We start from the raw sequence: 112,943 nt of genomic DNA, 5'->3' as shown, positions 1-112,943 counted from the left end.
CGTCACGGCATGACGTTACTGCATCCGGTGGGGCCCGCAGGCGGGTGTGACGGCCGCTTCGATCCGGGTCCGACGGCCGCACCGATGGTCGTCTCCGTCCGGCGGACGGGCGGCCATCGGCTCGATCGACTTCCGACGGCCGCCCGGTACCGGGCCGGGTGCACCACACCCGGCGAGATCACCCGAGGGGACGCGGCGCTACTGGGCGCTCGTCGCCGGGTACGTCGGGTACTCGACCCCGGAGACGTGCTGCACGACGCGGACGACCTGGCAGGAGTAGCCGAACTCGTTGTCGTACCAGAGGTAGAGGATGGCGTTGTCGCCGTCGACCTTGGTGGCGCCGGCGTCGACGATCGAGGCGTGCCGCGAGCCGATGAAGTCCATGGAGACCGCGTCGGGGGCCGTGGTGAAGTCGATCTGGCGGCGCAGCGGCGAGGTCAGCGAGACGTCACGGAGGTGGTCCAGGACCTCGTCGCGGGTGGTCTCGCGGCTGAGGCGCAGGCTGAGGATGGCGATCGAGACGTCCGGCACGGGCACCCGGATCGAGCTGCCGGTGATCGGCGCCTTGAGCTCGGGCAGCGCCTTGGCGACGGCGGACGCCGCACCGGTCTCGGTGATCACCATGTTCAGCGGCGCCGAGCGGCCGCGCCGGTCGGCCTTGTGGTAGTTGTCCAGCAGGTTCTGGTCGTTGGTGAACGAGTGGACGGTCTCCACGTGGCCGCGCTCCACCCCGAACTCGTCGTTCATCGCCTTCAGCGGCGGGACGATCGCGTTGGTGGTGCAGGACGCGCAGGACAGGATCTGCTCGTCCGGCTTGATCGTGTCGTGGTTGACGCCGTGCACGATGTTCGGGACGTCGCCCTTGCCGGGCGCGGTCAGCACGACCTTGTCGATGCCCGGGCGCAGGTGCTGCGAGAGGCCTTCGCGGTCGCGCCACTTGCCGGTGTTGTCGATCAGGATGGCGTTGTCGATGCCGTACGCCGTGTAGTCGATCTCGGCCGGGCTGTCGGCGTAGATCACCTTGATCGCGTTGCCGTTGGCGACGATCGTGCCGTTCGCCTCGTCGACCGTGATCGTGCCCTGGAACTGGCCGTGCACGGAGTCGCGGCGCAGCAGCGAGGCACGCTTGACGAGGTCCTGGTCGCCGCCGCCGCGCACCACGATGGCGCGGAGCCGCAGGCCGTTGCCGGAGCCGGTCTTCTCGATGAGCAGCCGGGCGACGAGCCGCCCGATGCGGCCGAAGCCGTACAGGACGACGTCGCGGGGCTCGCGGCGGTCGATCTTGTGGGCGCCCGTGGCGCCCGCGACGGCCTCGGCGGTGAAGTCCAGGACCGACAGACCGCGGTCGTCGGCGCGGTGGCTCTCGGCGAGGATACCGATGTCGATCTGGGACGGGCCGAGGTCGAGGGTGGTGAGTGCCTCGAGGAACGGCAGGGTCTCGGTGACCGAGAGCTCCTCGCCCGCGATCTGGCGGGCGAACCGGTGGGTCTTGAGGATGCTGACCACCGACTTGTTCACCAGGGAGCGGCTGTGCAGCAGGATCGTCACGTCCCGCTCGCGGTGCAGCTTCCCGATCATCGGGATCATCGACTCCGCGATCTCCTCGCGGTTCTTCCAGTGGGTGAACGAATCGTCGTTGAGCGTCACGGGCCTATCTTTCGAGCTAGGTGGCGCTCAGATGCTAACCCGACGTTCATCTGATCATTCAAGCGGGGGTCTGCTCAGGTGTGCAGGACCGTGCGGCGGCGGGGGATCCCCAGGGCGCACAGCGCTCCGGTGAACACCACGGCGACCCCCACCCACACCGCGGGATGCAGGCCGTCGACGAACTGCCGGGGGCCCTCTGTGCTGCCGTGGGCCACGAACACCGTGCTCAGTACGGCGATGCCGAGCGCGCCGCCGACCTCGCGCACGGTGGTGTTGGCGCCGGAGGCCTTGCCCGCGTGCTCTTCGGCGACCGAGCCGAGCACGACCGCCGCCGTCGGCGCGAACACGAAGCCCATGCCGACACCGGCCACGACCATCGGGCCGACCAGCGAGGAGTAGTCCGTGTCGACGTCGGCGACCAGGTTGATCCAGCCCAGTCCGACGCCCTGGAGGAAGAGCCCGAGAGCCATCAGCCGGCCGCCGCCGACCTTGTCGGTGAGCAGTCCGGCGACGGGGGCGACGAACATCGGCATCAGTGTCCAGGCGAGGGTGCGCACACCGGCCTCCAGCGGGGTGCGCGCCGGCACGATCTGGAGGTACTGCGCGAGCAGGAACAGCGAGCCGAAGACCCCGAAGTACATGGTCGCCGAGACGATGTTGGTGAGGGTGAAGGCCCGCACCCGGTAGAACGACAGCGGCAGCATCGGCTCCTCGGTCCTGGCCTCCCGGGCGACGAACGCGGCCAGCAGCACCGCGCCGCCGGCGAACGCGCCGAGCACCTGTGCGGAGGTCCAGCCGTCGGGCTCGCCGCGCACGATCGCCCACACCACGGCGCACAGTCCCCCCGCTGCCAGCACCATGCCGGCCAGGTCGAGCCGGATGCCGGGCAGCGCACTCTCCTCGAGCGCGAACAGCACCAGCGGGACGGCGATCACGCACACCGGCACGTTGATCCAGAAGATCCACCGCCAGTCCAGGCCGTCCACGACCGCACCGCCGACCACCGGGCCCATCGCCACGGCGAGCCCGCTCACCCCGGACCACACGCCGAGCGCCATCCGAGAGCTGGACTGGGACGTGCACGCCTCGGCACCCGCCCGGGACACCCTCGCCGAGACCCTCGCCTCCCTGCGCGCCCTGGGCGTCCCGCTCGACTGGCGGACCCTGCTGCCGTACGCCCGGCTCGCCGAACGCACCGCGGCCCTCGACCTCGACCAGCTCGAAGGGCTCGACGACCCGCTGGAGACCGCCGAGCGCGCCCTGCTGCTGACCGTCCTCCTGGAACCCGCCCTGCTCGCCCTCAGGCGCATGGCCCAGCAGAACGAGTCGGCCCGCCGGTACGGGTCCTGACGGTCGAGTCCCGTCGGTATGGATCCTGACGGCCGAGCCCCGCCGGTACACGTCCCGACCGTCGAGCCCCCCGCAGGCGCGGGTCCTGAGGGCCGAGCCCCCGCCGGTATACGTCCCGACCGTTGACCCCCGCCGGCACACGCCCGACCGCCGAGCCCCGCCGGCCTCGGGGCCACAGTGTCCGCGTCCGCGTCCGCCGGGATTCCCGGGCGGCTCCGCCATGGCCTGCGGCGTCCTCGGCGTCCGCGGCGTCCTTCGGCGTCGGCGCGCTCGCGCGCGGGTCACGGACCGGTCCGGTGGGGCATGATCCCCGGCCGATCGGGTACGCGAGGCCGGACCGCGTCCGGAGGGAAGCCTTCCGGAGCGGGCCGTACGACCGCCGCGACAAGGGGAACTGTCATGGAGACGCCCGCCCACGACCGCAACGCCGACCCCGCCCGCTGGGCCCTGGACGCGCTGGCCCGGGACACCGAGGACACGGTGGCCCTGGAGACGCTCGCGCACTGCGACGTCCTGGTGCCGGTGCCCGACGACGCCACCGACGAGGACGTCAGCGACCCCGCCCGGCTGGCCCTGCCGGTCCTGGACAACCCCGGCGCCACACCCGTGGTCCCGGTGTTCACCTCCGAACCCGAGATGGCCGGACTGCTGCCCGGGATCGACCGCTACCGGCTGGTGCCCCTCGGCGCGCTCGCCGCGCAGTGGCCCGCCGGAGATCTCTCGCTCGCCATAGACGCCGCCGGCGACCACCCGCTGACGCTCACCTCGGAAGGAGTGCGCACCCTGCTCGCCCGCTGACCCGCCACCCGGGGCGGCCCGCGCCCGCCGGCTCGCCGTAATCCAGAATGGCCCCATGATCTGGCTCTCCGGTGCGGCCGGCGGACTCGTCCTCGCTCTGGTGCTCGGAAGCGTCCTGCGCACCCTCGTCGTCCCGCGCGGCCTGTACTCCGTGGTCGTGTACCGGCTCTGGTGGACCCTGCGCCGGCTGCTGCACCTCGCCGCCCTGCGCCGCGGGTACGAGGCCGTCGACCGGTGGCAGACCTGGCTCGCCCCGCTGATGCTGGTCGGCATGCTGGGGATCTGGCTGCTCGGCGCCCTGGCCGGATACGGGCTGCTGCTGTACGCGCTGTCCCCGCTCGGCTGGACCACCGCCTTCCGGGAGGCCGGCTCCAGTCTGTTCACCCTGGGCTTCGCCAGCGGCGCCCGGGTACGGCTGTCCGTCCTCGACTTCGCGGCCGCGATCACCGGCCCGGTCGTCATCGCCCTCCAGATCGCCTACCTTCCCACCCTGTACGCCGCCTACAACCGCCGGGAGCTGGAGGTCACCCTGCTCCAGTCGCGGGCCGGCGAGCCCGCCTGGGGTCCCGAGATCCTCGCCCGGCAGTGGCTGGTCGACACCGAGACCGCGCTGCCGGAGCTGTACCGCGCCTGGGAGCGGCTGGCCTCGGACATGGGGGAGAGCCATGCGACGTACCCGGTGCTGCTGGCGTTCCGCTCGCCGCGCCCGCAGCGCAGCTGGCTGGTCGGGCTGATCGCGGTGATGGACGCGGCGGCCCTGCAACTGGCGCTGTCCCCGCGCACCGCGCCGCCGGAGGCCCGGCTGGTGCTGCGCGCGGGGTTCACCGCACTGCGGGACATCGCCCGCTCGATCCGCTTCGGCTTCGACCCCGACCCGGCCCCGGACGACCCCGTCGGTCTGACCTATGCCGAGTTCGAGGCGGCGGTGTCGATGCTGGAGTCGACGGGCTTCCGGGCGGAACGCGGGCCCGAGGAGGCCTGGCCACACTTCCGGGGCTGGCGGGTCAACTACGAGGCGGTCGGCTACGAGCTGTGCCGCCGCTGCGACGCGGTCCCCGCCCTGTGGACGGGCCCACGCGACTTCCCCTCCACCCCGATCCCACCCCACCGCCCGGCGGACCGCCGGCCGGGGGACCGTCGCGCCGGGGAGGAACAAGGCTGAGACCAGTGCCCCGAAGGGGCGACGTGCTCAGGAACCGCCGAGCATCCGCTCCAGCACGCCCCGCTGCAACGGCAGCACCTCCGTGTGCAGATCACGTCCCTTGCGGGTGAGCGTGACATACACCCCGCGCCGGTCCTCCAGACAGACGGCCCGGGCCACCAGGCCCTCCTTCTCCAGCCGCCCGATCAGCCGGGACAGGGCGCTCTGACTGAGGTGGACCCGGCCCACGAGATCCTGCACCCGGCACTGCTCGCCCTGTCCGGGAGCCTCCGCGGCGAGGATGTCGAGCACCTCGAAGTCGCTCGCGCCGAGGCCGTGCGGGTGCAGCGCGCGGTCGATCTCGCACATCGTGCGTGCGTGCACCGACAGGATGTCCCGCCACCGCTCCTCGAGGCCCGCCCCGGCCGTCTTCGCTGCCATACCCGCACGGTAACACCCCTGTCCGCTCTTGTTGAGTGTGCAACTAGTGCGGGTGGAGGCGGTTCTACGAGGGGTTCTTCGGGGGGTCCTGGAGCAGCCCCACCAGGTTGCCGTCCGAGTCCTTGACCGACGCGATCAGCCGGCCGTTGCCGACGTCCTGCACATCCTGGAGCACCTCGGCCCCCGCCTCCACCAGGGCCGCCAGCCGCCCGCGGATGTCGGTGACGTGCCAGAACGGAACCGCCCCGGTCAGCCCTTGGGCGTGCCCGTTCGGGTTGAGGCCGACGTCCTGGCCGGCCGCCTTGTAGCCGACGTAGTAGGGCTCGTCGGCGTACGGCTCGACCTGGAGCAGCGCCCCGAACACGGCCTTGGCCCGCTCCAGGTCCTTCACGGGGTAGATGATCGTCTGCACACCGGTGGTGGTCGTCATGGCCGGTCACTCCTCGGTCTTCGCGTGGTTCCGGCGGGATGGGCCGGTGGTCTCACGCTAGGCCCGGGTGAGGGGAGCGCGCTTCTCCGATCCTGACCGACCGACGCCGGCGCTCAGGTCGAGTCCCGCTTCACCAGCTCCGTCGGCAGGATCACCGCCGCCGGGTCCTCGCCCCCTATCTGGGCGAGGAGGACGCGCACCATCTCGGCGCTGACCCGGTCGTAGGGCTGACGGATCGTGGTGAGCGCGGGCACCGCCTCCGTCGCCGCGACGGAGTCGTCGAAGCCGCCCACGGACACGTCCTCGGGAACCCGGCGCCCGGCCCGGCGCAGCGCCGTCAGCGCACCCCGGGCCATCAGGTCGGAGGCGACGAACAGGGCGTCCAGATCCGGGGCCTGCGCCAGCAGCCGTTCGGCGGCCGCCTCCCCGCTGGCCCGGCTGTAGTCGCCGGAGACCACGAGCCGCTCGTCGATCCCGATGCCCGCCTCCGTGAGCACCTCCTTGTAGCCGGCGAGCCGGTCCACACCGCCCGGGGTGTCCAGCGGACCGCTCACCATGCCGATCCGGCGCCGGCCGAGCGAGAGCAGGTGGCGCACCATGTCCCGGGCGCCGTCCCGGTCGTCCGCCGCCACATAGCTCACCTTGGAACGCAGCCCCATCGGCTTGCCGCACTGGACCAGCGGCACCCCCGCCTCGCGCAGTTCCTCCGCGACCGGGTCGCCGGAGTGGCTGGAGACCAGCAGCACCCCGTCGACGTGCCCGGCGGTGATGTAGCGGGTGATGCGCCGCCGCTCGTCCTTGGTGCCCGCCAGCATCAGCAGCAGCGGGATGTCGTGCGCCGCGAGCGCCTGGGTGCAGCCGCTGAGCAGCACATTGAAGTTCGGGTCCTCGAAGAACCGCTCCTGGGGCTCGGTCAGCAGGAATCCCACCGAGTCCGAACGGCCGGTGATCAACGAGCGGGCGTGCCGGTTCACGACGTAACCGGTCTTGCGGATGGCGGCGTTGACCGCCTCCGCCGCCGCGGGGCTGACGTAGTGCCCGCCGTTGAGCACCCGGGAGACGGTGCCGCGGGAGACCCCTGCCTCCCGCGCCACGTCGTGGATCGTCGGCGGTCTGCGCCGGGCCCCCGCATTGCTCATGGTCATGACTTTACGGCCCCGGAGAGCAGATCCAGGCTCCAGAACCGCTGAATGACCAGGAAGAGCGCGACCAGCGGGATCACCGCGAGGAACGCCCCGGTGATCACCAGGGTGTAGAGCGCGGGCTGGTTCGAGCCCTGTTCGAGGAGGGTGAACAGACCGAGCGTGATCGGGAACTTCTCGTCGTCGCTGAGCATGATGTACGGCAGGAGGAAGTTGTTCCACACCGCCACGAACTGGAACAGGAACACCGTGACCAGTCCGGGCACCATCATCGGCAGCGCGATCCGGGTGAAGATCCGCCACTCGCCCGCCCCGTCCATCCGGCCCGCCTCCACCACGTCGGCGGGCACGGCGGCCGCCGCGTAGATGCGCGCGAGGTAGACGCCGTACGGCGAGAGGATCTGCGGCAGCAGCACCGACAGGTGGGAGTCCGTGAGGTCCGCCTTGGCCAGCAGCAGGTACTGCGGGACGGCCAGGATGACCGGCGGCATCAGCACGCCCGCGAGCAGGACGTTGAACGCCGTCTCACGGCCGCGGAAGCGGTAGGTCGCCAGGGCGTAGCCGCTGAACGCCGACACGCCGGTCGACAGCAGCGCGCCGAGGACGGCGTACAGGGCGGAGTTGCCCATCCACGCCCAGTAGACGCCGTCGCGGTAGGCGGTGAGCTGCCTGACGTTGTCGGTGAAGCCGGTGCCCGGCAGGAAGGTGAAGGTGGAGAACAGCTCGCGGCCCGACTTGGTGGAGGCGATCACCACCCACGCCACGGGGAGCAGACAGTAGAGCGCGCCCAGCAGGAGCGTGACCGTCGGGACGAGCGCCGTGCGGCTGCGCAGCGGCGGCCGGCGGTGCGCCGTGCCCGTCGTCCCGGCCGCTGCGGGCGACTTCTGTACGGCGAGAGAACTCATCCCGCTGCCTCCTGCTTGTCACGGCGGTTCGCCGCCCGCAGGAAGCCGAAGCTCAGCACCAGCGTGGCGAGGGCGATGATCACGGCCTCGGCGGCCGCCTGGTGGATGTCGCCCGTGCCGAACGCGTCCCGGTAGACCTTCATCAGCGGACTCCACGTCGTGGACACGGAGTTGGTGAGCGGTTTGAGGGTGGTCGGCTCGTTGAACACCTGGAGCGTGGCGATGATCGAGAAGAAGAAGGTCAGCACCAGCGAGGACGCCACCATCGGGATCTTGATCCGCAGGGCGATCTGCAGCGGGGTGGCGCCGTCCAGCTTCGCCGCCTCGTACACCTCGGCCGGGACGGCCCGGAGCGAGGTGTAGATGACGATCATGTTGAAGCCGGTGCCGCCCCAGACCGCGATGTTGGAGAGGGCGAGGTACAGCGGGCCGCCGTCCAGCAGGTCCGGCTGCGGCAGGCCGAGCTTCTCCAGCACGAAGGAGAAGGGGCTGACGTCCGGCAGGTACAGAAAGCCCCACAGCAGCGCCGCCACCACCCCGGGGACGGCGTACGGCAGGAAGATCGCGAGCCGGGTGAACGGGGCGAGCCGCACCTTCTCGGCATCCAGCATCAGCGCGAACAGCAGGGCCAGGCCCAGCATCACGGGGACGACGATGCAGCCGTAGCCGAGGACGCGCAGCGCGCCGTCCAGCAGCTCGCTGTCGGTGAGGGCGTCCGTGTAGTTCTCGACGCCGGCCCAGACCTCGCTGCGGGCGCCCTTGCCCAGCCCGAGGCCGAAGACGTGCACCTTGTGGAAGCTGAGCCAGACCGCGTAGCCGATGGGCAGCGCGAAGAACGACGAGAACAGGACCGTGGCGGGGAGGAGGAAGGCGTACGGGGCCCCCTTGACCCCGTACGGCTTCCGGCGTGCGGTGGTCACTTCGAGACCTCGAAGCCCTGCTTCTCGAGGTCGGCGACCGTGGCGTCCTGCATGGTCTTCAGGGCGGCGGAGAAGTCCGACTTGTTCTTGGCGGCGGCGCCGAAGGCGTCGTTGAAGGTCTGGTAGGCCACGTTCACGTTGGGGCCCCAGGCCGAGGGAGCCGTGGTGCGCGCGATCTTGGCGGCCAGGGTGTAGAACTCCGGCTGCGTCGAGAAGTAGTCCGGCGGGGTGGCGAAGGCGCCGCTGGTCTGGGCGTTCGTGGCGGCCGGGTAGATGCCGCCCTCCTTGGCCAGTGCCGCGAGGGCAGCGTCGTCGGTGTTCAGCCAGGCCGCGAACTTCGCGGCGGCCGCCCGGTGTCCGGAGTCCGTCGTCACGGCCGTGGAGGAGCCGCCCCAGCTGCCGGTGACGTGGTCGCCGGCCGACCACTGGGGGAGCGGGGCCATGGCCCACTTGCCCTTGGTGTCGGGCGCGGCGGTGGTCAGGGTGCCGGGCGCCCACACCGCCGAGACCCAGGCGATCTGCTTGCCGGTGTTCAGGGCCTTGTTCCACGCCGGGGTGTACATCGGCTGGTTGTCGACGGCGCCCTCCTTGACCAGGCCGCCCCAGAAGTCGGCGACCTTCCGGGTGGCCGCGTCGTCGATGCCGACCCGCCACGTGTCGCCGGAGGTCGTCCACCACGTGGCGCCGGCCTGCTGGGCGAGGCCCGCGAAGAGGCCGGAGTCGTTGGCGGAGAACGTGGTCAGGTCGGTGTCCGGGGCCTTCTTCTTCAGCGCGCGGGCGGTCTCGGCGAACTCGTCCCAGGTCGTCGGGACCGTCAGGCCGTACTTCTTGAAGAGGTCGGCGCGGTAGTAGAACATCATCGGGCCGATGTCCTGCGGGACCGCGTAGACCGCGTCCGTGCCCAGCGTCGTCTGCTGCCACACGCCGTCGGCGAACCTGCTCTTCGCGTCGCCCACGTTCTTCGCTATGTCCGCGAGCGCGTCGTTGCTGACCAGCGTCGGCAGCGCCTGGTATTCGGCCTGCACCAGGTCGGGCGCCTTGCCCGCCTTGTGCGCGGTGAGGATCTTGGTGACCAGCGTGTCGCCGGACGCCTGCTTCTTCACCGTGACGGTGATCCTGTCCTTCTTGCCCGGGCCCTGGTTCCAGAGGTCGACGACCTTGTCCATGCCGGGCGTCCAGGTCCAGTAGGTGAGCGAGACCGGGCCGGACTCGGACTTGCTGTCGTCGCCGGATGAGCCGCACGCGGCGAGTGCGGTGCTGCCGAGGGTGACGGCAACGGCGGTTGCCACGAGGCGACGGCGCTTCGTGTGGGGCATGGATCTCTCCCTGACCTGGGTCCTGGTGTCTGTGAGCGTTCACAGTAGAGAAACATCCCGGACACTTGTCAATGGTTGTTGCTCTGCGGTTATGTTGGCCTCCGAACGCCGCAACCGTGTGTGCACGTTCCCAGAAGATCGATTAAACGGGAGACAATCCATGCCGGAGACCACCCCCAAGGGCCTTACCGGGCTCGCCTTCGGTGGGGACTACAACCCCGAGCAGTGGCCGGAAGCCGTCTGGCAGGAGGACGTCCGCCTGATGCGGGAGGCCGGCGTCACCATGGTGAGCGTCGGGATCTTCTCCTGGGCCCTGCTCGAGCCCTCACCCGGGCACTACGACTTCGGCTGGCTGGACCGGGTCATCGGCCTGCTCCACGAGCACGGCATCCGGGTCGACCTGGGCACCCCCACGGTCGTCCCGCCCGTGTGGTTCTACCGCGCCCATCCCGACGCCCTGCCCGTGACGGCCGACGGCGTCCGCCTGGAGTTCGGCTCGCGCGGCGCCATCTGCCACAGCAACGCCGCCTACCGCGCGGCCGCCGCGACCATCACCACCCGGCTCGCCGAGCGCTACGGCGACCACCCCGCCCTCGCCCTGTGGCACGTGCACAACGAGTACGGCGTCCCCGTCTCGGCCTGCTACTGCGACTCCTGCGCCGCCCACTTCCGCCGCTGGCTCGCGACGACGTACGGCACCGTCGAGGCGGTGAACGGCGCCTGGGGCACCGCCTTCTGGGGGCAGCGCTACGCCCGCCTCGAGGACATCAACCCCCCGCGCGCCACCCCCACCGTCGGCAACCCGGCCCAGGCCCTGGACTACAAGCGCTTCGCCGACGCCACCATGCGCGAGAACTTCCGCGCGGAGCGCGACATCCTGCACCGCCTCGCACCGGGCGTCCCGGTCACCACCAACTTCATGACCGCCCTCAGCCAGTGCGACTCCGTCGACTACTGGGCCTGGGGCCGCGAGGTCGACATCGTCACCAACGACCACTACCTCATCACCGACGGCCGCCGCACCCACGTCAACCTGGCGATGGCCGCCGATCTCACCCGCTCCGTCGCAGGCGGCGCCCCTTGGATCCTGCTCGAACACTCCACCTCGGGCATCAACTGGCAGCCCCGCAACCCCGCCAAGGCCCCCGGCCAGATGGCCCGCAACTCCCTTGGCCATGTCGCCCGCGGCTCCGAGGGTGCGATGTTCTTCCAGTGGCGCCAGTCCCGGCGCGGCGCCGAGAAGTTCCACTCGGCGATGGTCCCGCACGGCGGCACCGGCACCCGCGTGTGGCGCGAGGTGGTCGAACTCGGCGCGTCCCTCGACTCCCTGGCCACGATCCGCGGCACCCGTACCGAGGCCGACGTGGCCGTCCTGTGGGACTGGCACTCCTGGTGGGCGCAGAACCTGGCCTGGCGCCCCAGCGAGGACCACGACGCCCGCGAGCGCGCCGACGCCTTCTACGAGGCGCTCTACGACCGCCACCTGACCGTCGACTTCGCCCACCCCGAGGCCGATCTGTCGGCCTACCCCCTGGTCGTGGTGCCCGCGCTGTACCTGATGACGGAGGCGGCCGGGAACAACCTCCGGGAGTACGTCGAGGGGGGCGGCACGCTCGTGGTGTCGTACTTCTCGGGCATCGTCGACGAGCACGACTGCGTCCACGACGGCGCCTACCCCGGCGCGCTGCGTGAGGTCCTGGGCCTGACGGTCGAGGAGTTCTCCCCGCTGCTGGCGGACCAGAGCGTCCGGCTGACCGGCCCCGACGGCTCCGCACTCGCCGGTGACGTGTGGACCGAGTTCGTCGTGCCGCGCGGCGCCGAGACCGTCTGGACGTACGCCGACGGCCTCACCGCCGGCCGGCCGGCCGTCACCCGGCACCGCCTCGGCGACGGCACCGCCTGGTACGTCTCCACCCGCCTCGGCCGCGAGGGACTGGACGCCCTCCTCGGCCGGGCCGCCGAGGACGCGCGCCTCGACCCGCGCGCCGACCTGCCCCACGACGTCGAGGTCGTGCGCCGCTCCGGGGAGAGCGGCAGCTACCTCTTCGCCGTCAACCACACGGCGGCCGACGCCAAGGTGCCGCTGGGGGCCTCCGGCACCGAACTGCTGACGGGTGAACGCGCCGCCGGCCGCCTCGCGGTCCCGGCGGGAGCCGTCCGGGTCGTGCGACTCGACGGCTGAGCCGACTCCCCCTCCGCCCGTGGAGCCGCGAGCCGCGGGCGGAGGGGGTCCCTCCCTCGTCCGAGGGAGCCCACCCCCCTACGTCGAAGGGACGACGGACGACGATGTTCCATCCCAGACGCACCCTCAGAGCCCTGCTGCTGCCGCTGGTCGCGGGGCTCGCCCTGACCGCGCTGCCCGCGCAGGCCGCCCGGGCGGCGAGCACGCTCACCAACGGCGGCTTCGAGTCCGACGGCACCGGCACCGCCACCCCCGCGGGCTGGTCCACCTACTCGGCGGCGGGCCAGAACGCCGCCTCCTTCACCGAGTCCGGCGGCCACACCGGCGGCTACCGCCTCACCCACTGGGCGTCCACCGCCTACAAGGTGGAGACGTACCAGTACCTCTCCGGGCTGACCAACGGGAACTACACCCTCACCGCCTGGGTCCGCTCCGGCGGCGGCCAGAACTCCGCCTACCTCGCGCTGAAGAACTGCGGCAGCGCCGAACAGCGCACCGATCTGCCGGTGTCCACCAGCAGCTGGGTGCGGATCGTCACGTCGATCAAGGTGACGAACAACCAGTGCACCCTCAGCGTCAACAGTGACGCGCACGCCGGCAACTGGATCAACGTCGACGACCTGACCTTCACGCCTGGATCGACCGGCCTGTCCGTCAAGGGGGCCGACATCTCCTCCCTCGCCAAGAGCGAGGCCCACGGCGGTGTCTACCGGACCGGTTCCGGCACCCCCGGCGACGCGGTCACCATCCTGAAGAACGCCGGCATGAACTACGCGCGCCTGAAGGTCTGGGTCGACCCCGCCGACGGCTACAACAACAGGACGCGCGTCCTGGCCATGGCCAAGCGGATCAAGGCCGCCGGCATGAAGCTGCTGGTCGACTTCCACTACTCGGACACCTGGGCCGACCCCGGCAAGCAGACCAAGCCCGCCGCCTGGTCCGGCCACTCCTACAGCCGGCTCAGGACGGACGTCTACAACCACACGTACGACGTGCTCAACGCGCTGAAGGCGCAGGGCACCACGGCCGACATGGTCCAGGTCGGCAACGAGATCAACGGCGGCATGCTGTGGTCCGAGGGCTCCACCGACAACTGGCCGCAGCTCGCCGGGCTGCTCAACTCCGGTTACAGCGCCGTCAAGGCCGTCTCCTCCGGCACGACGGTCGCCCTGCACCTCGCCAACGCCGGTGACGACGCCGCCGTCCGCCGGTGGTTCGACAACGCCAGGACGTACGGCGTCACCTACGACGTGATCGGCCTGTCGTACTACGGCTACTGGCACGGCTCGCTCGCCGCCGCCCAGACCACCCTGGACGACGTGGCCGCCCGGTACTCCAAGCCGGTGTTCGTCGCCGAGACGGCCTACCCCTTCCGGCTCGACAGCGACGACTCGCTCACCAACCAGATCGACACCACCGGTGAACTGGTCAGCGGCTACCCGGCGAGCGCGGCCGGACAGCTCGCCTGGATGAACGCCGTCGCGAACATCGTGGAGGCGGTGCCGAACGGCCGCGGGCTCGGCGTCTTCTCCTGGGAGGCGACCTGGACCGCCGTCAGCGGCAACGGCTGGGACCCGGCCGACGCCACCTCCGGCAACGGCTGGGAGAACCAGGCCCTGTTCGGCTACGACGACAGGGCCCTGCCCTCCCTGGCGTGGTTCAGCCACCGCTGACTCCCGCCACCCGGTACACCGGGGCCCGGCCGCACCCCGCGGCCGGGCCCGCACCCGCGGCCGTCCGCCCCTGCGCCCGAACTGCCCCATGCGGAAGGCCTGTTGGATCCCGGCCAAGGCTTGCGGAGTGCGGGACACGGCACCCCCGACTGCGGAAGAGTGGGACGACACGGCACCAGGAGGCCCGGACGGAGGAGGACGACGATGCAGAGGACGCCCGTGGGGGAGAGACGACTGGTCATCCTGGAATGGCTCAAGGAGCCGCACCGGCACTTCCCGCCCCAGCGACACGCCGACCTCGTCGAGGACGGCGTCAGCGCGGACGCCGTCGCGGCGAAGCTCGGGGTGCGCCGCGGGGTCGCCGACTCCCATCTCGCCCTGCTCACCGACCTCGGCCTGCTGCGCGCCACCCGCGTCAAGCGGCGTGTGTACTACCGGCGTGACGAGATCCGCATCGCCGAGGTGGCGCGCATGTTCGAGAAGGGGTGGTGACCGGCTCCCGGGAACGCACGCCCGGGCCCCTGTGAGGATGGCCGCCCCCTCCAGGAAGGCGGACCCCGATGGACCCTCGGACGGCCCTCGTTCCGATCAGGTACCTCACTCTCCCCGGGCACGGACCCGAGGACGTCGTGGCCGACTCCCTCGGACGGGTGCTGACCGGGGTGGCCGACGGACGGATCCTGCGGATCGACGGCCTGGACGACCCGTCCGCGACCCGCGTCACCTGCGTCGCCGAGACCGGCGGCCGCCCGCTCGGCCTCGAACTCCTCCCCGACGGCGACCTGTTGGTATGCGACGCCGAGGGCGCCCTGCTGCGCGTCGATCCCGAGGGCGGCCCGGACAACGTGCGTGTGCTCACCCGGACGGCGGCGGGGGAGCGGCTGCGCTTCTGCAGCAACGTCGTCGCCCTGCCCGACGGCACGGTCTTCTTCACCGTCTCCACCCGCGTGCACCCCCTCCACGACTGGATGGGCGACCTCGTCGAACACACCGGCACCGGGCGGCTGCTGCGCCTCGCCCCGGGCGCGGACGACGCCGAGGTCGTCCTGGAGGGCCTCCAGTTCGCCAACGGGATCGCCCGCGGCGCCGACGACGCGTTCCTGGTCGTCGCCGAGACCGGCGCCCGCCGCCTCACCCGGTTCCACCTCACCGGCTCCCGCGCCGGAGGGGCCGAACCCTTCGCCGAGAACCTGCCCGGTTTCCCCGACAACCTCTGGCGGGGCACCCCCGACGGTCCGATCTGGATCGCCCTGGCCGGCCCGCGCGTCCCCCCGCTCGACCTCCTGCACCGCGCCGGCCCCGCCGTACGCCGCCGCGCCGCCCGCGCGGCCCTGCACGCGCCGTACCGCCCCTCGGGCACGATCGGGGTCCTCGCGCTCGACGACGACGGCCGGACCGTCGCCCACCTCACCCGCCGCCGCTCCGGCTACCGCATGGTGACCAGCGTCTGCGAGGCGGGCGGCCGGCTGATCCTCGGCAGCCTGCGCGAACCCGGCCTCGCCGTCTGCGAGGCCCCCCGCCCGAGCGGCACCCCTGACCGGTCCTGACCGCGCCCTCGGTGCCCCGGTGCGGCGATACGCTGGTGCGACATGTCAGCTCCCGAGGCCGAGAGCCTCCGCACCAGGACCCCGCGCGGGACCACCGGGACCGGTCAGCTCCCGGTGGTCGCGGTCGTCGCCGTGGGCGGCGGGATCGGCGCCGCCGCCCGCTACGCCGCCGCGCTTCGGTGGCCCACGGCCGGCGGCGGCTTCCCCTGGGGCACCTTCTGGGTGAACGTGGCCGGCTGCGCGGTGATCGGCGTCTTCCTGGTGCTGATCACCGAGGTGCTGACCGTGCACCGGCTGGTGCGCCCGTTCTTCGGCACCGGCGTCCTCGGTGGTTTCACCACCTTCTCGACGTACACCGTGGAGATCCAGCGGCTGGTCGACGCGGGCCGCCCCGGCACCGCGTTCGCCTACCTCGCCGCGACCCTGTGCGCGGCCCTCGGCGCCGTGTGGGTCGCCGCCACCGCGACCCGCCGCGCCCTGCCCACCCGCCTCAGGAGGCAGTGATGACGAGGCTGACGGGCAACGCCCTGCGCCTGACCGTGTTCGTCGGCGAGAACGACACCTGGCACCACAAGCCCCTCTACAGCGAGATCGTCCACCGCGCCCACGCGGCAGGACTCGCCGGCGCCAGTGTCTTCCACGGGGTCGAGGGCTTCGGCGCCTCCTCCCGGATCCACACCTCGCGGCTGCTCTCGCTCAGCGAGGACCTCCCGGTCGCGATCGTCGTCGTGGACACAGAGGAGCGGGTGCAGGCCTTCCTGCCGCAGCTCGAGGAGCTGGTCGTCGACGGCCTTGCCGTGCTCGACGAGTGCCATGTGATCAGGTACGGGGGCCGCGCCAAGAACCAGGACGAAACGGACGTGAAGGGTAAGAAGTCGTTGTGAACTGGCTGGTGGTCGTCGCGGGCGGCATGATCGGCGCCCCCGCGCGCTATCTCACCGACCGCGCGGTGCAGTCCCGGCACGACTCGGTGTTCCCCTGGGGCACCTTCGTCGTCAACGTGACCGGCTGTCTCCTCCTCGGCACCCTGACCGGGGCCGCCTCCGTCGGTCCCGACCTGCGGTTGTTCCTGGGTACGGGCTTCTGCGGGGCCCTGACCACGTACTCGACGTTCTCGTACGAGACGCTCCGGCTGACGGAGACCGGCGCGGGCCTCTACGCCGCCGCCAACGTCCTCGGGAGCCTGGTCGCGGGCCTGGGGGCCGCGTTCGCGGGGGTCGCCATAGGTCAGGCGGTGTGGTCGTAGACGGTCCGCACCCGTCCGCGCCTGGTAGGACTGTGTACACCACTCGACCGTCTACAGCATTGTCGACCGACCCGTCTCCTCAGAACTGGATTCCATGAGCGCCATCTCCGTCGGCCAAGCCGTCGTCCTCGGAGCCGTCGAGGGAGTGACCGAGTTCCTCCCCGTCTCCTCCACCGGCCATCTGAAGATCACCGAGGGCCTGATGAGCATCCCGGTCGACGACGACGCGGTCGTCGGCTTCTCGGCGGTGATCCAGGTCGGGGCGATCGCCGCCGTGCTGGTGTACTTCCGCAAGGACATCGTGCGGATCGTGTCGGCCTGGTTCCGGGGTCTGCGCCACCGTGAGGAGCGCGTCCACCACGACTACAAGTTCGCCTGGTGGGTGATCTACGCGACCATCCCGATCGTGGTCGTCGGCCTCGCCGCCAAGCCCCTCATCGAGGGCCCGCTGGCCTCCCTGTGGGTCGTCGCGGGGTCGCTGATCGCCGGCAGCGTGGTGATGTGGGCGGCCGACCAGATGGGCCGGCACAAGCGCGGCGAGGACGACACCTCGTTCAAGGACGCCATGCTCGTCGGCAGCTCCCAGATCCTCGCGCTGCTCTTCCCCGGCTTCTCCCGCTCCGGCGCCACCATGTCCACCGCGCTCATCCTGGACCTCGACCGCGTCGCCGCCACCCGGCTCTCCTTCTTCCTCGGCATCCCCGCCCTGACCGGCGCCGGCCTGTACGAGCTGAAGGACGCGCTCGGCACCGGCGTGGGCGCCGCACCGCTGGCCGTCGGCACCGCCGTCTCCTTCGTGGTGGCGTACGCCTCCATCGCCTGGCTGCTGAAGTTCGTCGCCAAGCACTCCTTCAACGCCTTCGTGATCTACCGGATCGCCATCGGCGTCCTGCTGTTCGGGCTGCTCGGCACCGGTGTGCTGAACGGCTGATCTCCGGGCGGCCGATCACCGGCCCGGTCACCTGCGCGATCACCGGCGGGCGGGAAGTCTGATACGGGACTCCCGCCCGCTGAATTTTTAGTTTCGGCACCCTTGACACCAGCCATACATAAACCGGAACATCACTCCCGTGAACCTGTCAGACAGCCAGACAGGTGGTTCGGCACCACGGCGCGTCAGCGCCATGGAAGCGGTGCTCGGCCACCTCCGCGGCGCCATCGAGCGTGGCGAATACGCCATCGGTGAGAAGCTCCCCTCCGAGGCGGAGCTCTGCCGCACGCTCGAGGTGTCCCGGCCCGTGCTGCGCGAGGCGCTGCGCGCCCTGCAGACCATGGGCCTGACGGTCGCCAAGACCGGCAAGGGCACCTTCGTGATCGCGAACACCGTCGAGGACCCCACCTTCGGCGACTACGCGGCCAGCGACCTGCTGGAAGTGCGCCGCCACATCGAGATCCCGGTCGCCGGGTACGCGGCCGCGCGCCGCACCCCGGAGAACCTGGACCACCTGGCCCATCTGCTCGACCGCATGGAACGGGAGACGGACACCACCGCGTGGGTCGCGATGGACACCCTCTTCCACCTGGCCGTCGCCGAAGCCGCCCAGAACCCGGTCTTCCGCCGGGTCATCGAGGAGATCCGGGACGCACTGGCGCGTCAGTCGGCCTTCCTCAATGAGCTGGGCGGCCGGCGCGAACAGTCCAACCGCGAGCACCGGGCCATCGTCGAGGCCCTGATCGACGGTTCCGAGCATGACGCGGTGGCGGCGATGAGCCATCACCTCGACCGCGTCGAGACGACCCTCACCGACATCGTGCGCTCCCCTGGCACGATCACTCCCCTGGAAGGCGGACCCGAGGCGTGAGCGAACAGCACCTCAAAGACGAGACGCGCCCCTCGTCCGGTCACATCGACGCCGGAGACCACGGCTACAGCAAGTCGCTGAAGCACCGGCACGTCAACATGATCGCGATCGGCGGTGCCATAGGCACCGGCCTCTTCCTCGGCGCGGGCGGCCGGCTCGCCGACGCCGGGCCCTCCCTCTTCGTCGCGTACGCCGTCTGCGGCGTCTTCGCGTTCCTCGTCGTGCGCGCGCTCGGCGAACTCGTCCTGTACCGCCCGTCATCCGGCGCCTTCGTGTCGTACGCCCGGGAGTTCCTCGGCGAGAAGGGCGCGTACACGGCCGGCTGGATGTACTTCCTGAACTGGGCCACCACCGGGATCGCCGACATCACCGCGGTCGCGACCTACACCCACTACTGGGGCATGTTCTCCGACATCCCGCAGTGGGTGATCGCCCTGATCGCGCTGGCCGTGGTCCTCTCCGTGAACCTCATCTCGGTGAAGATCTTCGGCGAACTGGAGTTCTGGTTCGCCATCGTCAAGGTCAGCGCCCTGGTCGTCTTCATGTGTATCGGCATCTACCTGCTGGTCACCCAGCACCCGGTGGACGGCATCACCCCCGGCCCCTCCCTGATCACCGACAATGGCGGCGTCTTCCCCAACGGCCTGCTGCCCATGCTGCTGATCATCCAGGGCGTCGTCTTCGCCTACGCCTCGGTCGAGCTGGTCGGTGTCGCCGCCGGCGAGACCGAGAACCCCGAGGAGATCATGCCGAAGGCGATCAACTCGATCATGTGGCGCGTGGGCCTGTTCTACGTCGGCTCGGTCGTCCTGCTGTCGATGCTGCTCCCGTGGAACAAGTACACGGCCGGCGAGAGCCCGTTCGTCACCGTGCTGTCCAACATCGGTGTCCCGGCGGCCGGCGGCGTGATGAACCTGGTCGTCCTCACGGCGGCCATGTCCTCCCTGAACTCCGGCCTCTACTCCACCGGCCGCATCCTGCGCTCCATGGCGGTCAACGGCTCCGCCCCGCAGTTCACCGCGAAGATGAGCCGCACCCAGGTCCCCTACGGCGGCATCCTGCTCACCAGCGGCATCTGCGTCCTGGGCGTCGGCCTGAACTTCGTGGTCCCGGCGGACGCCTTCGAGATCGTCCTGAACTTCGCGGCGATCGGCATCCTCTCCACCTGGGGCATGATCATGATCTGTCACCTCCTCTTCTGGCAGAAGACCCAGAAGGGCGAGCTGACCCGCCCGGGCTACCAGCTCCCGGGCTCCCCCTGGACCGAGCTCGTCACCCTGTTCTTCCTCGCCTCGGTCCTGGTCCTCATGTACGCCGACGGCGGCGCCGGACGCACCACCGTGCTGTGCCTGCCGCTGATCATCGGAGCGCTCGTCGCCGGCTGGTACGCCATCCGCGGCCGCATCGAGCGCGCCCAGGCCAAGGCCGACGTGTGAACCCGGCGCCGGCCCACGACGACTCCCCAGCGATACAGGCAGTGATGTACAGCAGTTCCCTCGCGGACGCCCCCGTGATCCGTGAACCCCTCCACGCTCCCGTCGCCCACCTCGTCCGAGGCGGAGTGATCGAGGGCGTCCACCACGGCTCGGTCGTTGTCCGCGGAGCGGGCGGTGACGTCGAGTTCCAGCTCGGCGACATCGAGGCCGCCTTCTACCCGCGCTCCGCGCTCAAGCCCCTGCAGGCGGTCGCGATGCTGCGGGCCGGACTCCCGCTCGACGGCGAGCTGCTCTCGCTCGCCGCCGCCAGCCACTCCGGCGAGGAACGCCACCTCGCCGGGACACGGCGGATCCTCGAGCTGGCCGGCCTCACGGAGGACGACCTGCGCAACGTCAAGGACATGCCGTACGGCCCGGCGGTCCGCGACACCTGGATACGCGAGGGCCGCGAACCCTCCCGTCTCGCGCACAACTGCTCCGGCAAGCACGCGGCCATGCTGTACACCTGCAAGCTCAACGGCTGGTCCCTCGACGACTACCTCGCCCCGGAGCACCCGCTCCAGCAGGCGATCGCGGAGATCATCGAGGACCTCACCGGACAGCGGATCGCCCGGGTCACCGTCGACGGGTGCGGCGCCCCGCTCTTCTCCGTCTCCCTGCACGGGCTCGCCCGGGCCGCCGCCCGGATCACCACGGCGGTGCCCGGCACCCCCGAGGCCCGGGTCGCGGACGCCATGCGCGACCACGCCGAGATGGCCTCCGGCGCCGACCGGGACGTGGCCGCCCTGATGCGGGCCGTTCCCGGTCTGCTCGCCAAGGACGGCTTCGAGGGCGTCCAGGTCGCCGCCCTGCCCGACGGCCGGGCGGTCGCCGTCAAGATCTCCGACGGCGCGAACCGGGCCCGGATCCCGGTCGCCGCGGCCGCCCTCGCCCGTGCGGGCGTCGACCCCGCCCTCCTCACGGAGTTCGCGGGCGAGGCGCTGCTCGGCGGCGGCGAACCGGTCGGCTCGGTCCGCCCGGTACGGGCCCTGGACCCGGTGACCGTCCGCGCCTGCGCCTGATGACTCCGGTGGCCACCGAGTGTGCGCGGTGGCCACCGGCGGACGGCCCGGTCGGGTCGTCCGGCGGCCCGATCGGTCGAGCCGTTCCCCGCGGCGTCGGCTGTACCCACGCCGGCGGCCCCGAACCCGCCGGTCCGGTCACCACCGGTCCGGTGTTCCGGCCGGCTCGGGCGGACCCACCCCGTTCCGTCCGAGCCGGCCGCCGTGCCGGCCGGCGTCGCCGGCTCCCCCCTCACCCTCATCACCTCAGAAAGAGGACTCGTACCTCATGACCGCCGCAGCCACCCGCAGCGAACACGACCTGCTCGGCGACCGGGACGTCCCCGCCGACGCGTACTGGGGCGTTCACACCCTGCGCGCCACCGAGAACTTCCCCATCACGGGCGCCACCATCTCCGCCTACCCGCACCTGGTCGACGCGCTCGCCGCCGTCAAGGAGGCCGCCGCCCTCGCCAACGAGGAACTCGGTCTGCTGGCGCCCGAGAAGGCCGCCGCGATCGTCGCCGCCTGCCGCGAGATCCGCGCGGGCAAGCTGCACGACCAGTTCGTCGTGGACGTGATCCAGGGTGGTGCCGGCACCTCCACCAACATGAACGCCAACGAGGTCGTGGCGAACCGGGCCCTGGAGCTGATGGGGCACGAGAAGGGGCAGTACCAGTACCTGCACCCCAACGAGGACGTCAACCTCGGCCAGTCCACCAACGACGTCTACCCGACCGCGGTCAAGATCGCTACGGTCTTCGCGGTCCGTGGCCTGCTCAAGGCGATGGCCGTACTGCAGGACTCCTTCGGCCGCAAGGCCGTCGAGTTCCGCAGCGTGCTCAAGATGGGCCGTACCCAGTTGCAGGACGCGGTCCCGATGACGCTCGGTCAGGAGTTCTCCGCGTACGCGGTCATGATCGACGAGGACCGCAACCGTCTGGACGAGGCCGTCCAGCTGATCCATGAGATCAACCTCGGCGCCACGGCCATCGGCACCGGGCTCAACGCTCCCGCGGGATACGCCGAGTCCGCCCGCCGCCACCTCGCCGAGATCACCGGCCTGCCCCTGGTCACCGCCGCCAACCTGGTCGAGGCCACCCAGGACTGCGGTGCGTTCGTCCAGATGTCCGGTGTGCTGAAGCGGATCGCGGTCAAGCTGAGCAAGAGCTGCAACGACCTGCGGCTGCTGTCCTCCGGCCCGCGCGCGGGCCTCGGCGAGATCAACCTCCCGCCCGTGCAGGCCGGCTCGTCCATCATGCCCGGCAAGGTCAACCCGGTGATCCCCGAGGTCGTCAACCAGGTCGCCTTCGAGGTGATCGGCAACGACGTCACCATCACGATGGCCGCCGAGGCCGGACAGCTCCAGCTCAACGCCTTCGAGCCGATCATCCTGCACTCGCTGTCGGAGAGCATCACGCACCTGCGCGCCGCCTGCCTCACCCTGGCCGAGCGCTGTGTCGACGGCATCACCGCCAACACCGAGACCCTGCGCGCGACGGTCGAGAACTCCATCGGCCTGGTCACCGCCCTCAACCCGCACATCGGGTACACCGCGGCCACCGACATCGCCAAGGAAGCGCTCGTCACCGGCCGGGGCGTCGCCGAACTGGTCCTGGAGAAGGGCCTGTTGCCCGCCGACCGGCTCGCCGACCTGCTCCGCCCCGAGGTGCTGGCCGGCAGCGGGGCACCCCAGCTGTGACCCCTGCCTGACCTGCGGTGACGCACCAGGACCGGCCCGGAGGCACAATAGTGATCATGACAACGACGTCGTCCCTCGCCTTCCAGCCGGTCCTGGAGCGCATAGCCGAGGAGCTGGAGCACACCCCGGGGCGCGGCCGGCCCGCCGACTACATCCCGGCGCTGGCCGCCCGTGATCCGCGCAGCTTCGGCATGGCCGTCGCCGAGCTCGACGGCACGGTGTACGGCGTGGGGGACTGGCGCGAGCCGTTCTCCACGCAGTCCATCACCAAGGTCTTCACCCTCGCTCTCGACCTGGCCCGCGAGGGCGACGTGCTCTGGGAGCACGTGGGCCGCGAGCCCTCGGGCAACCCCTTCAACTCCCTGGTCCAGCTGGAGTACGAGCACGGCATCCCGCGCAACCCGTTCATCAACGCCGGTGCCCTCGTCGTCACCGACCGCCTCCAGACGCATACCAAAGACGCGTCCGGCACGCTCCGCGCCTTCCTGCGGGCCGAGAGCGGCAACCCCGGGCTCGACTTCGACGCGCAGGTCGCCGCGTCCGAGTCCGCCCACGGCGACCGCAACGCCGCCCTCGCCCATTTCATGGCGTCCTACGGCAACATCGACAACCCGGTGCCGGACCTCCTCGACCAGTACTTCCGCCAGTGCTCGCTCACCGCGTCCTGTGCCGACCTGGCCCTCGCCACCACCTTCCTCGCCCGGCACGGCATCCGCGCCGACGGCACCCGGCTGCTGACCCGCAGCCAGGCCAAGCAGGTCAACGCGGTCATGCTGACCTGCGGCACCTACGACGCGGCCGGCGATTTCGCCTACCGCGTCGGGCTGCCCGGCAAGAGCGGGGTCGGCGGCGGCATCATCGCCGTCGTGCCCGGCCGCTGCACCCTGTGCGTCTGGAGCCCGGGCCTGGACGAACACGGCAACTCGGTGGCGGGCGTCGCGGCCCTGGACCGCTTCACGACCCTGACCGGCCTGTCGGTGTTCTGAGCCGACGCCCGACGCCCGACGCCCGACGCCCGACCCCCGACGCCCGCCACGAACGCCGGACCCAACGCCCCGCGCGCGGGGAAACGCACCGGTCACGCGCAGGTCCCCGGGCGGAGGGCGGCACGTCAGGTTCCGGCCACCCCGCGTTGACACGCTGACCGAGTGTTGGCCATGGGTTTCCCCGTCGATCTCCGTCGCTGCCAGGTCATCGGCCTGGCCGGTACGGCCTGTCTCGCGCTGGGCGGCGAGAGCGCCGGCGCGCTGCCCGCCCGGGAGCTTCTGGCCCCGTCCTCCGCGCACGCCGTCCTCGGGCTGGTCGGCGTGTACTTCGGGCTGGTGCTGCTGACCGCGGCCTGGGTCCTGCTGGGCGGGCTCGTCCGCGGCGCCGACCCGCCCGCGCCACGCGCCCTGGTGCTCGTCCTCGCGGTCTGGGCGGCGCCCCTGGTGGTGGGGCCGCCGCTGTTCAGCCGGGACGTCTACAGCTATCTCGCCCAGGGTGCGATGGTGGACGCCCACATCGACGTGTACACCCACGGCCCGGCCCGGCTCGGCGGCCCGCTCGCGGCCGAGGTGGCCCCGCTGTGGCAGCACACCGGAGCCCCGTACGGACCGGTCTTCATGGCCGTCGCCGCCGCGCTGTACGGCCTGACCCGCGGTGAACTGCCCGCCGGGCTGCTCGGCATGCGGCTGGTCGCACTGTGCGGGGTGGCGCTGATGGCGGTCGCGCTGCCCCGGCTCGCCCGGCACAGCGGCGCCGATCCGGCCGCCGCCCTGTGGCTGGGCGTCCTCAACCCGCTGGTGCTGCTGCACCTGGTGGCGGGCGCCCACAACGACGCCGTCATGCTGGGCCTGCTCGGCATCGGCCTGGTCGCCGCGCTCGCCAGGCGACCGGTCCCGGCGGCCGTCCTCGTCACGCTCGCCGCCCTGGTCAAGGCCCCGGCGATCCTCGGGCTCGCCGCGGTCGTGCTGCTGGCCGTGCGCGCGGGCCGGCATCCCGCGCGGGCCGTGCTGACCACCCTGGCCGCCTGCGCCGCCACCACGGTCGCCGCGACCGCCCTCGCGGGCACCGGTTACGGCTGGATAGCCGCCCTGAACACGCCGGTGTCCCCGCAGAACTGGGCCCTCACCAGCCTCCTCGGCCGCGCCACCGGCGCCCTCCTCGAACACCTCGGCAGCGATCTCGCCCCGTTGGCCGTCCCCGCCTGGCACGCGTTCGGCCTGGCCGTCACCGCCGTCGCCCTGGTCGCCATCTGGTGGCGGTTGCGCCCCCGCCCGGTGTACGCGCTCGGTCTGAGCCTCGCCACGGTGGCCGCTTTCGGCCCGGCGATCCGCCCCTGGTACGCGCTGTGGGGCCTGTTCCTCATCGCCGCGGCGGCCCCGAGTACGCCGGTGCGGCACCGCACGGCGGCCGTGGCCGGTGTCCTCGCCCTCGCCGTCCTGCCGGACGGCGGGCCCGCCGACGGCAGCCGGCTGCTCCTCGCGGTATGCGGCGGCGCGCTCGCCGTGGTCGTCCTGTGGCAGGCCCACCTCGCGGCCCAGGCGCCGGCCGCGCCGGTACGTACGGCATGAGAGCACCCGCCACCGACCGCGGCCGTCTGCTGCTGCTGGGCTGCCTGGTCGCCGCCGTCACCCTGTTCACCGCCACGGTCCCGCTGCTGCGCGACTGGTTCGACCTGCGCGTCTACTACGGCACCGTCAACACCTGGATCCACCACGGCGGCCGCGTCTACGACTACCGGGTGCCGGGGACGCCGTACGGCTTCACCTATCCGCCGTTCGCGGCCGTCACCATGCTGCCGATGGCGCTGGTCGGACTGCGGACCGCGATCGCCGTCGCCCTGCTGCTCGACCTGGCGGCGCTGGCCGTCGTCCTCCGGGTGCTGGCGGGGCCGGGCTGGCGGCGGCACGGCTGGTACGGCGCGGTCCTCGCGGCCTGTGTGCTCGCCCTGTTCGAACCGCTGCGGGACACCGTCAGCTTCGGCCAGGTCAACCTGCTCCTGCTGGCCCTGGTCCTGGCCGACGCCCGGCTGCTGGCGAGCGGCCGCGGCCGCTGGGCCGGAGTCGGCATCGGACTCGCGGCGGCCGTGAAGCTGACCCCGGCCGTCTTCATCGGGCTGCTGCTGGTCGCCCGCCGCCGGCGCGCGGCCGCCGTGGCGACGGCCGTCGCGGCCGCCGCCACGGCGGGAGCGGCCCTGGTCGCCCCGGAGGCGTCCCGGTTCTACTGGACGCAGGCGCTGTGGGACACCGGCCGGGTGGGCCGGCTCGGCTATGTGTCGAACCAGTCGCTCCAGGGTGTCCTGGCCCGGCTCGGCGTGGACAGCAAGGCCGTGTGGGCGGCGCTGGTCCTGGTGGTGCTGGCCGTGTGGGCCCGGCGGGCCCGGCGGGCGGGGGACGCCGGGGACTGGCAGGCGGCCTTCGCCCTCACGGGCGTCACCGCCTGCCTGATCAGCCCGGTCACCTGGGTGCACCACCTGGTGTGGCTGCTGCCGTCGTTCGCCGTGCTGCTGCGTGCCGGGCACGCGCGCGTGGCGGGTGCCCTGTACGCGGTGCTGTGCACCAGCGTGGTGTGGCTCTGGTTCGACGACGCCTCCGGCGTCGACGGCTTCCTCGGCAGCAACACCTACACCTGGGTCACGCTGGGCCTGCTGCTGTTCCTGCCGGCCGGTCAGTCCCGTGCCGAGCGCCGCCCCACGAGCCACAGCGCCAGCGCGACGACGGACCCGCCGAGCACGGCCGCCCCCGCGATCGCCGCCGCCTGCGACCAGCCCGGCCGCCCGGCCGCGACGGCGACGGGTACGGCCGCCGCGTGCGCCGCCGACCGCGCCACGGGGTCCGCCGCCGGATCCGCCACGGGTCCGGCGGCGGCCCTGGGCCGGGCGCGCAGCGCGTCCAGCGATCCCACCGGCTCGACCCGTCCGCCGGCCGCGAACCCCCAGTCGAGCAGCTCGCGCGCCTCCTCGTAGACGGCGTGCCCGCCGCCCTGCCGCGGGTTCATCACCGTGACGACGAGGGTGCGCCCGCCCCGGCGGGCGGCGGCGACCAGGGTGTTGCCGGCGTTGGTCGTGTAGCCGTTCTTGACGCCGATCAGCCCCGGGTACGGCTCGACGCCGTCGTGCCCGGTCAGCAGCCGGTTGGTGTTGGCGATGCCGTACGACCCTCCCGCGCGCCCCGGGAAGGTCGCCTCGGCCAGGCCGCAGTACCGCGAGAAGTCCGCCCGGCGCAGCCCGGCCCTGCCGAACACCGCCAGGTCGTACGCCGAGGACACCTGCCCCGGTGTGTCGTAGCCGTCGGGCGAGCGGACCTGGGTGTCCAGCGCGCCCAGCGCCCGTGCCTTCTCCTGCATCCGCGCGGTCGTCGCCCGCCAGCCGCCGTTGAGGGCGGCCAGCACGTGCACGGCGTCGTTGCCGGAGTTCAGGAACACCCCGCGCCACAGATCGGCGACCGAGTACGTCTGCCCCTCGGCGACCCCGACGAGAGAGCTGCCCGGACCGATGTCCTCGAGTTCCTCCTCGGACACCTCGTGCCGCACGCCCGCGGGCAGGACCGGCAGTACGGTGAGCGCGAACAGGGTCTTGAGGGTGCTGGCGGGCGGCAGCCTGCGGTGCGCGTTCGCCGCGGCGAGCACCTCGCCGCTCCCGGCGTCGGCCACCAGCCAGGACAGCGCCGAGAGGTCCGGGACCTCCGGGGCGCCGCGGTGGGGTCTGACCCGCGTACCGGCACGGAAGAGGAGCGACGGCTCCGGCGTGTGCGCCCGCTGCGGCGTCCGGGCCCGCCCCGCCGCGGGGGTGGGGCCGGCTCCGGCGGCGGCCGCGGTGGGCCCGAGGGCCAGGGCACCTGCCGCACAGAAGACACAGGCCGACAGTCCGACCCGAGAAGGGAATCCGATCTTCATATGATCAACGTAGGAATCGGTGGGGCGTTCCCCGTGCTGCCCGTGCCGTAGGCGGGCCGGTGAGCACCCGGATGCCGCACGTTCAGCGGTTCGAGACCGGCAGCGTCGGCTGGATCCGCCGCAGGAACGTCGCGTTGTCGGGGGTCTCCCGCAGCCGCTCCAGGAGGGTCTCCAGGTTCGCCTGGCCGTCGCGGGTCTGAAGCGCCCGGCGCAGTCCGCGGGCCGCGGCCAACTCGGCGGGGGAGAGGAGGAGTTCCTCGCGGCGGGTGCCGGAGCCGTTGATGTCGACGGCGGGGAAGACGCGGCGTGAGGCCGGTTCGCGGTCGAGGCGCAGCTCCATGTTGCCGGTGCTCTTCAGCTCCTCGAAGAAGAAGTCGTCGGCGCGGGAGCCCGTTTCGACCAGTGCGGTGGCGAGGACGGTGAGTGAGCCGCCCTCCTCGGCGGCCCGCGCGGCCCCGAAGAACCGCTTGGGGCCGATCAGCGCGGTCGCGTCGACGCCGCCGCTCAGGGTGCGGCCCCCGGCGGCCGCCGCGTTGTTGTGCGCCCGGCACAGCCGGGTCAGCGAGTCGAGGAGGATCACCACGTCCTCGCCCGCCTCGACGAGCCGCTTGGCCCGCTCGACGACGAGTTCGGCGAGGGCGATGTGCTGCCGCGGTGCCCGGTCGAAGGTGGAGGCGTACACCTCGCCGCGCACGGAGCGCCGCATGTCGGTGACTTCCTCGGGGCGTTCGTCGAGCAGCAGCACCATGAGGCGGGTCTCGGGGTGGTTGCCGGCGACGGCGGCGGCGAGCTGCTGGAGCAGCACGGTCTTGCCGGTCTTGGGCGGTGCGACGATCAGTCCGCGCTGGCCCTTGCCCACCGGTGCGATGAGATCGGTGACCCGTCCGGCCAGTCCGGCGGCCGGGTGTTCGAGGCGCAGTCGCCGGTGGGGGTGGAGGGGGGTGAGGTCGCGGAAGTGCGGACGGCCCTGGAGGGCTTCGGGCGTCCGGCCGTTGACGCGGGCCACTTCGGTCAGGGCGCGCTGGGTGCCGCGCACCCCTTCGACGAGGTCGCCCTTGCGCAGTCCATGACGGCGGACCAGGGTGGCCGGGACCTGGAGGTCGCCGGGCGTGGGAAGGCAGTCCGCGGCCCGCAGGTGCCCCTTCCCGCTCGCGTCGATGTCGAGGACACCGGCGGCGACCCGGGCCGGGGGCTGCTGCACAGGGGGGTGTTCGAGGGTGGTGGTCATGGTGGTCGGTCCTTTCACGGACGGAAGGCATGAGGCATGCGAAGGAAGGGAGTGGGCCGCGAAGGGAGGGCGCGTCGCGCACCTCGGGCGGCGAGGAGCAGCACCTCGGGTACGGCAGAGCGGATCCGCTGCTGAGGTGGTGCGGGAAAGCCACTGCGCCGGCCTACGGAGAAGGGCGGGCGGATCAGCGGGCTGAAGGAGAATCAGTACCTTGCCCGGACCGGGACTTACACAGGTACTGAACACACCGTACCACAGGGTATTCCCGGACGGGCTGGCGAGGGGGGCAGGGGGCGGCCACCGCCGAGCCGACCTCCTTCAGCCGGGGCCGCCCACCCGAAGGGCTTCGCGCAGACCCTGCGCGCCGCCCTGGAGGCGACCGCCTGATCCACCGCCGTACCTCACCGCACCGCACGACACGGGAGAGGCCGGGGAAAACCCGGCCTCTCCGATGTTTACGGCAGATGTCCCTAGAGCGTAACGATCCTGCACGTCAAGGGCCTTGACTGCCATCCGGCCCTTATCTTCACGTCATGTCCACGCCGCCTGAGCCGCCGCAGCAGCCCACACCGCCGTCCGACACGGCCCCGCCGAGTGCCTACCCCTATCCGAGCCCGCAGTCGCCGGGCGCCGGCGGCCCGCTGGGATTCCCGCCGGCCGCGCCCGCGCCCCAGGGCGCCCCGCAGAGCGTCTACGCCCAGCCGACCCTGGTCGGCGTCCCCGCGCAGCCGGGTCAGCCGGGCCCGCCGCAGCCCCAGCCGGGCAACCCCTACCTCCAGCCGGGCCCGTACCCCGTGGTGGGTCCGCCGCCCGCCGGCCGCGGCGGCGGTGCCGGGAAAGCCGTCCTGTGGGCCGCCCTCGGCGCCCTGGTGGCCTCCGCCGCCTGGGCGGCCGGCGTCTTCCTGATCGCCGGCCCCGACAAGGCGGACCTGGCCGGTTACACGTCCCCGTCCAACCTGTGCAACGCCCTCGACTACTCCTCCTTCAAGCAGGAGTACCCCGACAACGACGGCTCCCCGACCCGCAACCGGCTCGAGGACGACGCCCTCGACGAGGGCCTGTGCAGCATCAGCCTGAAGAAGACCGCGTCGACGTACGCGGACGCGTACCTCTACGCCCAGCTGGACCTGCACAAGAAGACCGATCCGGGACCGGAGTTCACCGCCGCCTGGAAGAACTACGGCGACAGCCACACCGGCTACGACGTGGAGACCGTCACCGGCATCGGCGACGAGGCCTACCTCGTCAGCAACGACACCACCTCCGGCTCGTCGAGCGGCTCGCTCTACGCGACGCTCGCGGTGCGGGACGGCTGGGTGACGTACACGATGACCTACAGCGCCTACTACTCCTCGTACGACGCCGACAAGGACCCGCCGACCCTCGACGAGGTGTCGGACATGCTGAAGACGGACACGAGGACGACTCTGGCGGACCTCAAGGACTGAGGTCCGCCGATCACGTCGGGTTACCGCGGCACGGTGGCCGGCCCCCGCGTCAGCGGTCGGCCACCGGCGCGTCCAGCGACTGCGTGATCGCCTCGAACCGTGCGCCCATCGCCGCCGCCAGAGCCTGAAGGCCCGACAACGGCCGGACCATGACCGTCAGTTCGTCGATCAGGCCGTCCTCGTCCAGATGGATGAAGTCGCAGCCGGTCAGCTGCTTCTCGCCCACGCGCGCCGTGAACACCAGCGCATGGTCGCGGCCCTCGCCCCCGGTGAGCTCACGGGCGTACCGGAAGTCCTCGAAGACCTCCGACACCGCGCGCAGGATCGCCGCGGTGACGGGCCGGCCGGTGTACGGCTTGAAGACGGCCGGGCTGCTGAACACCACGTCCTCGGCCAACAGCGCCTCGACGGCCCCCAGATCGCCGGCCTCGACCGCCTCACGGAACGCGCGCATCGGATCACCCCACAGAGCTTCATAGTCAATTTGTTTACTAGGTGCGGCCGACAATAATCACCCGCTGCTACCGTGTCCACATGTCCCTCAAGTACGCCGTCCTGGCCGCCCTCCTGGAAGGCGAGGCCTCGGGCTACGAGCTGGCCAAGCTCTTCGACGTCTCCTTGGCGAACTTCTGGTCCTCCACCCCTCAGCAGCTCTACCGGGAGCTGGAGCGGCTCGCGGGGGACGGGCTGATCGCGGCACGGGTGGTGGAGCAGGAACGCCGCCCCAACAAGCGCATGTTCACGCTCACCGAAGCCGGCCGGGCGGACCTGGACGCGTTCGCCGCCACCGCGCCCCGCAGGCCCACCGCGATCCGCGACGAACTCCTCATCAAGATCCAGGCGGTGGACGGCGTCGACCCCGCGGCGGGCCTCGCGCTGATCGAGGAGCGGCTCGGCCGGTCCCGGGCCAAGCTGGCGCGCTACCTGCGCGTCCGCGAGCGGCTGCTCGCCGGGCGCACCGAGGACGCGTACCTGGCCGAGGCCGAACGGATCGGCCCGTACCTGACCCTGATGGCCGGGATCGGCTTCGAGGAGGAGAACATCCGCTGGTGCGAGCGCGCGAGCGTGCTCCTCGGCCGCCGGGCCGCCGTAGGCTGAGGGCGATGTTCAGTCCCGAAGGCCCCAGCCTGCGCGAACTCGCCGTCCAGGCCCTGTCGTCCGTCGAGCACGGCTACGACCTCCTCGCGCCCAAGTTCGACCACACCCCCTTCCGCACCCCGGACTCGGTGCTGTCCGCCGTGACCGCCGCCCTGAAGGAGTCCGGCCCCTACGGCGACGGCCTCGACCTGTGCTGCGGTACGGGCGCCGGACTGGACGTCCTCGCGCGCGTCTGCACCCGCAGCGCGACCGGTGTCGACTTCAGCGCGGGCATGCTCGACGAGGCCCGCGGTCGCGCGCTCGGGACGGGGGCGCGGGTGGCCCTGGTGCGCGCCGACGTCCGCGCCCTGCCGTTCACGGCCGCCTTCGACCTGGTTGTGAGCTTCGGCGCGTTCGGGCACTTCCTGCCCCGCGAACTGCCCGGTCTGTTCGCCCAGGTGCACCGGGTGCTGCGGCCGGGCGGACGCTTCGCGTTCCCCGTGCTCGCCCCACCCCGCCCCGCGGACCCCGCCTTCTGGATGCTGCTCGGCTTCGACGCGGTGATGCGGGTGCGCAACGCCGTGTGGCGGCCGCCGTTCGTGATGTACTACCGCGCCTTCCGGCTCGGCGAGGTACGGCGGGAGCTGGAGCGGGCCGGGTTCCGCGTCGACCTCCGCGCGCTGCCCGAGTTCGGCATGCGCGGCGACGGGAGCCCACGGGTCCGCATGGTCGAGGCCCGACGTCAGGCGTGACACCCGGGCCGGGGCGGTCACAGGGCGCTGTACAGGGCGTCGACCAGCGCTGTCTTGCGCGGGTCGTCCGAGATCCTCGGTCCCATGTGGTTCATGACGTAGCCGAGGGACACTCCGGCCTCCGGATCGGCGAGCCCGCAGGAGCCGCCGTACCCGTCGTGACCGACCGCGCGCGGGTTGGGCCCGTAGGAGCCGTCCGCGCCGCTGAGCCAGAGCCCCAGCGCGATCTCCGTGTCATGTCCGAGTCCGGCCCCCAGGACCAGGTCCCGGCAGGCCCCCTGCCCCTCGCGCACCCGCTCGGCGGCCTCGGGGGAGAGCACCCGGCGACCGCCGTGGGAGCCGCGCCCGGCGACGACGCCGTAGAGCGCGGCGACCGCGCGGGCCGTGCCGTGGCCGTTCACCGCAGGGAGCTCGGCGGCCCGCCACGCGGGTGAGTTGGCCTCGGCGGCGCCGACCAGCGGATTGGCCAGGGCGGCGATCGCCACGGGAGCCACCCGGGAGAACGCGGCGGCCTGTCCACCGGCCGGCGGGGCCGGCGCGGTCACCAGCTCGGCGACCCGCCCGGCCTCCTTCTCCGGCAGCCCGACGGTGAAGTCGATGCCGAGCGGTCCCGTCACCTCCCGCTCCAGGAACGCCCCCGGCAGCAGCCCCGACACCCGTCGGACGACCTCGCCGACCAGGAAGCCGTAGGTGAACGCGTGATAGCCGGACCGGGTGCCCGGCTCCCACCACGGCTCCGTCGCGGCGAGGCGCGCGGTGGTCGTCCCCCAGTCGTAGAACTCCTTGAGCGAGTGCGGCTCGCGCAGCCCGGCCAGCCCCGCCCGGTGCGACAGCAGATGCCGGACCAGCACGTTCTCCTTGCCCGCCGCCGCGAACTCCGGCCAGTACGCGGCGACCGGCGCGTCCAGGTCGAGCAGCCCCCGGTCGGCCAGGACGTGGGCGCACAGCGCGGTGGGGCCCTTCGTCGTCGACCAGACGTTGACCAGGGTGTCCCGTTCCCACGGGCGCGTGCGCGCCGCGTCGGCCCAGCCGCCCCACAGGTCCACCACCGGCACCCCGTCGACCGTGACGGCGACCGCGGCACCCAGTTCGCCCCGGTCGCGGAAGTTCTCCTCGAACGCGGTGCGCACCGCGGCGAAACGCGCGTCGCAGTGGCCGTGAACCTGTGGCACGTGCTCGGACATGGGCCCTCCGTCGGACGCCGGAACCCCGGACCGCCACCGCGCGGCCCGGGCTCCCTGAACATACCGACTGGTCGGACTGGGGGGAAGGGGTGTGTCCGGGCCTCAGGCGTACGCGCGCAGCCAGCGCAGCTTGGCAGCCTCCTGGTAGGGGCCGCCGCCCTCGTGGTCGTTGAAGTCGTACACCTCGATCGCCTTGTCCTGCCCCGCCCAGGCGTTGAACGCGGCGAACACCGTGGACGGCGGGCAGGTCTGGTCCTCCAGTGCCGCCGAGAACAGCGCGGGGGCGGTGCCGCGCGCGGCGAAGTGGACGCCGTCGAAGTAGGACAGGGTGCGCAGCGCGTCCTGGGTGCGGCCCCGGTGCGTCTTGAGGAACAGGCCGATCTCACGGTACGGGTGACGGTCCGTCAGTGTCGCCGCGCGCGGGAAGTCGCACAGGAACGGCACGTCCGGCGCGACCGCCACCAGGTCCGGTACGAGACCGCCGACGGCGATCGTGATCCCGCCGCCCTGGCTGCCGCCCAGCGCCACGGTCCGGCTCGCGTCGGTCAGCGGGTGCGAGCGGGCCGCCTCCACCGCGCGCACCGCGTCCGCGTACACCCGGCGGTAGTAGTAGTGCTCCGGCGCGTCGATGCCCCGGGTCATGAAACCGGGGTAGGAGGGCGCGCCGCCCACCGGGTCGGCGGTGCCACCGCCGCCGCCCCAGGCGCTGCCCTGGCCCCGGGTGTCCATCACGAAGTGGGCCCGGCCGGTCGACGCCCACAGCAGGTTCTCGTGCGGCAGCCCGCGCCCGCCGCCGTACCCGATGAACTCCACGACCAGCGGCAGCGGCCCCTCGGCGGCGGCCGGCACCTTCAGCCAGCCCTTCACCGGGTGCCCGCCGTACCCCGCGAACGTCACGTCGTGCACGTCGATCGTCGACAGACCGGTCTCGACCCGCTCGAAGCGCGCGTCCAGGTCGTGCTCGCGGGTCTCCTGAAGCGTCTTGGACCAGAAGGCGTCGAAGTCCTGCGGCTCGGCGGACTCGCTGCGGTACTCGTGCAGCTCCTCGAGGGACAGGTCGAACAGGGCCATGAAGGACCGCCTTTTGTCAAAGGGCCATACGAATTGATCACACCGTACGTGCCCCTCGACGGGCCTCGCCAGACCGTGTCGACCGGCCCCGTCAACCGGCCCCGCAACGCACCTCAGGCAGGCCTGCGACGCGTCCATTCCGGTTCTGTGCGCGTCCAGGCACGGTCCCACTCGTCGAGCCGGTGCCGCATCGCCACCCGGCGGATCACGGTGTGGCCGAGGAGCACCAGGGCGGCGGTCCCGCCCGCCGCGCAGGCGCCCATGGTGAGCGTGTGCTGCCAGACCGCCGTACCCGTCGGCGGCGCCGGAACGCTGCGGCCGTGCGCGTCGAACCACACGTCCACCAGATCCCCCTGGTGCGTGCCCTCGGGCACCCCGGCCTCGGCCGTGCGCGCCGTCCCGCCCGGGGGCGTCCAGCGCACGGTCACCCGGTACGTCCGCTGGCGCACCCCGTCCGCCGCGGGCAGGGTCTCGGGCACCCGCCCGACGACCTCGGCCCGCACCCGGTGCCGCTCGGTGCGCTGCTGGACCGCGACGGTCTGCGCCTCGTCATGGGCCCACAGGCCGGCCACCGCCCCGGCCAGCGGCACGGCGACCAGCAGCAGCAGGGCGACGGCCAGCGCCGTCCACGCCTCCACCACGTCCGATCGGCGCCGCAGCGGGTTCTTCCGCCACCGCCAGCCACGCATCCGGCTTCGCATGTCGACCTCCTCGCCGTCACGCGAGTGCCCACATGAAAGTGGTACCCCCATTGGAGTGCATCCGCGACCCGGAGCCGGCCCCGCAACGGTCCCGCGCGGGCCGTGTACCGGTGCCGGCGCGGGCCGGGCCGCTCAGCCGAACCGTTCGATCCGGATGCGGTCCACCGGCTGTCCGGCGGCCACCAGCAGCCGCGAGGCGTGCTCGGCGAACGCGTTCGACCCGCACACGTACGCCTCCCAGCCGCCGGCCGGAAGCTCCTCGAAGGCCGGCCGCAGATGCGCGGCGCCGAGCCGCCCCACGGGCACGCCCGCCGGCGCCCGCCGGGTGAAGACGGGCGTGGTCTCGGGACCGTACTCGCGTGCGTAGATCAGCTCCTCGGGGCCCCGCGCGGACACCAGCAGCCGCAGCGGCACGTCCAGGGCGCGCGCCCTGCGGTGCCGGACCATCGACATCAGCGGCACCACCCCGGAGCCGGCGCCGATCAGCAGCGCGGGCCGGTCCCCGGGCCAGGCGAAGAAACCGCTGAGCGGACCGCGTACCTCGACCCGGTCGCCCGGCCGGGCCCGGGTGTGGAACCAGCCGGAGACCTCGCCGCCCTCGACATGGTCCAGCGTCAGTTCGACGTGCCCCGAGTCGTCGGGCGCGGAGGCCAGGGAGTAGTGCCGCTGGGCGGTGTAGCCGTCGTCGGCGGTCAGCCGGAGCATCAGGTGCTGGCCGGGCAGATGGCCCGCCCAGGCCGGGACCGCCAACCGGAAGGTCGCCGCATGCGGGGTCTCCCGGCGGATCTCGGTGAGCGTGGCCGTCTGCCACACGGCGGCGGTCCGGTTGCTCACCGCGATCCGGCCGGGCACGGCGAACCGGGTCGGCGGCACGAAGGACGGCGAGGCGGCGGTCTCAGTCACCGGAGTACCTCTGCTCCTCCCAGGGGTTGCCCCGCGCGTGGTAGCCGTTCTGCTCCCAGAACCCCGGTTCGTCGTGGTCGAGCAGCCTGAGGCCCGCGATCCACTTGGCGCTCTTCCAGAAGTACAGATGCGGCACCAGCAGCCGGGCCGGGCCCCCGTGCTCCGCGGCGAGCGGCTCGCCGTCGTACTCCCAGGCGATCCAGGCCCGCCCGCCGGTGAGGTCGGCCAGCGGCAGGTTCGTGGTGTACCCGGTGTGCGCGTAGGCGACCACGTGCGTGGCCGACTCCCGCACCCCCACGACGTCGAGGAAGGCGTCCAGGGACACACCCCCGAACCGCACCCCGAACTTCGACCAGCTGGTCACACAGTGGATGTCACCCTCGTACGCCGACTCCGGCAGCGCGTGCGCCTCGTCCCAGTCCCAGGTCCGGGGCTCCCGGACCAGCCCGTCGATCCGGAAGGACCAGTCGGCGGGGGAGAGGTCGGGGGTGACCTCGGCGGAGAGCACGGGCCAGTCGTCGCCCGCGTCGTACTGCCCCGGCGGAAGACCGGGGTTGTCGACGCGGGCGCGCCCGGTGAAGCCTCGGGTGACGTTCATACTGCCACCGTACGCTGTCGTCGTGAGTGCTCCGTCCCAGGTCAGCGCCCCCATCATTGCGGCCGTATGAACACTGCGCGGCTCCGGGAATACCCGCCGGGCGCCGCTCCTTGGCGATCGGTGCCGGGGCCGTGCTCCGGACGCAGCGCAAGGAGAGTGAGGAAGAAGATGCCCAAGGCGTACGTCTTCACGCGGTACGGCGGACCGGAGACCGAGGCGTTCGTGGACCTGGACCGGCCGAGCCCCGGCCCCGGGGAGGTGCTCGTCGCGGTGCGCGCCGCCGGGGTGAACCCGGTCGACTGGAAGCTCCGTCAGGGCTACCGGCGCCCCGGTGACACCGCCGAGCGGGTGTTCCCCTCGGTGCTGGGCAACGAGGTGGCCGGTGTGGTCGAGGAGACCGGCGAGGGCGTCACCGGGTTCGCGCCCGGGGACGAGGTGTTCGGCACCGCCGTCGCGGGCGGCTACGCCGAGTACACGCTGCTCGCGGCCGACATCACCGCGCACCGGCCGGCCGGCCTGTCCTTCGCCGCGGCGGCCACCCTCCCCGTGGCCGCCGCCACCGCCTACGACGGCGTCCATCAGCTCGGCCTGCCCGCCGGGGCGACGCTCCTGGTGACGGGCGCGGGCGGCGGGGTGGGCGTCGCGGCGGTGCAGATCGCCCGCGCCCTCGGTGTACGGGTCGTCGGGCTGGCCGGCGAGGGCAAGAAGGCCCTCCTGGAATCGCTGGGTGTGGTCCACGTCCCCTCGGGGCCCGGCTGGGAGGACCGCGTCCGGGCCGTCGCGCCGGACGGGGTCGACGGGGTCTACGACCTCGTCGGCGGCGAGGTGCTGCACACCGCCGCCGCCCTGGTGAAGGACCCCGCCCGGCTGATCACCGCCGGTGCGCCGGCCGAGGAGGTCGAGGCGCTGGGCGGCGCCCGGGTGCTCCGGGCCCGCAGCGCGGACGTCCTGCGGGCCGTGGCGGACCTGGTCGTCGCCGGGCAACTGGACCCGCACATCACCCGGACCTTCCCGCTGGAGCGGGCCGGCGAGGCGCTGCGCGAGGTCGAGAGCGGGCACGCGCAGGGCAAGACGGTCATCGAGGTCGCCGGATGAGCGCGCACGTCCTGGACAACCCCGCGCGAGCCTCCCTCACCGGGCCGCACGCGCACTTCGCCGAGCGCCGGGGCCGGGTCCTGCGCTACCCGGTGGACGTCTCGCCGTGGCTGGCCCTGCCGGAGGACCCGGACGCCGACGACTGGGCGGACCTCGCGGCCCTCGCCGGTCCCGGCGCGGAGGTGCCGCTGCCCGGCTTCCGCGGCGAGGTCCCCGAGGGCTGGGAGATCACCTTCCGGATGGAGGGCGTCCAGCTCGTCGACGACGGCCTCGCGGCGGCGCCGGATCCGGAGGCCGTCCGCCTCGGTCCCGCCGACGTCCCGGAGATGCTCGACCTCGTCGCGCGCACCCAGCCGGGACCGTTCGAGCGGCGCACCATCGAACTCGGCACCTATCTCGGCATCCGCCGCGACGGCGCCCTGATCGCCATGGCCGGCGAACGGCTCCACCCGCCGGGCTGGACCGAGATCAGCGCGGTCTGCACCGACCCGGCCCACCGCGGCGAAGGGCTCGCCACCCGGCTGATCCTGGCCGTCGCCCACGGCATCCGCGCCCGCGGCGAGACCCCGTTCCTGCACACCGGCGCGGGCAACGTCAACGCCATCCGCCTCTACGAGTCCCTGGGCTTCCGGCTGCGTCGCAGAACATCGTTCCTGGCGGCGCGGACCCCGGAGCGGCCGGGGGCGCTGGTGCCGTAACCGAGGGGCTGTCGGCCGGGAGGCGTCCGAGATGTCTGAGTCGTCCGAGGCATGCGTGGCGGTCCGAGGCGTCCGAGGTCGGAACGTCCGGGACGTCTGGGATCTCCGGGGCGTCCAGGGCGTCCGGGGCCTCCGGGACCTCCGGGATGTCTGGGACGTCCTCGCTGCCGACGGCCGCGCGAGGGCTTCGGTGCCGGAGGCGTCAGCTGTGCGCCCGCCGGACCGTGACCTCGTACTGGTCGACGGCGCCCTCCCACCGGATGACGGGCGCGTCAACGGTCTCCGCGTCCTGCATGGCGAGCAGGCTCAGGGCCAGGGCGTGCGACTCGGGGTCGCAGAACGCGGCCAGGTAGTCGCGCAGAGCGTCGTCCCGGACGGCGGCGACCCGCTCGTGCGCCTCCTCCCCGACCTCGTCGGCCGCGTCACCGAGACCGGCGGGTACGTCGTCGGGGCCGGCCGCGGCGTGCAGTCCGGTGGCGGACCGCAGCGCTTCGAGGAGGCCGTCGCCGGAGGCTATCCGGGCCTCCCGCACCGTCCAGGCCTTGCCGGGCAGGCCCGCGGCGGCGAGGTCGACGCCGTGCCGGTCCGCGAGCCGGCCCAGCTCGGCGCCGGACAGCAGGTCGCCGTGGGCCGGACCGAGCGCGGCGAGGTCCTCGGCGAGCCCGGCGGGGAACGCGTCCGCGACGACGGTGAACAGGGACCGGCTCGCGTCGAGGACCAGGACCGTCTCGTCGCAGTCACCGGACGGCGTCAGCAGCAGATGGTCCAGGCGCACGGGCTCCTCACCGGCCGGCGCCGCGTGGTCCACCCAGGCGGGCTCCCGGTCCGACTCGCTCTCGGCGAGGAAGTTCCCCGCGTGGTGACGTACAGGAGGAAGTGAACAGCACGGCACTGACAACGGCAGGGCCCCTCGGGCCCGAGGCCCCGCACCCGCGGTCCGTCAGCCGGTCGGCGGGGCGCCCCAGGTGTTGTACCGGACCAGATACGCGGCGAACCGCTCCAGGTCCTCCCGCGGCCACTCGGCGAGCCGCTCCCGGAAGGCCGCGCGGCGGCTCTCGGTGACCTACTTGTCCAGGGCGGGCAGCGCGGCCAGGTCCGTGGTCCGGCACCCGCCGCTCGCCTCCAGATGACCGAGCAGGGCGTACGACACCAGCGACAGCTCGGGATGCAGCCGGCCTGCGGAGGCGCCGGCGCGCCGGGCGGAGACCGTCTCCCGCTGGATGGTCTCCCCGGCCTCGGCTGCCTGCATCGGGGCCCCCTCGCGCTCTTGGTTGCATAGTACAACTCCCCGAGCGGGGGTGCTAAGGTGATCGACCGGCCGTGACCTCACGGCCCGTGCGACGCGAGGAGGTGAGACCGATTACCGCCGTTCGTTTCCCCGAAAGGTGTTCGTCCTTCGATGTCTCCCTCTTCACCGTCCGCTCCGTCGTCCTCCCGTGACGCCGTCGTCGCCACCCTGCGCGCCGCCGGGTGCGTCTTCGCCGAGGACGAGGCGGAGCTGATCCTCTCCACCGCCCGTACGCCCGCCGAACGCGACGCCATGGTCGCGCGCCGCGCGGCCGGCCACCCGCTCGAACTCGTCGTCGGCTGGGCCGAGTTCCGCGGTCTGCGGATCGCCGTGGAACCGGGTGTCTTCGTCCCCCGCCGCCGCACCGAGTTCCTCGTCGAACAGGCCCTCGCCCACGCCCCGCGCGCCTCGGTCGTCGTGGACCTGTGCTGCGGCTCGGGCGCGGTCGGCGCCGCCCTGGCCGCGGCGCTCGGCGACGTGGAACTGTACGCGGCCGACATAGACCCGGCGGCGGTGCGCTGCGCCCGCGCCAATGTCGCCGCCCACGGCGGCCACGCCCATCAGGGCGATCTGTTCGAGGCGCTGCCCGGCGGGCTGCGGGGCCGGATCGACATCCTGGCCGCCAATGTGCCGTACGTCCCCACCGGCGAGGTCCCCCTGCTGCCGGCGGAGGCCCGCGACCACGAGCCGCGCACCGCCCTCGACGGCGGCGGCGACGGACTCGACGTGCTGCGCAGGGTCGCCGCCGGGGCGCCCGAGTGGCTGGCGCCGGGCGGGATCCTCCTGGTGGAGACCAGCGAGCGGCAGGCCCCGGCCGCCGTCGCGGCCTTCGCCCGTGCCGGCCTGACGGTCCGCCCGGCCGAGGACGAGGACCGGTACGCCCACGTCGTACTGGGGACCAGGGCCAGATAGCGGCGCGGCTGCCCGTGGGGCCGGGGGAGGTGTCGTCCCCGCGGTTCCATGGGCTGTGCCGGCGGTCGTCGTGCCTGTCCGTCCGGGTGCGGGTCGCGGGGTCGGCTCAGGTGGTGGTGCGACCTGCCCGCCCCGTCCGGGTGGGCGCCGGGTCAGGTGGCGGCGCGGCTGCCCGTGGGGCCGGGGGAGGTGTCGTCGCCCCCGTGGTTCCACGGGCCGTGCCGGAAGCCGTCGTGGCCGTCGTGGCCGTCGTCCCGGTCCGGGCCGCGGCCGCGGAAGCCGGAGAAATCGCCGGAGACGACCCGGGCCGCCGTGTAGGTGTCGCCCGAGCGGGAGCCGACGACGACCACCGTGTCGCCCTTCTTCAGCGCCGACGCCCCGGAGTCGGACGTGCCGCCGGTGTGCACGGCGGCGTCCGCGCCGACCGTCCAGGTCCACGAGGTGCCGTCCTCGCTCTTCACCGTCACCCGGTCGCCGTCCACCTTCTCGACCGTCCCGCGCTGCCAGACGTGTACCACCCACTTGCCGGTGTCACGGTCCTTCACGGTCGCCTCGCCGTGCGCCGCGTCACCGCCGAACCAGAAGCCCGACCACGGTCCGCCACGCCCGTGCCCGCCGCCCGGTCCCTCCGAGGGCGACGACGACGCCGGGGCCGACGGGGACGCCGAGGGGGAGCCGGACGAGCCGCCCGAGGTCGCCGCGTAGGCGACCGTGCCGCCGAGGGCCAGCACCGCGACCGCCGTGGCCGCGATCACCGCCCGTCCGCGCGCCGACCGGCGCCACGCGCGGGCGCCCGGCGACCCCGGCTCGCGCTCCTCGCCACCCGGCCCCGAGAGCACCTCGACCTCTTCCGGCTGCTCATGCTCCTGCATCACGGCTCACCTTTCCTCGGCCCGGTCGGCGGGCGCGGCGGGAAACAGCTGGCACTCCTCACTGTGATTGTCGGATCAGCCCGATAAGGAAGCGGTAACAAATCCCTGTGAATCGGGCCGACCGGCTCCCGGAGGCGCCTCAGTCGCGGGCCCGCGCCACGAGAAGTGCGACGTCGTCGTGGTTGTCGGGATGGTGCAGCTCGGTCAGCAGATGGTCGCAGAGCTCCTCCAGCGGGCGCCGGGGATCGTCGAGGAGGGCGAGCAGCGCGTCCAGGCGCTCGTCCAGGGAGTGCACCCGGGTCTCCACCAGCCCGTCGGTGTACAGCACCAGCTGGTCGCCGGGCGCGAACGCGACCTCGGTCGTGGCGAAGGCCACGCCGCCCACGCCCAGCGGCGCGCCCGTGGGCAGTTCCAGCAGCTCCGGTGGCATCCCCGGGCGCACCCGGACCGGCGGCAGATGCCCGGCGTTGGCGATGCGGCAGCGGCGCTGCCGGGGGTCGTGGACGGCGTACACACAGGTGGCGATGGAGTGGTCCAGCCCCTGGGTGATCCGGTCGAGGTGCTCCAGGAGCACCGCGGGGTCGAGATCGAGCGAGGCCAGGGTGGTGGTCGCGGTGCGCAGCCGGCCCATGGTCGCGGCGGCGTCGATGCCGCTGCCCATGACGTCGCCGACGACCAGCGCGGTCTTGCCCTCCTCGAGCGGGATGACGTCGAACCAGTCCCCGCCGACCTCGGTGGTGGCGCCCGCCGGCTGGTAGCGCGAGGAGACCTCCAGGCCGCCGGTGACCGGCGGATGGCTGGGCAGCAGGCTCCGCTGGAGAGTGAGCGCGGTGCTCCGGGCGTGCTGGTACCAGCGGGCGTTGTCGATCTGCACGGCCGCGCGGGCCGCCAGTTCCCGGGCGAGCAGCAGGTCGTCCCGGCCGAACGGCAGCGGGTTGTGGATCCGCTTGAGGTCCAGCGCGCCGAGCACCTCGCCGCGGGCGATCAGCGGGACGGCCAGACAGGAGTGCACCCCGGCCCGGGCCAGCAGCCCGGCGGCCTCGGCGGAGGGCGCGATCCGGGCCAGGTCGGCCTCCCCGACCCGCGCGATCATGACCGGCTGCCCGGTGCGCACGCACTCCGTGACGAGCTGGCCGGGGGCGTAGCGGACCACCTGTCCGGCCGGGTCGGCGGCGCGCAGGGCCTCGGGTGCGTCGACGGCCCGGACCGCCAGGGGGCGGACGGCGGCCGCCTCGGCGTGGTGCGGACCGAAGGGGCGGCCGGCCACCACGTCGTCCAACAGGTCCACCGAGGCCACGTCCGCCAGTTCCGGCACGGCGACCTCGGCCAGCTCGCGGGCGGTGCGCTCCAGGTCCAGGGTGGTGCCGATGCGGGCCGAGGCGTCGGCGATCAGCGCGAGCCGGCGCCGCGCCGCCTCCGCCTCCACGCCCGCCCGGTACTGGTCGGAGACGTCGACCACCGAGGCCGCCACGCCCAGCACGGTGCCGCGCGAGTCCTCCAGCCGGTACAGCGAGACGGACCAGGCGTGGTCGCGGTCCGGGTCGGCGCGGGTCCGGCCGACCGTGGACCGGTCGACGAGCGGCTCCCCGGTCCGCAGCACGTCGCGCACCGCCGCCTCCAGCGCGTCCGCCTCCATCGAGGGAAGCACCTCGCGGATCCGGCGCCCGAGGTGCTCCTCGGGAGGCAGGCCGATGATCCCCGCCAGCGCCGGATTCACCGAGACGAACCGCAGGTCCGGGTCGACCACGGCCAGGCCGATGGGGGACTGGTTGACCATGCGCGTGGACAGCGCCACGTCCCGCTCCAGGCGGCGCACCGTCGACTGGTCCGCGGCGAGCCCCAGGGCGTAGACGGTGCCCTGGTCGTTGACCAGCCGCATGTTGCGGAACTCCACCATCCGGGTGGAGCCGTCCTTGCGGCGCACGGGGAACGCCCCGGCCCAGCTCTGTCCGGTCACCATGACGTCGGCGAACAGCTTGACGACCAGGTCGACATGGCGTTCGTGGATCATGACCTTGGCCGCGTACCGCCCCAGCGCCTCGTCCGCCGTGTAGCCGAACAGCTCTTCGGCCTGCGGGCTCCACAGGACGACCCGTCCCTGGGTGTCGAGCACCACCGAGGCCACGTTCAGCACGTCCAGCAGTCCGCTGGGCAGGGCCGGGGCGCCGCCCGCGGCCGTGGACGCTCCGGCTGCCGCGCTCATGCCACGCACCGCCTCCGCTCGTCGCCGAGGCACCCTGTCCCGCGTGCCGACTCCCCCTGTTCCACCGCGCTCAATCCCTCCATGCTCCTCCAGTACGCGGACGGACGCCGTTCGCCTCAAGGCCGGACCGGGTCCGTCCGTGTACCGGAGGATCGCCGAACCGGCATCCCGCGCGTGATCGTGGTGTCGCCCGCCTCGCTGGTACCGCCCGGAAAGTGGTGCTTTTCTGGGGTTGTGCAGCGGTGCGCGGGGAACCCGCCCCACCGCGCCACCCCACGAGAGGAGCGATCGTGATGGACCGTGCCCGACCGCACGAGGAGCCCGTCTCCCTCGAGATCAGCGGATGCAGCAAGGAGGACGCGCGGATCGTCTTCGACACCCTCTGCGCCTGCTTCGAGTCCGACCGCGGCCCCGACGAGGTGCCGCAGCAGCTTCACGAGACCCGTCCGATGGTGTGGCTGGGCACCTTCGAGGTCACCGAGGCCCACGAGTGCCCGCCGCCCGCCCGGCTCTCGGCCTCCGTCGAGGCCGACGCGCAGGGGGGCTACTGGGCGATCGAGCGCCTGCGCTCCACCCTCGACTCGATGTTCTCGGTACGCGACCTCGCCTCGGCCTCCGGGGACCAGGAGCGCGAACTGCACGTCCTCCTGGAGAGCAGGTGAGTGGCGCAGGTCACCCCTGATCTTGTTTTGCAACTAGTTGCATAAACCGTGCGCGGTCCTCTACAACTGGAGGCGAACACCGCCGCGCACGGAGGCCGCCATGAGCCGTTACCCCCATCTGCTGAGCCCGCTCGACCTGGGCTTCACCACGCTGCCCAACCGCGTCCTGATGGGCTCGATGCACGTCGGCCTGGAGGAGGCCGACCGCGGCTTCGAGCGCATGGCGGAGTTCTACGCCGCCCGGGCCCGCGGCGGAGTGGGCCTGATCGTCACCGGCGGCATCGCCCCCAACGACGCGGGGCGCCCGTACGAGGGCGGCGCCAAGCTCACCACCGAGGAGGAGGCCGAGCAGCACCGCGCGATCACCGAGGCCGTGCACCGCGAGGGCGGCCGGATCGCGATGCAGATCCTGCACTTCGGCCGCTACGCCCACCACCGGGACCTGGTCGCGCCGAGCCCGCTCCAGGCCCCCATCAGTCCCTTCCCGCCGCGTGAGCTCACCGACGCCGAGGTCGAGCGCACCATCGACGACTACGCCCGTGCCGCCCGCCTCGCCCGGCGGGCCGGCTACGACGGCGTCGAGATCATGGGCTCCGAGGGCTACCTCATCAACGAGTTCATCGCCGCCCCGACCAACCACCGCACCGACCGCTGGGGCGGCTCGTACGAGAACCGCATGCGCTTCCCCGTGGAGATCGTGCGCCGGGTGCGCGAGGCGGTCGGCGAGGACTTCATCGTCGTCTACCGGCTGTCGATGCTGGACCTGGTGCCCGGCGGTTCCACCCTGGACGAGGTGGTCACCCTCGCGAAGGCCGTCGAGGAGGCCGGCGCGACCCTCATCAACACCGGCATCGGCTGGCACGAGGCCCGGATCCCCACCATCGCGACCTCCGTGCCGCGCGGCGCCTACACCTGGGTGACACAGCGGCTGATGGGCGCGGTGAACATCCCGCTCGTCACCACCAACCGCATCAACACCCCTGAACTCGCCGAGCAGTTGCTCGCCGAAGGCCGCGCCGACATGATCTCCATGGCCCGGCCGATGCTCGCCGACCCCGACTTCGTGAACAAGGCCGCGGCCGGCACCCCGGAGGCCATCAACACCTGCATCGGCTGCAACCAGGCCTGCCTGGACCACACGTTCAGCGGCCGCATCACCTCCTGCCTGGTCAATCCGCGCGCCTGCCACGAGACCGAGCTCGTCCTCTCCCCGACCCGGCTGCGCAAGCGCGTCGCGGTCGTCGGCGCCGGACCGGCCGGCCTCGCCTGCGCGGTGTCGGCGGCCGAACGCGGCCACGACGTCACGCTGTTCGACGCGGCGGACGAGATCGGCGGGCAGCTCAACGTGGCCCGCAAGGTCCCCGGCAAGCAGGAGTTCGACGAGACGCTGCGCTACTTCCGCCACCAGCTCGACACGCACGGTGTGGACGTCCGCCTCGGCACCCTCGTCGCGGCGGGCGACCTGACGGGCTACGACGAGGTCGTCGTCGCCACCGGCGTCACCCCGCGCGTCCCCGACATCCCGGGCGTCGACCACCCCAGCGTCGTCGGCTACCTCGACGTCCTGCGCGACGGCGCGCCCGTCGGCGACCGCGTGGCGATCCTCGGCGCGGGCGGCATCGGCTTCGACGTCGCCGAGTTCCTCACCGACGGCGGCGACGGGGCGAGCGAGGACCCGGCGGTGTACTTCCGCCAGTGGGGCGTCGACATGGACTACGCGGCCCCCGGTGGCCTTGCCGCCCCCGAGCGGCCCGCCCCGCCGCGCACGGTCCACCTCCTCCAGCGCAAGACCGGCAAGGTCGGCGCCGGTCTCGGCAAGACCACCGGCTGGATCCACCGCACCGAGCTCAGGCACCGGGGCGTCACCACGGTCCCGGGCGTGCGGTACGACCGCATCGACGACGCCGGCCTGCACATCACCGTCGGTGACGAGAGCACGGTCCTGGAGGTCGACACGGTCGTGCTGTGCACCGGCCAGGACCCGCGCCGCGACCTCTACGAGGCCCTGCTCGCCGCCGGCACGAAGGCCCACCTCATCGGCGGCGCCGACGTGGCCGCCGAACTCGACGCCAAGCGCGCCATCCAGCAGGGCACCGAGCTGGCTGCGGCACTCTAGGCCCCTGCCGACCCCTCCCTAGGATGACGTCATGTCACTCCCGCACGCGATCCTCACCGCCCTGCTCGAGAAGCCGTCCTCGGGGCTGGATCTGACCCGCCGGTTCGACAAGTCGATCGGGTACTTCTGGTCGGCGACGCACCAGCAGATCTACCGCGAGCTGGGAAAACTGGAGGCCGAGGGCCATATCCGCGCCCTGCCCGCCGCACAGCCGGCCCGGGGGCAGAAGAAGGCCTACGAGGTCCTGCCCGCGGGCCGCGCGGAACTCGCGCGGTGGACGGCCGCGTCGCAGGACCCCAAGCCGCACCGCGACGCGCTCCTGCTCCGGCTGCGGGCCGCGGCCGTCGTCGGCACCGCGGGTCTGGAGGACGACCTGCGCCGCCACCGGGAGCTGCACCGGAGCCAGCTCGCCGAGTACGAGGAGATCGAGAAGCGCGACTTCCCGCCCGGTGACGACAGTGCGCAGGCCAGGCTCCACCACCTGGTCCTGCGCGCGGGCATCGAGCTGGAGACCTTCTGGATCCAGTGGCTCGGCGAGGCACTGGAGAACCTGCCGCTCGGAGGGGACACCTCTCAGGGGCGGTGAGGCGGCTACAGGCGGTACGGCTTCGAGCGGCGGCGCAGGAACCAGGCCGCCGCGATCACCCCGACGCCCACCAGCGCGCCGCCCACCCCCATCGTCACCGGACCGACGTCCCGGGCCGCGCCGCCGAGTCCGCCCATGACGCCCCGCGACGGCGAGGCGGACGCCGTGGCGGAGATCGTCGGGGTGGACGGGGCCGACACGATCACGGACTGGGTGCCCGCGGTGGTCCCGTTGGAGCACATGACGACCACGGTGTAGGTGCCGGGGGAGACGCCCGACCAGGCGGCGGACTGGCTGACGGTCGTCCCCGACAGCGCCACCTGGCGGCCCTGGGCGAAGCTCGCCTGGCCACTGCCCAGCAGCGCCGCGGTGCCCCAGCTGCCGTTGATCTGGGTGCAGGCACTGGTCACCACCGACACCGTGGAGCCGGTCGTGCTCACGGAGATGCCGGAGACCGCGGCCGCCGGATGTGCGGTCAGGACGAGCGGCAGCACGGCGGCGGCTGCCACGGCCGGTCCCGAGCGGAGAAGAAGACGGGAAGTGCGCATCGGATGCCCTCCGGCGGCACGGTTGGCGGTACATCCCTTGCGCCGCCGAGGGTCGGGTACGCCCGTGCTGCCTCAGGGGCAGCCAATGTGCCGCCGCAGCGGCCCGCACCCGGACCGCATCCGGGCAGGTGACGGATTCCTTCGGACGGCCCAGGAGGCGGGCCCCGCCCGCACGGCCCGAGGCCCCGCACCTCCCACCCGCCGCTCACCCGCCGGTGGTCACCGTCCGCTCCGCCGAGTACGCCCCCCACGTCCCGTCAGGCAGCCGCGCCCGCAGCCGCACCCGGTGCGTGACCCCCTTCTCCCGTCCCAGGTAGAAGCTGTACGCCGCCCTGCCGCGCGGGGGCGTCCCGCCCCACACCGGCGACGTGACCGTCGAGCCGTCGAGCCGGATCCCGTACTCCGTGACCACGCCGTCCGTCGGGGGTGCCACCCAGGGCAGGTCGAGGTAGTACGCCCCGTCGGCCGCGCGGTGGGCCGTGGCGCGGAAGCCGGAAGGCGCCGTACCCGCTGTCCCGCCGGCCCCGGCCGGCGTCGACACGCGGACGGCCGGGGCCGGCCGGGGACAGATGGTCTTCGGCGTCCCGGGCCCGGACGGTGAACGTGTACGCGGTGCCCGGCCGCAGCCCGGTGACGACGGTCGCCGTCTGGCCCCCGCCGACACTGTGGATCCGAGCACCGCCCTGGTAGACGTCGTACGACACCACCTTCCGGTCGTCCGTCGACGCGGACCAGGACAGCTGGACCGCGCGGCTCCCGGCGGGCCGGCCGGTGACCCGCCCCGGCCGGTCGGCGCCGAGGTGTCCGCCGCGGACGCCGCAGGGGTCGTCGCCCGCACCCGCCGGCTGGGCGGACTGAGCCGGCCCCGACCGTCGCGGGCCCGCACCGTGAAGACGTAGGAGGTGGCGGGCGCGAGCCGGACGACGTCCAGCATGTGCGCGGTGCCGGGTACGTCGGCGACCTTCGCCGCGCCCCGGTAGACCTCGTAGACGTCGACCGGCGGATCGGCGACGACCGCGTTCCCCATGACGTGCACACTCGTCGCGCTCCCGGCCCGCGCGGTCACCCCTGCCGGGGCGCCCGGGGGCCGCTCCCCCTCCCCGCCGCCGGCCGAGCACCCGCACGAGACGGCCAGCGCCAGCCCGCAGAGCATCACACGGCGCCCGGCTACCTCCCGTCACCGACGCCTACGTATGCTGATCCTTCTCCCGGCCCGAACTCTCCTTCAGCGAGCCAGAGTTCCGGCCGGTGGCGCGGACCGCTGTCGTCGCTGATCCCGCGCCGGCGCAGCGGGCCGGGGGGCCGGAGCCGAGAGGCCGACCGGCCCCCCGCCCCTGTCGGGCCGTCAGAAGGGTGCACCGTACGGCCCCCTCGGAATGGCCCCCGCGGGCCGCTCCCACCAGATTGGGCTGAGTGTCCGTCACCGTCCCACGAGAGGGTCCCCCAACGTGCGCGCCCAGTCGCTGACCCTGGCCGCGGCCGGCCTCGTCCTGCTGGCCCCGACCACCGGCTCCGTCGCCGCCCGCCACGACCGGGGCAGCCCGGGTGCACCCGGGATACGCCAGGAGGGCGCCGTCCGCGCCGCCGACCTGCTGGCCCGGGTACGCGACTGCGCCGCCGTGTCCCGGGGCCGCTACCGCACGGACGACGGGATGCCCGCCACCGTGCCGGTCTGCGGCACCCGCGAGGCGGTGTTCTGGACGGCCGACATGGACATCGACTGCGACGGACGTCCAGGAGCGCACTGCAACAGCGGGACCGACCCGCTGTTCTCCGACACCACCGCGTACACCCAGTCCGACGGCCGCTACCTCAGCGCCGAGACCCTGCCGTACATCGTGGTGCCCCAGGCGAGCGACCGGTGGAACCCCCGCGATCACGGGGTGCGCGGAGGCGCGGTGGCGGCGGTCGTCTACCGCGACCGGGTCCAGTACGCGGTCGTCGGCGACGTGGGCCCGCCCGACATCATCGGCGAGGCGTCCTACGCCACCGCCGCGGCCCTGGGCATCCGCCCCGACCCGCACGGCGGCGGCACCCCCTCCGGAGTCACCTACATCGTCTTCCGGGACTCCCGCGCCACCCCGATCGAGAGCCACGAGTCCGCCGTGGTGACCGGTGAACGGCTGGCGCGTTCGTTCGTCGGGGCCGCCGGCCGGGCGGCCCCGGGGCCGGGGGCGGCTCAGGCCCGGCCCCCGGATGCCCCGGCGGGCGAAGGTCCGACGGCCCGTGAGGACCGACGGCCCGAGGCCGGCCCGGACACCCGGACGGCGCGGGACGACCAGGGTGCCGAGGGGGCCGAGGACCCCGACGCGGTCCCGGAGGCCACCGAGGCCGGGCCGGACGAGGAGACGGGAGAGGACGCCGGAGAGGACACCGGAGACGACACGGGGGAGGGGTAGTGGGGCGGGCGCGGCGGCCTGCTCCTCCGCCTCGGCGAGCCGGCCCACGGTGACGTGACGAAGTGGCTGTCCCGCGGCCGGCGATGTTGGACGCGGCCCTGCGTGCCGCCGTGGAGCGGCACGCCCGGCTCGCCGCCGGCACCGTCCCGGACGCGGCGGTGGCCCGGACCGAGCCGTCCCGGGGCGTCCGCGCCGCCCGCACCGTCGTAGGAGAGGCACTGAGGTGAGCGGTCGCGCAGCCGCCGAGCTGCGAGCGGTCGGACGGCGAGGCGGCGCCCCCGGCCGGGGGCGCGGCCGCGTCACTCCTTGCGGTAGGCGTACGCCTCGGAGGCCGCCGCCGTGACCGCGTCGAGGTCGGCTCCCGTCGCCGCCGTGACCACCGCGGCCACCGCGCCCTCGACGAACGGGGCGTCCACCAGGCGGGCGGAGGCCGGGAGTTCGTCCCCCTCGGCGAGCAGCGCCTTGACCGTGAGCACGGCGCTGCCCAGGTCGGTGAGGAGGGCGACACCGGCGCCCCGGTCGACGGAGGCGGCCGCGGCGGCCACCAGCTCCGCGCTCGTGCCCAGCCCGCCGCCCTCGGTACCGCCCGCCGCCGCGACGGGGACGGTCGCGCCGCCGCCCGCGAGGCCCTTCGCCAGCTCGGCCACGGCGTTCGCCACCGCCGCGCTGTGTGAGACCAGCACGATCCCGACCAGCTTCTCGTCGCTCACCGTCGCCTCACTTCCGTTCACTTCCCGTCGGCCTCGGCGAGCGCCGCGATCAGCAGGGCGGACGAGGTGGCCCCCGGGTCCTGGTGCCCGATGCTGCGCTCCCCGAGGTAGCTGGCCCGTCCCTTGCGGGCCTGGAGGGGGGTCGTCGCCTCGGCGCCCCGCTCGGCGGCGGTGCCGGCGGCGCCGAACCCGTCCCCGAGGGCGGCGACCGCCGGCACCAGGGCGTCGATCATCGTCTTGTCGCCCGGGGCGGCGCCCCCGAGCTGCATCACGGCGTCCACACCCGCCCGCAGCGCGTCGGCGAGCTCGGCCTCGCTCACCTCGGCCGCGTCCCCGAGCGCCTTGCCGGTCCGGCGCAGCAGGGTGCCGTACAGCGGGCCCGACGCGCCCCCGACGGTGGAGATGAGCTGCCGTCCTGCGAGGACGAGGACAGCGCCCGGCGTGTCCGGCTCCTCCTTCGCCAGCGCGGCGGTCACCGCGGTGAACCCGCGCTGGAGGTTGCTGCCGTGGTCGGCGTCCCCGATGGGGGAGTCGAGAGCGGTGAGCCGTTCCGCCTCGCGGTGGACGGACGCGGCGGTCGCCGTCATCCAACGGCGGAAGAAGTCGGCGTCGAGCACAGGATCTCCCCTCACATGCCCCAGCGCAGGCCCGGTGTGCTCACCGGCGCGTCCCACAGGCGCAGCAGTTCCTCGTCGATCTGGCAGACCGTCACCGAGGCGCCGGCCATGTCGAGGGAGGTCACGTAGTTGCCGACGAGTGTCCGGGCGACGGCCACCCCGCGCTGGGTCAGCGCCCGCTGCACCTCCGCGTTGAAGCCGTACAGTTCCAGCAGCGGAGTGGCACCCATGCCGTTGACCAGTACGAGGACGGGGTTGCGCGGGGGCATGTCGTCCAGGAGGGCCTGGACGGCGAAGTCGGCGATCTCCCCGGACGTCATCATCGCCCGCCGCTCCCGGCCCGGTTCGCCGTGGATGCCGATGCCCAGCTCCAACTCGCCGGCCGGCAGGTCGAAGGTCGGGCTGCCCTTGGCGGGCGTGGTGCACGCGCTGAGCGCGACACCGAAACTGCGGGAGTTCTCGTTCACCTGGCGGGCGATGGACTCGACCCGCTCCAGCGGCTGTCCCTCGTCGGCGGCGGCCCCCGCGATCTTCTCCACGAACAGCGTCGCGCCGGTACCGCGGCGCCCCGCCGTGTACAGACTGTCGGTGACGGCCACGTCGTCGTTTACCAGCACCTTGGCGATCTGGATGCCCTCGTCCTCGGCGAGCTCGGCCGCCATGTCGAAGTTGAGCACGTCGCCGGTGTAGTTCTTGACGATGAACAGCACGCCCGCGCCGCTGTTCACGGCGGCCGCCGCGCGCAGCATCTGGTCGGGCACCGGGGAGGTGAACACCTCCCCGGGACAGGCCGCGGAGAGCATGCCGGGTCCGACGAACCCCCCGTGCAACGGCTCGTGCCCGGACCCGCCGCCGGACACGAGTCCGACCTTCCCGGCCACCGGGGCGTCCCGCCGTACGACCACCCGGTTCTCCACGTCGACGGTCAGCTCGGGATGGGCGGCCGCCATCCCGCGCAGCGCGTCCGCGACCACGGTCTCCGGCACATTGATCAACATCTTCATGGGTACCTCCTACTGACACGAGCAGGTCTGGTCCTCCGAGGGAATTATCGACCTTGCGGCGGTGAAGGTCACGTGGGCGGCGGTCCGGGGGGCACGGGAGAGGTTCCGGTCGATCCGGAAAGCGCTTCCCCGTTGTCGTGTACAAGCAGGTACATTCTCCTGGTCGAGCGGGTGCCGTACGCGGCCTCGAGGCAGCCGTTCCCGCTCCTCCGGAGGAGCAGCCCCAGCAGCCCCAAGGAGCAGCCTCATGGACAAGGCCGTGCGCCGCCGCCGTAGGTCGCTCTTCCTGGCCTTCCTGATCGCGGGCATCACCATGTCCTCGTGGGTGACCCGCACGCCCGCGATCCGGGACCGGCTGGAGGTGTCCACGGCCCGGATGGGGCTGGTGCTGTTCGGGCTGTCGCTCGGCTCGATGGCCGGGATCAGCCTCTCGGGGCGGCTGGTGTCCCGGTTCGGGACCCGGCCCGTCATCGTCTGGGGGACCTGGCTGCTCATCGCGGGGATGGCCGTGATCTGCGCGGGCGCACTCGCCTCGTCGGTCGCCGGGGTCACCGCGGGCCTGTGTCTCTTCGGTGCCGGCCTGGGCGGCTCGGACGTGGCCGTGAACGTCGACGGCACCGACGTCGAGCGGATCAGTGGCAGGACCACCCTGCCGGCGCTGCACGGCTGCTTCAGCCTGGGCACGGTGTTCGGGGCCGCCGCCGGGATGGCGGCGACGGCGGCCGGGGTACCGGTGCACCGGCACCTCGCGGCGGTCGTCCTGCTCGCCGCGGGGCTGCTGCTGTACGCCGCGCGCGCCATCCCGGCGGGCACCGGCCGGGTCGTGCCCGAGGTACCGCGGGAGGGCGGCGTCGAGGGGCCGCACCCCGCGGTGTGGAAGGACGGCAGACTCCTCCTCATCGGCGCGATCGTGCTGGCCATGGCGTTGGCCGAGGGTTCGGCCAACGACTGGCTGCCGCTGCTGATGGTCGACGGACACGGCATGGACGCCACCGGGGGCTCCCTCGTCTACGCCGGGTTCGCCGCCGCGATGACGGTGGGCCGCTTCACCGGCACGTACGTCCTCGACCGCTTCGGCCGGACCACCGTGGTCCGCGCCAGCGCGGCGTCCGGCGCGCTCGGTCTGCTGATCGTCATCGTCTCCGACAGCCCGGTCCTCGCCGGAGCCGCCGTGCTGTTCTGGGGACTGGGCGCCTCGCTCGGCTTCCCCCTGGCGCTCTCCGCGGCCGGGGAGTCCGGTCCCGACGAGACGGCCCGGGTGAGTCTGGTGGCCGTCATCGGCTATGTCGCCTTCCTCGTCGGCCCGCCCGGCCTGGGCTTCCTCGGCGATCATCTCGGTCTGCGCCCGGCCATGCTCGTCGTCCTCGCCTGCGTCGTCTGCGCCGCCTTCCTGGCCCCGGCCGTCGACACGTCCGCACGCCGGACCGCGGACGCGGCGACCGGGACCGGACACCGGGAGACCCCGGAGCACACCGGCTCCTGACCGGCCGCGGGCGGGCCTGTGCCTTCAGGGAGGCGGCCGGCGGTCGGGCTGGGCGCGCCGAAGGCCTTGCAGCCGTACCTGGCGCCCCGGCCCGAAGGCCTCAGCCCGGAGGACGGACAGCGCTGGTTCTTCGGGACTCCCGCCGTGCCGCTGCCCGCGCGCCGCGTCGAGGAATTGCTCGCCGCGGCCACCCGCTGACCGGCCGGGCTCACTCCCCGAGGCGGAGGAGCACGACGGCGACGACCATGGTGGTCGGGACGGGCGGGCACCGCCGCGCCCGCCGCGCCCCCCGTACGACCGCAGCCGGGGGGCGAGCACGGGCACCTCCTCCCCGACACGGCAGACGTCCAAACGACCGCCCGTCGGCGTCGACCGCGTCTGTCACGAAGCGCCCCTCACTGCACCGCCGGAACCCCCTCGAACCGCTGTCCCGACCGAGCGAACCGCCCGCGGCGTATGGGCAGGAACATGGACAGTCAAGGGTCGATCGCACCGCTCCCGTCGCGGAGCCCCCACCCTGCGCTAAATTAGTAGGACGTCCTAGTATCTCGGGGTCGGCGTACCGTCGGCGTACCCCTGATCCGTCCGGGAAGGTCCCCATGAGCGAAGTGCACCGTCCCGTGCACCCCATCCGCCTGATCACCGCCTCGGCCCTGTTCGACGGGCACGACGCGTCCATCAACATCATGCGCCGGATCTTCCAGTCCCAGGGCGCGGAAGTGATCCACCTCGGCCACAACCGGTCGGTGCAGGAGGTCGTGGACGCGGCGCTGGAGGAGGACGCCCACGGGGTGGCGGTCTCGTCCTACCAGGGCGGGCATGTGGAGTATTTCGAATACCTGGTCGACTCGCTGCGCGCCCGGGGCGCCGAGCACATCAGGGTGGTGGGCGGCGGGGGCGGGGTCATCGTCCCGGAGGAGATCGCCCGGCTGCGCGGGAGCGGGGTGACCATCTTCTCCCCGGAGGACGGGCAACGGATGGGCCTGGCCGGGATGGTCAACTCGGTCGTCGCGGACTGCGACTTCGACCTGTGGGACGGCAAGCCGGCCGAGGTGTCCGCCGTCCTCGCGGGCGACCGGTTCGCGATCGCCCGCGCGATCACCGGCGCGGAGCTCGGCAAGCTGCCGGACGACTTCCTGGCCCAGGTGCGGGCCGCGGCGGCGGCCCGGACGGTGCCGGTGCTGGGCATCACGGGCACGGGCGGCTCCGGCAAGTCCTCGCTGACCGACGAGCTGGTGCGGCGCTTCCGGGTCGACCAGCAGGACAAGCTGCGGATCGCGGTGATCGCGGTCGACCCGACCCGCCGCCGGGGCGGTGGCGCCCTGCTCGGCGACCGCATCCGGATGAACTCCCTGGACGGCGCCCGGGTGTTCTTCCGCAGCCTGGCCACCCGGGGCAGCCGTGAGCTGCCCGAGCACCTGTCGGACGTGATCGACGTGGTGAAGGCGGCCGGCTTCGACCTGGTGGTCGTGGAGACGCCGGGCATCGGCCAGGGCGACGCGGCGATCGTGCCGTTCGTCGACACCTCGATGTACGTGATGACACCGGAGTTCGGCGCCGCCTCGCAGCTCGAGAAGATCGACATGCTCGACTTCGCCGACGTGGTGGCGATCAACAAGTTCGAGCGGCGGGGCGCGAAGGACGCGATGCGGGACGTGGGCCGTCAACTGGTCCGCAACCGGGAGGCGTTCGGCAAGAGGCCGGAGGACATGCCGGTCTACGGCACCTCCGCGGCCACCTTCAACGACGACGGCGTCACCGCGCTCTACCAGCATCTGCGGACCGCCCTCGGCGAACAGGGGCTGCCGCTGGTCCAGGGCGCGCTGGCCCCGGTCGACGTGCGTCACTCCTCCGGCATCCGGCAGGTGGTCCCGGCGGAGCGGGTGCGCTATCTCGCCGAGATCACCGACACCGTCCGCGCCTACCACGCCGAGACCGCCCGGCTGGCCGCGGCGGCCCGGCGGGTGCAGCGCCTCGACGCCGTGCGGGACGAACTCGCCGCGGCCGGTGCGGACGCCGCGAACGTCGCCTCCCTGCTCGACGGCGCCCGTCGCGAGCTCCCGCACGAGATCACCGAGCAGCTCGCGAACTGGCCCGCGGTCGTCGCCTCGTACTCCGGCGACGAGCAGGTGGTGAAGGTCCGCGACAAGGAGATCCGTACCAAGCTGACCCGTGAGTCCCTCTCGGGGAACAAGGTCCCCCGGGTCGCCCTGCCCCGCTTCGACGACCACGGTGAGCTGGTGCGGTTCTGGCGCGCGGAGAACCTGCCGGGCAGCTTCCCCTTCACCGCCGGCGTGTTCCCCTTCAAGCGCGACGGCGAGGACCCGGCCCGGATGTTCGCCGGCGAGGGCGACCCGTTCCGCACCAACCGCCGCTTCAAGCTGCTCTCCGAGGGGCAGCCCGCCACCCGCCTGTCCACCGCCTTCGACTCCGTCACCCTCTACGGCCGCGACCCCGACGAGCGCCCCGACATCTACGGCAAGGTCGGCACCTCCGGTGTCTCGGTGGCCACCCTCGACGACATGAAGGCGCTCTACGACGGCTTCGACCTGGTCGCCCCCACCACCTCGGTGTCGATGACGATCAACGGCCCCGCGCCGACGATCCTCGCCTTCTTCCTCAACACGGCGATCGACCAGCAGATCGAGCGGTTCCGCACCGCCGAGGGCCGCGAGCCGGGCGAGGAGGAGGCGGCCGAGCTGCGCGCCCGGGCCCTGGCGAACGTGCGCGGCACGGTGCAGGCGGACATCCTCAAGGAGGACCAGGGCCAGAACACCTGCCTGTTCTCGACGGAGTTCTCCCTGCGGATGATGGCCGACATCCAGGAGTGGTTCATCGCGCACAAGGTCCGCAACTTCTACTCCGTGTCGATCTCCGGCTACCACATCGCCGAGGCGGGCGCGAACCCGGTCAGCCAGCTCGCCTTCACCCTCGCCAACGGCTTCACCTACGTCGAGGCCTACCTCGCCCGGGGCATGCACATCGACGACTTCGCCCCCAACCTGTCCTTCTTCTTCTCCAACGGCATGGACCCCGAGTACTCGGTGCTCGGCCGGGTCGCCCGGCGGATCTGGGCGGTCGCCATGAAGGAGAAGTACGGCGCGAACGAGCGCTCCCAGAAGCTGAAGTACCACGTCCAGACGTCCGGACGCTCCCTGCACGCCCAGGAGATGGACTTCAACGACATCCGCACCACCCTCCAGGCGCTCATCGCGATCTACGACAACTGCAACAGCCTGCACACCAACGCCTACGACGAGGCCGTCACCACGCCCACCGAGGAATCCGTCCGCCGCGCCCTGGCCATCCAGCTGATCATCAACCGGGAGTGGGGCCTGGCGATGAACGAGAACCCCCTCCAGGGTTCCTTCGTCATCGACGAGCTCACCGACCTGGTGGAGGAGGCGGTGTTGCAGGAGTTCGAGCGGATCAACGAACGCGGCGGGGTGCTGGGTGCGATGGAGACCGGCTACCAGCGCGGCCGGATCCAGGACGAGTCGATGCTCTACGAGCAGCGCAAGCACGACGGCAGCCTGCCCCTCATCGGCGTCAACACCTTCCGCAACCCGCACGCCGACACCGCCGAACCCGCCACCGTCGAGCTGGCCCGGGCCACCGAGGACGAGAAGGTCTCCCAGCTCGCACGGGTCCGCGACTACCAGGCCGGACACCGCGACCAGGCGCACGCGGCCCTGGCCGCCCTGAAGGACGCGGCGGTGAACGACCGCAATGTCTTCGCGGTCCTCATGGACGCCGCCCGGGTCTGCTCCCTCCAGCAGATCACCGACGCGTTCTTCGAGGTGGGCGGCCAGTACCGCCGTAACGTCTGATCCGGTCCCGGACCCGCGCCCCGGGACCGGGGGGCGGGTCCGGCCGGCCCGGCGACCGAGGCGGTGCGGTACGCGGGTGAAGCGGTCGCCCGGGTGCTGCGCACGGATCTGGAGGCGGGCCCGGCCGCCGGACTGCGGGCCTTCCTCGGCCTGTGGCGCGGGGTCGTCGTCGAGAGCGACTTCCCGCGGGCTGCCCGGTGCTCGCCGTCTCCGTGGAGGAGCCGCCGGGCGAGGCGGCGGCGCCCGCCCTCGTGGCCGCCGCAGAGGCCGTCGCGACCTGGGAGTGGCGGCTCACCGACGCGCTGTGCGCGCACGGCGCCGCCCCCGATCAGGCCGTCGAACGCGCGGCCCTGGTGGTGCCCGCCGTCGAGGGGGCCACCACCATGTGCCGGGCCGGACGCGGCGTCCAGCCGCTGGACCGGGTCGTCAGCGAGGTCCCAGCCCGGAGTGCCCGCCCCGGTGACGCCCGTGATCGCCGTGCCGGCCCGTGCCGTGTCCGGTGTGCTTGCCGCTGCCGGGCGGGCAGTGCGGGTCCCCGTCCTCATCGTTGCCGGTCCCGGTCCCCGGCTCGGGGTCCGAGGTCTGCGAAGGCTCGGGCTGCGGGGTACCGGGAGAGGGGGTGGGGGGCGGCACGCTCTCCTTCGGGCCCTCGCCCTTGCCGTCGTCCGCCGGGGGCGACGCCGTCTCCTCCTGCGTCGGGGTGGCGGTGGGGGACGGCTTGCCGGTGCTCTTACCGTCCCCCGGCGCGGCGGGCCGCCGGCTGTAGGTCGGCGCCGGTGTCCCGGCGGGCGGGGGTGCGGTGGCGGCGCCCGGGGCGCCGGGGGCATCGGCCACGCGGACGGACGGCGCCCGCTCCGCGGCCGTGGCCTCGACCGGTGTGGCGGTCCGCACGGGAGGGACCGCCGGCGTCTGCGCCACGGGCAGCCGCCGTACGGGCGCCTCGGCGATCGGGGTGCGCGGGGCCGGTATCGGGGCGGACCTGCCCGGACCGATGACCAGGACGAACGCGGCGGCGCCCGCCACGACCGCGCCCGCCGCCACCGCGGCCTGCGCCTTCGAGCCGCCGACCGCCACCTGGCGCACGCCGTGCAGCAGACCGGCGCCGTGCCCGCCGGCCGCGGCCGCCGCGCCGGCGGACCCCGCGGTGAACGCCATGAGGAACTTGCCCGTGCCGCCCAGCGCGAACAGCAGCAGCGCCGGCGCGACGATCGCGGGCAGCCGGTCGTTGGCGCGCATCAGCGCGGCCAGCCGGGCGCGGCAGTCGTCGCACGCGTCCACATGGCCGAGCAGCCGTTCCCCCTGGCGCGGCGTCGCGGCGCCCCGGACGTAGGCGGGCATCCGGGCCCAGTGCACCTGGCACGCGGGTTCGTCCGGGGCGCCGGTCTGGGTGCGCAGGAAGGCCTGCCGCATGCCCTCGCGCGCGCGGTGGAGCAGGACGGCCGTCGCCCCCTCCTTGGTGCCGAGCTGCGGCCCGATCGCGGCCAGCGGCTGCCCCTCCGCCTCCGCCAGCCACAGGGCCTTGACCCAGCGCTCGGGCAACTGGCCCAGCACCCGCACCACCAGATCCACCTGCGAGACCTGCTCGGCCGGGTCGCCCTCGCGTGTGCCCGGCTCCGCCCGCTCGTCGGTGTGCGGGTCCCGTGGCGTCTCGCGCACCGCGGTCCCCGAGGCGATCGCGAGATGCCGCACCGTCGTCCTGAGGTACGCTGGCACGTTCTCGATCTCGTGCCCCTCGGCCAGTCGGCGCCACACCCGGAAGTGCGCCTCGGCGACGAGGTCCTCGGCGGTCCAGGCGTTCCGCGTCAGCGAGCGGGCGTAGGCGACGAGTCGCGGCTGCTGCTCCTCGTAGATCCGGGCGTACGCGGCGGTCGCGGAGGCTTGCGCGGGAACGGCAGTGGACCTGTCGGTCATGGAGGAACGCTCCAGTTGCCTGCTGGGGGCCGAAGGGTTTGTCAGCCTAGATGACAAAACTTTCAAGGAAAGTTGCGAAGGTTGAGTGATGTGGCGCACATCACGCCCGACCGTGTGCCTCCTGCGAGTGGCGGGACAGCGCGTCGATGACCACCGCCGCGAACAGCACCCCACCGGTGATCACGAACTGCACCGCGGGGGGAGTGTCCGTGATCGCCATGCCCGAGGAGATCGACTGGATGACGAGCATGCCGAGCACCGCCGACCAGGTCGTACCCCGCCCGCCGAACAGGCTGGTGCCGCCGATCACGGCCGCCGCGATGGCGTTCACCAGCAGCACGCCCGAGCCCGAACTCTGGCTCACCGACGTGATGCGCGAGGCGAGGAACAGCCCGCCGACCGCGGCCATCGTGCCGGAGATCGCGAACACGGCCGTCTGGACCCGGATCACGCTCAGGCTGGCGCGGCGGGCCGCCTCGATGCTGCCGCCCAGGGCGTACACCTGCCGCCCGTAGTGGGTGCGGCGCAGCAGGATGTCCAGGCCGGCCACCACCACGAGGAAGATCAGCAGGGCGAGCGGCAGCCCCTGGAAACGGTTGAGGAGATAGGCCGCGCCGAACGCGACCACCGCCGTGACCGCGGTGCGCAGGGCCACCGCCGCCGAGGAGCGGTGCGGCATCCCGACCGCCGTACGGCGTCTGCGGTCCAGGTCGGCACCGAGGAACACCGCCGCGGTGGCCACCGCCGCCACACCGTAGGCGACGGCGTCCTGGGTGAAGTAGTAGCTGGTCAACTTGGCGACCAGCCCGTTCTCGTCGAGGTTGACGGTGCCGCTGTCGCCGAGGACGGCGAGCATCAGGCCGTTCCAGGTGAGCAGCCCCGCGAGCGTGACGACGAACGCCGGCACCCGGGTCCGGGCGATGGAGAAGCCCTGGACGGTGCCCGTGACGGTGCCGGTGAGCACGCCGACGACGACGGCCAGCCACTCCGGGACCCCGTTGTTCACGTTCAGCACGGCGAAGACGGCCGCCGCCAGGCCGCTGATCGACCCCACGGACAGATCGAGTTCACCGAGCAGCAGGACGAAGACGATCCCGACCGCGATCAGGCCGGTCCCCACGATGTCCACGCTGAGGTTGGACAGATTGCGCGGGGACAGGTAATTCGGGTTGAGGGCCTGGAAGGTGATCCAGACGACGGCGAGCACGAGCACCACGGGCAGTGAGCCCAGCTCCCCCGCCCGCAGCTTGCGCTCCAGGAGCGCGAGCACCGCGCGCACGGCGCGGACCCCGCCGTCCACGGCCCGGGAGACGAGCCGCTCGCGCTCGGGCGGGCGGCCCTCGCCGTCGGCGGCGGCGTCGGCCGCGGTGCCGTCCGCCACCTTGCGCATGTCCTTCACCACCCCGACTCCCGCTGGGACGGCCGGCGGGGCACATTCTCCGTGGCGCCGGTGATGGACGCGATGATCTGCTCCTGGGAGGCGGTGTTCACGTCGAAGAAGCCGTTGTTGCGGCCGAGCCGCAGCACCGCGGCCCGGTCCGCCAGGGCCTTCACGTCCCCCATGCTGTGGCTGATCAGCAGGACGCCCAGCCCCCGGTCCCGCAGCCGGTCGATGAGGTCGAGGATCTCGGAGGTCTGCTCGAACCCGAGCGCCGCGGTCGGCTCGTCCAGCAGCAGCACGCGGGGATCGCCGAGGAGCGAGCGGGCGATGGCGACCGTCTGCCGCTGACCGCTGGAGAGCGAGGCGACCGGCCCGCGCAGATCGGGGACCCGCCGGGTCAGGCGCTCCAGCAGCTCCCGGGTGCGGCGCTCCATCTCCATCTCGTCCAGGAACCCGTACCGGCGGATCTCCCGCCCGAGGAAGAGATTCCCGACGACGTCGAGGTTCCCGCACAGCGCGAGGTCCTGGTAGACGGTGGCGATGCCGAGGTCCCGCGCGTCGTGCGGGCGTCTGATGTGGACCGACCGGCCCTCCCACTCGATGACGCCCTTCTCCGCGGGCGCCACCCCGGAGATCACCTTCACCAGGGTGGACTTGCCGGCCCCGTTGTCCCCCAGGAGGGCGACGACCTGACCGGGGTGGATCTCCAGCTCGATGTCCGTCAGGACGTCGACCACGCCGAAGCGCTTGCACACCCCGCGCAGCGCCAGCAAGGGGGCGTCGGGCACGGCAACCAACTCCTTCCCCGGACCCGGACCAGGCCCAAGTCGCGCGATGCGGCCCGTCGGATCCGGCCCGTCAGATCAGCCCCGCCTCCTCACAGGCGGGCCGGAGCTGGGGGGTGCAGATCTGCTGGGCCGTGTGCAGGCCTTCCTTCACCACGGTGTCCTTGATGGTGTCGGCGGTCACGGCCACCGGCTTGAGCAGCACGGCCGGGACCCGGGCGCCGCCCCGCGGGGTCACCTCGCTCGTCGCGACCCGGTCCAGGCCCTCGCGGCGGGCCGCGGCCACGGCCATCGCCCCGCCGGCCGCGGCCTCCGGACCGAAGGGTTTGAACACCGTCATGTCCTGCTCGCCGGCGACGATCCGCCGCAGCGCTCCCAGTTCGGCGTCCTGACCGGTGACCGGGGGCAGCGGGGCGACCTTGTTCGCCTTCAGTGCCGAGATGCTGCCGCCCGCCAGTCCGTCGTTGGCCGCGTAGACGCCGTCGATGTTGTCGGCCCCGAGGGCCGCGATGGCCGCGGACATGTTCATGTGCGCGGTCTCCGCCCGCCACTGGAGGGTGTCGTACGCCTTGCCGATCTTCACCTTCCCGCGCAGTACGGACAGCGCCCCCTCCTTGAACAGGGCGCTGTTCGGGTCGGCTGGATCACCGTTCATCATGACGATCTGCGGCCGCGCAGCCCCGTCGCCCATCGCCTTGAGCAGCGCCCGGCCCTGGAGCCGGCCCACCTCCCTGCCGTCGAAGGAGACGTACCCCGAGATCGGCCCCTGGGCCAGCCGGTCGTAGGCGATCACGGGGATGTCCGCCGCGTGGGCCTCCGCGACCGACGAGGCGAGCGATTTGCCGTCCACGGCCACCAGCACGATGGCGTCCACCCCCTTGGTGATCATCGAGTCCATCTGTTCCTGCTGGTTGGCCACCTCGCCCCTGGCGTTGGCGTGCTCGATCACGCAGGTGTCGCACAGTTCCCTGATCTTCTTCTCCAGCAGCGGCCGGTCCTGCGCCTCCCAGCGCGCGGTCGTGGCGTCCGGCATCAGCAGAGCGATGCTCGGCGCGGTTCCCCCGGCGGGGTCGTTCCCGGCGTCCGCCCCGCAGGCCGCGAGGACGACGGCCGCCGAGACCGCGGTCACGGCGGCCGTCGTGTCCCGTATGCAGGCCTTCATGAGTGGTACCTGGTGTCGACGACGATGGTGTCGATCGATGGCGATCGACGAGAAACTTCAGCAGATATGTCTGGTTGGTTCGTATATGCGATTCTGGTGGGTGGGTGCGCCGTTCTCAACCTGTCGGCGCCCGCCGCGGGGACGGGAGGTACGTTGCGGACATGCCTCGACCGGGCCCTGATCTTGGCCGGAGCGACACAGGCGGCGGTCTACGTTCCCGGGGCCGGGAACGAAGAGCTTCGGCTGGTGGACTCGGCGGGAGGGACCCCTTCCCAGCCGGAGCCCCCGGTCCGGCTTCCCCTGCCCGGTGACTCGCCCGCCGCCCGCGCCTTCCTCACCGACCGCCCGCTGTGGCTGAGCACGGACCCCTCGCAGGGTGTGCTGCCCCTCGACGTGGAGGGCCGGCGGCTCGGGTGCCTGGTCGTCACGGGCGCCTCGGCCGACGGCTTCGAGGCCGACCAGCGCCGCTTCCTGGAGCGCTACGCCGACGCCGTCGCCGGTCTCCTCCAGCCCGTGACAGGCCCGACCGAGCCGTCCTCGCTGCTGGACCCCGCCCTGCGCAGCCTGCGCGTCGGCTCCTTCGTCCTGGTCCCGGACACCGGTCTGATCGAGGCCGACGACACCCTCCTCGACCTCGTCGGCATCTCCGCGGACGACTTCGACGGAAAGGCCGACACCCTCCTCGCCCACGCCCTGCCGGAGGACATGCACGCCCTGATGTCGGTCCTGGAGCCGTCCCCCCAGGCCTCCGGCCGGCGCGAACTGGAGTTCCGGGTCCGCGGGCCCACGGGCGAGATGCGCTGGCTCAGCCTGATCTGCCGCGCCGAACCGGCCACCGCCGACCGGCCGGAACAGGTCCTGGGCGTGGTGACCGCCACCCCGGTGCTGCGCCGCAGCGCCGACGACGTCTCCCGGATCCAGTGGCTGACCGCCGCCCTCGACGACGCCGTGACGGTCCGTGACGTCGGCCGCGTGGTGGTGTCCGCGCTGCGCGAGCCGCTGGGCGCCGACCGGGTCGCCCTCGCCGCCCTCCAGGACGACCGGCTGATGGTCACCGTCCTCGACCCGCCGCAGCCCGCCGCCTGGCCGGACGCCTGGCGGGCCGAATGGCGCACGGAATGGCCCGACGCGCCCGTCCGCTCCCTGCCGACCCTGCAGGCCGCCCTCGGCGACGGCCGGATGGACCTGTGGCCCGCGGGCACCCCCCTGGAACCCGGCCTCGCCGGCGTCGGGCCGGGCGGGCTCGCCGTCCTGCCGCTGCCCGCCAAGGGCCGGGTCGCCGGCGTGTGCCTGGTCGGCTGGGACCTTCCGCACGACTTCGTCCCCGAGGAACGCTCGCTGCTCACCGCCACCGCGGCCCTCGTCGGCCAGGCGCTCCAGCGCGCCCACGCCCACGACGCGGAGCAGGAGCTCGCGACCATGCTCCAGCGCAGCCTGCTGCCGCGCCGGCTGCCCGATCTGCCCGGCGGGATCGCCGTCGCCCGCTATCTGCCCGCCCGGCGGGGACTCCAGGTCGGCGGCGACTGGTACGACGTCATCGCCCTGTCCGAGGACCGCGTCGCCCTCGTCATCGGCGACGTCCAGGGACACAGCGCGGGAGCCGCCACGATCATGGGCCAGATGCGCACCGCCGTCCGGGCGTACGCCATGGAGGGCCACCCGCCCGACGTCGTCGTCTCGCACGCCAACCGGCTCCTCGTCGGCATGGAGACCGACCTCTTCGCCACCTGCTGCTACGCCGAACTCGACATGGAGGAGGGCAACACCCTCTTCGTCCGCGCCGGACACCTCGCCCCGCTGGTCCGCCACCCCGACGGCGGCACCGAGGAGGTGGAGGTCGCGGGCGGGCCGCCGCTCGGCATCCTCGCCGAGGCGGAGTTCCCCATGACCTCCGTCGCCCTGGCCCCCGGCACCGTGCTCGCCCTCGTCACCGACGGCCTGGTGGAGGCCGCCGACCTGCCCCTCGACGAGGGCATGCGCCGCATCCGCACCGCGCTCGCCGCGGCCGACCCCGCCGATCCGGGCGCCATGGCCGACGAACTGCTCGGCGACGCGGGCCGCCGCGAGGACGACGTGGCGCTGCTGCTCCTGCGCTACGACGGCATGGAGACCCGCCCCATCCGGGCCGGCTGGATGGTGTGGCGGCTGCCCGACGCCGTCATGCACGCCCGCCGCTTCACCGCGCGCACCCTGCGCCGGTGGAAGGTCGCCGAAGCCGACGCGGTCCTGCTGGTCGTCTCCGAACTGGTCACCAACGCGCTGGTGCACACCACCGGCCCGGTCCGGCTCGACCTGGTGCTGCGCGGCGACCGGGTCAGGGTCGGCGTGAGCGACGCCTCGCCCCGCGCGCCCGCCAAACCGGTGATCGTGGACTGGGAGTCCACCGGCGGACGCGGCCTGATGCTGGTCGAGGCGATGTCGGAGTCCTCCGGCTCGGTCCCGGTGGCCGGCGGCAAACAGGTGTGGAGCGAGATCGTCGTGCCGGACGGAGAAACGGACGGAGAAGCGGAGGGAGAAGCGGTCCGGGAAACGGTCGGAGAAACGGTCCGGGAAACAGTCGGAGAAACGGGCAGCGGGCACGACGGCCGGACCGGACGGGACCCGGGCGCCGGGGCGGAAGCCGGTGACGTGCGATGAGACGGCGCGGCCGGGCGGTCACCGCGGCGGTCGCCGCCGCCCTCCTCGCGCTGCCCGCCGCCGCCTGCGGCGGCGACACCGGAACCCGCTCCGACGCCTTCACCGTCGGCCTGCTCCTGCCCAGCCGGTCCGTCCCCCGGTGGGAGCACTCCGACCGGCCGCAGATCGAGGCGGAGGTCAAGAAGCTCTGCCCCCGGTGCACCGTCGAGTACGCCAACGCCGAGAACGACGCGGTCCGGCAGCAGCAACAGATGACCTCCATGATCACCAAGGGGGCCGCGGTGGTGATCCTCGATGCCGCCGACACCCGCGCGCTGCGCTCCTCGATCCAGGAGGCGCGCAGGTCGGGCGTCCCCGTCGTCGCCTACGACCGGCTCGCGGAGGGCCCCATCTCCGGCTTCGTCAGTTTCGACGCCCTCCAGGTCGGCCGGCTCCAGGGCCAGGGGCTGCTGGACGGCATGGAGAAGCGGGCCGACGGCCGGACCGTCGTGATGATGAACGGCGACCCGTCCAGCACCAACGCCGTCTGGTACCGCAAGGGCGCGCTCTCCGTCATCCAGGACCGGGTGCGCATCGCCAGGTCGTACGAGACCCAGGACTGGAGCAACCAGGCCGCGCACGCCAACATGTCCGCCGCCATCGCCGCCCTCGGCCCGTACGCGATCGACGGCGTCCTGGCGGCAAACGACACCATCGCCGCCGGTGTCATCTCCGCCCTCAAGAGCGCCGGCGTCCACCGGCTGCCGCCCGTCACCGGCCAGGACGCCGACCTCGACGCCGTACGCCGCATCCTCAAGGGCGAGCAGTACATGACCGTCTACAAGCCGTTCCACGAGGAGGCCGCAGAGGCCGCCGGCATGGCCGTCGCGCTGGGCCGCGGCGAGGACGCGCGCGACCACGCGCCGACCACCGTGGACAGCCCCACCAACCGCGACATCCCGGCCGTCCTGCTGACCCCCCGGTCGGTGAAGGCCGCCGACATCCGGGGGACCCTGGTCAAGGACGGCGTCTACACCGTCGAGCGGATCTGCGCCCCACCGGTGCGGGCCGCCTGCGAGCGGGTCGGGCTCAGCCCGTGACGGACGCCCCGGTCAGCAGCTGGTAGAGACCGCCTTCGGTGCCGAAGACGATCCCGCGGCTGTCTCTCCCCGTCTGCGCCCGTGCGCACCGCCCGGTCTCCCGCGTGCGGCAGCCGGGTTCATGCCCTGGGCCACGCGGGGGAACGCCCGGCCGCGACTGCCGCCGCCGTCACCGGCCCGCCGCGATGTTCGTCAGGCGCCGCACCCCGGCGCCTGTCGCGCTCCCGCAAGGAGCCACCCCCATGCTCCCCCCAGGAGAGGCCCATGTTCCGACTTCCCCGGCCGGCGGGCGTCACCGCGGTGACCCTCGCCCTCGGTCTGCTCGTGATGACTCCCGCGGCGGGCGGCGAACCGAGCGTGTCCGACCCGCGCGTCATCGCCCACTTCGACTTCGCGAAGGGGCAGACGCCGGAGAATATCGCCCTCGCACCCGACGGCTCCGCCGACCTGACCTTCTTCTTCGCCCGGAAGATCGTCAACGTCACCCGCACGGGCGTCACCCGGACCCTCGCCACCCTGCCCGCCGTGGCGGACCCCGAGACCCCCCTCGTCACGGCCGCCGTCGTCACCGGCATCGCCCGCGCCGCCGACGGCACCCTCTACGTCAACTACGCCACCGGCACCCGCAGGACCGGCATCTGGCGCCTGGCCCGCGACGGCGGCGCCCCGCGGCAGATCGCCGAACTGCCCGCCGACGGCTTCCCCAACGGCCTGGCCCTCGACGAGCGCCGGGGCGTGCTCTACGCCGCCGACTCCGTGCTCGGCACCGTCTGGCGCGTCCCGGTCGGCGGCGGCCCCCGCACGGCCTGGGCCACGGGAGCCGCGCTCGCGCCGGGGACCGGAGCCGACGCCTCCGGCTTCGGTGCCAACGGACTGCGCTTCCACCACGGCGCCGTCTGGGTGTCCAACAGCGACGCCGGCACCCTCCTGCGCATCCCCGTCCGCGAGGACGGCTCCGCCGGACCCGTGCGCACCCGGGCCACCGGCCTGGCCGGCATCGACGACTTCGGCTTCGTCGACCGGCACCGCGACACCGTCCTCGCCGCGCTGCTCGGCAGCAGCGAGGTGCTCCGCGTCGCCCCCGACGGCGGCCGCTCCGTCGTCCTCACCGCCGCCGACGGCCTGTCCAACCCGACCGCCGTGGCCGTCCGCGGCCGAAGCGCCTACGTGACCAGCGCGTCCTACGTCGAACAGGACGACCCGAACCTCCTCCTCGCCCGCGTCCACCAGCGCGACCGCGGCTGACTCACCGCTCGTGCACGACCCGCCCGTCGAACACCGTCAGGTCGACCTGCACCTCGGTGATCGTGTGCGGGTCCAGGCCGAGCAGCGGCCGGTCCAGCACACACAGGTCCGCGGCCTTCCCCGCCTGGACCGTCCCCTTCCACTCCTCGGCGAAGTCCTGCCGGGCCGGGTGGACGGTGTACGCCCGCAGTGCGTCGACCAGACCGACGCACTGCTCGGGACCGCTGGCCCGGCCGCTCGCCTTCGACTCCCGCAGCATCATCGCGGCCACCCCCTGCCGCCAGTCCGGCGCGGTGATCGGCGCGTCGGAGGAGGCACAGACCGCGACCCCGGCCTCCAGCGCGGACCGCACGGGCCACTGGTGGGCGGACCGCTCCCGCCCCACCACCTCGTCCATCAGGTCCGACACGGTCCACTTGATCGCCGGGTTCATGTTGACCCCCCACCCGTGCGCGGCCAGTCGCGCCAGGGAGCCGGGGCCGACGAAGTCGCCGTGGATGACGTAGTGCCGGGCGTCCGGGCGGGGCAGGGCCGCCTCGGCCGCGACGAACGCGTCCACCACCGCGTCGATCGCCAGATCGCCGGTGACGTGCACGCCGAGCTGGAAACCCGCCGCGTGCGGCGCGAACGGCGCCCGGCGCACCGCGATGCCCGACAGATGGGCCGCCTCCCGGTTCACCCCGATCGCGAAGACGTGCCGCCCCGCCGGGGTGAACGCCAGGAACGACGCCCCCGTCACCAGGACCAGCGCGGCGATCACCACCGGCGCTTCCACCCCGGCGATCCGCGACCCGCCCAGCCAGGCGAACCCCGGCCCGAAACCGCTCAGCGGCAGCGGGAACAGCTGCTGCGCCAGCCCGCGCACGGCGGTCAGCATGCCCAGCGTCACGATGGAGGTCGGGGTGCTTGGCGAGGACGGCGCGGGTCTTCGACAGCCCGGTGTCCGGGTCGATGGCCTGCTCCTGGGCGACGACGTCGACGCCGGGTGCCTTCGCCGTGAACGCCTCGACCATGCCCTTGGTGCGCTCGCGGCCGAGCTGGATGGTGCTGTCGGTGAGGAAGGCGATCTTGCCCTTGCCGCCGAGCGTCTCGTTGGCCCACCGCGCGGCGGCCTCCCCGAGGAGCCGGCCGCCCTCCAGGAAGCCGAACTGGATGTCCGCGCTCTGGTGTTCGAGCGATCCGCCGTACGTCACCCAGATCAGGCCCGCGTCCAGAGCCCGCTTCGCCGGCGCCTCGGTGGCCTCGAAGACCATCGGGAAGGACACGGTCGCCGGCACCTTCCGGGAGACCCACGTGGTGAGATCGGCGGGCTGGGTGTCGGCGCTGCTCGCGTCGCTCGTGGTCAGCAGCGAGACGCCGTGCTTCTTCGCGGCGGCGGTGGAGAGTTTGACGAGGGTCGCGTACAGGGGGAGCTGGGTGAAGGGGTAGTCGAGACCGATCTGCGTCAGCTCCGAGGCCCTCGCCGCGGCCGTGCCCGCCGCCTCGGCCGTGCTCACCCCGCCGGGGGCCGAGCAGCCCGCGGCGCCGAGCGCCCCGGTCACCACGGCACCGGCCGACCAGGCGAGGAAGCGGCGGCGGGAGGCCGTGGGGGTGGGGACGTACGGAGATCTGGACATGGCGCAACTCCCAGGGAAGGCGGCCCGGCACGGCGGGCGTCCGGCTGTGCCGAACAGGAAAGACCCGGGGGCCGCGCCCCGCCAGCGCGAGGCGGTGCTGGTCAGCGAGGTGTCCGCCGAACTGCCGTACGCCCTCAGCCCGCGCGAGCTGGAGGTGCTGACCCGGGCCGCCACGGGCCAGACCAACCAGGCCATCGCCCAGGCCCTCTACCTGTCACCGCGCACCGTGCACAGCCACATCGAGCACCTCCTGCGCAAGACCGGCTGCGCCTTCCGGGCCGAGGCCACCGCCCTGGCGGTCCGCGACGGTGTCCTGCGCCCGGCCCCCGAGCACCTCGCCCACTTCGTGGAACACGTCCCCGCCGACTGAACCGCCGGGCAGACCGCCCCGGCTCGGCGAGGCCCGGCCCGGCGAGGCGTCGTCGCGTACGGCGCCGCACGACGACCACCGTGCCGGTGACGCCGCGTGCGCGGTGGCGGTGGCTGTGGCCGCGCAGTGCGGTGGCCGGGCGTCGCGTGGGACGTCCCCTGCCGGGCGACCGACCGACCCAGTCCGGGCGGCGGGGGCCCGGTCTCGGTCGGTGCGGCCCCGCACGGGGCAACGCAAGGGGAGACCACCGATTCCCAGGCGGGCAGCGGGGCGACGTCGAACTCGCGGCGGAACGGCACCCGCGGGAAGTGGCCCACCGATGCGTCTCATCGGATGTGTCTGGCCAGTCCGGTCGCCCTGCCCATCAGCCATTCCAGCGGCCCTCGCGGGAAGAAGCGGGACCAGAGGGTGGCGAGGACGGTGACGGACGCGATGAAGCCCAGCAGGACGTACAGGGGCTGGGCGGTTGCCTCCTCGGTGTCCAGGAGCCAGATGGCGACGATGTGGTAGACGTACGCCGTCAGGGACATCGAGCCGACCGCGATGACGGGCCCGGCCAGGCGGCGCAGCCCGGGGAAGGCGTCCACGGCGGCCAGACACGCGGTGATCACCAGGATCGCCACACCGGTGGCGGCCACGATGGACAGGGTCGCCTCGCTGTGGGGGGCCGAGGCCAGCATCCCGGCGGGGGTGTCGCCGAAGATGCCGACGCTGTCGGGCGATACGGACGACATCCCCGGCCCCTGTTCGGCCCTCCGGACGGCTTCGGCGGCACCGGGTACGAGACGCACCGCCAGCCAGGAGCCGCCGTAGCCGGTGACGGCGAGGGCGACGCCGGTGAGGGCCAGGCGTATCCGGACGACCGTGGCAGCCAGGTCGCAGCGGGCGACAGCCATACCGGCGATGACGAACGGGACCCAGGTCAGGGCCGGGTAACCGCCGGTGAAGAACAGTGAGACGGGGCCGTCGGCATGGCCGTAGGAGGGGAACACGCGGCCGCCCACCACCGGCTTCAGCGCGTACAGCAGCTGCGGACCCACCAGGGCCCATCCTGCGGCGATCAGCGCCAGTGGCCTGGCGCCCAGCCTGCGCAGGGGCAGCACGAGCAGGAAGAACAGTCCGTAGAAGGCGAGGATCGGCACGACCGGGGTGCCGGTCATGGTCAGGGCGGTGCCCAGAGCGATCAGGATCACGGCCCTGATGACGACCTTGGCTGCGGCCTGACGGCCGGCCAGGCCCGTCTTCGCTGTGCGGCGGCCGGTGATGAGGGCGACCGCGAAGCCGGCCAGGACGGCGAACAGGGCGGAGGAGCGGCCCTGCGCCAGCTCCATCAGGAAGCCGATGACCCCGCCCCTGCTGGGGGCGGGCCCCACATGGACCGCGTACATGCCGAACACGGCCAGGCCGCGGGCCAGGTCCAGCCCGATCAGCCGGCCCACGTCCCACGCACCGGTCGAGGGCTCACTGCGCTCGCGTTCGGGGCGCGGCGCGTCAGCCGGGAGCGGTGGGGAGTCTGGGTGGCGAGTCATGACCCTCAGGGTGGAGACCGGGCCGATCATGGACCATCCGGCAGAAGGCTGCCGTGTCCCTGCCGAGTGGTGGGTGCCACCCCGCCGAGTGGCTGGAGCTGCCCCTGGCCGGGCAGCGGGGGCGCCACGTGGCTCTAGGGTCGAGTCGGCATGGGCCGGACGGTATGAACGAACGTGAGGCGAAGCGCGTGATCCGGGTAGTGGTGGTGGACGACGAGGCACTGGTCCGCTCGGGCTTCGAACTCATTCTCGGCGCGTCCGAGGACATCGAGGTCGTCGCGACCGCGAGCGGCGGCGACGCCGTCGAGACCGTCCGCCGCGAGCGGCCCGACGTGGTGCTGCTGGACATCCGGATGCCCGACGTCGACGGGCTCACCGTCCTGCGCGAGCTGCGCACGATGCCGGATCCGCCGGTGGCGGCGATGCTGACCACCTTCGACGCCGACGAGTACATCCTGACCGCGCTCAACTCCGGCGCGGCCGGTTTCCTGCTCAAGGACACCGAGCCGGAGCAGCTCCCCCACCTGGTGCGGACCCTGGTCGCGGGCGGTGTGGTGTTGTCCCCCAAGGCGTCGCGGACGCTGCTGCACAGTCACCCCGGCACCGAGGCGGCGGTCGACGCGGAGGCGGCCCGGGTCCGGCTGCTCACCGCGCGGGAGCGCGACGTTCTCGTCCTGGTGGCGGAGGGGTTGTCGAACGCGGACATCGGGGCGCGCGTCCATCTGGGGGCGGGCACGGTCAAGGACCATGTCAGCGCGATCCTCACGAAACTGCGGGTGGCGAGCCGGGTCCAGGCCGCGCTCCTGGCGCAGCGGGCCGGACTGCTCGACGAGCACCAGCGGCCGGGGGCCGGCCGTTGAGCCGTGCCCCTGCCGGTCGTCGACATCGTCCTGGTGGCGGTGGCGGTGGCGGTGGCGGTGGCGGCCGTGGACGCGTCCAGCCGGCCCGCGAGATGCACGACGTGGTCTCCCGCCAGGTCGGCCTCATCGCCGTACGGGCCGGGGCGTTGCAGTGGCCGCCAAGGACGCGGATGCCAAGGAGCCGGCCCGGTGTGGTGGGGTCATCCCGCCCGGGTCACGAGCTGGGAGGTCGCCAGGTGCGCGTACAGCTGGTCCCGCGCCACCAGTTCCTCATGGGTGCCCACCGAGCGCACCCGGCCGGATTCCATGACGACGATCCGGTCCGCGCCGGTCACGGTCGACAGGCGGTGGGCCACCACCAGCACGGTGGTCTCGCGGGCCACCTCCATGACCACGTCGCGCAGTGCCAGCTCGTTGAGGGCGTCGAGCTGCGAGGTCGCCTCGTCCAACAGCAGCAGCCGGGGCCTGCGCAGCAGGGCGCGGGCGATGGCGATGCGCTGCCGCTCCCCGCCCGACAGCTTCGATCCGCGGTGTCCGACCGGGGTGTCGAGGCCGTGGGGCAGTTGTTCGACGAGGGTGTCGAGCTTCGTGCGGGCCAGGACGTCGTGCAGATCGTCGTCCGTCGCGCCGGGCGCCGCGAAGACCAGGTTCTCCCGCAGTGAGCCGGCCAGCACCGGAGCGTCCTGCTCCACGTACCCGATGACAGACCGCAGTTCGGACAGCGACCAGTCCCGTACGTCCCTGCCGTCGACCAGGACCCGGCCGCCGGTCGCCTCGTAGAACCGCTCGATGAGCGCGAACACCGTCGACTTGCCCGCACCGGAGGGGCCCACGAAAGCCGTCATCCCGGCACCCGGCACCTCGAAGTTCACCTGGTGGTGGACGTACGGCCCACCCGGGCGGTAGCGGAAGGACACGTCCTCGAAGCGGACCCGCGCCGGCCCCGGCACCGAGGCCCGCCGCCCGGGCAGGCCGCCCCGCTGCCCGGCAGTCGGTTCGGTCGCCAGGCGTTCCACGTGCGCGATCCGGGAGATCGCGGCCGCCCCCTCCTGACAGGAGGTCACGGCGCCGATCAGCTGGGACACCGGCTCGATCAGGTAGAAGAGGTACAGCAGGAAGGCGATGAGCGTGGACACGGGGATCGCTCCGGACGCCACACGCGCCCCGCCGACCGCGAGCACGGCGAGGAAGGCCAGCTGGACGGCGAGTTCGTCGGCCGCGCCGGCCACGGACTCCCACTTCGCGCTCTTCACACCCTGCCGCCACGCCCGCCGCGCCGCCGCCTCCACCCGGGCGGTCTCCCGCTGTTCGGCACCGGACGCCTTCACGGTACGAAACGCCCCGAGAGCCCGTTCCAGCGCGACGGAGATCTCCCCCACCGCCTCCTGCGCCCGTTCGGTGGCCCGCGCGATCCTCGGCATCACCAGCGCGACGGCCCCGCCGACCAGCGCGACCACGCCGAGCGTCACGCCCAGCAGCACGACGTCCAGCAACGCCATCAGCACGACCGCCGCGACGAAGGTCACCGCGCCGGTGGCAGCGGAGACGACCGCCTGGGTGCTGACCGCCCGCAGCAGCGTGGTGTCCGAGGTGACCCGGGACATCAGATCGCCCGGCGGGATCCGCTCCCACTCCGCGACCCGCAGCCGCAACAGCCGCCCCACCAGGGTGCGTCGCGCGGCGAGCACCACCGACTCCGCCGTCCGCTCCAGCACGTAGGCGCCGAACGCCTCGACCGCCGTGCCCAGCACCACCAGGACCGTGAGCGCGATCAGGATCCCGGCGACGGTGTCACCGGAGGCGAGCCGGTCCACCAGCTCCTTCGTGGCCAACGGCTGCAGCAGCCCCCCGGCGGCCCCGACCAGGGCACACAACAGACCGAGGGCGACCGCCCACCGGTGCGGCCGCACATACGCGCCCAGCGCCTTGACCGTCCCCCGGGCGGACAGGGCCGTCTCGTCCGTCGTCGGAGCGGATACGGTGTCCACGAAGTTCCCTTCTGCGGTGTCGCGGCGTCACAGTCCGGCAGGCGGGCCGAGATGCCGAGGCAGTCCTCGCGCCCCGGGCAGCGGCGCGGTCAGTCATGCCTCAAGCCTTCGAGCCCGGCCACCACGCGCCCATCCGGCAACCGTCGGGTCCACCCCCGCCAAGTGGCTGAACAACACGGTCCGTCCGGTCGCACCGGACCGACCGGTCAGGACGAGACTCCGTCAGTCGGCAGGGCGGTGACCGCCGGTCGGCGGGGGAGATCCCGAAACCTGCCGGATGGCCCGCCCCCGGACGTCCACGCGACGTTTTCCGTATGACACAGACACCGCCCCAGGAGACGTCCGCTCCGCAGGAGAACGCGCCTCCACCGCCCCGAGCCACCACCGAGTCCGCCGCGCCGGCCTCGCCGGGTCCCTCGACGGGACGCCTCGTCGGGGTCGACCTGGCCCGCGCGCTCGCGGTGTTCGGCATGTACGTCGTGCACATCGGCCCCCCGCTGTCCGCCACGACCGGCGTCGCGAGCTGGATCCGGTACATGTCGGACGGTCACTCGTCGGTCCTGTTCGCCACCCTCGCCGGCTTCTCGCTGATGCTGCTCGCCGGCCGCCACGAGCCCAAGACCGGCCTGGCCGGCCGGCAGGCGAAGGCCCGCATCGCGATCCGCGCCGTGATCCTGCTGGCCCTGGGCACCGTGATGGCGATCGAGTACGGGGGAGTGATCATCCTCGGCTTCTACGGCGTCTACTTCCTCCTCGCCCTGCCCCTGGTGCGACTGAGCGCCAGGACCCTCGCGATCACCGCGGCCGCGTTCGCCCTCGTCACACCGCAGCTGGCGTTCGTCCTCACCTCGCTGCTGACCCCGTCGGTCCAAGAGAGCATCAACACCTACGACCCGCTCCGCCACCTCAGCGAGGTCGGCGTCCTCGATCTGCTGCTCACCGGCTTCTACCCGGCGCTCACCTGGATGTCCTTCGTGATCGCCGGCATGGCACTGGGCCGCCTCGACCTCTCCTCCGGCACCGTCCAGAAGCGCTTGGCCGCACTCGGCGTCACCCTCACCACCGCCGCCTACGGAATGTCCCTGCTGCTCGCCGGCAAGGACGCGTTGCGGAGCCTCGCGGAGGACGGGCCGTCGTCCGGCGGCTCCGGGTCGATGCCCACCGGCAGCGGATCGATGCCCCCTGACGGCGGGTCGTTCCCCGACCTGCCCGCCTCGTTCCTCCTGAAGGCCGGGCCGCACAGCGGCACCACGTTCGACATCATCGGCAGCGTCGGAATCGCGATCCTCGTGATCGTGGGCGCCACGGTGGCGATGGACCGCCTGCCGCGACTGCGCCGCCTGGCCAGGCCGGTCATCGCCGTGGGCACCATGTCCCTGACCGCCTACGTCGGCCACTTCCTCGCACAGACCGCACTGTCCACGCCCGCCGGAGCCGGCACCCAGCAGTCCTGGCTGCCCCTGATCCTGTACGTCCTCGGAGCCGTCCTGTTCGCCGCGACCTGGTCCCGCTTCTTCCGCCGAGGCCCCCTGGAGTACCTGCTCAACGCCGCCACCAAGCCGGCGAGGCGCATTCGATGAGACCCGGCCGGGGTGGGAACGCCGACGCTCCGACGAGGGCAGCCGGAACACCGTCGCCCTCCGCTCGGTGTGCATCGCGTCGATCGGGCCACAGCCGTCGGCCTCCCCGCACCCGCGCGCCCTGCGTCGGGCCCGCTCCCCGCCGCTGACCACCCGCAGCGGCACCTCGAACCGCCCGTCGGCACCGGTGAAAGACGATCACGGCGTCGAGGGTGGCCTCGGGGGCCGGCGACCAGTCGCATCCTGGGCCGGCCCGCGAGAACGCGTCCCTCACCGTCCGCCGAGGGGCGCGCGGATCAGTCGCCCCGGAGCCGGTCGCGCTGGAGCTGTCGGGCCAGGGCGCGGCGGACCGACGCGGAGGCGCTGGGAGGTGTGTCCCGGGCGGGCACGTCGAGTCCCCGGCTGACCGTGTCGTAGGCGGCCCGGAATCCGGTGGGCAGTTCCGCGGCGCTCACCCTCAGGTCGGCCTCGACGAGCCGCCGCAGCGCGTCGACCGTCTGCGGGGTGAAGCGCTTCCTCCCCCGGCCGAGGGCGTCGAGGTGCCGGGTGCAGTGGGCCGTGCCGTCGAGGAGTTCGGAGATCTCCTCGGCCAGGCCCCACAGGCGCCCTTCGAGCCAGGGGGCGTCGGACTGGTCGAGGGTGAGAGCCGGCGGGGCCGGCGGGGCGTCCCGGTGTTTCGTCATCTGCTTGGACACGGCCGGCTGGCTCATCCCGGCCAGCCGGGCGATGGTGTCCTGCGTCCAGCCGAGCCCGGCGAACACCTGGATCATCTCGGCCCGCAGCGCGCGCATCTCCTCACCCGCGCGGATGACCTCGTTGATCTCCGTCAGCATGCGCTCGGCCTGCTCTTCGGTCAGCGTCTCGGGTGCGCCGCCGCTGCTCTCCTCACCTGCCACAACCCGGTTATACACCCTGCTCGGCGCGGACTCGATCACCATAACCAGGTTGTACAACCAGGTTATGGCTGCCAGAATCCAGCGCATGCCCACTTTCCGCGCCCCTGACGGCACCCGGCTCGCCTACCGCGAGACGGGCGTCGGAACCCCTCTGGTCTGTGTCCCCGGCGGCCCCACGGACTCCGCCTACCTCGGGGATCTCGGCGGTCTGTCCGCGGGGCACCGGCTGATCGTCCTGGACCTGCGCGGCACCGGGCGGTCCGCGATCCCCGAGGACGCCTCCTCCTACCGCTGCGACCGGCTCGTCGACGACGTCGAGGCCCTGCGTGCGCATCTCGGGCTGACCCGGATCGACCTCCTCGGCCACTCCGCAGGGGCGAACGTCGTGACGCAGTACGCCGCCCGGCATCCCGGGCGCCTCGCACGACTCGTGCTCGTCACCCCGGGGACCCGGGCCGTCGGCATCGAGATCACCGGGGCGACACGACGTGAGCTCGCGCGGCTCAGGAAGGACGAGCCATGGTTCCCGCGGGCGTACGCAGCTCTGCAGACGCTCACCCGGGGCGGGCCCGCGGACGCGGAGGCGATCGCCCCCTTCTTCCACGGCCGATGGGACGAGGCCGCCCGGCAGCACCATGCGCTTGCGCGCCCCGCCGACGAGCGGATCGCCGCCCGCTTCGGTGCCGAGGGGGCCTTCACCCCCGCGGCCACCCGTGCCGCGCTCGCCGCCCTCCTCGCCCCCGTCCTGCTGCTCGCCGGTGAGTTCGATGTCAACAGCCCGCCCCGCTCGGTCGCGGAGTTCGCCGGACTGTTCCCGGACGGGGCCCTCGTCGTCCAGCCGGGAGCGGGGCACTACCCCTGGCTGGACGACTCCGCGCGGTTCGCCGAGACCGTCGCGGCGTTCCTCGCCCCGGCGGCCGGCCTCAGCGGCACAGCGCGGACAGGTCGTCCTCGAACGTCGGGAACTCGGCCTTCGCCTCCTCGATGACCGCGCGGGCGGGACGGCGCGGGGTGGTGGCGTGCCGGGCGGCCAACTCGGCGAGTTCCGGCTGGGGGCGGACGTCGCGGTCGGGGTACAGCGCGGCCTCCATGGGGCCGTAGCCGTCGGCGAGGACCCACAGGAAGTCCGACAGGTTCCCCGCCACCACCCCGACCTCGCCCTCCGAGCCGAGGAACACCACCGGCTGCTCGCCGAGCGGCAACCCGGGGCGCACGCACCACAGGGCTGCGAGTCCGCCCGTGCCGTCCTGGCCGAAGACCCGGTAGGCGGCGCCGTCGAGTTCGGGGTTGCCGGTCCAGTCGCGGATCCAGTCGGTGGTCTCCTCCGCGGAGTCGAAGACGTCGTACGGCTCGAAGTCGAAGCCGTCCCCGTCGTCGTAGGGGAAGTCCGCCGTGGCCACCTCGGCCAGGGCGGGCGGGAAGCGGCGGTCGTCGGTGATCGTCTCAGTCATGGACGCAGGCTAGACGCGACCACCGACAACGCCCTCGTGGGGTTGTCGGGACCGCTGTCATGACCGAAGCTTCCTACCGGCAGCCGCCGCCGGCGAACGGGGAGGACCACCGTGGGGGAGACCGTCGCACGCAGCCTGTGGGAGCGGTTCGAACCGGTCCACGACCTGGTCTACTTCACCCCCGAGGTCCGCCGGGCCGCCGACGACCTGGGCCTGCGCGGCTACTGGATGGGCTACTTCGCCCTGCGCGCGGCTCCGCTCGGCCCCGCGCCCGCCTCGGTGGTCACCAGTTGCTTCTACGTCTTCCACCCCGACCGCGTCACCCGCGCGCTGCCGGACGCCTGGGGGTACGCCGACCCGGCCGACGTCCTCGCGGTACGCGCGCGGGCGGTCGGGGCCGCCATGACCGAGGTGTACGGACCCGAGGTCGTCGCCTCCGAGGAGATGGCCGAGGCGGCCGACCTGGCCTGGGCGGCGGCCGAGGCCGCGGACACGGCGGGGCGGGTGCTCGGCGCCGCCAACCAGGCGCTCACCCGCCCGGCCGAGCCGCACGTCCGACTCTGGCAGGCCCTGACCACCCTGCGCGAACACCGGGGCGACGGCCATGTCGCCGTCCTCGTCGCCCGGGGTGTGGGGCCGGTCGAGGCGATGGTGCTCAAGTGCGCGGCGGGGGAGTCGGACGAGGAGGCGCAACGGCAGACCCGCAAGTGGGGCCCGGAACCCTGGCGGGCGGCGCGGGCCCGGTTGGTCGCGCGCGGCTGGCTCGACGAGGGCGGACGGCTCACCAAGGAGGGGGCGGCCGCCCGCGACGAGATCGAGGCCGACACGGACGCCGCGGCCGCCCGGCCCTGGGAGGCCCTCGGCACCGAGACCACCGCCCGCCTCGCAGGACTGCTCACCCCGCTGGCCCGGACCGTCCTGGACTCGGGGATCGTCCCGCCCGCCAACCCGGTGGGACTGACCAGGGGTTCGTGGGAGAACGGCGGGCGCTGATCCGCCCCGGTCGGTGGGCCGGGTCCAGGACGGACGCGACGGACGGGGCGGGTCTCCGTCCCCCCCAGGTGACCCCCGTGACGGAACCCGCGCGCGCGGGACGCGCCCCGCACCGGCTCGATGTGCCGCGTCCCGCGGAACGCGAGAGCGCTGCTCACGTCCGCTCGGGACATCGCCGGGAGGTGCCGGGCGGCGCGGGTGCCGGGCGCTCGGCGTCGTCGGGGTCGACGGCGTCGCCGGAATGCCGAGCGCCGAGCAGACGGGCTCTCCCCGACGCCGTACGGTCCCGGACGTGGGTCCCGCCGGTCCGGGAGGGGAACCGCGTGCCGGGGTCGCCGTCGCGCCGACGTCCCCCTCCCTCGGGGGCGCGCAGGGCGTGGGCCACGAGACGGCACCCGGCGGCCCACTTCAGCCCGACTCCGGGGGCGACAGCACCGGCTCCGCTCAGTAGGCTCCGGGACATGCGGATCTCCGTCTCCTCGGACATGGACGAAGCCGTGGCGCGCACCCTCGTCTCGGAGCTGCGCGGCCGCGGGCACGACGTCGTGACCCACGGCGCACTGCGTCCCGGCGACGACCCGCAGTGGGCCGTGTGTGCGGAGGCCGCGGCGCGGGACGTGTCCGACGGGATCTCGGAGCAGGCCGTGGTGTGCTGCTGGACCGGCACGGGCGCGTCGATCGCCGCCAACAAGGTCGCCGGTGTGCGGGCCGCCCTGTGCGTCGACGCCTACACCGCCGACGGCGCCCGCCGCTGGAACGACGCGAACGTCCTCGCCCTCAGCCTGCGCCTGACCTCCGAGCCGCTGCTCAAGGAGATCCTGGACGCCTGGTTCGGCGCGGAGCCCAGCCCGGACGCCGAGGACCGCCGCAACGTGCGGCACGTCGACGGTCTCGACTCGGGCCGAACCATGCCCTGAGAGCCCTTGAGGGCGCATCCGCTCGGCCGTATGGGCCGGTCGGCCCTGTCGGGTGCCCGGCGGACCGGGGAGAGTGGGGAGGTACGGTCCGGCACACACCCGCGCGCGACCCCCCTCCGGAAGGGAACCCGTGATGCCCGTCGAACCGCAGCAGTCCTCCGCCCGGCTGTCCGACGACGAGCTCAGGACACTGCACGCCCACTGGCGCGCCGCCAACTACCTGTCCGTCGGCCAGATCTACCTCATGGCCAACCCCCTGCTCACCGAGCCGCTGCGCCCCGAGCACGTCAAGCCGAGGCTGCTCGGCCACTGGGGCACCTCACCCGGCCTCAACCTCGTCTACACCCACCTCAACCGGGTGATCCGCAACCGTGATCTGAACGCCCTGTGCGTGTGGGGCCCCGGGCACGGCGGCCCGGCGGTGGTCGCCAACTCCTGGCTGGAGGGGTCGTACACCGAGACCTACCCCGACGTCACCCGGGACGCGCCCGGTATGGCCCGGCTGTTCCGGCAGTTCTCCTTCCCCGGCGGCATCCCCAGCCATGTCGCCCCCGAGACGCCCGGCTCGATCCACGAGGGCGGCGAGCTCGGCTACTCCCTCTCCCACGCCTACGGCGCCGCGCTCGACAACCCCGACCTGCTGGTGGCCTGTGTGATCGGCGACGGCGAGGCGGAGACCGGGCCGCTGGCCGCCTCCTGGCACTCCAACAAGTTCCTCGACCCGGTCCACGACGGCGCGGTCCTGCCGATCCTCCACCTCAACGGCTACAAGATCGCCAACCCGACCGTGCTGGCCCGTATCCCCGAGCCGGAACTCGACGAGCTGCTGCGCGGCTACGGCCACGACCCCATCCACGTCACCGGCGACGAGCCGTACGCCGTCCACCGCGCGATGGCGCAGGCCATGGACACCGCGCTGGACCGCATCGCCGCCCTGCAGCGCGCCGCCCGGGTGGAGGGCGCCGGGGAGCGGCCCCGCTGGCCCGTCATCGTGCTGCGCACCCCGAAGGGCTGGACCGGGCCCGCCCATGTCGACCGGCTGCCCGTGGAGGGCACCTGGCGCGCCCACCAGGTCCCGCTGTCCGCCGTCCGGGACAACCCCGACCATCTGCGCCAGCTGGAGGCCTGGCTGCGCTCCTACCGGCCCGAGGAACTCTTCGACGCCCACGGCGCGCCCCGCCTCGACGTCCTCGCCTGCGTCCCCGACGGCACCCGCCGCCTCGGCGCCACCCCGCACGCCAACGGCGGCCTCCTCCTGCGTGAACTCCCCCTGCCCGCCCTCGACTCCTACGCCGTCCCGGTCGACAAGCCCGGCACGACCCTGCACGAACCCACCCGCGTTCTCGGCCAGTTGCTCGAGGACGTCATGCGGTCCACCGCCGGGCGCCGGGACTTCCGGCTGGTCGGCCCCGACGAGACCGCCTCCAACCGCCTTCAGGCCGTCTACGGCGCGAGCGGCAAGGCCTGGCAGGCGCAGACGCTCCAGGTCGACGAACACCTGGACCGGCACGGCCGGGTGATGGAGATCCTCTCCGAACACACCTGCCAGGGCTGGCTGGAGGGCTACCTCCTGACGGGCCGTCACGGACTGTTCTCCTGCTACGAGGCGTTCGTGCACATCGTCGACTCCATGGTCAACCAGCACATCAAGTGGCTCCGGGTGACCCGGCGACTGCCCTGGCGCGCCTCCATCGCCTCCCTCAACTACCTGCTCACCTCACACGTGTGGCGCCAGGACCACAACGGCTTCTCCCACCAGGACCCCGGTTTCGTCGACCACATCCTCAACAAGAGTCCCGAAGCCGTACGGGTGTACCTCCCGCCGGACGCCAACACCCTGCTGTCGGTCGCGGACCACGTCCTGCGCAGCCGCGACTACGTCAACGTCGTCGTCGCCGGGAAACAGCCCTGTTTCGACTGGCTGTCCATGGACGCCGCCCGGGTCCACTGCGCGCGCGGCGCCGGGATCTGGGACTGGGCCGGCACCGAGAACGGCAGCCGCGAACCCGATGTCGTCCTCGCCTGTGCCGGCGACGTCCCGACCCAGGAGGTGCTGGCCGCCGCCCAGTTGCTCCGCCGCAACCTGCCCGAGCTCGCCGTCCGTGTCGTCAACGTCGTCGACATCGCCCGCCTCATGCCGAGCGGCGAACACCCGCACGGCATGAGCGACTTCGAGTACGACGGACTGTTCACCGCCGACAAACCGGTGATCTTCGCCTACCACGGCTATCCGTGGCTGATCCACCGCCTCGCCTACAGCCGGGCCGGGCACGGCCATCTCCATGTGCGCGGCTACAAGGAGATCGGCACCACGACCACGCCCTTCGACATGGTCGTCCGCAACGACCTCGACCGCTACCGCCTGGTCATGGACGTCATCGACCGGGTCCCCGGTCTCGCGGTCCGCGCGGCGGCCGTACGGCAGCGGATGGAGGACGCGCGACTGCGCCACCATGACTGGATCCGGGTCCACGGCACCGACCTTCCCGAGGTCGCGGACTGGTCCTGGGACGGCTGAGACGGCAGGTCACGCGCGGCCGGGCAGGGCGCACGACCGGGGGCGGACGGCGCAGGGCGAGGGGCAGGACGACGGCGCGTGTGCGCCCTGGCACGGCGCCTCGCCCGGCGCCTACAGTGGTCGGCCAGCCCTGCACGCGGATCCGGCGGGGCGACATCCCCGTGGTCCCGGCCGGGCGTCCGCCCGGCCCCCCGGTTCGGCTCCCGCACGCCGGCGCGGCTCCCAGGGCGACCGGCGCGAGGACCGCCGCGCGACAGGCACCATCCGTGACACCGCTCGCACCGCGCGTACGAGGGTACCCGCGGACGCGAGCGCGCGTCGACATCACTGGAGGCCGCTGTGTCCCGACCGAGCATCGCCCTGATCGCCGATCCCACCTCGTCCGAAGGCTGCCGGGAGTACCTCGCCGACGCGGTGGACCTGCTCACCGGCGCACCGCCCGTCCGAGTCGACTCCCGGCACTTCGCCACCGGAGGCCGTGGCCGCGGCGTCCGTGACGGGGGCCGGTTACGGCTCCAGGTTCCCGAGGAGGGGCTGGACTTCGTCCCCGACGTCGTCCTGCTCTACGAGATCCCCCCGCACCGCCGGCGGGACCTGGCGGCCTTCCAGGAACTCCTGCGCAGCCATGACGTGGTGACGCTGGGCAGCGGAGCGGAGGCCTGGCGGACGGCGACGGAGAAGAACCTCACCGTGGCCCGCTTCCGCCGCGACGGCATCGCGCAGATGGAGACCGCGGTGCTGTCCCGGCCCTCCCTCTGGGAGGCGGCCGACGTGTTCGACCGGCTCGGCGGCGACACCTGGGCCCGCCCCGTCGTCGGCACCGGCGGCGACGACACCTTCCACGTCACCACCCCCGACCTGCTGGAGTACGCCACCGCCTACTACGCCGACCACGGCACCGACTGGATGCTCTCCCGCGACGCCGGCAACATCACCGCCGACGGACTGCGCCACCAGTTCCGCGTCTTCGTCCTCGGCGGACAGGTCGTGCACGCCCGTGAGCACCTCCAGCCGGAACCCGACACCCCCTGCAACACCTGCCGGGGCGCCACCCCCGTCCACATCGACCCGCCCGACCTGCCGCCGCGCCTGACCGAGCTGGCCGTCGCGGCCACGGCCTCGGTCGGGCTGCCGTTCGCCGGCGTCGACCTGGCGGTGGAGAACGGCGGTGTCGTCTTCGAGGTCAACGTCCAGCCGGCGTTCGTCGACGGACGGGTCGAGGTGGAGAAGGTGGCCGTGCCCTACGTCCAGGCTCATCTGGACGCCTTCGAACTGGCCCGCGGCGGCCCGTCCCGGGGGCTCACAGCCTCAGCGTGAACCAGGTGGTCTTGCCCTCGTCCGTCGGCCGCACCCCCCAGCCGGCGGCGAGGGCCCGGACCAGGATCAGGCCCCGCCCCGACTCCTCCTCCTCGGTGGCCAGCCGGGGCTGGGGCAACTGCGGACTGCGGTCGCCGACCTCGACGGTGAGATCGGTGGCCGTGCGGTGCAGATGCAGCCCGATCGGGCCCTCGGCGTGCAGGACGGCGTTGGTCAGCGTCTCCGACAGCAGCAGCAGCGCGTCGTCGGCGCGGGTCGCGCAGTTCCACGAGGCCAGGGTCCGCCGCAGGAAGGCACGCCCCTGCGGCACGGACGAGGGTTCGGCCGCCAGTTCGGTGGTGACCGCCGCCAGCGGGGGCTCCGGGAGCCTGGCGAACAGCAGGGTCACGTCGTCGTTGTGGCTGTCGGCGTTCGGCAGCAGACCCGCCAGCACCTGGTCGGCGGCGGCCTCCAGCGACGGCGTCCCGGAGAACAGGCCCTCCAGCAGCATGGTGAGTTCGTCGATCCTGAACTCGATGTCGCTGCCGGGCGTCTCCACCAGGCCGTCCGTGTACAGCACCAGCGTGGCACCCGGCGGTATCTCCGTGCTGGACTGCTCGTACAGCACGTCCCCCACCCCGAGCGGAGCGTTCACCGGGCAGGGCAGCGCGGTGATACCGTCGCCCACGCCCGCCACCAGCACCGGCAGATGACCCGCCGAGCAGACGGTGACCGTGCCCGCGTCCGGGGCGATGACGAGGTAGCAGCAGGTCACCAGCTGATCGGGGACGTCGAGATCGGCGACGCAGGTGTCCAGCGCCCGCATCAGCTGACGCGGTTGCATCCCGGTCTTCGCCAGCGCGTGCGCGGCCGACCGCAACTGGCCCATGACGGCCGCCGCTTCGAGCCCGCGGCCCATCACGTCACCGATCAGCACCCCCACCCGGTCGGCGCCCAGCGGGATCAGGTCGAACCAGTCGCCGCCCACCCCGGCGCCCTGGGTGGCCGGCCGGTAGCGGCTCGCCGTGTCCAGCCCCGGCAGGGCGGGCGGCGTGCCCATCAGACTGCGCTGCAAGGTGAGCGCGATGTGCCGCTGTTGCTCCAGGAGCGCCGTGAGTTCGGCCTCGGCGCGCTTGCGGTCGCTGATGTCCCGCACGATCGCGCAGGCCCCGACCACCGTGCCGTGCGTGTCCCGCGTCGGCCACAGCGTGACGTCCACGTCCAGCAGCGTTTTGGTGCTGGTCAGCCGTAGGGTCTCGAAGTGCTCGACCTTCTCGCCGTGCCGCAGCCGCTTCAGCAGGGCGCGGACCTCGCCCCGCAGCTCCGGTGGTGCCAGCAACGACACATGACGTCCTATCACCTCCTCGGCCGTGTAGCCGTACAGCCGTTGCGCCGCGGCGTTCCAGTAGGTGATGTACCCGTCGAGCGTCTTCGCGAGGATCGCGTCCTGCGACGACTCCACCAGCGCGGCGAGCTCGTTGATCCGGGCCTCGGCCGCCTTGCGGTCGCTGACGTCCCGCACGGCCGCCGACACCAGTAGTCCGTCCGCCGTCTCCAGCGGACTGAGGCTGATCTCCACGGGGAACTCGGTGCCGTCCTTGCGGAGTCCGTGCAGTTCCAGACCGGCGCCCATGGGCCGCACCTGGCGGTTGGACGTGTAGGCGCCCCGGTGGCCTGTGTGCTGGTCGCGGAAGCGGTCCGGTATGAGCAACTCGACCGGGTGGCCGAGGAGTTCCTCACGGCCGTAGCCGAACAGCGCCTCCGTCTGGGCGTTGACCAACCGGATGGCGCCCCGGTCGTCGACGATGACCATGGCGTCCGGCGCGGCCTCCAGCAGCCCGCGGAAGCGCTCCTCGGCCCCGCTGGGCGCCCCGTCCGCCAGGGGCGCGCCGCAGCCGCACCGTTTCTGCTGCCCACTGCCCGAACGCAGCACGGGATCTGCCTGCATCACGTCGGCCATCTTCCACCTCACCCTGCGCGACGGTTCAGGCCACTACAGCGCCTTTCGGCCTCCACCGCTCCGGGAAGTCGTTTACTGTCCGTCCACTGTCCGAAACTGAACGCGGAGTCGCGGGATGACCGCGTGATGGCGCACGCCGGCCTGCGCCCCGGGCGGGAGCCGCCGTACGCTCGTGACGTGCCCCCGCCCAACCGGCCGGACCCGGACCCCGCCTCCGCCGTCACCGGCCTCACCGGCAGGCCCGTCCACCGCGTGCGCCCGCTGGCCGGGACGCTCTGGGAGGCCCTGCTCGAGGACGGGCGCACGGTGATGGTCAAACGCGGTGACGAGCGGGACGCCGTACGGGCCGAGGCCGCCGGGCTGCGCTGGCTGGCCGCGACGGACACCGTACGGGTGCCCGACGTGCTCGGCGACGACGAGCGGTGGCTGGTGACGGAGCGGGTGGCGACCGGGCCGCCGGGCGCGCGGGCCGCCGTACGGTTCGGCCGGGACCTCGCCGCGCTGCACGCCGCGGGCGCCCCGGGCTTCGGCGCGCCCCCGCCGGGCGGCCCCGAGAACGCGTACATCGGCCGCGCCCCCCTGCGCAACACGGTCGGCGAGGACTGGCCCCGCTGGTACGCCGAGCACCGGGTGCTGCCCTATCTGCGTGCCGCGGTCGACGCCGGCACGGTGCGCCCCGCCGAGGCGGCCGACGTCGAACGCCTCTGCGCCCGGCTGCCCGGACTGGCCGGGCCCGCCGAGCCGCCCGCCCGGCTCCACGGCGACCTGTGGAACGGCAATGTCGTGTGGGGCGCCGACGGCGACGTGCGGATCATCGACCCGGCCGCGCACGGCGGCCACCGCGAGACCGACCTGGCGATGCTCGCCCTGTTCGGCTGCCCGTACCTGCCTCATGTCCGCCAGGGATACGAGGAGGTGGCACCGCTCGCCGAGGGGTGGGCCGGACGTGTCGGCGTGCACCAGCTCTTCCCGCTGCTGGTGCACGCCGTGCTCTTCGGGAGGCCGTACGCCGAGCAGGCGCTCACGGTGGCCCGGACGGCCCTGTGAGCCGCCTCCCCGCGGCTCAGTGGGCGCCCAGTCCGCCTCCGCCGAACGAGCCGCTGCTGCCCTTGCTCCAGCGAGGCCTGTTCTTGTCCGTGCTCGGTCGGGTCTGGAGGTTGGTCAGCTCATAGGGGGTGAGGGGGCGTTCGCCCTTGGCGGTACGGGGTACCTCCTGCGACTCACGGTTCTCGCGGATCTCGCGCACCGCGCCGTCCTGCGGCAGGCGCGGCTGCTCCTCGGGCCGCGGCCGCGGCGACTCGCGCGCCTTGACGCGCGCGCCGAACCAGAAGCTCCCGGCCAGCAGCGCCACGACGACGACTGCGACCAGGAACAGCACCAGGCTCATGAGGCCGCTCGCGGCGGCCAACTGCTCGCTTGCGGTAGTCATATCGCCTCAATACCCCAGGAACCGGTAGCAAATCCCGCGCGGCTGTACCCACTACTCACTGCTCACAAACCGCGACACAGGGCGTCCGGCCGAGGCCGCGCCCGCGTTTGACACGTTCCGCCCCGGCTACCCGCGACCCGTGACGACCACGACTGCGACGACGAAGACGACGAAGACGACGAAGACGACGAACACGGCGGAGACGAAGAAGACGGTGACGGTGACGACTGCTCCTACGGCTACGGCTACGGCTACGGCGACGACCCCGGCGTCCTCCCCGGCCCCGGAGGAACTCGTGCGCTTCCTGGAGGACCGTTTCGCCTGCGCCGAGGCGTCCGCCGACTGTGCGCGGGCCTGCGTGCTGCGGGCGAGCGCGCTGGATCCGGAGGGCAGCGAACAGCTGCGGCTCCTGCGCCGCAAGGCCATCCTGTGCGCGGAGGTGTGCGACGCCACCTGCCGGGTGCTGGCCGAGGACACCCGGGTGGACGAGGCGGGCCTGCGCGTCCAGCTGGAGTGGTGCAGGACCATCTGCCTGGAGACCGCGCACGCCTTCGGCACCCGGCGGAAACGACCGTCGCCGCCGGGTGCCGCGGAGACCGCCGAGGCCTGCCGCGCCTGCGCCCGGGCCTGCACGGACTTCATGGCCACGCTGCACTGAGCACCCCTACACGAGCGCCGCCCGCGCCTCGTCGACGATCCGCCGCATCACCGCCACGGGCAGCCCCGGATGCCGGGCCGCCGTCTGCGCGGTGGACAGGTCCCGCAACAGCCCCACCAGGGTGTGCGCGGGAAGCTCCGGGTGCCGGGCCGCCGCCGCGCGGACGGTCTCACCAGGGTCGCTGAGCAGCCGTACCGCCGAAGCGGCCGACGGGCGGGGATCGGCCGCCGCCCGCGCCCGCACCTCCTCGCTCGCGTCCCGGCCGAACCGCTCGACCAGCTCGGGCGTCGAGTCCGGGTCGTCCAGCGCCAGCCGCCGCATCCGGGGGCTGGGATCATCGGCGTACCGGAGCAGATCGCGGCGCGGGAAGTTCGGATGGCTGTGCGGCCGGTCCGGGTGGCTGAAGCTGCCGGTCCACCACCGCCACACCGACAGCAGCAGCTCGGCGGGCCGTCGATCTCGACGAGGAACAGGCCGTCGCCGTCGAAGAAGCCGTACTCCTGCGCGAGGCGGTGCCACCGCGCGTCGAGCTCCGCCGCCCGGTCCGCCGGCAGGGTGATCCGGGGCGCGGTCTCCTCGGAGGCGACCCGGCGCCACGCCTCCCGGGGCGGCAACGGCCCTTCGCTGTGCCAAGGGTCCGCGATCTCGAGCCCCGCCCGCTCCAGCCGGGCACGCATTCCGTCAACCGTCATGGGACGGCACCCTCTCCGACCCTCCCTCTTCCCGCCATGCCATTCCCAATTAATGGAACACGTTCTACCGTGTGCGCCGTCAGGACACCGGCCTGGGGAAGCCTGGAGGCGCCGTGCACCTCGACCACACGCCCGAGCAGCAGCGACTGCGCGCCGAACTGCGCGCCTACTTCGCCGAGTTGGTGCCGGACCACGCCTATGCCCGGCACTCCGACCCGGTCGGCGCGAAACGCTTCTACCGCAAGACCATCCGCCGCCTGGGCGCGGACGGCTGGCTCGGCGTCGGCTGGCCCGAGGAGTACGGCGGCCGCGGCCTGACCCCGATCGAGCAGTTCGTGTTCTTCGACGAGGCCGCCCAGGCCGGCGTACCGCTGCCGTTGATGGCCCTGAACACCGTCGGTCCGACGATCATGCGGTACGGCACCGAGGAGCAGAAGGCGTACTTCCTGCCGAAGATCCTCTCCGGCGAGATCGACTTCGCCATCGGCTACAGCGAGCCCGACGCCGGCACCGACCTCGCCTCCCTCAAGACGCGTGCCGTCCGGGAGGGGGAGGAGTACGTCGTCAACGGCCAGAAGATCTGGACGACCAACGGGGACACCGCCGACTGGGTCTGGCTGGCGACCCGCACCGACCCCGCGGCCCCGCCGCACAAGGGCATCACCATGCTCCTGGTGCCGACCACCGACCCCGGCTACTCCTGCACGGTCATCCGCACCCTGGCCTCCCACGACACCACCGCCAGCTACTACGAGAACGTCCGTGTCCCCGTCACCCACCGGGTCGGCGCCGAGAACCAGGGCTGGCGGCTCATCACCAACCAGCTCAACCACGAGCGCGTCACCCTGGCCGCGCACGGCACCATGGCGATCCGCGCCCTGCACGACGTCCAGCGCTGGGCCACCGAGACCAAGCTCGCCGACGGCCGCCGCGTCGTCGACCTGCCCTGGGTCCGCAGCCGCCTGGCCCGGACGCACGTCAGGCTGGACGCCCTCAAACTCCTCAACTGGCAGATGGTCGGTGCCCTCCAGAACGGCACGCTCACCCCGCAGGACGCCTCCGCCGTCAAGGTCTACGGCTCCGAGGCCCGACGGGACGCGTACGCCTGGCTCCTGGAGATCGTGGCGGCCCCCGGAGCACTCCAGGAGGGCTCGGCGGGGGCCGTGCTCCACGGCGAGCTGGAACGCGGCTACCGCTCCGCCGTGATCTTCACCTTCGGCGGCGGCAACAACGAGATCCAGCGGGAGATCATCTCCTGGATCGGCCTGGGGATGCCGAGGGTGCGGCGGTAGGCGCGATGTGACCACAGACGGTAGTTGTCACATACCGAGGATAGTTGGCACCGTGATTCTGTGGGATCAGGATGACGGCCGAGCCGTGATGCGGCAGTTGGCACTTCGCCCCGAGCACTGGAAACGCCGTCGACTGCGACTTCGCGGCAATGGCGGCTCCAACTCAAGATCGAGAACTTGCCGCCTGCCAGGCTGAAGTTCTCCGCTGGCGCCGCGTCCGAGGTTGCCCGTGGGCGTACACCATCGGCAGCGGCCGTTCTGGCGGGGATCTTGGAGATGCCGTTCGCGGACTCGAGGGCGGTGGATGACTGAGCCCTGCTGCCCTCTCGTCAGGTGACGTCCTCGAAGCGGGTGTGCGCATCGATCAGTTGGTGCAGGGGGCGGGCCGGCTCGCGATAGCGCGGCAACGTGGGCGGGCCCCATCCCTGGTAGGGCGGCAGCTCCGGCTTGGCACCGGCCGGGCGGGCGATCTCCTTGGGCTCGACAGCGACGATGTAGGACCAGCCGCGTTCCTCCAGGGCCAGGCGGAAGCAGACACTGCGGCCGTAACCGCAGTCGGCCACAATCACCGGCACCGACGGAAGCCAACCCGCCAGCCTCTCCAGCAGCCCCAGGGTCAGGCGGGGCTTGGGCACATGCCCCACCTCATCGGGCACGCCCGCAGCCGTGCGACGCCGGGTGTCGTGCGCCCGTTCCTCGGGTAGGAACAATTCCCATTCCAGTGGGCAGGAGGCGGTATCCGTGGCCGCATGCACACTGACGGCGACCTGGCAGGTGGCCCGATTCCCCAGCGCCCCGCAGTACTGCCGGGCCACCCCCACCGACGCCCGCCCGCACTTGGGAAACGCGACGTCGTCGATGACCCACACCTCGGGCTTGACGACCTGGACCAGCCGCTCGGCGATCCGCCGCCGCACCGGCGTCCGCTGCCACGGCGACTGGTTGACGAACTGCTCCAGGGCCTGTGTGTTCCCGTCCGGCAGCCGCTGCGCCATCGGCTGGATCGACTTGCGCCGGCCGTCCAGCATCAGCCCCCGCAGATAGCAATCGCTCTACATCGCAGGCATCTTCCTTTGGTCCGCACGGTGATCCAAACGAAAGTCCCTAGGTGCGACTGGGCCAGCCGGAAGGCGACGTGGGGAGTGTCTGCGAGGTGACAGTGGACATGTCCGGCAGGCCGTTTTGTCACGCCTCGGCAAACCTGGCAAAGGGAAGTGATGACTGTGTAGGGCACTTCTTGCTCCGTGCCGCGTCCGCCGAGCACGCACCTGGTCACCGGGAATGCCTCGAAGCGCGGTGAACTCCAGCCTCTGGCGGGCCGCGGACCGGGTCCGCTCCGCTCGGGGCGTGCGTCGGCGCTACGGGGCGGTGGGACGCGGGGCGGGTGAGGGCGAAGAGGTAGCCGCGTTCGTCGTCGAGACGCAGGGCGTGGGGGACGGAGGGACGGCTTCGGAGAGGTGCGGGTGGCGGCCCTGCTCCAGGCGGGTGTAGCGGGTGGTGACACACGCCAGGGGCGCGACCTCCTCACGGCTTGGGCACCCGGCGCGCCCCGCGCCCGGAGGCAGTCCGGCGGTGTCTGGGGTGAGGAGGGCGCGACGGGAGCGGAGAAAGTCGCCGAGTTCGCCGTTGTACCCCATTCCTCAGGTATTGGAGGCGCGTGGGACTGTGTGCGGTGCGAGGATGACCCAGACCACGCTCAGGTGGCCGGTGCGGTAGAGGGCGGGGCCGTCGTCCCCCGGACCACGAGGTGTGGAGCCACCACCTGTTCCCCGGTACCGGTGTCGCGACCGTCCAGGCGTGCGATGGCCCGGTCCACGGCGAGGTGGGCGAGGCGGGGGATGTCCTGCCCGACGGTGGTGAGGTCGATATGGGCCAGGCGGGCCAGATGGCTGTCGTCGAAGCCGACGACGGAGATGGCGCCGGGGACGGGAATGCCGCTGCGGAGGAAGACATCGAGGACACCGGTCGCGCAGCGGTCGTTGAAGGCGAGGACCGCGGTGGGGCGCGGGTGGGAGGCGGCGAGAACCTGGGCGGCCTCGGCGCCCTCTGCCTCGGTGAGGCCCCCGGGCACGACGCGGATGTGCTCGGTGAGACCGTGGCGGCTCATGGCGGTGCGGTAGCCGCGTCGCCGGTCGGCTGCGCCGGGTGCCTTGCCGCCGTCGATGTGGGCGATGGCGCGGTGGCCCAGCGCCACGAGGTGGTCGACCGCCTGGCGGGCGCCCTTGTCGTCGGCGGTCCGTACGACCTCCAGGCCGGGGACGGGTGGCCGCAGGTGGCGGGCCACAGAGACGACCGGCAATTGCCCGGCGAGCTCCGTCAGCCGTGAGGCGGGGGCCTGTGGGCCCAGCAGGATCAGCGCCTCGCAGCGGTCGTCGAGCAGGGTTTCGACGGCACGCTGCTCACCCCGTCCGGCGCTCACGGCGCTCAGCGCGATCTGGTATCCGGCTGGTTCGGCGGTGGCGTAGATGCCCTCCACCAGGTCGGCGTGGAAGGGATGCTGGAGGCCGAACTGCACGCCGAGCAGGTGGGAGCGGTGGCTGCGCAGCAGTCTCGCCCGGGCGTCCGGGCGGTAGCCGATCTCCCGCGCGGCCTCCAGGACACGCTCGCGGGTGGCGGCGCTGGCCCCCTTCGCCCCGCGCATCACGATGGAGGCCAGCGCGGTGGACACGCCTGCCCGCGTCGCCAGGTCGGCGAGCGTCGGCCGCTTCCCGTCCGGGACCGCCGGGGTCGCAGGCATGCTGTCCTCTCCTGGTCGGTCTCGTCTGTTGGGGACCGATTGTAGAACGTTCCACGTGGGCGTTGCTTCAGGAGGGGGCTCGGCAACGGCACGGTGACGGGAGAGGTACGACCCTGGCGGCGGCCGCTCGGGCTGGAGAAGGCGCCGCCGAGTCGGCGTCGTGTGCTCGGTGCTACGGCCGCACTGTCACCGGGCTCTCCCTGACGTCACCCACGCTGACCGCACCGCCCGTGGCGATCGAACCGATCGCGGCGAGGGCGATGCCCAGCGCGGCCCGAGCGTCCTCGCCGGTCACCGACGGAGCACGCTTGTCCCGGACGCTGTCGGTGAACTCGGCCAGTTCGGCAACGTAGGCCGCGTGGAAGAGATCCTGGTCGTAGCTGACGCACTCGGCGGCAGCGCCGGCCGCACCGTAGGACGTGAGGTGGCTGCTGCGCAGATCACCCAGGGTGAGCATGCCGGTCGAGCCCTTGACCTCACCGCGGACGTCATAGCCGTACACCGCCTGGAAGTTGGCCTCCGCCGTGGCGATGGCGCCGTTGTCGAAGCGGATCGTCACCACGGCCGTGTCGAGCAGTCCGTGGTCCTTGAAGTCGGGCCGGACCAGGGCGTCGGCCATGGCGAAGACCTCGACGGGCTCTGAGCCGGGGTTGAGGTAGCGCAGGACGTCGAAGTCGTGGATGAGCGTCTCCAGGAAGATCGTCCACGGCGGGATGCGCGACGGGTCGTGCAGGTTGGGGTCCCGGGTGAGGGAACGCAGCAGCTGCGGGGTACCGATGTCACCGGCGGTGATCTTCTCGTGGGCGGCGCGGAAGCCGACGTCGAAGCGGCGGTTGAAGCCCACCTGGAGCACCACGCCCGCCTCATGTGCGGCGCTGATGGCGCGGTCGGCTTCGTCGAGGGTGACGGCCATCGGCTTCTCGCAGAAGACCGACTTGCCGGCGCGTGCCGCGGCCTCGATGAGTCCGGCGTGGGTGCGGGCGGGCGTGACGATCACGACCGCCTCGATCTCGGGGTCGTCGAGCAGGTCACCGATCTCCGTGTACGTCTTGGGGCAGCCGAGACGATCGGCCAGAGCCTTCGCGGCCCCGGGTGCGGGATCGGCGATGGCCGCCAGTCGTACCCCGGGGAGGCGGCGGGCCAGGGTCTCGGCGTGGAAGGAGCCCATGCGTCCGGCGCCGATGAGGCCGACCGCGAGGGACTGGGGGGAGGTCATGGCACATACTCCGTGATCTACGTCGTGGCTTCGGTGGTGGCGGCTGCCGTGGTGCGCGGACGCGAGGGCGGGGCAGATGTCCCGCGGTCGCTCCTGTCAGACGGTGAAGGCGGCCCGGAAGCGTTCCAGAGCGGCCTCGCTGTCGCTGGATGCCCATGCCTCCATGGCGACGGTGCCGTCGTAGCCGATGTCTGCGAGGGTGCGGGCGATGGCCGGGTAGTTGATCTCTCCCGTGCCGGGTTCGCAGCGGCCCGGCACGTCCGCCACCTGGATCTCACCGATGAGTCCCGCGCCGTGGGCGCGGCGCACCAGCTCGATCAGATTTCCCTCGCCGATCTGGGCGTGGTACAGGTCCAGGTTCATGCGCAGACCGGGCCGGTTCACGGCGGCAACCAGCGCCAGGGTGTCGGCAGCCTTCGCGAAGGGCACCCCGGGGTGATCGACGGCGGTGTTGAGATTCTCCAGGGTGAAGATGACCCCGGCGTTCTCGCCGAGCTCGGCGATCCGGGTGAGTGTGCGGTGCGCGGCCATCCACATCGCGCCGGTGGGCTCCCCGGGTACCGGCACCACGGGCAGCCCCTGGCTGTCCAGACCGGTTCCGTGGAGGTTCAGGCGAGTGCAGCCCAGGTGCTCGGCCGCCTTGAGTGACTCCTCGGCCGTGCGCAGCAGTTCGGCGGCGCCGTCGTCCTCGGTGAGGCTGCCGCTCACGTACCCCGTCATCGAGACGATCTCGGCGGACGAGCGGGCGAGGGCATCGAGATCGTGGTTCGTCCAGTCCCAGATCTCGACCTGGAAACCGGCCTCGTGGATACGCCGTGCCCGCTCCTCGATCGGAAGGTCGCGGAAGACCATCTCCGCACAGACCGCCAGTGCGTACATCGTGGTTCTCCTCATCTCCGGACGACCGGGAACTAGAACGTTCTATATACTCTGACCAGTACGCCAGCCACCATGAGCCGCTGTCAAGTGTCCGGCGGCCATGAAGCCTGTAACGTTCCAGCAATCTCGCGCGGGAGCCGTCGGCACCGCGTAGAAGCCCGCCACGGCGCGTCAACTGCGCCGGGGGTCTCCATGCGCCGGTCACCGCGCGAGCCGGTGGCTTGGTTACTCGGGGGCTCTGCTCGGCTGCTCGTCGGCAGGGAGCGTCAGCCTCGGGCGTCGGGTGCCGGTCAGGCCGCAGCCGGCCAGGTGCTCGCGCGTGCTGACGGCGATGGGTAGCGGTACTTCGGGTGCGCAGGGGTAGAGGTCTTGTTCGACGATGACGAACAGCTCGGCGTCGAGGGTGGCGAGTGCGGTGACGATGTCGGCGGGGTTGGGCACGCCGGCGGGCGGGGAGACGCACACCCCGCGCTTGACGGCCTCGCCGAAGGAGAGGTTTTCGGCGGCGACCTGGGCCAGGACGGCGGGGTCCATCTGCTTGATGTGGACGTAGCCGACGCGTTCGCCGAAGCGGCGGATGAGGTCGAGGTTGTCGCCGCCGCCGTAGGCGACGTGGCCGGTGTCCAGGCAGAGGTTGGTGTAGCGGGGGTCGGACTCGTTCAGCAGCCGTTCGATCTCGGGCTGGGTCTGGATGTGGCTGTCGGCGTGCGGATGGATGACGAGGCGTACGTCGTACTCGTCGAGCAGCAGCTTGCCGAGCCGGTCGGCGGCCCTGCCGAAGCCCGCCCACTGTTCGGCGGTCAGCTCGGGCGACTCGGTGAACGCGCCCGTCTTCTCGTCCCGGTACATGGGCGGGATGAAGACGAGGTGGTGGGCGTCGGCGGCGGCGGTCAGGCCGGCGATCTGCCGGACGTGGGCGAGCATGTCGTCCCAGGCCTCGGGGCGGTGCAGCGCACCGAAGACGGTGCCGCCGGAGACCTGCAGGCCGCGGGCGTCGAGTTCGTCCTTGAGGCGCTGCGGGTCGGTGGGGAGGTAGCCGTAGGGGCCGAGCTCCAGCCACTCGTAGCCGGCCTGGGCGAGTTCGTCGAGGAAGCGGGTGTACGGCACCTGGTGCTCGTCCTCGGGGAACCAGACGCCCCACGAGTCGGGGGCCGAGCCCAGGCAGAGGTTGCCCGCAGTGGTGCGGAAGGGAGGTGGCGCCGTTGCCATGGTGTGTCCTTCGGAGTGCGGCACGGAAACTCAGTTGGAGGTGGGGAAGTTGAAGCCCGCGCTGACCTGCTGCTTGGGCTGGGGCCAGCGAGTGGTGACGACCTTGGGGCGGGTGTAGAAGCGGATGCCTTCGGGGCCGTGGATGGGGGAGTCGCCGATGAGGGAGTCCTTCCAACCGCCGAAGGAGTAGTAGGACATCGGCACGGGCACCGGCACGTTGATGCCGATCATGCCGACCTTGATGTGGCGCTGGAAGCGGCGGGCGGCTTCACCGGAGGCGGTGAACAGGGCGGTGCCGTTGCCGTAGGGGTTGGTGTTGATGACGTCGATCGCCTCGTCCAGGGTCTCGACTCGGAGGATCGCCAGCACCGGGCCGAAGAGTTCCTCCTTGTACGCCGCCATGTCGGTGGTGACGTGGTCCAGGAGGGAGGGGCCGATGAAGAAGCCCTCGGCGTAGGCGGGGTCGTCGAGCTTGAGACCGCGGCCGTCGACGACGACGGTGGCGCCCTGGGTGGCGGCGACGCCGACCGAGCTCTCGACGCGCTCCTGGGCGGCCTTGGTGACCAGCGGCCCCATCTCGGTGCCGGGCTGGTCACCGGGGCCGACCTTCACCTCGCGGGCCTTGCGCTCCAGCACCTGCACGAGTCCGTCGGCGGCGTCGCCGACGGCGACGGCGACGGAGACGGCCATGCAGCGCTCGCCGGCGGAGCCGTAGGCGCCGGCGGTGATGTGGTTGGCGGCGAATTCGAGGTCGGCGTCGGGCAGGACGACGGCGTGGTTCTTGGCGCCGCCGAGGGCCTGGACGCGCTTGCCGCGCGCGGTGGCCTGTTCGTGCACGTACTTGGCGATCGGCGTCGACCCGACGAAGGAGACGGCCTCGATGCCGGGGTGGGTGAGGATCGCGTCGACCGCGTCCTTGCCACCGTGCACCACGTTGAAGACACCGTCGGGCAGTCCGGCCTTCTTGTACAGATCGGCGACGAAGTTCGCGGCCGACGGGTCGCGCTCACTGGGCTTCAGGATGAAGGTGTTGCCGGTGGCGATGGCCATGGGGTGCATCCACAGCGGCACCATCGCGGGGAAGTTGAACGGGGTGATGCCGGCGACGACGCCGAGGGGCTGGCGGAAGTTGTGCACATCCACGCCACGCGAGACCTGGTCGGAGAAGGAGCCCTTCAGCACGTCACCGAGGCCGCAGGCGAACTCGACGACCTCGCGGCCCCGGGTGATCTCGCCGCGGGCGTCGTCGACGGTCTTGCCGTGCTCGGCGGAGATGATCCTGCCCAGCTCCTCCTCGTGCTCGAGGAGCAGCTGGCGGAAGGCGAACATCACCTGCGTGCGCTGGGTGAGCGACGATTCCGACCAGGTCTCGAAGGCGGCAGAGGCAGCCTGGACGGCGGCGTCCACGTCGGCCGCGCCGCCGAGGACGACCTGGGCCTGCTCGGCGCCGGTGGCCGGATTGAAGACCGGCTGGGTGGCGGTGGCGGTGCCCTGGACGGGAGCGCCGTTGATCCAGTGCTGGATGGTGGTCACGGTGCGGGTTTCCTTTGCGGGGACGGGACCTACAGGTAGTGGCGCTGGTTCTGCTTCTGAGCGGCGTACGTCTCGTAAGCGGAGCGCGTGGTGTCGAGGGCGGAGGTCTGGCTGACGGGGACGTCCCACCAGCCGTGGCCAGGCGGGTTGGGGCCGTAGGGGTCGGTCTCGACGTGGACGACGGTCGTGCGGGTGGCGGCCTTGGCCTTCTCCATCGCCGCCCGGAACTCCTCCACCGACGTGGCGTGCAGGACGTCCGCGCCGAGGGAGGAGGCGTTGGCGGCGAGGTCGACCGGGAGGACGTCGCCATCGAGTAGGCCCGAATCGCCGTCGCGGAAGCGGTACTTGGTGCCGAAGCGCTGGCTGCCGAGTGACTCGGACAGCGAACCGATCGACGCGAAGCCGTGGTTCTGGACAAGCACGATGATGACCTTCAGTCCCTCGGAGACCATGGTGACGATCTCCTGGGCCATCATCAGGTACGAGCCGTCGCCGACCAGCACGACGACCTCGCGGGTCGGGTCGGCCATCTTGGCACCGGCACCGGCGGCGACCTCATATCCCATGCAGGAATAGGCGTATTCGACGTGGTAGGCCTTCGGGTCTCTGGCGCGCCACAGCTGCTGCAGGTCGCCGGGCATGGAGCCGGCAGCGTTGATGACCACGTCACGGTCGCCGAGGACCTCGTTCAGGGCGCCGAGGATCTGCGTCTGGGCGGGCAGATCACCGGTGTTCCGCTCGGGAGCAAAGCACTCGTCCTCGATCTGCCGCGTCCGGGCGATCAGCCGGCGGATGTGACGGCGGTAGGTCTCCTCGACCTCCCAGCCGTCCAGCGCTCCGGCGAGGGCCTGGATGCCGAGCCGGGCGTCGGCGACCAACGGCTCCGCCGAGTGCTTGACGGCGTCCAGGCGGGCCACGTTGAGGTTGACGAAGGCGACGTCCGGATTGCCGAAGCCGGTGTGGCTGGCGGTGGTGAAGTCCGAGTACCGCGTGCCGACACCCACGACGACGTCAGCCTCACGCGCCAGCTCGTTCGCCGCGTAGGACCCCGTCGATCCGATGCCGCCGACCGCGTACGGGTGGTCCCAGGGGACGGCGCCCTTGCCGGCGTGGGTATCGGCGACCGGGATCCCGGTGGCTTCGGCAAACGCGCGCAGCACGGTCTCCGCACCGGAGTACACGACACCGCCGCCCGCCACGATCAGCGGCTTGCGGGCATTGCGCAGCAGACGGGCGGCCCGCTCGACGGCGGCCGCCTCCGGCACCGGGCGGCCCACGTGCCACACCCGCCGCCGGAAGAACGACACCGGCCAGTCGTACGCCTCGGCCTGCACGTCCTGCGGCAACGCGAGGGTGACGGCACCTGTCTCGACCGGGTCGGTCAGCACCCGCATGGCCGCGAGGGCGGCCGGGATGAGCTGCTCGGGGCGTGAGATGCGGTCGAAGTACTTGGATACGGCGCGGAAGGCGTCGTTGACGGTGACGTCGCCGCCGCGGGTGTCCTCCAGCTGTTGCAGCACCGGGTCGGCGGCGCGGGTGGCGAACATGTCGGACGGCAGCAGCAGGACCGGGAGCCGGTTGGTGGTGGCCAGTGCCGCACCGGTGATCATGTTGGTGGAGCCGGGGCCGGTCGAGGCGGTGCAGGCGAAGGTGGCCAGCCGGTCGCGCATTTTCGCGTAGGCGACGGAGGCGTGGACCATGCCCTGCTCGTTGCGGGCGAGGTAGTAGGGCAGGTCGGCCTCGCCGGTCGTGGCCGCTTGCAGCAGCGCCTGGCCGATGCCGGCCACGTTGCCGTGCCCGAAGATGCCCCACACCCCGGGGATGAGGCGCTGCTCCTGGCCGTCGCGCTCGCTGTACTGGTTCGCCAGGAAGCGCACCAGGGCCTGAGCGGTGGTCAGTCTGATCGTGTTCATCAGTGGTTCTCCTCGGCGCCGAACGGCAGCCGGTCGTCGACGTCCTGGGCGTCCCAGGTGGTGCGGACCCAGCCGTGGGCGGGGTCGTCGCAGATGAGCCAGGCACGGTCCTGACCGGGACCCGCCATGACGTTGAGGTAGTACAGGTCGCAGCCGGGCGCCGCGATCGACGGGCCGTGCCAGCCGTGCGGGATCAGCACCGTGTCGCCGGAGCGGATCTCGGCCAGCACGTCGATCGGCCGTGCTTCGGTGCCGTAGACCCGCTGGTAGCCGAAGCCGTTCTCGCCGCCGGAGACCTCGAAGTAATAGATCTCCTCCAGCTCCGACTCCTGGCCGGGCCGGGCCTGGTCGTGCTTGTGCGGCGGATACGACGACCAGTTGCCGCCGGGTGTGAGGACCTCGCAGACCAGCAGCTGCTCGGTGTCGAAGGTGCCGGGCAGGCAGTAGTTGTTCACCTGCCGTGAGCAGGCCCCGGCCCCGCGCAGCTCGACGGGGACGTTCTCCTTGGCCCCGTACCGGGCGGAGAGTGAGCTCCGCCCGGTACGGGCGCTGGGCAGTGCGAACCGTCCGCCGGCCGCACTGCTGATCAGGGCCTCCGACTCGCGGGGGAGGTAGGCGAAGTCGGTGACCGAGGCGAACACGCCTGTCCGGCCGGTGAGTTCGAAGACGCTGCCGTCCGTGGTGACGGTGCGGGAGCCCGTCAGCGGCAGGACCAGGAACTCGGAGTCGGCGGTGGACAGGGCGTGTGCCTCGCCCGGCTTGAGGGTCAGGATCCTCAGGCCGGAGTATCCCCAGCCCGCCGACTCCGGCGTGACCAGGAGGTCATAGGGGCCATCGGAAGAAGTCCCCGACGGCAGGTGGTACTTGCTCACAGCAGGCTCACCGCCTTGTCCACCGCACCGGCGACGTCACCGTTCGAGGGGTAGAGCAGAGACCGGCCCACGACGAGCCCCTGCGCGGTCGGCTGCTTGAGCGCCTTGCCCCATGAGGCGAAGGCCGCGTCCGCGTCCTTGACCTCGCCGCCCAGCAGCAGCGCCGGGAGGGTGGAAGAGGCCAGCACCCGTTCCATGTCCTCCACCACCGGAAGCTTGAGCCAGGTGTAGGCGGTACGCCGGCCGAGCCCCGAGGCGATGGTGACCGACTTGACGACGGCATCGGTGGACAGATCGTTGCGGATCTTCCCGTCCTGCCAGGCGGACAGGAACGGCTCGACCATCGCGATGAGCTGACGGTCATTGAGCTCGTCGATCGCTCGGGCACTGTTCTCCAGGGCGGCCGGTGTGGCGGGGTCGCCCAGCGCGATGCGGGTGAGCATCTTGCCGCCGTCGAAGCCCATCGCGGCGATGGTCTCGGCGTCGTAGCCGGTGAACCGGTCGTCGATCTCGAACACCGACCCGGCGAGCCCGGCCCGGTTCATGGAACCGAAGACGCTCTTGCCGTCGAGGACGCCGAGCAGCAGGAGGTCCTCGAGAATGTCGGCGGTGGCCAACACCCCCGTCACCCCCGGGCGTTCCAGGGCGGTGCACAGCCGGTCGAGGAGCTCGAAGCGGTCGGCCATGGCGGTCGGGTCGGAGCCGACACCGTTCGCGCCCCGGGCCGGATGGTCGGCGGCGATGATCATCGCCTTGCCGTGCTCGCCGAGCAGGGAGGGAGCCTTCACCCGGCGCGCAGCGGCGGCCGCGACGGCGCCGGGGTCGCCCACCCGGGCGTTCACGATCCGGCTCACATTCTCGGACAGCACGTCGTCACACCTCTTGCTGGGAGTCGTTGGTGGATGTTCCGGCCGCCTCGCCGAGCTTGGCGTCGACCTCGGCCTCGGTCGGCATCGCGTCGGAGCAGGAAAGTCGGCTCGCGACAATGGCGCCGGCGGCGTTGGCGAAGATCACGGTGCGGCGGGTGTCCCAGCCCGACAGCAGGCCGTGGCACAACGCGCCGCCGAAGGCGTCTCCGGCGCCGAGCCCGTTGACGACCTCCACCGGAACCGGCGGGATCTCGGCGGTAGAACCGTCCCGGTCCATGGCCAGGACTCCCTTGGGGCCCTGCTTGACTATGGCCAGGTCCACTCCGGCGGCCAGTAGCGCCTTCGCCGCCGCATACGGCTCACGCTCGCCGGTAGCCACCTCGCACTCGTCAAGATTGCCCACAGCAACCGTCGTGTGCCGCAGGGCCTGCTCGTAGAACCCGCGCGCCTGGTCCGGGTCAGCCCAGAACATCGGCCGCCAGTCCAGGTCGAAGACCGTCGTCCCCGCCTTGGCCCGGTGAGCGAGAGCGGCCAGCGTGGCCGAGCGGCTCGGCTCCTCGCTGAGCCCGGTACCTGTCACCCAGAGGACCGCCGCGTCCCGTACTGCCCCCAGGTCCAGCTCACCAGCGGTGATGTCCAGGTCGGGGGCCTTTGGGAGCCGGTAGAAGTACAGCGGGAAGTCATCCGGTGGGAAGATCTCGCAGAAGGTCACCGGCGTCGGTGCGATGTCCGACGTACCGACGAACCGGCTGTCGACGCCGTAGCTCTCCAGTGCCTGCCGGACGAAGTCCCCGAACGGGTCCCTGCCCGTCTTTGTGATCACAGCCGAGGAGTGCCCGTACCGGGTCGCGGCCACCGCCACGTTGGTCGGGCTACCCCCGAGATACTTGCCGAACGAGGTGACCTCCGCCAGCCCCACGCCGGTCTGAAGTGGATAAACATCCACTCCCACGCGGCCAATGGTCAGCACTTCGAACGGCATGACACTGATTTCCCTTCGCTCCGGAGACTCCGGGGGTGGAGAGGTGGACTTGGCGTCTCAATTGGTTGCGCCCGTCGGTGGCGGAGACGTGTGGGCGGGGCCGGCCGCCACGGTTATCAGGAGGCGGCTTCCTTGGTGACTGCTACGGGTGCGGTGAGGTCGGCCTCTTCGGGGAGTTCCTCGACGTCGACACCGCGGACCTGGGACAACTCGTGCTTGAGAGCTGCGAGTTCGGCACCGCCGGCCATGTGGTTGGTGAGTTCGTCGAGCGTGATCTGGCTGCGCTCGGCGGAGAGTTCCATGGTGCCCAGGCGCAGCACGCTGAAGTGGTCGCCGACCATGTAGGCGTGGTGCGGGTTGTGGGTGATGAAGATGACCCCGAGGCCGCGGTCGCGGGCGGCGGCCACGTACTTGAGGACCACGCCGGACTGCTTGACGCCGAGGGCGGCGGTGGGCTCGTCCAGGATGAGGACACGGGCGCCGAAGTAGACGGCGCGGGCGATCGCGACGCACTGGCGCTGACCGCCGGACAGGGTGCCGATGGGCTGTTCGAGGTCGTCGAGGACGATGCCCATCTCGCGCAGCTCGTGGTCGGCGGTCTTCTTCATCCTCTCGATGTCCAGGCGGCGCAACGGCCAGGGGCCCTTGGTCATCTCGGAGCCCAGGAAGAAGTTGCGCCACACCGGCATCAGCGGGACCACGGCGAGGTCCTGGTAGACGGTCGCGATGCCCTTGTCCAACGCCTCGCGCGGGGTGGAGAAGCGCACCGGTTCGCCGTCGACGAGGAACTCGCCCTCGGTGTGCTGGTGCAGCCCGGAGATGATCTTGATGAGGGTGGACTTGCCGGCGCCGTTGTCGCCGAGCACGCAGGTGACCTGGCCGGGATGCATCGTCAGGCTCACGCCGTGCAGGGCACGGATGTTGCCGTACGCCTTGCCCGCGTTGCGCAGTTCGACGACCGGGGAGTCCTTCTCGGGGGCCCTGTCCGCGAGGACAGCGCCGTGGGTGCCGGTTTCGTTGGTTGTCATTCGGGTCACCTCCGGGTCGCTGTGCGCTGGACCCACAGATTGATCAGGACGGCGCCAAGGAGCATCACGCCGAGGAAGGCCTTGAACCAGTCGGGGTTCCAGCCGGCGTAGACGATGCCCTGCTGCACCATGCCGAACATGAACGCGCCGAAGACCGGGCCGATCGCCGAGCCGTAGCCGCCGGTCAGCAGGCAGCCGCCGATCACCGCGCCGGAGATGTAGATCAGCTCGATGCCGACGCCCTCGCCGGACTGCACGGTGTTGAACGAGAACAGTTGGTGCATGCCGACGAACCAGGCGCCGACGCCGACCAGCATGAACAGCGAGATCTTCGTGAAGGCGACCGGAACGCCGACCGCGCGGGCCGACTCCTTGTTGCCGCCGACCGCGAAGATCCAGTTGCCGTACCTGGTGCGCAGCAGCACCCAGGTGGCGATCGCCGCGAACAGCAGCCACCAGAAGACGGTGATCTTCACCTGGACGCCGCCGATGTCGAAGCTGGAGGCGAAGACCTTCTTGGCCTGGTCGAAGCCGTCCATGGTGCTGATGTCGTCGGTGGCGACGTTGCCGGTGACCAGCTTGGTCACCGCGAGGTTGACCCCTTGCAGGATCAGAAAGCTGCCCAGGGTGACCAGGAAGCTCGGCAGTCCGGTCTTGACGACCATCCAGCCGTTGAAGAAGCCGATCGCCAGCGACACGATCAGGGCGGCGATGACGCCGACCCAGACGTTCATGCTCAGCTGGTAGGCGGTCATGCTCGCGGTCAGCGCCGAGGTGATCACCCCGACGCCGGCCGACAGGTCGAACTCGCCGCCGATCATCAGCAGTGCCACCGGGACGGTCACGATGCCCAGGGTGGAGGACTGGTAGAGGATGTTCGCCATCGAGCCGGCGTCGCGCACCGGCGGCGCCGCGATCAGGAAGAACACGTAGACGGCCACGGCACCGAGGAAGACGCCCACGTCGGGGCGGGCCAACAGCCTTACGATCATGGACCGTTCGGCGGTGCGCCCGTCGGTGTCCCTGGGGCCGGGGGCCGGCGGTGTGGTCACCGCCGGCTCGGCGTGCTGGGTCATGCTCGTCACCGGGTTCCCTTTGCGGCGAAGGCGGCGACCTTGTCGACGTTGGACTTGTCGACGAAGGCCGGGCCGGTCAGCACGGGCTGCTCACCGCCGCCGCTGTAGTTGCCGTTGTTCTTGTAGAGCCACAGCGCGTCGACGGCCAGGTAGCCCTGGAGGTAGGGCTGCTGGTCGACGGCGAACTGGATGGAGTTGTTCTGGATGGCCTTGATGAGGTCCTTGTTGAGGTCGAAGGTGGCGACCTTCGCCTTGCTGCCGGCGTCCGAGACCGACTGCGTGGCGGTCAGCGCGATCGGCGCGGCAAGCGTGACCACCTCGTCGATGGACTTGTCCGCCGAGAGCTTGGCGGTGATCGTCGACTTCACCGACGGCATGTCGGTTCCGTTGACGTAGAGGACGTCGGTCTTGCCGGAGAAGGTCTTCTTCACGCCGTCGCAGCGCTGCGTCAGGGCGACGTTGCCCTGTTCCTGGACGACGCAGACGGCGTGCTTGGCGCCGATGTCATTGAGCTTCTTGCCGAACGCCTCGCCCGCCACGGTCTCGTCCTGGCCGAAGTACTCCAGGAGGCCCAGACTCTTCCACTGGCTCAGGCCGGCGTTGAGGCCGGTCACGGGTATGCCGGCCTGCTCCGCCTTGGCCAGGACGGACTTCATGGCGTCCGGCTTGGCCAGCGTGACGGCAATGCCGTCGACCTTCTGGTCGATCGCGTTCTGCACCAGGTTGGCCTGGTTGCCCGCGTTGGGGTCGGCGGAGTAGATGAGCTTGATGTTGTCCTTGGCCGCGGCGGCCTCGGCGCCCTTGCGGACGGTGTCCCAGAAGGTGTCGCCGGGGGCCTGGTGGGTGACCAGCGCGACGGTCATGCGGGGCGTGGTGGCCTTGCCCGCTGACGCGCCGTTCGCGGTCTCCTCGGACTTCTTGCCGCCTGAGCTGCTGGAGCAGCCGGTGGCGAGAAGAGCGCCGGTGAGAACGGTGGCGGCCAGTGCGGCGGCTCTGTGGTGTCTGTGCATGTCCCTTGCACCTCGCTGTGCTGATCAGGGTGGGAATGGGGTTCCGGCCTCGGGAGGGCCGCGCCCGGCCGAGTGACGCGGGCGAGCGGTTGATGAGAACGCCGTGTGCGGCGGAACGTGTCGTCTGCGGCAGCCATCGGGTGTGTGCGGCTCGGCAGCCTCTAGAACGTGCTACTAGTACGTTCTAGATGCCCGTACTATCGAATGCCCTGTCGGCGGTGTCAAGAGGTTTGTCAGGACGTATCGACAACATGGACTGCCTGGCCGCCGACGTGATCTCGAGGATGTCGGGCGTGCGCTCCTCTTCATGCCGCTCGATCCGGCGTCCGGAAAGGACCGCGCTGACGGACGAAGCGTCAGTGGTGAACCTGATCGGCCATCTCGTCGAGCGCCGGCTGAAGCTGTCCCCCACTCTGACCCGGGATGTCGTGGTCCAGCGGAGCTACGGGTGCCGATGCCCAACGGGGTCGACCTGTCGGCCGATCTCCCGGCACCGCGATGCCTCCGATGACAACGGTGTCGGACCTTTCACGGACGGCGTCGCCAAGGTGGTTCAGCAGTGTGGTGCCCTCAACGGAGCACGAGGAGGCGCCGTCAAGGGTGACGATGCCGTACTCGTAGGTCTGGTCGGCGACTTCCGAGACATCTGAAATCACCCGGTAGCCAGCGGAGTGATTCACGGTCGCGCTGTCCTAGGAGGAGAGCGTCTGGGGCAGCGACAGCTTCTCCACGTGTGCCGGCCGTACCTGGAACATCACTTCGGCGCGGCTAACTGCAGGTGGTATCCGGTTATGACGCCCATTGCTCCAGCTCCGACAAGCAGTAGGTGGGGGACAGCGACGCGTCGTAGGGCACAGGTGTTCCTCTTTGTGGGTGAGAGGAAGAAACCCGGAGGCCAGCTCCGCGTGCGGCGCTGGCCTCCATGGCGGTTGGATTGACTTCAGAGGGTCATACGACGACGGTGCGGATCTGCTCACCCCGCCTCCAACGCTCGAATGGCGTCGTTCACCTCGTGCAGTGGTACGCGGCGCGTGACCATCGACGCGAGATCGAGGCGGCCTGTCTCCGCCAACTCCACGATCAGCGGAATGTCCCGCCGGGCCTGCGTACCGCCGTAGAGGCTGCCGCACAGCGGTTTGTCGTCCGAGGCCAGGGAAAGCGCGGGCATGGTGATCATCGCGTCGGCGGCCGACATTCCGACGAGGGCGACCGTCCCGCCGCGGCGGGCGGCGTCCCACGCCTGGGTGATGGTCGTGGGGTTGCCCACCACTTCGAAGGTGTGGTGGGCGCCGCGTCCGCCGGTGAGACGCCGGACTTCGTCGACCAGGTCGGCGCTCGTGGGGTCGATCGCGTCCGTCGCGCCGGAACCGAGCGCGGCCGACCGCTTGTTCTCCAGGGGATCGACAGCGATGATGCGGGCGGCACCGGCGATCCGCGCGTCTTGGATCACCGCCTGACCGACACCGCCGGAGCCGATGACCACGATGCTCGAAGCGGGCTTCACCTGAGCCGTGTTGAACACCGCCCCCAGGCCGTTGGTGATGGCGCATCCGATCAGCGCGAGCTGTTCGTCCGGCAGGTCCGTGGTCACGGGGACCACGCTTGCATCGTGCACGGTCATCGCCTCGGCGAAGGTGCCGAGGCCGACAAAGGCTGGAACCTCCGTGCCGTGGGTCCTTTTGACGCGCGGCGCCGAGGTCATGGCCATGCTGTTGTCGCAGAGGTGGGTCATGTCGCGGACGCAGTACCAGCAGGTGCCGCACACAGCGCCCACGGTGCCGATGACCCGGTCGCCGACGGCGACGGAGGTCACCTCGGAGCCGGTCTCCGGCGCCCTCGTGGCCGAGGACGAGGGGCAGGCATCGGCAGGTGGCCGCCCAGGACGGTGACGTCGGTGTGGCAGACCCCGCTGGCGCCGACTCGTACGACGATGTCGTGCGGGCCCGGTTTGCGGGGGTCGACCTCCTCGACCGACAGGTAGTGGCCGTCGGCGAGGCCAAGTGCAGTCAGCATCCGTGCTCTCTCCTCATGAACGCGAACAGGTTGAAGGGGCGGGGGTTGGTGATCCGACGGGTCGGCTATGCCGGAGGCACGACGGGCTTCATCTGGGACGCGGACTTCCGCGCCGAGGTGGTCCGGGTGGCAACCGAGGCCTCTGCGGGTGCCACGGAGCCGAACCGGCCTAGAAAAAACTAGGCCCTGAGATGGCGCTGAAGGAGAAGCAGGCCGCAGCTCTCTCTGGGGAGTTGCTCATTCCCATGACGGCGGCGATCGGCGCGGCTCTGTCGGGCGGGGCCGACGAACAGGTGGCGGAGCAGTTCGACGTCGGCCTGCAATTCGCGGCCTGGCTTATGAATGCTTCAGGCGCTCGGAAAATCGCTCAGCGGACACGTCAGAAGCGAGCGGCGGGAATTCGACGTTAGTCGATCAGGATCCCGCGTCGGCGCTGAGAGCGATGCCCCCGGCGCCTCGGCGCGGATGTTTGCGATATCGACGTTGCGTGTGACGGACCGTCGACGTCTGCCAGTCACCGACGAGTCGTTCCTTCGCATCCACGCTCGCCGGGCTCTGTCAGTGTCCAGTACAGATCTCCCGACGCCGACTGCACGCTCCAGGAGCTGATGTGTCCTGCGGCCGTCAATTGGTCAAGTGCATCCGTGAAATCCGTTGCGGCCAGCCCGCACTCGCGTGCCAGCTGATCCACTTCAGCTGTTCCATGGGTGCTCTCGGGAGCGGTATGGGCCTTGATACACATGGCAATGAGCTGGGAAAACGGGGCGCAGTCCATGCGGATGCCGCAAGCGGCTCGCAGCGCCCAGTCTGCGGCAGCGAGCCGGTCGGGACGGGCCGGGCATTGGGCGAAGAGCCCGACGTCGAGGAGCTGGATGACTACAGCGCGTGCGCTGGAGTGCGACGTGGGCAGGGTTGCGCATAGCCATCGTGCCTGGTGGAGATCCCGCCAGGAATCCGTGGCAGGTTCCAATCGAAGGCTGCGCAGTACCCCGAGCGGCAAGCGGACTTGAGCCGAGTCGTTCATGCGCAAGGCGCATTGCAGGGCGATCAGTCGGGCGGCAGGTCCGGTCTCAGTCGGCAGCGCGGAGGCGAGGTAGTTGAGCATCTCCCGCACCCGGGTCTGCCTGTCCGGGCCTCTGGGGCTTCGGTGCTTTCGACGGATGTCCGCATGCGCCGGCGGCGCCGTCGCAGCGTTGATGAACGTGTCGGGAACGACGGCCGCTTGTGACGTGGCGGCGGCGCAGGCCGTGCACGCGTCCGCGAGGCGCCACAGCCGTCCGCCTCGCTCGCGTGCGAGCACGAGCCGGATGGGCCCACCACAGCCTCGATGGCGCGGGTGCCAGCTGCAGCCGCGCTCGTGGCACTGGCAGGTACGAAGGTGAGTAGGGAGGAGATCGCGGCGAGCGTGTCGTGCCAGGTGGGCCAGGAGCTCCGACCGAGCGGACGTGCCACTGAGCAGTCGGTCGCTGCGGGAGCACTGCTGGCATACGAGGATCGGTCCGCCGGGCTGCGGGCGCAGTTCCACGGTCCAGGCGCGCCGGACGCCGGGTCGCGTCGTGCAAAGCCTCATGGGGGGCGTGTTCCTCCCGTCATGTCTGCGCTGTACCCGCGGAGGGTGGGGTGGCCCGCACACGGTAGTGCAGACCTCTGCCCTTCACTTGATGGCGTCACCTGCAGAAATAGGGCAGAGGTCTGCACTGACAGGGCAGTGGTCTGCACCGTCGGATTGTCGGGTGACGATCCTCCCGCCCGACCCGGATTTCGAGGCGCTGCGTCTGGAGCTTGCGCGGCTGCGGGCGGCGCGCGGCTGGACCTATGACGAGCTCGCTGATCGAAGCGGCCTGGCCAGAAGGACCCTCATCGAGATCGAGCAGGGACGCACCATCGGCACTCTCAAGACCTGGCACGCCCTCGCCCATGCCTTGAGCACTCCGCTCGACGAGCTCTTCGGAGCCGTGTGTGAGGGGCACGAGCCCCCGGGGCCGACCGGCGCTGACCGTTGACTGGGAGGGCTCGCGCCAATCACCCGGACCGGCGAAGCGACACGAATCTCTGATCGACAACTCGAACGTGCGTTTCATGGAATGGGGCTGTTCGAGGGACCCTCCAGCCTCGGCGCTGTGGATGCGGCGTGTTGCCTGGCACCTTCGCACGCATGCGTTCTTCATCCACACCGCGGCACTGGGACGGCAGCCCCGCTGTCGCCTACCCCCGACGCTCACTGCGTATCGAGCACGACAGCCCCAGTCGGCTCCTCCGCTGCGCTCAGCGTGATCGCTGCCGAGAGTGCGGCAACCCGGTCGAGTGGTACCACCGCAGCTTTGCGCGGCCCGTCCGCCTGCACCCCCGGGAAGTGCCCGCGGCCGAGGTGCCCACCGCCTACCGTTGGCACGTAAGCTCTGGTGTCGCCCATCCGGCTGGCGATGGCAGAGCCTGGTGCCGCCTGGCTCACGCCCCAGTCTGTCCCGCTCGCGACGCTGCGCCCGAAGCCTCCGCGCTGGACGGGCTGCGCCGGGATCTGGCCCTGCACACACGCCGCCTGATTGACACCGGCGTGTTCACTCCAATGCCCCCTTCGAGCCGGCCAATGGCTCAACCGGACGGCTGCCGACCCGCCAGACCCGTAGTGCAGTTCCTGTATGTCCGCTACCTCGCTGCGCAACCTGTGGACGAAATCCAGTGCGTCGCGCAGACGCGGCGTCGCGACCGCTGCTCGCAGAGGCTGCTCACTGCGGACGGCCCCGTGGGCGTCTGGAGGCTGGTACCCGCTACGGCCACACGGGGGCAACTGGCCTTGCCCTGTGAGCTCATGGCTGTATATGACCTCACCGCCCTGCCTTACGCCGAGCAGCTGCGCTGGCGCATGCAGCGCTGTTCCACCCACACCGCAACCCAGTCAGCAGCGGACCTCGCGCTGGCCGACTGGGAGCCCTTCGACCCCATGCTCCACCGCGCGCACATCCACAACCGCCTGCCGAACCACGTCCGTCGTCCGCGCCCGACGCACCACGAGTATGGAACGGCTGGGTCGTGACCTCGCACGATGGCATTGAAATCCTGCTGACCAGGCCAGCCACCAATGGCGAGCTCCACCGAGCTCGTCGTACGGTGTCGCTCGCAGCGAACGCCGACCGCACCCGGTTGATGGCCGTTCAGCCGGCCAGGACGCCAGGCCGCGCGCTGCGGTCACTACGGCGACGGCTGCACCACCTTCTGCCCATCGATGCCCTGACCACCCACTACCCCGACCAGCACGGGCAGGTCCTTCTTAATCTCAAGTTCAGCCGTACCGCGCGAGCGGCGATCCGCCAGGCCGCGACCGCCAGAGGACAGCGGCCCGGAGACTTCGTCGCCCGGAGCGTGACCGCAGCCCTCGATCGGAACGAGAGAGAACGCTCCCTGCAACTGACGGCGCAACTCGAAGGCCTGCTCGCCCTCCACTCCTCCGAGGACGTACTGGCTTGCACAGCCGACATCCTGCTCCGTCGTCGTGATCCGGCCGTATCTGACGCGTACGCCGCTGGCCGAGCTGGACGGAGCCAGTCTCACGCGCACCCGAACCCTTAGCCCTTCTCCTCCGTGGAGCCCTTGTTGCACACGCCCACAGACGAACAGGCTCATGCTGTCGAAGCATTCCGAGAAGGCCATCACCTCGTGCTGCAGGCCGGCGCCGGCACAGGAAAGACCAGCACGCTGAGCCTGCTCGCCGCGAGTACTAAACGCCGAGGGCGCTACCTCGCCTTCAACAAAGACATCGCACACGACGCCTCCGCACGCTTCCCGCGATCCGTGATGTGCAAGACCGCCCACGCCACGGCCTACGCAGCCCTTGGCCACCGCTTCGCTCGCAGACTCAACAGCCCCCGCCAACCTGCGTGGAAGATCGGGCAGGCCCTCGGCATCACCTCTCCGGTCCGAATCGGAGATCACGAGATCAGCCACAGGACGTTGTCACACAGCGTCCTGCGCACGGTGACCCGCTTCTGCCACTCGGCTGATCGCACGCTGGCTTCTCACCACGTACCCGCGCTGCGCGGCCTGAGTGCGCCGGACGAACACGCCCGCCTCGCCGAGGTCGTGACGTCGTTCGCGGACAAGGCGTGGGGAGACCTGCAGAATCCCGAGCAGGGCGTGGTCCGTTTCGAGCATGACCACTACCTGAAGATGTGGGCTCTCACCGAACCAAAGATCGACGCCGACTTCCTCTTCCTCGACGAAGCACAGGACACCAACCCTGTCCTGGAACAGGTCTTCGCGGCTCAACGCGCCCACACCCAGCTGGTCATGGTTGGCGACTCCGCACAGGCGATCTACGGCTGGCGCGGAGCCCGGGACATCATGACAAGCTTCGACGCCACCCACCTCACCCTGACTCGATCCTTCCGCTTCGGCCCCCTCCTTGCCGAACAAGCCAACCGGTGGCTCGCGTTCACCGACGCGCCCATCCGACTGACAGGTACCGAGGCGGTCCCGACGAAGGTCGGTCTCGTTGCCTCCCCGGACGCGGTGCTGTGCCGCACCAACATCGGGGCCATGACCGAGGTCATGCGACTGCTGGCCGCCGGCCACCGCGTCGCGCTGACGCGGGGAGGGCATACGCTCGTCGCGCTGGCGCTGGCTGCACGGGACCTCAAAGACGGCCGTCGCACCGCCCACCCAGAACTCGTTCTCTTCGCCTCCTGGGGTGAGCTGCAGGAGTACGCGGATCACGATCCGGCCGGCCGTGATCTGCAGCCTTTCGTAGAACTTGTCGACCAGCACGGACCCGAGGCCATCATCACCGCGGTCCACGCACTGACCGACGAGGACAAGGCCGACGTCACGGTCTCCACGGCCCACAAGGCCAAAGGCCGGGAATGGCCCACGGTCAAGATCGCCGATGACTTCCCCCGCCCCCGGACAGCGATCAACACGACGACCGTGGTCGCCCGATCTCGGAACCCGTGAGTGAAACGGACGCCCGCCTCGCCTACGTTGCCGTGACACGTGCCCGCAGTCGGCTCGATCTCGGTGGTCTTGCATGGATCGACCTCATTCCAGCCGCCTCTGACGGAGTGGTTCAGTGAGCGGAGGCGACCGGCGGGGCGGTAGCTTCGGCCGCGGGGAGTGCGGGGGTATCGAGTTTCCTGTGCGAAGGTCTCGGGGAGCACAGCGACGACGGCGATGCCGTGGGCGCTTCCCGTGAACATGCCTCGGCACGGACAACTCCTACCTGCTCCAGGCCCTCGGCAAGGCGTCGGGGCCCTCTCTGCGGCGTGGCCGTCGTAGACCCCGGACGTCGGGGGAACTCGACCGGCTCGTGGAGAGGGGTGCGTGCGGGATCCGCCTCAACCTGATCAGCGGCCCGGTGCCCCCGCTGGAAGATCGGCTCTGGCAGCGACTGGTGCACGAAATCGCCGCCCCTGGACTCCACTTGGAAGTCCAGGGACAGCAACGCCAGTGGGAGGAGCTGGAACCCTGGCTGCTCGGCCGGTCCGGCGCGGTGGTTGTCGATCATCGGGGCTGCCGGCGGCCTTGTCTCTGCCCTACCCCGGATGCGCTGCGCTCTCCCGCCTGCTGGCCGGACAGTATGTGTGGGCGAAGGCGGCCGTGCCTTGTCGTGCAAATGGCCGTGCCTACAGCACCCCGACCTGGCTCACGGCGGAACTCAACCCCACCGAAGCCCTGCGGATACTGTGCGCCAACCCAGCGCGACTGTTTGCTTGGACGCCCTTTCGTCGCGCGGGCCGACCGATGACGTACAGGGCCGCACTCAGGCACGGCCGAGCAGGGGAGCCGCC

At 72.2% G+C, this 112,943-nt stretch carries 100 protein-coding genes and 10 pseudogenes (1 of these 110 running past the window's edge); 52 read left to right on the top strand and 58 right to left on the bottom strand.

The annotated features are described in order from the left end of the window. The 3 genes from AQJ58_RS38790 to AQJ58_RS38780 all read right to left on the bottom strand — a co-directional run. Positions 1 to 6 carry the 5' end (the start) of a LacI family DNA-binding transcriptional regulator gene (locus AQJ58_RS38790; RefSeq protein WP_420712207.1) on the bottom strand. Its footprint begins 1,110 nt before the window's first position, so only the first 6 of its 1,116 coding nucleotides appear in the window; it begins with the start codon at positions 4 to 6; the stop codon falls past the left edge of the window. Between the two features lie 192 nt (positions 7 to 198). After that, positions 199 to 1,647 carry a glyceraldehyde-3-phosphate dehydrogenase gene (locus tag AQJ58_RS38785; protein WP_067259149.1) on the bottom strand — a complete coding sequence of 483 codons (1,449 nt, stop codon included), beginning with the start codon at positions 1,645 to 1,647 and terminating at the stop codon, positions 199 to 201. A gap of 74 nt (positions 1,648 to 1,721) precedes the next feature. Next, complete coding sequence (locus AQJ58_RS38780; RefSeq protein ID WP_234360445.1) at positions 1,722 to 2,705, bottom strand: MFS transporter; 984 nt, start codon at positions 2,703 to 2,705, stop codon at positions 1,722 to 1,724. A gap of 4 nt (positions 2,706 to 2,709) precedes the next feature. Between AQJ58_RS38780 and AQJ58_RS38775 the strand changes: the two are divergent. The 3 genes and pseudogenes from AQJ58_RS38775 to AQJ58_RS38765 form a co-directional block, all read left to right on the top strand. Next, positions 2,710 to 2,997 (top strand): annotated as a pseudogene (locus AQJ58_RS38775) (transcriptional regulator); the annotation flags it as partial. A 399-nt stretch (positions 2,998 to 3,396) separates the two neighbouring features. Next, positions 3,397 to 3,795, top strand: a complete 399-nt coding sequence (locus AQJ58_RS38770) for an SseB family protein (RefSeq protein ID WP_067259148.1) — start codon at positions 3,397 to 3,399, stop codon at positions 3,793 to 3,795. Positions 3,796 to 3,850: 55 nt separating this feature from the next. Next, positions 3,851 to 4,957 (top strand): hypothetical protein, encoded by a 1,107-nt coding sequence (locus AQJ58_RS38765; RefSeq protein WP_067259146.1) that lies wholly within the window; start codon positions 3,851 to 3,853, stop codon positions 4,955 to 4,957. A 27-nt stretch (positions 4,958 to 4,984) separates the two neighbouring features. Here AQJ58_RS38765 and AQJ58_RS38760 read toward each other — a convergent pair whose 3' ends face one another. The 6 genes from AQJ58_RS38760 to AQJ58_RS38735 all read right to left on the bottom strand — a co-directional run bounded on the left by AQJ58_RS38760 (position 4,985) and on the right by AQJ58_RS38735 (position 10,090). Then, positions 4,985 to 5,377 (bottom strand): MarR family winged helix-turn-helix transcriptional regulator, encoded by a 393-nt coding sequence (locus tag AQJ58_RS38760; protein WP_067259144.1) that lies wholly within the window; start codon positions 5,375 to 5,377, stop codon positions 4,985 to 4,987. Between the two features lie 64 nt (positions 5,378 to 5,441). Continuing rightward, positions 5,442 to 5,807 carry a VOC family protein gene (locus AQJ58_RS38755; protein WP_067259142.1) on the bottom strand — a complete coding sequence of 122 codons (366 nt, stop codon included), beginning with the start codon at positions 5,805 to 5,807 and terminating at the stop codon, positions 5,442 to 5,444. A gap of 113 nt (positions 5,808 to 5,920) precedes the next feature. Beyond that, positions 5,921 to 6,952 (bottom strand): LacI family DNA-binding transcriptional regulator, encoded by a 1,032-nt coding sequence (locus AQJ58_RS38750; RefSeq protein ID WP_067259140.1) that lies wholly within the window; start codon positions 6,950 to 6,952, stop codon positions 5,921 to 5,923. Then, entirely contained in the window at positions 6,949 to 7,854 is a 906-nt protein-coding gene (locus AQJ58_RS38745) for a carbohydrate ABC transporter permease (protein ID WP_067259138.1), read from the bottom strand. The genes AQJ58_RS38750 and AQJ58_RS38745 overlap by 4 nt, the downstream gene beginning before the upstream one ends. Further along, positions 7,851 to 8,774 carry a carbohydrate ABC transporter permease gene (locus AQJ58_RS38740; RefSeq protein WP_067259136.1) on the bottom strand — a complete coding sequence of 308 codons (924 nt, stop codon included), beginning with the start codon at positions 8,772 to 8,774 and terminating at the stop codon, positions 7,851 to 7,853. The genes AQJ58_RS38745 and AQJ58_RS38740 overlap by 4 nt, the downstream gene beginning before the upstream one ends. Further along, on the bottom strand, positions 8,771 to 10,090 hold the full coding sequence (locus AQJ58_RS38735) for an ABC transporter substrate-binding protein (protein WP_067259134.1): 1,320 nt from the start codon (positions 10,088 to 10,090) through the stop codon (positions 8,771 to 8,773). Before AQJ58_RS38735 ends, AQJ58_RS38740 begins: the two co-directional genes overlap by 4 nt. A gap of 160 nt (positions 10,091 to 10,250) precedes the next feature. Between AQJ58_RS38735 and AQJ58_RS38730 the strand changes: the two genes are divergently transcribed. From AQJ58_RS38730 to AQJ58_RS45775, 15 genes are all read left to right on the top strand, one after another. Further along, complete coding sequence (locus AQJ58_RS38730; RefSeq protein ID WP_067259133.1) at positions 10,251 to 12,272, top strand: beta-galactosidase; 2,022 nt, start codon at positions 10,251 to 10,253, stop codon at positions 12,270 to 12,272. A 104-nt stretch (positions 12,273 to 12,376) separates the two neighbouring features. Beyond that, a complete protein-coding gene (locus AQJ58_RS38725) occupies positions 12,377 to 13,945 on the top strand; it encodes a glycoside hydrolase family 53 protein (protein ID WP_067259131.1) in 1,569 nt (522 codons plus the stop codon). Between the two features lie 204 nt (positions 13,946 to 14,149). Then, a complete protein-coding gene (locus tag AQJ58_RS38720) occupies positions 14,150 to 14,437 on the top strand; it encodes an ArsR family transcriptional regulator (RefSeq protein WP_067259129.1) in 288 nt (95 codons plus the stop codon). A 68-nt stretch (positions 14,438 to 14,505) separates the two neighbouring features. After that, entirely contained in the window at positions 14,506 to 15,492 is a 987-nt protein-coding gene (locus AQJ58_RS38715; RefSeq protein ID WP_067259128.1) for an SMP-30/gluconolactonase/LRE family protein, read from the top strand. A gap of 42 nt (positions 15,493 to 15,534) precedes the next feature. Then, positions 15,535 to 15,996 (top strand): fluoride efflux transporter CrcB, encoded by a 462-nt coding sequence (crcB, locus tag AQJ58_RS38710; protein ID WP_067259126.1) that lies wholly within the window; start codon positions 15,535 to 15,537, stop codon positions 15,994 to 15,996. After that, a complete protein-coding gene (locus AQJ58_RS38705) occupies positions 15,996 to 16,376 on the top strand; it encodes a DUF190 domain-containing protein (RefSeq protein ID WP_067259125.1) in 381 nt (126 codons plus the stop codon). Before crcB (AQJ58_RS38710) ends, AQJ58_RS38705 begins: the two co-directional genes overlap by 1 nt. Beyond that, a complete protein-coding gene (crcB, locus tag AQJ58_RS38700; protein WP_067259123.1) occupies positions 16,373 to 16,738 on the top strand; it encodes a fluoride efflux transporter CrcB in 366 nt (121 codons plus the stop codon). The genes AQJ58_RS38705 and crcB (AQJ58_RS38700) overlap by 4 nt, the downstream gene beginning before the upstream one ends. A 94-nt stretch (positions 16,739 to 16,832) precedes the next feature. Further along, complete coding sequence (locus AQJ58_RS38695; RefSeq protein ID WP_067259121.1) at positions 16,833 to 17,669, top strand: undecaprenyl-diphosphate phosphatase; 837 nt, start codon at positions 16,833 to 16,835, stop codon at positions 17,667 to 17,669. A gap of 193 nt (positions 17,670 to 17,862) precedes the next feature. Beyond that, positions 17,863 to 18,540 carry a FadR/GntR family transcriptional regulator gene (locus AQJ58_RS38690; RefSeq protein WP_067259120.1) on the top strand — a complete coding sequence of 226 codons (678 nt, stop codon included), beginning with the start codon at positions 17,863 to 17,865 and terminating at the stop codon, positions 18,538 to 18,540. Continuing rightward, a complete protein-coding gene (locus AQJ58_RS38685) occupies positions 18,537 to 19,976 on the top strand; it encodes an amino acid permease (protein WP_067259118.1) in 1,440 nt (479 codons plus the stop codon). Before AQJ58_RS38690 ends, AQJ58_RS38685 begins: the two co-directional genes overlap by 4 nt. A 44-nt stretch (positions 19,977 to 20,020) precedes the next feature. Further along, complete coding sequence (locus tag AQJ58_RS38680; RefSeq protein WP_067259116.1) at positions 20,021 to 21,037, top strand: asparaginase; 1,017 nt, start codon at positions 20,021 to 20,023, stop codon at positions 21,035 to 21,037. Between the two features lie 268 nt (positions 21,038 to 21,305). After that, complete coding sequence (aspA, locus tag AQJ58_RS38675; RefSeq protein ID WP_067259115.1) at positions 21,306 to 22,718, top strand: aspartate ammonia-lyase; 1,413 nt, start codon at positions 21,306 to 21,308, stop codon at positions 22,716 to 22,718. 56 nt (positions 22,719 to 22,774) lie between these two features. Next, positions 22,775 to 23,704, top strand: a complete 930-nt coding sequence (locus AQJ58_RS38670) for a glutaminase (protein WP_067259178.1) — start codon at positions 22,775 to 22,777, stop codon at positions 23,702 to 23,704. Between the two features lie 171 nt (positions 23,705 to 23,875). Beyond that, positions 23,876 to 25,273 carry a polyprenol phosphomannose-dependent alpha 1,6 mannosyltransferase MptB gene (mptB, locus tag AQJ58_RS38665; RefSeq protein WP_067259113.1) on the top strand — a complete coding sequence of 466 codons (1,398 nt, stop codon included), beginning with the start codon at positions 23,876 to 23,878 and terminating at the stop codon, positions 25,271 to 25,273. Continuing rightward, on the top strand, positions 25,270 to 26,667 hold the full coding sequence (locus AQJ58_RS45775; protein WP_067259111.1) for a glycosyltransferase 87 family protein: 1,398 nt from the start codon (positions 25,270 to 25,272) through the stop codon (positions 26,665 to 26,667). The genes mptB and AQJ58_RS45775 overlap by 4 nt, the downstream gene beginning before the upstream one ends. An 83-nt stretch (positions 26,668 to 26,750) precedes the next feature. Here AQJ58_RS45775 and AQJ58_RS42120 read toward each other — a convergent pair. After that, positions 26,751 to 27,596, bottom strand: a pseudogene (locus tag AQJ58_RS42120) (D-alanyl-D-alanine carboxypeptidase family protein); the annotation flags it as partial. Positions 27,597 to 27,678: 82 nt separating this feature from the next. After that, positions 27,679 to 28,824, bottom strand: coding sequence for a transcription termination factor Rho (rho, locus tag AQJ58_RS38655; protein ID WP_067259109.1), 1,146 nt, complete (start codon positions 28,822 to 28,824; stop codon positions 27,679 to 27,681). A gap of 533 nt (positions 28,825 to 29,357) precedes the next feature. Between rho and AQJ58_RS38650 the strand changes: the two genes are divergently transcribed. Continuing rightward, positions 29,358 to 30,272, top strand: a complete 915-nt coding sequence (locus tag AQJ58_RS38650) for a hypothetical protein (RefSeq protein ID WP_199844790.1) — start codon at positions 29,358 to 29,360, stop codon at positions 30,270 to 30,272. 49 nt (positions 30,273 to 30,321) lie between these two features. Here AQJ58_RS38650 and AQJ58_RS38645 read toward each other — a convergent pair whose 3' ends face one another. Then, positions 30,322 to 30,726 (bottom strand): nuclear transport factor 2 family protein, encoded by a 405-nt coding sequence (locus AQJ58_RS38645; RefSeq protein WP_067259107.1) that lies wholly within the window; start codon positions 30,724 to 30,726, stop codon positions 30,322 to 30,324. 80 nt (positions 30,727 to 30,806) lie between these two features. On the opposite strand from AQJ58_RS38645, the gene AQJ58_RS38640 reads away from it, so the two are divergent. Beyond that, entirely contained in the window at positions 30,807 to 31,370 is a 564-nt protein-coding gene (locus AQJ58_RS38640) for a PadR family transcriptional regulator (RefSeq protein ID WP_067259105.1), read from the top strand. A 5-nt stretch (positions 31,371 to 31,375) separates the two neighbouring features. Then, positions 31,376 to 32,101 (top strand): class I SAM-dependent methyltransferase, encoded by a 726-nt coding sequence (locus AQJ58_RS38635; RefSeq protein WP_067259104.1) that lies wholly within the window; start codon positions 31,376 to 31,378, stop codon positions 32,099 to 32,101. Between the two features lie 17 nt (positions 32,102 to 32,118). Here the strand turns inward: AQJ58_RS38635 and AQJ58_RS38630 are convergent, their stop codons facing one another. From AQJ58_RS38630 to AQJ58_RS38610, 5 genes are all read right to left on the bottom strand, one after another. Next, positions 32,119 to 33,285: a serine hydrolase domain-containing protein gene (locus AQJ58_RS38630; RefSeq protein WP_067259102.1), complete on the bottom strand. Its 1,167-nt coding sequence runs from the start codon at positions 33,283 to 33,285 to the stop codon at positions 32,119 to 32,121. 102 nt (positions 33,286 to 33,387) lie between these two features. Further along, complete coding sequence (locus tag AQJ58_RS38625) at positions 33,388 to 34,356, bottom strand: acetylxylan esterase (RefSeq protein ID WP_067259100.1); 969 nt, start codon at positions 34,354 to 34,356, stop codon at positions 33,388 to 33,390. Between the two features lie 113 nt (positions 34,357 to 34,469). Continuing rightward, positions 34,470 to 35,057 (bottom strand): Rv1733c family protein, encoded by a 588-nt coding sequence (locus tag AQJ58_RS38620; protein WP_067259098.1) that lies wholly within the window; start codon positions 35,055 to 35,057, stop codon positions 34,470 to 34,472. Between the two features lie 132 nt (positions 35,058 to 35,189). Beyond that, entirely contained in the window at positions 35,190 to 35,960 is a 771-nt protein-coding gene (locus AQJ58_RS38615) for a ferredoxin reductase (RefSeq protein WP_067259096.1), read from the bottom strand. Beyond that, entirely contained in the window at positions 35,953 to 36,558 is a 606-nt protein-coding gene (locus AQJ58_RS38610; protein ID WP_067259094.1) for a sulfite oxidase-like oxidoreductase, read from the bottom strand. Before AQJ58_RS38610 ends, AQJ58_RS38615 begins: the two co-directional genes overlap by 8 nt. A gap of 168 nt (positions 36,559 to 36,726) precedes the next feature. Between AQJ58_RS38610 and AQJ58_RS38605 the strand changes: the two genes are divergently transcribed. Next, positions 36,727 to 37,653, top strand: a complete 927-nt coding sequence (locus AQJ58_RS38605; protein ID WP_067259092.1) for an NADP-dependent oxidoreductase — start codon at positions 36,727 to 36,729, stop codon at positions 37,651 to 37,653. Then, positions 37,650 to 38,351, top strand: coding sequence for a GNAT family N-acetyltransferase (locus tag AQJ58_RS38600; protein ID WP_067259091.1), 702 nt, complete (start codon positions 37,650 to 37,652; stop codon positions 38,349 to 38,351). Before AQJ58_RS38605 ends, AQJ58_RS38600 begins: the two co-directional genes overlap by 4 nt. Before the next feature lie 202 nt (positions 38,352 to 38,553). Here AQJ58_RS38600 and AQJ58_RS38595 read toward each other — a convergent pair whose 3' ends face one another. After that, positions 38,554 to 39,159, bottom strand: a complete 606-nt coding sequence (locus tag AQJ58_RS38595; protein ID WP_067259089.1) for a hypothetical protein — start codon at positions 39,157 to 39,159, stop codon at positions 38,554 to 38,556. A gap of 132 nt (positions 39,160 to 39,291) precedes the next feature. Then, positions 39,292 to 39,600, bottom strand: a pseudogene (locus AQJ58_RS38590) (hypothetical protein). Positions 39,601 to 39,750: 150 nt separating this feature from the next. Here AQJ58_RS38590 and AQJ58_RS38585 point away from each other — a divergent pair. Next, entirely contained in the window at positions 39,751 to 40,551 is an 801-nt protein-coding gene (locus AQJ58_RS38585) for a putative protein N(5)-glutamine methyltransferase (RefSeq protein WP_067259088.1), read from the top strand. A gap of 152 nt (positions 40,552 to 40,703) precedes the next feature. Here the strand turns inward: AQJ58_RS38585 and AQJ58_RS38580 are convergent, their stop codons facing one another. Continuing rightward, positions 40,704 to 41,423, bottom strand: coding sequence for a hypothetical protein (locus AQJ58_RS38580; RefSeq protein WP_067259086.1), 720 nt, complete (start codon positions 41,421 to 41,423; stop codon positions 40,704 to 40,706). A gap of 139 nt (positions 41,424 to 41,562) precedes the next feature. After that, positions 41,563 to 43,626: a SpoIIE family protein phosphatase gene (locus tag AQJ58_RS38575; RefSeq protein ID WP_067259085.1), complete on the bottom strand. Its 2,064-nt coding sequence runs from the start codon at positions 43,624 to 43,626 to the stop codon at positions 41,563 to 41,565. A 293-nt stretch (positions 43,627 to 43,919) separates the two neighbouring features. Between AQJ58_RS38575 and AQJ58_RS38570 the strand changes: the two genes are divergently transcribed. From AQJ58_RS38570 to AQJ58_RS38560, 3 genes are all read left to right on the top strand, one after another. Continuing rightward, the gene (locus tag AQJ58_RS38570; protein WP_067259083.1) at positions 43,920 to 44,288 is read left to right on the top strand and encodes a hypothetical protein; all 369 of its coding nucleotides are present in this window, start codon (positions 43,920 to 43,922) and stop codon (positions 44,286 to 44,288) included. Positions 44,289 to 44,388: 100 nt separating this feature from the next. After that, positions 44,389 to 46,404 (top strand): NADPH-dependent 2,4-dienoyl-CoA reductase, encoded by a 2,016-nt coding sequence (locus tag AQJ58_RS38565; protein ID WP_067259081.1) that lies wholly within the window; start codon positions 44,389 to 44,391, stop codon positions 46,402 to 46,404. Between the two features lie 31 nt (positions 46,405 to 46,435). Next, the gene (locus AQJ58_RS38560; protein ID WP_067259080.1) at positions 46,436 to 46,990 is read left to right on the top strand and encodes a PadR family transcriptional regulator; all 555 of its coding nucleotides are present in this window, start codon (positions 46,436 to 46,438) and stop codon (positions 46,988 to 46,990) included. Positions 46,991 to 46,995: 5 nt separating this feature from the next. Here AQJ58_RS38560 and AQJ58_RS38555 read toward each other — a convergent pair whose 3' ends face one another. Continuing rightward, entirely contained in the window at positions 46,996 to 47,538 is a 543-nt protein-coding gene (locus tag AQJ58_RS38555) for a hypothetical protein (RefSeq protein WP_067259079.1), read from the bottom strand. A gap of 205 nt (positions 47,539 to 47,743) precedes the next feature. Continuing rightward, positions 47,744 to 48,691: pseudogene (locus tag AQJ58_RS38550) on the bottom strand (fibronectin type III domain-containing protein). 295 nt (positions 48,692 to 48,986) lie between these two features. On the opposite strand from AQJ58_RS38550, the pseudogene AQJ58_RS38545 reads away from it, so the two are divergent. Further along, a pseudogene (locus AQJ58_RS38545) lies at positions 48,987 to 49,688 on the top strand (glycoside hydrolase family 75 protein); the annotation flags it as partial. Positions 49,689 to 49,999: 311 nt separating this feature from the next. After that, the gene (locus tag AQJ58_RS43655; protein ID WP_159056397.1) at positions 50,000 to 50,164 is read left to right on the top strand and encodes a hypothetical protein; all 165 of its coding nucleotides are present in this window, start codon (positions 50,000 to 50,002) and stop codon (positions 50,162 to 50,164) included. A gap of 72 nt (positions 50,165 to 50,236) precedes the next feature. Here AQJ58_RS43655 and AQJ58_RS38540 read toward each other — a convergent pair whose 3' ends face one another. Genes AQJ58_RS38540 through dhaK form a run of 3 tightly spaced genes read right to left on the bottom strand, consistent with a single transcriptional unit; the run spans position 50,237 to position 52,268 of the window. Further along, positions 50,237 to 50,647: a PTS-dependent dihydroxyacetone kinase phosphotransferase subunit DhaM gene (locus tag AQJ58_RS38540; protein WP_067259175.1), complete on the bottom strand. Its 411-nt coding sequence runs from the start codon at positions 50,645 to 50,647 to the stop codon at positions 50,237 to 50,239. Positions 50,648 to 50,664: 17 nt separating this feature from the next. Then, positions 50,665 to 51,264, bottom strand: a complete 600-nt coding sequence (gene dhaL, locus AQJ58_RS38535) for a dihydroxyacetone kinase subunit DhaL (RefSeq protein WP_067259077.1) — start codon at positions 51,262 to 51,264, stop codon at positions 50,665 to 50,667. Positions 51,265 to 51,275: 11 nt separating this feature from the next. Further along, positions 51,276 to 52,268, bottom strand: coding sequence for a dihydroxyacetone kinase subunit DhaK (gene dhaK, locus AQJ58_RS38530; protein ID WP_067259075.1), 993 nt, complete (start codon positions 52,266 to 52,268; stop codon positions 51,276 to 51,278). 247 nt (positions 52,269 to 52,515) lie between these two features. Between dhaK and AQJ58_RS38525 the strand changes: the two genes are divergently transcribed. From AQJ58_RS38525 to AQJ58_RS46090, 4 genes and pseudogenes are all read left to right on the top strand, one after another. Then, on the top strand, positions 52,516 to 53,751 hold the full coding sequence (locus AQJ58_RS38525) for an MFS transporter (protein ID WP_067259074.1): 1,236 nt from the start codon (positions 52,516 to 52,518) through the stop codon (positions 53,749 to 53,751). Positions 53,752 to 53,817: 66 nt separating this feature from the next. Continuing rightward, positions 53,818 to 53,949 (top strand): hypothetical protein, encoded by a 132-nt coding sequence (locus AQJ58_RS45580; protein ID WP_267892128.1) that lies wholly within the window; start codon positions 53,818 to 53,820, stop codon positions 53,947 to 53,949. 401 nt (positions 53,950 to 54,350) lie between these two features. After that, positions 54,351 to 57,581 (top strand): fused isobutyryl-CoA mutase/GTPase IcmF, encoded by a 3,231-nt coding sequence (gene icmF / locus AQJ58_RS38520; protein WP_067259072.1) that lies wholly within the window; start codon positions 54,351 to 54,353, stop codon positions 57,579 to 57,581. Positions 57,582 to 57,733: 152 nt separating this feature from the next. Further along, positions 57,734 to 57,949 (top strand): annotated as a pseudogene (locus AQJ58_RS46090) (hypothetical protein); the annotation flags it as partial. A gap of 58 nt (positions 57,950 to 58,007) precedes the next feature. On the opposite strand, the gene AQJ58_RS38515 reads toward AQJ58_RS46090, so the two are convergent. From AQJ58_RS38515 to AQJ58_RS38500, 4 genes are all read right to left on the bottom strand, one after another. Continuing rightward, on the bottom strand, positions 58,008 to 59,492 hold the full coding sequence (locus AQJ58_RS38515; protein WP_067259070.1) for a sigma-70 family RNA polymerase sigma factor: 1,485 nt from the start codon (positions 59,490 to 59,492) through the stop codon (positions 58,008 to 58,010). Between the two features lie 100 nt (positions 59,493 to 59,592). Beyond that, entirely contained in the window at positions 59,593 to 60,882 is a 1,290-nt protein-coding gene (locus tag AQJ58_RS38510; protein WP_079079499.1) for a sugar ABC transporter permease, read from the bottom strand. A gap of 5 nt (positions 60,883 to 60,887) precedes the next feature. Continuing rightward, the gene (locus AQJ58_RS38505; protein WP_067259068.1) at positions 60,888 to 61,661 is read right to left on the bottom strand and encodes an ATP-binding cassette domain-containing protein; all 774 of its coding nucleotides are present in this window, start codon (positions 61,659 to 61,661) and stop codon (positions 60,888 to 60,890) included. A gap of 70 nt (positions 61,662 to 61,731) precedes the next feature. Then, positions 61,732 to 62,820 (bottom strand): sugar ABC transporter substrate-binding protein, encoded by a 1,089-nt coding sequence (locus AQJ58_RS38500; RefSeq protein WP_067259065.1) that lies wholly within the window; start codon positions 62,818 to 62,820, stop codon positions 61,732 to 61,734. 153 nt (positions 62,821 to 62,973) lie between these two features. Here AQJ58_RS38500 and AQJ58_RS38495 point away from each other — a divergent pair, with 153 nt between their 5' ends. The 3 genes from AQJ58_RS38495 to AQJ58_RS38485 all read left to right on the top strand — a co-directional run bounded on the left by AQJ58_RS38495 (position 62,974) and on the right by AQJ58_RS38485 (position 67,781). Continuing rightward, on the top strand, positions 62,974 to 65,457 hold the full coding sequence (locus AQJ58_RS38495; protein WP_234360443.1) for a SpoIIE family protein phosphatase: 2,484 nt from the start codon (positions 62,974 to 62,976) through the stop codon (positions 65,455 to 65,457). Further along, entirely contained in the window at positions 65,454 to 66,536 is a 1,083-nt protein-coding gene (locus tag AQJ58_RS38490) for a substrate-binding domain-containing protein (protein ID WP_067259063.1), read from the top strand. The genes AQJ58_RS38495 and AQJ58_RS38490 overlap by 4 nt, the downstream gene beginning before the upstream one ends. Before the next feature lie 264 nt (positions 66,537 to 66,800). Next, positions 66,801 to 67,781, top strand: a complete 981-nt coding sequence (locus AQJ58_RS38485) for an SMP-30/gluconolactonase/LRE family protein (protein ID WP_067259061.1) — start codon at positions 66,801 to 66,803, stop codon at positions 67,779 to 67,781. 1 nt (position 67,782) lies between these two features. Here AQJ58_RS38485 and AQJ58_RS38480 read toward each other — a convergent pair whose 3' ends face one another. Continuing rightward, positions 67,783 to 68,658 (bottom strand): amidohydrolase family protein, encoded by an 876-nt coding sequence (locus AQJ58_RS38480; protein WP_234360442.1) that lies wholly within the window; start codon positions 68,656 to 68,658, stop codon positions 67,783 to 67,785. Positions 68,659 to 68,737: 79 nt separating this feature from the next. Beyond that, a pseudogene (locus AQJ58_RS43130) lies at positions 68,738 to 69,277 on the bottom strand (substrate-binding domain-containing protein); the annotation flags it as partial. Here AQJ58_RS43130 and AQJ58_RS45185 point away from each other — a divergent pair. Next, positions 69,252 to 69,767, top strand: coding sequence for a response regulator transcription factor (locus AQJ58_RS45185; RefSeq protein WP_234360441.1), 516 nt, complete (start codon positions 69,252 to 69,254; stop codon positions 69,765 to 69,767). The pseudogene AQJ58_RS43130 and the gene AQJ58_RS45185 sit on opposite strands and share 26 nt — an antisense overlap. 326 nt (positions 69,768 to 70,093) lie before the next feature. Here the strand turns inward: AQJ58_RS45185 and AQJ58_RS38465 are convergent, their stop codons facing one another. Beyond that, the gene (locus AQJ58_RS38465; RefSeq protein WP_067259169.1) at positions 70,094 to 71,296 is read right to left on the bottom strand and encodes a DUF418 domain-containing protein; all 1,203 of its coding nucleotides are present in this window, start codon (positions 71,294 to 71,296) and stop codon (positions 70,094 to 70,096) included. A 164-nt stretch (positions 71,297 to 71,460) separates the two neighbouring features. On the opposite strand from AQJ58_RS38465, the gene AQJ58_RS38460 reads away from it, so the two are divergent. Then, on the top strand, positions 71,461 to 72,156 hold the full coding sequence (locus tag AQJ58_RS38460; protein ID WP_067259058.1) for a response regulator: 696 nt from the start codon (positions 71,461 to 71,463) through the stop codon (positions 72,154 to 72,156). Positions 72,157 to 72,356: 200 nt separating this feature from the next. Here the strand turns inward: AQJ58_RS38460 and AQJ58_RS38455 are convergent, their stop codons facing one another. Beyond that, positions 72,357 to 74,144, bottom strand: a complete 1,788-nt coding sequence (locus AQJ58_RS38455) for an ABC transporter ATP-binding protein (protein ID WP_067259056.1) — start codon at positions 74,142 to 74,144, stop codon at positions 72,357 to 72,359. Between the two features lie 314 nt (positions 74,145 to 74,458). On the opposite strand from AQJ58_RS38455, the gene AQJ58_RS38450 reads away from it, so the two are divergent. After that, a complete protein-coding gene (locus AQJ58_RS38450) occupies positions 74,459 to 75,724 on the top strand; it encodes a DUF418 domain-containing protein (RefSeq protein WP_079079493.1) in 1,266 nt (421 codons plus the stop codon). Positions 75,725 to 76,020: 296 nt separating this feature from the next. Here AQJ58_RS38450 and AQJ58_RS38445 read toward each other — a convergent pair whose 3' ends face one another. Next, positions 76,021 to 76,620 (bottom strand): hypothetical protein, encoded by a 600-nt coding sequence (locus AQJ58_RS38445; protein WP_067259055.1) that lies wholly within the window; start codon positions 76,618 to 76,620, stop codon positions 76,021 to 76,023. Positions 76,621 to 76,705: 85 nt separating this feature from the next. Here AQJ58_RS38445 and AQJ58_RS38440 point away from each other — a divergent pair, with 85 nt between their 5' ends. Further along, positions 76,706 to 77,608 (top strand): alpha/beta fold hydrolase, encoded by a 903-nt coding sequence (locus tag AQJ58_RS38440; protein WP_067259053.1) that lies wholly within the window; start codon positions 76,706 to 76,708, stop codon positions 77,606 to 77,608. Here AQJ58_RS38440 and AQJ58_RS38435 read toward each other — a convergent pair. Further along, entirely contained in the window at positions 77,544 to 78,071 is a 528-nt protein-coding gene (locus AQJ58_RS38435; RefSeq protein WP_067259052.1) for a hypothetical protein, read from the bottom strand. The two genes, AQJ58_RS38440 and AQJ58_RS38435, sit on opposite strands and share 65 nt — an antisense overlap. Positions 78,072 to 78,182: 111 nt before the next feature. Between AQJ58_RS38435 and AQJ58_RS38430 the strand changes: the two genes are divergently transcribed. Beyond that, on the top strand, positions 78,183 to 79,064 hold the full coding sequence (locus AQJ58_RS38430) for an SCO6745 family protein (protein WP_067259050.1): 882 nt from the start codon (positions 78,183 to 78,185) through the stop codon (positions 79,062 to 79,064). Positions 79,065 to 79,218: 154 nt separating this feature from the next. Here the strand turns inward: AQJ58_RS38430 and AQJ58_RS43650 are convergent, their stop codons facing one another. Beyond that, positions 79,219 to 79,527, bottom strand: coding sequence for a hypothetical protein (locus tag AQJ58_RS43650; protein ID WP_159056396.1), 309 nt, complete (start codon positions 79,525 to 79,527; stop codon positions 79,219 to 79,221). Between AQJ58_RS43650 and AQJ58_RS38425 the strand changes: the two genes are divergently transcribed. The 3 genes from AQJ58_RS38425 (at position 79,526) to AQJ58_RS38415 (ending at position 83,816) form a co-directional block, all read left to right on the top strand. Continuing rightward, the gene (locus tag AQJ58_RS38425; RefSeq protein ID WP_067259048.1) at positions 79,526 to 79,981 is read left to right on the top strand and encodes an RpiB/LacA/LacB family sugar-phosphate isomerase; all 456 of its coding nucleotides are present in this window, start codon (positions 79,526 to 79,528) and stop codon (positions 79,979 to 79,981) included. The genes AQJ58_RS43650 and AQJ58_RS38425 overlap by 2 nt on opposite strands. A gap of 133 nt (positions 79,982 to 80,114) precedes the next feature. After that, complete coding sequence (locus AQJ58_RS38420) at positions 80,115 to 82,499, top strand: phosphoketolase family protein (protein ID WP_067259046.1); 2,385 nt, start codon at positions 80,115 to 80,117, stop codon at positions 82,497 to 82,499. A 339-nt stretch (positions 82,500 to 82,838) separates the two neighbouring features. Beyond that, positions 82,839 to 83,816: an ATP-grasp domain-containing protein gene (locus tag AQJ58_RS38415; RefSeq protein ID WP_067259045.1), complete on the top strand. Its 978-nt coding sequence runs from the start codon at positions 82,839 to 82,841 to the stop codon at positions 83,814 to 83,816. On the opposite strand, the gene AQJ58_RS42100 is transcribed toward AQJ58_RS38415, so the two are convergent. Then, positions 83,800 to 85,755, bottom strand: a complete 1,956-nt coding sequence (locus tag AQJ58_RS42100; protein ID WP_079079491.1) for a PAS domain S-box protein — start codon at positions 85,753 to 85,755, stop codon at positions 83,800 to 83,802. The genes AQJ58_RS38415 and AQJ58_RS42100 overlap by 17 nt on opposite strands. Before the next feature lie 177 nt (positions 85,756 to 85,932). On the opposite strand from AQJ58_RS42100, the gene AQJ58_RS38405 reads away from it, so the two are divergent. Beyond that, a complete protein-coding gene (locus tag AQJ58_RS38405) occupies positions 85,933 to 86,802 on the top strand; it encodes a fructosamine kinase family protein (protein ID WP_067259163.1) in 870 nt (289 codons plus the stop codon). A 16-nt stretch (positions 86,803 to 86,818) separates the two neighbouring features. On the opposite strand, the gene AQJ58_RS38400 is transcribed toward AQJ58_RS38405, so the two are convergent. Then, positions 86,819 to 87,184: a DUF6479 family protein gene (locus AQJ58_RS38400; RefSeq protein WP_067259043.1), complete on the bottom strand. Its 366-nt coding sequence runs from the start codon at positions 87,182 to 87,184 to the stop codon at positions 86,819 to 86,821. A 220-nt stretch (positions 87,185 to 87,404) separates the two neighbouring features. On the opposite strand from AQJ58_RS38400, the gene AQJ58_RS38395 reads away from it, so the two are divergent. Next, positions 87,405 to 87,842: a four-helix bundle copper-binding protein gene (locus AQJ58_RS38395; RefSeq protein WP_067259162.1), complete on the top strand. Its 438-nt coding sequence runs from the start codon at positions 87,405 to 87,407 to the stop codon at positions 87,840 to 87,842. Between the two features lie 6 nt (positions 87,843 to 87,848). Here the strand turns inward: AQJ58_RS38395 and AQJ58_RS38390 are convergent, their stop codons facing one another. Then, the gene (locus tag AQJ58_RS38390) at positions 87,849 to 88,271 is read right to left on the bottom strand and encodes a flagellar biosynthesis protein FlhF (protein WP_067259042.1); all 423 of its coding nucleotides are present in this window, start codon (positions 88,269 to 88,271) and stop codon (positions 87,849 to 87,851) included. A gap of 376 nt (positions 88,272 to 88,647) precedes the next feature. Between AQJ58_RS38390 and AQJ58_RS38385 the strand changes: the two genes are divergently transcribed. Continuing rightward, entirely contained in the window at positions 88,648 to 89,826 is a 1,179-nt protein-coding gene (locus AQJ58_RS38385; protein ID WP_067259040.1) for an acyl-CoA dehydrogenase family protein, read from the top strand. 365 nt (positions 89,827 to 90,191) lie between these two features. Here the strand turns inward: AQJ58_RS38385 and AQJ58_RS38380 are convergent. The 16 genes and pseudogenes from AQJ58_RS38380 to AQJ58_RS44060 all read right to left on the bottom strand — a co-directional run. Continuing rightward, positions 90,192 to 90,875, bottom strand: a pseudogene (locus tag AQJ58_RS38380) (IS701 family transposase); the annotation flags it as partial. A 647-nt stretch (positions 90,876 to 91,522) separates the two neighbouring features. Continuing rightward, entirely contained in the window at positions 91,523 to 92,563 is a 1,041-nt protein-coding gene (locus tag AQJ58_RS38375; protein ID WP_055705507.1) for a LacI family DNA-binding transcriptional regulator, read from the bottom strand. 172 nt (positions 92,564 to 92,735) lie between these two features. Then, positions 92,736 to 93,779, bottom strand: coding sequence for a Gfo/Idh/MocA family oxidoreductase (locus tag AQJ58_RS38370; RefSeq protein WP_067259039.1), 1,044 nt, complete (start codon positions 93,777 to 93,779; stop codon positions 92,736 to 92,738). A 96-nt stretch (positions 93,780 to 93,875) separates the two neighbouring features. After that, positions 93,876 to 94,658: a TIM barrel protein gene (locus AQJ58_RS38365; protein WP_079079489.1), complete on the bottom strand. Its 783-nt coding sequence runs from the start codon at positions 94,656 to 94,658 to the stop codon at positions 93,876 to 93,878. 225 nt (positions 94,659 to 94,883) lie between these two features. Next, positions 94,884 to 95,867, bottom strand: a complete 984-nt coding sequence (locus AQJ58_RS38360; RefSeq protein ID WP_067259036.1) for a TIM barrel protein — start codon at positions 95,865 to 95,867, stop codon at positions 94,884 to 94,886. Between the two features lie 30 nt (positions 95,868 to 95,897). Beyond that, a complete protein-coding gene (locus tag AQJ58_RS38355; RefSeq protein ID WP_067259034.1) occupies positions 95,898 to 97,400 on the bottom strand; it encodes a CoA-acylating methylmalonate-semialdehyde dehydrogenase in 1,503 nt (500 codons plus the stop codon). Positions 97,401 to 97,429: 29 nt separating this feature from the next. Then, positions 97,430 to 99,313 (bottom strand): 3D-(3,5/4)-trihydroxycyclohexane-1,2-dione acylhydrolase (decyclizing), encoded by a 1,884-nt coding sequence (gene iolD / locus AQJ58_RS38350; protein WP_067259032.1) that lies wholly within the window; start codon positions 99,311 to 99,313, stop codon positions 97,430 to 97,432. Next, the gene (gene iolB / locus AQJ58_RS38345) at positions 99,313 to 100,185 is read right to left on the bottom strand and encodes a 5-deoxy-glucuronate isomerase (protein WP_067259031.1); all 873 of its coding nucleotides are present in this window, start codon (positions 100,183 to 100,185) and stop codon (positions 99,313 to 99,315) included. The genes iolD and iolB overlap by 1 nt, the downstream gene beginning before the upstream one ends. Next, positions 100,182 to 101,054: a Cgl0159 family (beta/alpha)8-fold protein gene (locus AQJ58_RS38340; protein ID WP_067259029.1), complete on the bottom strand. Its 873-nt coding sequence runs from the start codon at positions 101,052 to 101,054 to the stop codon at positions 100,182 to 100,184. The genes iolB and AQJ58_RS38340 overlap by 4 nt, the downstream gene beginning before the upstream one ends. 4 nt (positions 101,055 to 101,058) lie before the next feature. Then, the gene (gene iolC, locus AQJ58_RS38335; RefSeq protein ID WP_067259027.1) at positions 101,059 to 102,036 is read right to left on the bottom strand and encodes a 5-dehydro-2-deoxygluconokinase; all 978 of its coding nucleotides are present in this window, start codon (positions 102,034 to 102,036) and stop codon (positions 101,059 to 101,061) included. A 116-nt stretch (positions 102,037 to 102,152) separates the two neighbouring features. Further along, on the bottom strand, positions 102,153 to 103,064 hold the full coding sequence (locus AQJ58_RS38330; protein ID WP_067259025.1) for an ATP-binding cassette domain-containing protein: 912 nt from the start codon (positions 103,062 to 103,064) through the stop codon (positions 102,153 to 102,155). 5 nt (positions 103,065 to 103,069) lie between these two features. Further along, positions 103,070 to 104,140 carry an ABC transporter permease gene (locus tag AQJ58_RS38325; RefSeq protein ID WP_067259160.1) on the bottom strand — a complete coding sequence of 357 codons (1,071 nt, stop codon included), beginning with the start codon at positions 104,138 to 104,140 and terminating at the stop codon, positions 103,070 to 103,072. Between the two features lie 5 nt (positions 104,141 to 104,145). After that, positions 104,146 to 105,150 carry a substrate-binding domain-containing protein gene (locus AQJ58_RS38320; RefSeq protein WP_067259024.1) on the bottom strand — a complete coding sequence of 335 codons (1,005 nt, stop codon included), beginning with the start codon at positions 105,148 to 105,150 and terminating at the stop codon, positions 104,146 to 104,148. Positions 105,151 to 105,506: 356 nt separating this feature from the next. Further along, positions 105,507 to 105,830, bottom strand: a complete 324-nt coding sequence (locus AQJ58_RS43645; protein ID WP_159056395.1) for a hypothetical protein — start codon at positions 105,828 to 105,830, stop codon at positions 105,507 to 105,509. A 293-nt stretch (positions 105,831 to 106,123) separates the two neighbouring features. After that, a complete protein-coding gene (locus tag AQJ58_RS38310; protein WP_234360448.1) occupies positions 106,124 to 106,924 on the bottom strand; it encodes a zinc-binding dehydrogenase in 801 nt (266 codons plus the stop codon). A 35-nt stretch (positions 106,925 to 106,959) separates the two neighbouring features. Next, the gene (locus tag AQJ58_RS44060; protein ID WP_199844788.1) at positions 106,960 to 107,163 is read right to left on the bottom strand and encodes a hypothetical protein; all 204 of its coding nucleotides are present in this window, start codon (positions 107,161 to 107,163) and stop codon (positions 106,960 to 106,962) included. A 191-nt stretch (positions 107,164 to 107,354) separates the two neighbouring features. Between AQJ58_RS44060 and AQJ58_RS38305 the strand changes: the two genes are divergently transcribed. Continuing rightward, positions 107,355 to 107,573 (top strand): hypothetical protein, encoded by a 219-nt coding sequence (locus tag AQJ58_RS38305; protein ID WP_067259020.1) that lies wholly within the window; start codon positions 107,355 to 107,357, stop codon positions 107,571 to 107,573. A gap of 104 nt (positions 107,574 to 107,677) precedes the next feature. Here the strand turns inward: AQJ58_RS38305 and AQJ58_RS42095 are convergent, their stop codons facing one another. After that, entirely contained in the window at positions 107,678 to 108,463 is a 786-nt protein-coding gene (locus AQJ58_RS42095; protein ID WP_324613861.1) for a hypothetical protein, read from the bottom strand. 433 nt (positions 108,464 to 108,896) lie between these two features. On the opposite strand from AQJ58_RS42095, the gene AQJ58_RS38300 reads away from it, so the two are divergent. From AQJ58_RS38300 to AQJ58_RS45765, 3 genes and pseudogenes are all read left to right on the top strand, one after another. After that, the gene (locus AQJ58_RS38300) at positions 108,897 to 109,166 is read left to right on the top strand and encodes a helix-turn-helix transcriptional regulator (RefSeq protein ID WP_067259018.1); all 270 of its coding nucleotides are present in this window, start codon (positions 108,897 to 108,899) and stop codon (positions 109,164 to 109,166) included. A gap of 152 nt (positions 109,167 to 109,318) precedes the next feature. Beyond that, positions 109,319 to 109,699: pseudogene (locus AQJ58_RS45770) on the top strand (DUF6083 domain-containing protein); the annotation flags it as partial. 273 nt (positions 109,700 to 109,972) lie between these two features. After that, positions 109,973 to 110,197, top strand: a complete 225-nt coding sequence (locus AQJ58_RS45765; protein WP_324613864.1) for a hypothetical protein — start codon at positions 109,973 to 109,975, stop codon at positions 110,195 to 110,197. Positions 110,198 to 110,352: 155 nt separating this feature from the next. Here AQJ58_RS45765 and AQJ58_RS45760 read toward each other — a convergent pair whose 3' ends face one another. Then, positions 110,353 to 110,784, bottom strand: coding sequence for a hypothetical protein (locus tag AQJ58_RS45760; protein WP_199844792.1), 432 nt, complete (start codon positions 110,782 to 110,784; stop codon positions 110,353 to 110,355). Here AQJ58_RS45760 and AQJ58_RS38285 point away from each other — a divergent pair. Beyond that, positions 110,755 to 112,229: pseudogene (locus AQJ58_RS38285) on the top strand (UvrD-helicase domain-containing protein). The gene AQJ58_RS45760 and the pseudogene AQJ58_RS38285 overlap by 30 nt on opposite strands. Positions 112,230 to 112,943 lie beyond the last annotated feature (714 nt).

The organism is Streptomyces sp. DSM 15324 (assembly GCF_001514285.1).
Classification (GTDB): Bacteria; Actinomycetota; Actinomycetes; order Streptomycetales; family Streptomycetaceae; genus Streptomyces.
The sequence above is the reverse complement of the archived record's forward strand: the minus strand, read 5'-3'. Positions and strand labels throughout refer to the sequence as shown.

Excerpts from the sequence above, each read along its gene's own strand:
- AQJ58_RS38780 (WP_234360445.1), bottom strand. The coding sequence starts at position 2,705 with ATGGCGCTCGGCGTGTGGTCCGGGGTGAGCGGGCTCGCCGTGGCGATG.
- AQJ58_RS38770 (WP_067259148.1), top strand. The coding sequence starts at position 3,397 with ATGGAGACGCCCGCCCACGACCGCAACGCCGACCCCGCCCGCTGGGCC.
- AQJ58_RS38765 (WP_067259146.1), top strand. The coding sequence starts at position 3,851 with ATGATCTGGCTCTCCGGTGCGGCCGGCGGACTCGTCCTCGCTCTGGTG.
- AQJ58_RS38760 (WP_067259144.1), bottom strand. The coding sequence starts at position 5,377 with ATGGCAGCGAAGACGGCCGGGGCGGGCCTCGAGGAGCGGTGGCGGGAC.
- AQJ58_RS38755 (WP_067259142.1), bottom strand. The coding sequence starts at position 5,807 with ATGACGACCACCACCGGTGTGCAGACGATCATCTACCCCGTGAAGGAC.
- AQJ58_RS38750 (WP_067259140.1), bottom strand. The coding sequence starts at position 6,952 with ATGACCATGAGCAATGCGGGGGCCCGGCGCAGACCGCCGACGATCCAC.
- AQJ58_RS38745 (WP_067259138.1), bottom strand. The coding sequence starts at position 7,854 with ATGAGTTCTCTCGCCGTACAGAAGTCGCCCGCAGCGGCCGGGACGACG.
- AQJ58_RS38735 (WP_067259134.1), bottom strand. The coding sequence starts at position 10,090 with ATGCCCCACACGAAGCGCCGTCGCCTCGTGGCAACCGCCGTTGCCGTC.
- AQJ58_RS38730 (WP_067259133.1), top strand. The coding sequence starts at position 10,251 with ATGCCGGAGACCACCCCCAAGGGCCTTACCGGGCTCGCCTTCGGTGGG.
- AQJ58_RS38725 (WP_067259131.1), top strand. The coding sequence starts at position 12,377 with ATGTTCCATCCCAGACGCACCCTCAGAGCCCTGCTGCTGCCGCTGGTC.
- AQJ58_RS38720 (WP_067259129.1), top strand. The coding sequence starts at position 14,150 with ATGCAGAGGACGCCCGTGGGGGAGAGACGACTGGTCATCCTGGAATGG.
- AQJ58_RS38715 (WP_067259128.1), top strand. The coding sequence starts at position 14,506 with ATGGACCCTCGGACGGCCCTCGTTCCGATCAGGTACCTCACTCTCCCC.
- crcB (WP_067259126.1), top strand. The coding sequence starts at position 15,535 with ATGTCAGCTCCCGAGGCCGAGAGCCTCCGCACCAGGACCCCGCGCGGG.
- AQJ58_RS38705 (WP_067259125.1), top strand. The coding sequence starts at position 15,996 with ATGACGAGGCTGACGGGCAACGCCCTGCGCCTGACCGTGTTCGTCGGC.
- AQJ58_RS38695 (WP_067259121.1), top strand. The coding sequence starts at position 16,833 with ATGAGCGCCATCTCCGTCGGCCAAGCCGTCGTCCTCGGAGCCGTCGAG.
- AQJ58_RS38690 (WP_067259120.1), top strand. The coding sequence starts at position 17,863 with ATGGAAGCGGTGCTCGGCCACCTCCGCGGCGCCATCGAGCGTGGCGAA.
- AQJ58_RS38680 (WP_067259116.1), top strand. The coding sequence starts at position 20,021 with ATGTACAGCAGTTCCCTCGCGGACGCCCCCGTGATCCGTGAACCCCTC.
- aspA (WP_067259115.1), top strand. The coding sequence starts at position 21,306 with ATGACCGCCGCAGCCACCCGCAGCGAACACGACCTGCTCGGCGACCGG.
- AQJ58_RS38670 (WP_067259178.1), top strand. The coding sequence starts at position 22,775 with ATGACAACGACGTCGTCCCTCGCCTTCCAGCCGGTCCTGGAGCGCATA.
- mptB (WP_067259113.1), top strand. The coding sequence starts at position 23,876 with ATGGGTTTCCCCGTCGATCTCCGTCGCTGCCAGGTCATCGGCCTGGCC.
- AQJ58_RS45775 (WP_067259111.1), top strand. The coding sequence starts at position 25,270 with ATGAGAGCACCCGCCACCGACCGCGGCCGTCTGCTGCTGCTGGGCTGC.
- rho (WP_067259109.1), bottom strand. The coding sequence starts at position 28,824 with ATGACCACCACCCTCGAACACCCCCCTGTGCAGCAGCCCCCGGCCCGG.
- AQJ58_RS38650 (WP_199844790.1), top strand. The coding sequence starts at position 29,358 with ATGTCCACGCCGCCTGAGCCGCCGCAGCAGCCCACACCGCCGTCCGAC.
- AQJ58_RS38645 (WP_067259107.1), bottom strand. The coding sequence starts at position 30,726 with ATGCGCGCGTTCCGTGAGGCGGTCGAGGCCGGCGATCTGGGGGCCGTC.
- AQJ58_RS38640 (WP_067259105.1), top strand. The coding sequence starts at position 30,807 with ATGTCCCTCAAGTACGCCGTCCTGGCCGCCCTCCTGGAAGGCGAGGCC.
- AQJ58_RS38635 (WP_067259104.1), top strand. The coding sequence starts at position 31,376 with ATGTTCAGTCCCGAAGGCCCCAGCCTGCGCGAACTCGCCGTCCAGGCC.
- AQJ58_RS38630 (WP_067259102.1), bottom strand. The coding sequence starts at position 33,285 with ATGTCCGAGCACGTGCCACAGGTTCACGGCCACTGCGACGCGCGTTTC.
- AQJ58_RS38625 (WP_067259100.1), bottom strand. The coding sequence starts at position 34,356 with ATGGCCCTGTTCGACCTGTCCCTCGAGGAGCTGCACGAGTACCGCAGC.
- AQJ58_RS38620 (WP_067259098.1), bottom strand. The coding sequence starts at position 35,057 with ATGCGAAGCCGGATGCGTGGCTGGCGGTGGCGGAAGAACCCGCTGCGG.
- AQJ58_RS38610 (WP_067259094.1), bottom strand. The coding sequence starts at position 36,558 with ATGAACGTCACCCGAGGCTTCACCGGGCGCGCCCGCGTCGACAACCCC.
- AQJ58_RS38605 (WP_067259092.1), top strand. The coding sequence starts at position 36,727 with ATGCCCAAGGCGTACGTCTTCACGCGGTACGGCGGACCGGAGACCGAG.
- AQJ58_RS38600 (WP_067259091.1), top strand. The coding sequence starts at position 37,650 with ATGAGCGCGCACGTCCTGGACAACCCCGCGCGAGCCTCCCTCACCGGG.
- AQJ58_RS38585 (WP_067259088.1), top strand. The coding sequence starts at position 39,751 with ATGTCTCCCTCTTCACCGTCCGCTCCGTCGTCCTCCCGTGACGCCGTC.
- AQJ58_RS38580 (WP_067259086.1), bottom strand. The coding sequence starts at position 41,423 with ATGCAGGAGCATGAGCAGCCGGAAGAGGTCGAGGTGCTCTCGGGGCCG.
- AQJ58_RS38575 (WP_067259085.1), bottom strand. The coding sequence starts at position 43,626 with ATGAGCGCGGCAGCCGGAGCGTCCACGGCCGCGGGCGGCGCCCCGGCC.
- AQJ58_RS38570 (WP_067259083.1), top strand. The coding sequence starts at position 43,920 with ATGGACCGTGCCCGACCGCACGAGGAGCCCGTCTCCCTCGAGATCAGC.
- AQJ58_RS38565 (WP_067259081.1), top strand. The coding sequence starts at position 44,389 with ATGAGCCGTTACCCCCATCTGCTGAGCCCGCTCGACCTGGGCTTCACC.
- AQJ58_RS38560 (WP_067259080.1), top strand. The coding sequence starts at position 46,436 with ATGTCACTCCCGCACGCGATCCTCACCGCCCTGCTCGAGAAGCCGTCC.
- AQJ58_RS38555 (WP_067259079.1), bottom strand. The coding sequence starts at position 47,538 with ATGCGCACTTCCCGTCTTCTTCTCCGCTCGGGACCGGCCGTGGCAGCC.
- dhaK (WP_067259075.1), bottom strand. The coding sequence starts at position 52,268 with ATGAAGATGTTGATCAATGTGCCGGAGACCGTGGTCGCGGACGCGCTG.
- AQJ58_RS38525 (WP_067259074.1), top strand. The coding sequence starts at position 52,516 with ATGGACAAGGCCGTGCGCCGCCGCCGTAGGTCGCTCTTCCTGGCCTTC.
- icmF (WP_067259072.1), top strand. The coding sequence starts at position 54,351 with ATGAGCGAAGTGCACCGTCCCGTGCACCCCATCCGCCTGATCACCGCC.
- AQJ58_RS38515 (WP_067259070.1), bottom strand. The coding sequence starts at position 59,492 with ATGACCGACAGGTCCACTGCCGTTCCCGCGCAAGCCTCCGCGACCGCC.
- AQJ58_RS38510 (WP_079079499.1), bottom strand. The coding sequence starts at position 60,882 with ATGCGCAAGGTGGCGGACGGCACCGCGGCCGACGCCGCCGCCGACGGC.
- AQJ58_RS38500 (WP_067259065.1), bottom strand. The coding sequence starts at position 62,820 with ATGAAGGCCTGCATACGGGACACGACGGCCGCCGTGACCGCGGTCTCG.
- AQJ58_RS38490 (WP_067259063.1), top strand. The coding sequence starts at position 65,454 with ATGAGACGGCGCGGCCGGGCGGTCACCGCGGCGGTCGCCGCCGCCCTC.
- AQJ58_RS38485 (WP_067259061.1), top strand. The coding sequence starts at position 66,801 with ATGTTCCGACTTCCCCGGCCGGCGGGCGTCACCGCGGTGACCCTCGCC.
- AQJ58_RS38480 (WP_234360442.1), bottom strand. The coding sequence starts at position 68,658 with ATGCTGACCGCCGTGCGCGGGCTGGCGCAGCAGCTGTTCCCGCTGCCG.
- AQJ58_RS38465 (WP_067259169.1), bottom strand. The coding sequence starts at position 71,296 with ATGACTCGCCACCCAGACTCCCCACCGCTCCCGGCTGACGCGCCGCGC.
- AQJ58_RS38460 (WP_067259058.1), top strand. The coding sequence starts at position 71,461 with ATGAACGAACGTGAGGCGAAGCGCGTGATCCGGGTAGTGGTGGTGGAC.
- AQJ58_RS38450 (WP_079079493.1), top strand. The coding sequence starts at position 74,459 with ATGACACAGACACCGCCCCAGGAGACGTCCGCTCCGCAGGAGAACGCG.
- AQJ58_RS38440 (WP_067259053.1), top strand. The coding sequence starts at position 76,706 with ATGCCCACTTTCCGCGCCCCTGACGGCACCCGGCTCGCCTACCGCGAG.
- AQJ58_RS38435 (WP_067259052.1), bottom strand. The coding sequence starts at position 78,071 with ATGACTGAGACGATCACCGACGACCGCCGCTTCCCGCCCGCCCTGGCC.
- AQJ58_RS38425 (WP_067259048.1), top strand. The coding sequence starts at position 79,526 with ATGCGGATCTCCGTCTCCTCGGACATGGACGAAGCCGTGGCGCGCACC.
- AQJ58_RS43650 (WP_159056396.1), bottom strand. The coding sequence starts at position 79,527 with ATGTCCCGGAGCCTACTGAGCGGAGCCGGTGCTGTCGCCCCCGGAGTC.
- AQJ58_RS38420 (WP_067259046.1), top strand. The coding sequence starts at position 80,115 with ATGCCCGTCGAACCGCAGCAGTCCTCCGCCCGGCTGTCCGACGACGAG.
- AQJ58_RS42100 (WP_079079491.1), bottom strand. The coding sequence starts at position 85,755 with ATGGCCGACGTGATGCAGGCAGATCCCGTGCTGCGTTCGGGCAGTGGG.
- AQJ58_RS38400 (WP_067259043.1), bottom strand. The coding sequence starts at position 87,184 with ATGACTACCGCAAGCGAGCAGTTGGCCGCCGCGAGCGGCCTCATGAGC.
- AQJ58_RS38375 (WP_055705507.1), bottom strand. The coding sequence starts at position 92,563 with ATGCCTGCGACCCCGGCGGTCCCGGACGGGAAGCGGCCGACGCTCGCC.
- AQJ58_RS38370 (WP_067259039.1), bottom strand. The coding sequence starts at position 93,779 with ATGACCTCCCCCCAGTCCCTCGCGGTCGGCCTCATCGGCGCCGGACGC.
- AQJ58_RS38365 (WP_079079489.1), bottom strand. The coding sequence starts at position 94,658 with ATGTACGCACTGGCGGTCTGTGCGGAGATGGTCTTCCGCGACCTTCCG.
- AQJ58_RS38360 (WP_067259036.1), bottom strand. The coding sequence starts at position 95,867 with ATGGCAACGGCGCCACCTCCCTTCCGCACCACTGCGGGCAACCTCTGC.
- iolD (WP_067259032.1), bottom strand. The coding sequence starts at position 99,313 with ATGAACACGATCAGACTGACCACCGCTCAGGCCCTGGTGCGCTTCCTG.
- iolC (WP_067259027.1), bottom strand. The coding sequence starts at position 102,036 with ATGCCGTTCGAAGTGCTGACCATTGGCCGCGTGGGAGTGGATGTTTAT.
- AQJ58_RS38330 (WP_067259025.1), bottom strand. The coding sequence starts at position 103,064 with ATGACAACCAACGAAACCGGCACCCACGGCGCTGTCCTCGCGGACAGG.
- AQJ58_RS38325 (WP_067259160.1), bottom strand. The coding sequence starts at position 104,140 with ATGACCCAGCACGCCGAGCCGGCGGTGACCACACCGCCGGCCCCCGGC.
- AQJ58_RS38320 (WP_067259024.1), bottom strand. The coding sequence starts at position 105,150 with ATGCACAGACACCACAGAGCCGCCGCACTGGCCGCCACCGTTCTCACC.
- AQJ58_RS44060 (WP_199844788.1), bottom strand. The coding sequence starts at position 107,163 with ATGCTGACTGCACTTGGCCTCGCCGACGGCCACTACCTGTCGGTCGAG.
- AQJ58_RS38305 (WP_067259020.1), top strand. The coding sequence starts at position 107,355 with ATGGCGCTGAAGGAGAAGCAGGCCGCAGCTCTCTCTGGGGAGTTGCTC.
- AQJ58_RS45765 (WP_324613864.1), top strand. The coding sequence starts at position 109,973 with ATGGCTGTATATGACCTCACCGCCCTGCCTTACGCCGAGCAGCTGCGC.
- AQJ58_RS45760 (WP_199844792.1), bottom strand. The coding sequence starts at position 110,784 with ATGAGCCTGTTCGTCTGTGGGCGTGTGCAACAAGGGCTCCACGGAGGA.